Here is a 115343-nt window from a genome sequence, read left to right as displayed (position 1 = left end):
ATAATTAACTTCACGAGTATGACAAAAAGAATCCTGATTAGTAAAACCACACTGTATAACCAAACAGAACTCAAAGAACGCATCAATTCTTGCGAAATAAACAAGAAAAAGAATAAAGGGTTTGAGAAAGAAAATAAGTAATTGCGTGAAAAAGAAACTGTAAAGCTTACTGATTACTTCATGCATTCATAAAAATAGGACCGTACATATTAGACATATCTAATATGTACGGTCCTTTCGTTTACTAGTCGTTCACTTATATAACCTAAAAATAAGTATGTGGTCCTTTTACCATTTGAATTTCTTTTTAAACTTCTTATATTTTCTATACGAATGTCTAACAATGTTTAACATAAAATACGGTATTTTAATAGGAAAAGGAAAGTTATAAATGAAAGGCAAATAAAATATAAAATATGCCTTTTCTAGGTCTCTCCACTTACTATCTTCTTTTGTTTTTAAGAAATCAGATACATCGACTACATATCCTCTTCCGTTTTCCATCATCACATTTTTCCCGTGAACGTCACAAGGAGTTAACCCTTGTTCTCTTGCATACTCTAATGCTTCATTAATATCAAAGATTACCTGCTTAGGAATTTTAATCCCCTTATGAATAGCATCGTATAAAGTAATTTCTTTTAAACGTTTCAATACTATGAAATTTTCTCCTTTATATATAAGCTTCGAATAAGAAGGATGATTTCCGATTCTTCGGTATACTTCTGACTCTTTTTCAATTCCTTCTCCTTCTCGTGCGTAAACTTTCACAACCCAATCTTTGTATTCTTTATGCATGAATACTGCAGCATAATTCCCTATTCCTAAGCACTTCCAAAGTCTAGGAATATCTTTAACTACTACAGGCTCGAATTCATCCTCACTTCTAACACTTACCTCTTTTAATAATTCGTCCTTTATCAATCCCACAAAACTGTTTATATTCATCATTTCCACTCCGGTTTTGCTAAAAGGGGTCCCACCCACATTTTAACGAAAATATACACTAAGTGAATTTTATCATAAAACGAGACATCTTTTTTCTTAAAATAAAAAGATGTCTCGTTTTATTTGAACTGTTGAATACTTACTATTTATTCCACTATTCATAGCCGTAAACCGTACAACATAAAAATATTTCCAACTATTTTACGTATTTTCATTTTTTCAGAGGCAACTGTATATGGGCTTTTCTTAGTTCAAGTTCTTTTCGTTCATTGGCCATGCAAATCCATGTTTGTTCATCCCATAAGCATAACCTAACTTTTCATCTGGATTGGCAAAACAGAATGATTCTCCTGTACCTGGGTGACCAAAAGAAGGATATCTGCTTTCAAATCGGATGCTTAGTACTCTATTTTATAATCTATAGACTTAACAGAAAAGGTTTCCTCAAAACGATAAAGTGAAACTTTAATCAGTGGGGGTTTTCTCCATCCCCCACTGATTATTAGTTGAACCAATCGGACTTTTATGGGCAGTTGATCCCCCACCTAACTTCTTTGCTTTCGCTGAATTTTGAGGTGGGGGTCTTACTGCCCATTAAAGCGGGATAAAAATGAACATCGATGCTCTACGAAACCAACATCTCTAGCAAGATCCCGTAAGATATTTGGAGATAAAAAACTTTGAATCTCTTGAGCAAATAGTTGTAATTCATCAGATACAGAAATAGACATACAAAAACGCCATCCTTTCCTATGATTCTACAAAAAGAATAGCGCATTTTTTCATTTTAGGGGAGAGTTTGTTGAAGTAGCCTAATAGCGATTGGTGGTACCCATTATAGGATAATAGAAGTTTGCATTTTCAATTTTTTCACACTCTATTAACAAGGCAGTTATAGCATCCTGGTTTAGCGTTAAGAATGTGAATATATTCTACTTCTTTATTATCAAAAATTTCATCTATATTTTCTCTTAAATTTACACCTTCTGTAACCCTCGCTTCTACAATCATTGATTCAGCATTGTAGCCGCGTATAGATAGATACCTATGATGTAACATAAGCGGAATTTCATTTACATCTAGCTTAGCGTTAGTTGCTCCCTTTCGTATAAATATAGGACCACTTGCTTTATAAGGCGAATTAACACTATGATATTGGTAATTCAGTAAGATTACCTCTTCTCCTACCTCTGCATCCTTCAAACTTATCCTACAAGGATATCCAGGATTTTTATTTACTATTATTTTGACTGCCCCGATACTTTTTAATACTTCTTCATTCATTAGAAATAGGTTATTAAACTCCTTCTCTTGTAACGCAACGATTTGAAAGTTATTTCTCATATTCTATCCCCCCTTAATTAGTTGTTATAAAGCATTTCACTAATGATGCTACCACTAAAGTTCATAAAACTTGTTCAATAATCCTGCCTGTTTGTTGAGGATTGAATTAAAAAGCTTACAATTCTATAACAGAGAAAAAATGGCTTATTATTCTTCAATACAAAGTTGTTTACTTTTAATCAATCAGTAATGATTTATCGAAAAATACGATGAGTACAAAGCACTCTTGTTAATTCATGCTATCTTTTGTTAAAGAACGTGAATTCAGTCAAGTTCTTGGTTTACGGTATTTCCACTATGGAAAGCACGAAATTGACTCGGTGAAAATCCTGTATTTCTTTTAAATGCATTATAAAAGCTAGATACACTTTGATAGCCTGTTTGATAACCAATCTCTGTACTATTAAAGACCGTTGTCAAGAGCAGTTCCTTTGCTTTCTTAACTCTGATCCTTTCTAGATATATTCGAGGAGTATACCCTGTTCTTTCTTTGAAAATCCGATTTAAATGAAAACGACTAACTCCTACCCTTGATGCAATTTCATTTAAAGACATGTTTTGAACATAATTATTTTTTATCAATCGCATAGTATCTTCCAAAACGCATTCGAACGGGTCGTATATTTTTATATTTAGATCTGATCGGCATCTTTTGCATGGGCGATAGCCTGCCTTTTGAGCTTCGTGCGCATTTGAAAAAAAGGATACATTTTCATAATTAGGAACCTTAGACTTGCAAGAAGGCCGGCAGAAAATTCCAGTTGTCTTGACTGCGTAAAAGAATATCCCGTCATACGCTGAATCACATGATACTGTTGCTTTCCACATGGTATCTCTAGAAAGGTTATTTTGATCCTTCATTAGATTTTAATCCTCCCTTGTAGGCGAAAATCTTATTACTCAAAATCATATAAATCGCATATATAGCCACGACAATTAACGGAACAAATATATACAATTGAAAAAATGGAATCACCAGCAAACATAAAATGAAAGAGATTAACGATGCCCACCATGCCAGTGTGTTCTTCCTAAATAATTTAACGCCTGCTGCCATTGAAAGAATATAAACTAGAATCCCAAGAGAAGTCGGTATAAACAAAATATCATCAAACGTTAGTGACAAAGCTTTTGTCACTAACACACCTGCTACCGAAAAACAGATAACAAACAATACCATCTGTCTTGGAATTTGAGTAGTTGCATGCAGCCTTGAGAAAAATTTTGGGAAAGCACCATCTCTGCTTAATGAATATCCTAATTGCGTTAGGCTGGCTACAAAAGCATTCGCTGTCCCTGTACAAATAATTAAAGCTAAAAAAGCTGTAACGACTTTGGCACCTCCGCCTACTGTATCTCCCATTATAACACCAATAGGAGACAGGTTGCTTTCTTGACTGCCATACGTGGCCGTTCCAATAGTGACAAGGCTTAGCGCTAAAAATAATAATCCAATGACAACTGCACTAATAACTGCTCCTTTGACAATATCTTTTTCTGGCCTTTTAAAGTGCTCAGCCAGATTACAAATCGCCTCCCAACCGAAAAATGCCCAAAAGATAACCGTTATAGCGTTCCCAACAGAAAACCATCCATTTGGAACAAAGGGAGTAAAATTCCCCCATTGTATTCTTGGAAACGCCACAAATACAGCTGACGCTAAAAGAATCAGTAATAAGGAACTTAAAATCACTGCAACTTTACCACTAACATTTACGCCGTAATAATTGGAAACACCTGCAATTACCAAAATAAAGACGGCGATTATAATTGTTTCAAAATGCGAAAATCCAAATGCCTGGCTGACGTAAAAAGCACCAGTTAAAGATACAATCGTTTGACCAACTGCTGCTGTTACAAAGTAAAACCACCCAACGATATTGCCAAGATGATATCCAAAAGAATTTCTAACAAAGGTTGCTGCTCCACCGGAATCAGGATATATCCGTGCCAAACTAGCAAAGGAATAAGCAAGCGGAAAGCTAATTATAATAACGATAAACCAGGATACAATAGATGCAGGGCCCGCTATTGAGGCCGTTACCCCCGATAAAAAAAGGACACCTGATCCTAGAATAGCTGAAATGTATAACGCAATTCCTTGAAATAATCCAATGGCTTTATTGTTCATGATCTCCCCCCTTTTATAGGATTTAGTGTACTAGTAAAGGGAGGGGAATTCTTCTTGTTTTTTGCGGTTTAATTCTTTTAATAAAACAATCAAAAGCATTTTTATTATATTTCTTCTTCAACAATCTGGCCCGATTGTTGAAGAAAGTAGCCTGTTCCAATAAAGAACTTTATTGTTCAGTAAACAACTTGTCATGAAACCATAAAACGAACCGAAATTTTTCTTAAGAGTAGAAAATTCGGCTCGCTTTATGTTGGAATTTGCTTAGCGTATATTTTCGTTAAAATGCGGGCGGGATCCCATGCCCATCAAGCTAACATTTTGAGACATCTCCATTACAAGAAATTCACATTTTTACAGTTATTTATAAGAATTCGACTCATTTTTTCGTTTTGGGATGTTATAAAATCTTTAAGTTGATGGGCATAGGGTGGGCCCCCAAACAGTACGATTTTATTTCAAAGACATAACGATCTTACTACACACTTTTTATTTATCACACACTCTTATCTGCTAGTATTACTATTTTCTATTACTAATGTTGCCGTTTCATTCGGATGGCTAAGAGGAAAATGATGGCCATATGGAACAAAATCAACCTTACCAAGATGCGATGGAGCAGAATAGCCTCTGTCATAATCCCCCCAAATAATGTGAAGATTATACTTTGTTACTTCATTGAAATCACCTTGATCGTTTTTCAGTAGTAAACTGTTAAGCTGAACCGTAGTATTTAAAATTCTAGGAGAAGTAAAACTGTTCCTTATTTTTTCAATATAATGTTCTGGAATGCTCTCCGTACTTTCAAACAAACCATTACTTAATAAATAACGCTCTATCAACTTAGTAGTTGCCAATTTTAATGTCCATTTGTTCATAAATTGAGGAACATTTAGCGATTTAGCATTTTTTTTAGCAACAGGTGGCTGAAGTAAAGTAATTGAATACTTCTTATCTATGTACTCTTGTACCAACGCTTCCAGAAGAATAAACGCACCGAATGAATGGCCAATTAAATGTGCACCATGAGTAGCTTTCTCCAATAACTTTTTCACTACATTCAAATAGATTTCTAGAAGATTTTTCTCTCGTTTAAAAGGAGAACGTCCCAAACCTGGAAGATCCAAGATCCATACAGGTTGACCAGTTTTTTCATGAAGCTCTTGTGCTAAAGGAAATAAATCCTCTCCATCACTCAATAAACCATGTAATAAAATAAACGGTTTACCCTCTCCTTGTAATTGGTAAAGGGTAGTGTTATCGCATAATGTTCGTTTAAATAAATGATTATGCTGGCCATTTTGATATATCATTCGATAATCCAGATCAGCTACTACGGCAGGGAGAAATTTCATTACACTCGTCTTCTTAAACCAATCTCCTCCCATAATTTTTTTCGCTGAAACATTTGAAAATTTTCGTTTTGTAATAAAATTCAGTCCATCAGAAGGAATTTTTGTTATTTTACTTAATCCACTATTCATAATTGTTTTCATAAGCGGCATTGGGACCGAGATTTTTGGTGCCCTCATATTCATACTTTCCGACATAATACTTAATAATTCAGCAATGTTCTGATCGTGCTGTTTGTCTTCAACAAGTGTATATGTTTGAATAGTCGGTTGCTCCAACCTGAAAACCTGCACAATAAACTTCGCAAACTCATCGTTTGAAATAAGTGGTAACCTATATCCCTTACCTCCAGGAATCACTGGCATGAGCCCTCTTCGCATACTCATCACAAGCAAACCTAATCCTGCTATCTGCTCTGTACTCCCTGTTTTGCTACTACCGACTACAGTTGGTGGATTAATTACAGAAAGCGGATAACCTACCGCTGATGCCTGGTGACGGATATAAAGATCTGCTAAAAATTTTGTTCTCTCATATGGATTTTTTATTTTCAAATAACTGTTTCCTTCTTTAAACACATCAATTGCAATCTTGCTATTTTTATCATCAAAGGGACTCATATAACCTACAACATGAATAAATTGTTGCAAGCCCTTCAATTGATGAATACTTTTAGCTAATTCACTAATATGTTTTGCGCCATTTAAAAATACGGAAGCTGCCTCTTTACTTGTCGCTTGAATATCCATGGGGCCTCCTGCGTGAATAATCACATCCGTTTTCAATACCCTCTCCTTATCTTCAGCACTTAGACCTAAATCTATTTTCGTCAAATCACCTTCAATAAAGTGCATAACTGCCTTTTTTAAGATGCCTCTTTCTTGAAAAAGGCGTATTGCTTTACTTTTTGACCTCACTAAAAGAAGAATTTTAACATCCTCTTTGGCTAATTCTTTCACTAATTGCTTTCCAATAAAGCCTGTTCCACCAGTTAAAAATACTGTTCTCATATAAGATCTCCTTTTTAGTACTATTCAGTACTAATTTGATGTAAAAAAAATGCTTCTTTTATCGAAGCAATTTTAAAAAATGATCTGCTGTTTTCGTAATTACAGTTGCATCCTTCAATGTTTCTGAAATAAATAACGCTCCTTCAAGATTTGTAATAAAAAGTGATGCAACCTCATCAATATTAATCGTATTTCTGAATTCTCCATTCTCTACCCCTTGTTTAAGTAATAGAGAAACTTTCTCTTGTAATCCTGTAAAAAAAAGACCTATTTTTTCTTTTATTTGCGTGGCCTGTGTAGGACTTTGAATATAAAGAGTAATAAATGGACAGCTCCCCTTATACTCTCTCGACTGAACTCCTTGTGATAATTGCTTTAAAAACTGTTGGATACGATCTTCAACTAAAAATTGGTTCTGAGAAATTACGTCATCAATTGCAGATTGATACATTTCAATCCAATAATCAACGACCCCTTCTAATAGTACTTCCTTATTAGAAAAGTGATAATACACATTAGACTTTGAAACTTTGCTTACACGTACTAATTCATCCATACTTGTATAAGCAAACCCTTTTTCTAAAAATAATGTTGCAGCTACTTCAATCACACGTTTTTGATTCATTAATTTTACCTTTGTCATAAATAGAACTATATAGTACTAATTTAAATATTGCAAGTATTTATGTTAATTTAGAAAAAAGTTTGATTAAAAAAGTTCTACTAACATTGATTTTACTGCAAAAAATCCTAACCCTAATTATTTTCAAGATGGAAAAATTAAGAAAGGTACATAGTATATACAGATAGATATGGAGACGTTAATGAACTCTCTTCAACCAGGACAAACATGTGAAATAGCTGATGCTTTTGTAGGTATGATTGATAAAGTTCCAGCTCGTGCAATTGCTCATCGATTAACAAAACAACAGGAAAATGGGCGAAAGTCTCATCGATATGAGAAAAAAACGGTCTTTGATATATTAGGTGTCGTTTACAATTGTACCCTGTCTGATAATCAAGCCGCTTAATTCAAAAAAGTGAAACCCGTTAAGGTTTATTTCGTATGCAAATCTTTCAATCACCTACACTTGCCCTTTAGAAAAAAGAAACAATCTCACCTAAAATTGACTTTGCATAAGCTTAGCTTGATAGCGATGGGGTACCGCCAGAATTCCGGAAAAAATTACGCTAAGAGTATACAAGATTTTATAAAGTTTTTCCATTAATCCAAAAACAGACAAGAACCCTAAAACCGCACCAGGATAAGAACGTATAAGAAATGCATAGATCTATAGAACAAAAAAAGACGATTCCCTTGTAAAATTAGGGATTCGTCTTTTTCATCGCTACCGATAACAAGAATTGTGTAAATAAGCTGTCCATATGGACAGCTTATTGGATATTTTCAAATACACGATATTTTATTTGTCGATTTTTTTAATCTTCATTATCGATTTCTATTGTACCTGTTCTAGCACTAACTTTTAAACTATTTAACAGATTATCAGGTGTCTTAATTTCCACTTCATATTCAAATGTAGATTGTGTTAAGTTGTCATCTTCTAATTCGAATTCTTTTTTCACATTAATAATTTCTCCATTTGTATGTGCTAAAGAAATTTCACGAACTTGTTTCTCAGTGTAGTTTTCATTCTTTTTTGCATAATTGTAACCCATACCATAATATCCACCAACAATAGCAATACCACTTACTAACATAGCAATTACACTTATAATTATTTTCTTTTTATGTTTTAACATTTTCATCCACTCCTTCATGATTAATCATCTATTCCAAATCTTGCTTCAAGCGCATTTTCTGCTTGCTCTAATTGATCTTCCAGTATATCGTGTTCTTTTTCTTGCACTTTATATTGTTCAATTGTTATCGTTCCAGCGCGATAATCTGCTTCTAGCTGATTATCAGATAGATCTATCTTGTCATCTAATTGATCAATTTCTTTTTTTGCTGCTAAGTACGTATTTAAGTTTTCTTCTTTTGCTCCAACTGGTTTCATATTATTTGCCTTTTCAACGATAGATGTGACTTCGTTTTTGAAATCTTGTATTTGCTTCGTATCATTTGTAGCAGACCCTGTTTTGTGTGGTTCTTGTTGTAGTTGAGAACTTTCTTTTTGCAATGTATCATTTTCCACTTTCAGTTGTTGTACTTCTGTATTTTTAACAGCTTGAGTAGAACAAGCTGTTAAGAATAAACAAGACATTGCTCCAATCAACATCGTCTGTCTCATTCTGTTTTCCTCCCTTTACATGTGCACCTTATCCTTGCCTTTATATTACACAACAAACATTAAAGGAAGATTAATGTACAAAAAAATAAAGTGAAGACTTTTACAAGTAGCCCAACTCCCCCTATCTCCCTCGCATTCGTCGAATTTTGAGGGAGGAGTCTTACTGCCCGTTAATCCTGGATAAAATGATATAATTAAATCGTTTCTAATCTTTCTTTAATGTTTTGGAATTATAGTGATACATATAAATAAGGAAAAAAGGAGAATGTTAATGCGAGTTCTTATTGTCGAAGATGAACAAGACTTACAAAATATATTAGTAAAACGATTAAATGCAGAACATTATAGTGTCGATGCATGTGGGAATGGAGAAGATGCCTTGGATTATATAAACATGGCTACCTACGATTTGATCGTGCTTGACATTATGATTCCTGGAATAAATGGTTTGCAAGTATTACAAAAATTACGTGCAGACAATAATACAACTCCTGTCTTGCTTCTTACAGCTAAAGATACAATTGACGATCGCGTAACAGGACTCGACTTAGGCGCGGACGATTATTTAGTAAAGCCATTTGCTTTTGACGAACTGTTAGCAAGAATTCGAGTGTTAATGCGAAGAAATACAGGAAACACATCTAATGTGTTTGAAATCGCTGACCTAGTGGTAGATTGCAATATGCATAAAGTAACAAGAGGAGACCAGGTTATCACTCTTTCCAGTAAAGAATTTGCTATTTTAGAATATATGATTCGTAATAAAGAAGTTGTGCTGACACGAGATAAAATAGAGCAACATGTGTGGAATTACGACTATGAAGGTGGCTCGAATATTATTGATGTTTACGTCCGCTATCTTCGTAAAAAAATTGATAGCCAGTTTGAAACGAAGTTAATTCATACAGTGCGAGGAACTGGTTACGTATTGCGAGTAGAATCATGAGAAGACTATCAATAAAAATGAAAGTAACCCTGTGGTATACAGGGCTAATTGTAATTATTATGGCACTCGTGTTAGCTTTTATTTTAACTTCTTCAGATAAAGTTTTGCTTTTTAATATGAAAGATCAATTGAAGAGCACAGTAAAAGAAAGCATAGAAGATATTGAATATAAGCATGGACAATTAAAGATGGACGATGATTTTGAAACGTTAGAAGATGGAGTAAATATCAGCATTTATAATAAACAAGGTGAGCTGCTGGCAGGAAATAGTCCAACAAGCTTTAATAAAAAGATCTCGCTTAAATCCGATGAAATACAAACCATTAAAGACGGTAATAAAGAATGGATTGTATATGATTTTCTCCATAATACAGGCGGCGATGAGCAAGTCTGGATTCGTGGAATAATGACTATGAGCCAATTATCGTCAACGATGAATACGCTTATTGTCATAACACTCATCTCATTCCCATTACTTATTCTCATTGCCGCAGTGGGAGGATATTTTATTACGCAAAGAGCGTTTCGACCTGTGCAACAAATGAGTGATTCAGCCAGTAAAATTAGTGATGGTAAAGATCTTTCGAAGAGAATTCATTTACAAGGTTCACCGAAAGACGAAATGTATCATTTAGCACAAACCTTTGACAAAATGTTTGAGCGATTAGAGACATCGTTCGAAAGCGAGAAACAATTTACATCTGACGCATCTCATGAATTAAGAACACCAACATCTGTTATTATTTCGCAATGCGAATACGCTTTATCACAGAGGAATAATCCGAAAGAAATGGAAGAATCGTTAGAAGTCATTTTAAAGCAATCACGTAAAATGTCCGCGCTACTATCCCAACTCTTATTATTAGCAAGAGCTGATCAAGGAAACCATAATACTTTTCAATTTGAATGTATCAATATGAGTGAATTAACGGAAATCGTTGTAGAAGAGCTTTCATTAATGGATCAAGAAACATCGATTAATATAACAACTCATATAGAGGAAAACCTGTTTATAAAAGCTGATCAAACATTGATGATGCGTTTATTAATGAATTTACTAACGAATGCGATTGCTTATAGCAAAGCGAACGGCACTGTGCATATGCAACTGTTCCGTGATGAAACCAACATAATTGGTAAAGTCTCCGATAATGGCATAGGCATCAGCGAACAACATATTACAAAAATATGGGACCGATTCTATCGAGTTGACACAGCACGAACATCTTCAAGCACTGGAAACACAGGTTTAGGATTGTCGATGGTAAAATGGATTGTAGAACTACACGGAGGAGAAATTACGGTTGAAAGTAAATTAGGAGAAGGCAGTACGTTTACCTTTAAACTACCAATTGAAAAACGAGCATAATGTATGAATATCTGTAGCTCCAGAATAAAGATTCTTCAATCCTTATTTAAAAGTAACCGACGCATTTTAAACAGCATCGATTTTATCATTTTGGACAACCTGTTCTGTTAGTCGATATGCATATGGAAAAAATATCGAAATAAAACCCCAGAAATCCAAAGGTCTCTGGGGCTTCATTATATATTTAGCTCTTTTTGCTTTTTGTTTTGTTTATGTTTATACAGCAATTTTCGGCTTATGAGAGAAATCAGTAATAAGACCAGTATTAGTACGAAAAGTTGCATAAATGATAAATCAAAATATTTAGCACCTGTAACGATTAACAGTGTAGAAATCGTACCTTTCACAATGAAAAAAATAATAATCCATAATCCGCCTTTTTTCCAGTTCATTTTTATACTACCCTTTCCTACTTTTTAATTCTTTAATGGGACACCTTATTAGAAATCTATTATATTAGTAAAAAAATCATGTCTAATTAACTGCGACGATTCTATATTAAATGAAAATGATATTCAATGTCAATTTTATTGACTATTTGAATACCTGTTTCTTATAAGCAATAAACTTTTGTTGTCAAACAAAAAAACACCTCCGTATATTCGTATTTAAATTAAATACGGTATAAGAGGTGTTTTTTCCTTGTCTTATTTCATTGGGTCACTTCACTTCGTATGCAAATTCAAGAAGTGTTTTTTCTTAATACTGCAGCTATTTTCTAGTACACAATAACTGGATCATACGTGTTCAAACTATCATACACAGTTTTTGCAACGTTAGGCAGAAGGTTCACACATCCGCCTGATCCCCCAGTTACATAAGCATTATTTCCCCAGTCTTTTCGCCAGCCGGCATCATGGAATCCTTGACCGCTATTTGTGAATGGAACCCAGTAATCTACTTTCACTGCATAATCAGCTTTCCCTACTGCGCTACCTCTCAGCGTGTATGGAGTTCGTTTATATAAAACGTACCACACACCTGGTGATGTATCTTCACCCGTGCTATGTTTACCCGTTACTACATTTGTTGTCAACACTAGTTTTCCATCTTTATAAATCCAAATTTGTTGATCCGCAATTGAAACTTCGGCATACGTGTCCCCGATGCCATTATTCGCTGTTGTTTTATAGCCGATTCCTTCCTTCTCCCAACCATTCCCGTGAATATTAGAAGCAGAAATCGATTTTTCGCCTTTCTCAAAGGCTTGTTGCACTTGTTTTGTTTCTTTTTCCACATCTAGTGCCCAGCCGTATCCTTGTCCTTTTACTGATATAACCGAACCAGAATGTGTTTTAAAAGCGAAGTCTTTATGTAATGTAGATTTAGCCTTATTAATTTCAGCAATCTTATTCTGAATGTCGCTCGCATCGATTGTCACTTTCATGTCCTTTGACATAGACGCATTTTGAATTAAATCTTTCGCTTTTAGTGAATACACTTCACCTTGTATTTTATAATCAACAGACTGCGTAAGAAGATTTTGTAATGCTTTCTCTTCTTTTTTAATAATTGGATCATCTTCTTTAATAGGCTGTATGTATGCAGACTTTAAATGAATTTCGCTTTTATGCTTCTGCTTGTCGTAATCTTTTAGAAGATTCGTAACGTCATATTGTTTCCCATCAACGCTCTTCGAAATAACAACTTTTCCTTGTTCGAGCTTCGCCATAGCATCTTGAGGCGCTTTTAATTTTTCATTCATAGAAACGAGCTTTTCTTCTACAAGCTTTTTCATCGTTTCATTACGATACTGATCCACTTCTTTCGGTAGCAATGAATAATCTTTTTCCTTTGCGGAAGGGAAAAATGTCCACTGGCTTTTTAATAATTTCTTAACTTGTGGCATATCTTTTTCCGTCAGTTCCGTTTTTGTATCTTGTTCATCTAAAATTTGTTGTTGATCAATATAGACTTTGTTTGCTAGCCCAGACGTCTTTAATTTCTGTATTGCCTGATCAGCGCTCAAACCACCAACATTCGTATCGTTAATTGTAACATTTGAATTGAAGTGAGTTGCCTGATAATAACTTAATCCTCCAATAAGAAGTGCAATTACACCGCCACCCGCAGCGATTAGCTTCCAATTTGTAAAACGTTTTTTTGATCTTACCCGTTTTTTCTCAACTTCTTCAACAGATTCATTTACTGTATTATTGTTCATCAATCTTTCCCCCGTATACATAAACGTCAATTGATTTTAAACCAAAACCATTGATTAGTGTACCTTATTTTTCCTGAAATTTCATTGTTTTTAACTAAGTTTTATTCCATTTAATCAATTAAAGTTAGATTTTTTAATAGAAAGATATATAAACATGGTAGATAAAGTGAAAAAAGACCAAACCAATCGAGTTATTACGTGCCTCCGCATTTCCCGAATTTTGAAGGGTGATATTTAACTTAGTAAAATAATTTTTAGAAGGTTCAAGTTAAAGACAGGCAACATAGAATGCCTCTTATTTATGAAAAATATCCACAAAAAAGGTTCTACATGTAAACTCTTTTTGGTGAATATTTTAATGTCGTATATTTTATTAATTAAATGCGAACTATGCTTCCCGCTTTTCACCAAGTTTCACAAACTCTACTATTGGCCTAATTAAATTCACCTTATGACTTTTATCATCAACAATTTCAAAGTTCTTAAAAACTTTCATATATGTTTATACCACGCTTTATTGATACGCTTAATCTTTACTGGTGTTGAAGTTTTAGACTCTTTCTTTGGTGTAATCCTATTATTAGAACATCCTGCAATAGTAAGACAGCATGTAGTCAATACAACCAATAATATTAATTTTTTCAAATAGCCACTCCTATATAAACGAAATATTATATTAAGAAAATTAAACATAACATCGAATCTTTCTAAAAACAATATATTTCCTCGGTTTATTATTCATTGGCGGATTACTGGACACATTAATCCGCATATAAACGTAAAACCTCATGCCCATCAAGTCAATTTCCATTTTATCCGATTCTCAATATTTATTCCAATATAAATATATAGCTATTATTGTTGAAAACTAATTATCTCTCAAAATGAAAAATACGAACTGAATTCCTATAACCCCATATACGTTTATTCAGTTAACTTCTCCCCTGTAACAATCCGAAACAAAGTGGCTGCATTTTTTTCTTCTAATTGAGCGTACCGATTATCTCCTGAGATGATTTCCACTTTATCCTTATTAGGGCTTACCCAAACTTGATACAACACTGCTTTCGCCTCTATTTTCGGATTTTTAAATTGAAAAACAAATTGATAATCCGGTGGACGAGACATTTCCACTTTTTTATTTTCAAAAGTAGTATCCTTTAATATTTTCTTTACTTGCATCACTTCATTATTATCTGTCACTACCTTAAAATCTTCATATTCATTATCACCAATGTTTTTTTGCACTTCGATTCTTTGCTCTTCATTTCCTACTACATTTGAACAGCCAGTTATTATGAGTATACAGATGCCAATAAAAACTAAAGACAAATTCCTAACTCTCATATGAATACCCTCTTTTCAATACAAAATATCTTCAATTGTAAAATAAAGGTAATTATTTTAAACTTAAAAATATAACTAATAAAGAGGAAGGAGTGTCGTTCCATGCAGTTAAAAACATACACTTGGAAAAGTTATACGTTTCTCATTGTAAGTATATTCGTTACTATTAATCTCTTTCTCTTCTCACCTATTTTAGACAGAGCTGGAGTAGAATATGTTGTGCCTTTCGCCTACTTCATATTAGCTTCCGCTGTTATAGCAATTATATTAGCGGTCATCTCTTTTTGTAGCCGAGCTGAGAAGAAAATTTTAGCCATTATCGGTTTATGTTTTACTCTATTTAACACAGCGCTTATTTTATTTTTCCTTTGGTTTGGTTACTATTTCACTTAAGTAAAATATAAATAAACTCCATAAGCCACAAATAAAATTAGAAAAATAGAAATGCTGAGTATCGTGTATATAATCCATTTTACATTTGAACTCATCTACGCCCTCCTCACCTTCTAACAATTCCATTATATAACAAAAAAGCATTGGATACCCAATGCTTTTCACACTTACGCAAATAAAGATGTATTCGCATATAACGCTGGTGAACCACCTGAATGTACGAATAAAATGCTGTCTTCTTTATTAAATGTACCTTTTTTAATTAAGTCGATTAGTCCCGCTACTGCTTTACCTGTATACACTGGATCAAGTAAAATACCTTCTGTTTTCGCAAGTAATTGCACTGCTTCCACCATTTCTGGCGTTGGTAACGCATAACCTGGTCCTACATATTCATCAAAGCATGTAACAGCTTCGCGCGGGATAAAGTTTGGAATACCAACGTGAGTTGCTGTTTCCTCTACAAGTTTTGCTACTTTCTCTTCTTGTTCTGCTTTTCCTCTACTTACGTTGATTCCAATTACAGGAATGTTACTTTGCGTTCCAGCAAAACCAGTAATTAAACCAGCGTGCATACCAGCGCTGCCACTTACACAAACGACTGAGCTGAAATCAATTCCTTGATCGAATGATTGTGACATAATTTCTTGCGCACAAGCAACGTATCCCATTGCACCAGTAGGATTTGATCCACCAACTGGTATTACATACGGTGTATTACCTTTTTCACTAACTTCTTTCGCGACTTTATGCATCTCTTCCATAAGATCTGCTCCGTTTGGTACAACAATTACATTTTCAGCACCTAGTAAATGATATAAGAAATAGTTTCCATTAAAATCTGGCTTCTCTTCTGGCTCAAGCCCTTCTTCTAATACAAGAATACATTTCATTTTTTCTTTTACGGCAGCTGCCAGTGTTAGGCGGCAATGGTTTGACTGAATACCACCAGCCGTAATTAACGTATCGGCCCCTTTTGCCTGTGCATCCGCAACTAGAAACTCTAACTTTCTCGTCTTATTACCACCAGCTGTTAAACCAAGTAAATCATCTCGTTTAAAATAAATAGTCGGCCCACCAAGTGCCTCAGAAAAATTGTTTAATTTTTCAATTGGTGTATATGACTCTGTATATTTTTTTCTCGGGAATTTAGCTAAATTCATAAATAACGCTCCTTTTGTACTTCTTTCACAATGTATGTAACGATACTATTATTACATGTAAAAATGATGAAGTCATCTTTCTGGGGTAAAAATGTATTGGAATTTGGTTTTGGTGAATGGAATTGTATTAATGATTTTAGCTTCAATACGGTACATGAAATTTACATCAGCGATTTTTCAAATATATCGACTTACCGATAAACACCGATAATACAAAAAGACCCACTCATTCAAAAGTGGGCCCTTACCAATCACTTATTTGCCGAAAATCGAAGAAGCTGCGTTAATCCTGGTTCTAAATTCATTTCGCCTTTATGGCGTACGTATACAATCTTGTTCCCATCAAATTTTGGAGGATTTCCTGGATTATACGTCAGCCACTCATTCGTTCCTTCTACAGAGTACTCCATATACTCCGTTGCACCGACGATTATATTTTTACTATCATCAGCGGTTACATTTGGTGCCATTTGTGCAATTTTCGAATCACTAATTAATAATTTTTTTATCTCTTTATCACGTTTGTAATCATAAGCTGTCACCATTACATCGCTACCATACGCTTTCACTTGCAACCCTTGTTTAAATGAATAACCATCAGGAGCAGTCTTCTCTCCGCCATTTGGTCCAGCTGACATCCATCCAGTTTCAATTCCGCCCGTATTTACAACAGTAAATCCTTTTTTATCTCCGCCTGCAATTTTCTTTTTACCAGCCCAGTCTGGCAAGTTTAAATCCCAATGCGTATGACTCGTGAAGAAAACAACTTGCGGATAGTCTTTTAATATATCATACAACTTATCGACGTTTAAATAATCTTGTAAGTACGGTGATTGTCTTGATCCAGATACTGTATCAGGTAAAACGTGATGAGAGAAAATGAAAATTGGCTTATTTTTATCTTTTTGACTATATTCTTCTAAATTTTGTTTTAACCAACCTAATTGCTCATCACTCATAAATACTTCATCCCACATTTTTGAATCGTGGTATTTCATATATTTTTCAGTTCCTAAAAATAAAAGCGGATAACCGTCTAATTCTTTTTTATGATACACCTTTTCTTGTCCGCTAAATTGTAAGTAACGGTTGAATAGCGTTTCTTCCGTTACACCATTTGGCCATGTACTTTCAGAAAGTTTCCCATCAACTGTCCATTTACCAGCATAAAACTCATGATTGCCAACAGTTGACCATACATTCTCTGGATGCTTATTTTTGTTTAGCACACGCTTTACATCATCATATTGTGACTGCTGTCCAGTTGGCATTATATCCCCATTCATAATAAGCGCTCTAGAAAGTGGTGTCACTTTGTTCATATCTTTTAAAACATGATCAAAGTCTCCTAAATCCCCTTGAATGTCACTAATAACATTAAAAGTTGTAGCTGATTTTCGAACTTGCTCTTTCCCTTCCGCATGTGTTGAAAACGTCGGCAATAATGCCGCCATAACTGCTAACGAAGCAACTGTCTTTTTCATACAAATTCTCCCCTTAATATTAGAATGCACAAACTGACATGCTCTGCTTTCTCTTAGATGCTTGTCCAATTCACATTATAGGGGGCGATTGTAAATGTAAATTGGTTAAAAAATTAAGTGTTTTTTAAGAGATTTTGTCTTTTCATTGCACTCCACAATTCGAGATTCACGCCAATCTAGCTTTCTAGCCTTTAACATTACATACATGTAAATTTTGATGTTAAATCTTTTATTTTCATACGTTGTTTTTTATTACTTCTAATTTTCGGGAAAAATCCACTAATTAATAATGTTATAATCCATACCATTATTAGAATAAAATTTATTGTATTACCGGAATTCAAGCTGAAAACTCTCCACAAATAGGCAGCACAAAAAACGAGGATAGCGGTAATAATAAGTAAAAATGTCCTAACTACTAATCCGATGTAGGATCTCTTCTCTTGCTTAAAAATAAAAGTTCTTCTACCTTTGTACAATCTAATTGCAAATAGCAGCAAATATACACTAAGTATGGCTCCAATAACAATTGATGTAATGGAATTACTTTTTCTCTGCTCAGCTAGAGAGAAGTAACTTTCAGGTAATTTTCCAGTTTCATGTTCAATCCATGCATGGTAAATATCCTGTCGTAAGTCTATACCACCTTCACCATTTGTAAGGATTACCAATCCATCCTTTGTATTAGGAATGAAACCATAAAAAGAATGCCAGCCTCGATTGTCACCAGAATGATAAAGTAATTTCCATTGATTAGATAGTTTTTTTTCAAATATACCTAAACCATTCTCCCCTAATACTGGCTTTTGCATTTCTTCAACACGTTCACTTTTAATGACACCATTCCCTTTATTATTTGCATCCATGCTTGCAAGTATCAATGTCATCATATCCGTAACATTTGTCTTGAGGCCTGCAGCAGCCTGTTCGGTAAATTGGTAACTAGGGAGCTCCTCTCCAAAATATCCATAAGCTTTCGAAAGGTTTTGGTTTTCAGGACGTTGTAAGAATAAACTAGATTTCATTCCTAAAGGTTTCATAATTTGTTCTTCCATATAATGATCAAACGGTATTCCGGTAACCTCTTCAATTACAAGTTGTAAAATTGTATATCCGCCACCAGAGTAAATTGCTTCTGAACCTGGTTTATTGGTAACTTCCACTGGTTCATTAAGCCATCCTTTTCCAGACAAAGACTCCTCGATAGAGTCAAGATGTTTCCCTGGTGCAACCCCCAGGTATCCTTTATGTGCAGACAGCCCTGCTGTATGACTTAACAATCTTCTTATTGTGACTTCATTATTATGAAACTCTGAATTAGATAATTTCCATTTGGTCAGATATTTTTCAGCGGGATCATCTAGTGATAAACGTCCTTCATCTACAAGATGCAAAATTCCCCACGCTGTAATGCTTTTAGATATGGAACCAGCTTGAAATAATGTATCCTCATTCACCGCTTTTTTTGTCTTTTTATCTACATAACCGTAGTTTAGTGTATAAGCAATACGCCCCTCATGTACAATCCCTATTGCAACCCCTGGCACCTCATAATTCTCCTGCCATTTTGGTACCTGTTCATCCAGCTTTTTTTTGAAATCCTCTATACTCCTATCAGTCAACTTACTCGATTCTGCCCTCACCACATTTGTAAACCATGCTTCATTCGTAATAAATATACAAATGATGAAACATAAAATACTTTTGCATATTATCGATGCTTTTTGTCTATTCTTCATTTGCTCTACCCCTTTTTTCAGAATATTCTATCCAAAAATCAGAGTATCCTATTCACATATCTAGTTCTATCGATTTTCATTACTTAACCTTACAAAATTGTAATAAAAATCAAACTTCTACTATTGTCCTTTATCCGAGGACAATGAAATTCATTAACAAGATTGATATGAAATTATATTTATTGTTTCAGTTAAGGCCCCTAAAATACTAGTTTGGTTAATCAAATAGATATATTCCAAACTACAAAAATTTATAATAGAAAAGGTGGATTTTAGTTTTAATTAGAATTTGAACAAAGTATTGCTGCAAATATTTATTCTATAAAAAGAAGAACCCCACACATTTTGATTTAAATGTGTGGGGTTCTTTTGGCTTCCTTAAGTTTTTATAAAAAAGATTGATTATTTTATGTAGCCTACTAAAAAAACATTTTGTTTAATCAACTAACAGAACAAGATTAAACACTTAACTCGTATTAGTAATTTTTACTGTTTCTGTTGATAAATATAAAAATACTGCCTAACACACTTAATGAAAGTGCAAAATATAATAACAAGTCAGGTAGAAATTTCAAAGGAATAATATCAATTAATTGTAAAACAATAATGGCAAGGATGCCCAAATATAGAATATTGTACAAAACATTATTTGTTTTATATAGAATTTCTCTTCCTCGTTCGTCATTTGCTTCATCACTTGATTGAAATTTTATTACATACATCTTACTTATCACTATTAAACCAAATAATAAAATTTTTAACAACAACATATGTATCACTCCTCTAGATAATCAAATACGTCGGTTAACGGCTTTTCAAATGCATTTGCGATTTTAAAGGCAAGAATTAGAGAAGGGTTATATTTATTCTTTTCAAGAGTAGCAATAGTTTGACGACTAACTCCCACTCTTGTTGCCAGTTCTTCTTGGGTCCAACCTTTTTCTGCTCGACAAACTACAATTTTATTATGCAACAATAGTAACACCTCTTTAGATAATTGTAATTTATTTTTTACAAATTGTAAATTATTTCTTACGATATATTTTTAAAATTAAAAATCCTCATAAAAAAGGACATAAAGATTTCTCTCCATGCCTACTAATCTTCTACTTCTTTACTGTATGTACATAATGGGCTGTTTCAAAAACTTAATAAAAAAGAGAACTACTCTTCAAGCACTTCTCTCTTTCATCCAAACGATACATATAAAATAAATTATTAAAAATATACTATATTAACTCCATAACATAGGTATTGCAGCTACACTTAAATAAAGAGTTCCAGGTAACAAGCAATCATAAAAGTCTTTTTGTTTAAAAGCGATGTTTTTTTGCCATCGGTTCTATATATGTATTTAATATCCACATTAATACTTTCCATACCCTTTGTTGGCTAGGTGGGAGATGAGCGTTATATACATAACTGTATTCGATCTGCTGTGTTGCACCACGATTTCGTTTAAACTCTCCAGCCCCAGCACTACAATGACAAATTAAATCTTTTTCGATAGAATCCATTGTAATAAGGAGAGACAGTATACGATATAAACCTTGTTGCTGGTCAGAGTTTGTATTATAGCCAAGAATCGGCGTTGTCATAACTCCATCCCTAATAAAATAAGCAATAACACCATCAATTGTATCCCCTTTTTTTATGGCCTTTATCTCAAATAAACGATGCTGAAGAGCATTCCATAAATAAGCGGGTGTAAACATTGGGTTATGTGCGGAATATTTTTCAATATATAGTTGGTTGTATAGCTGGGAAATTTGTAAAATATCCTCCTTTGTTAATTCTTCATTTGTAATGATTTCATAATTGCTTTTCTCTAATAAACTTTTATCGTTTAATAAGTCTTTTCGTTTTTTTCGATTCATTTTTTTATAGTGTTTCGGATCAAATAAGTATATAGAACGAGACATAATTTTCTTGTAACCTACTGTAGATAGTGCTTCTGTCGTTACAGGATATAATTCGTTATTTAAAGAGCGAAATAAAATTGTATACTCTGGAAATTTCTCAACAAATAGATTTGTAATTTGTTCGATTTGTTGTTCGTTAATAGAGTGATAAAGGTTTGTTGAAAGCATCCAATTATTTACGACAATTACTTTATTCAAATTCGTTCGTCGTAACCAACTTCCCATAAGATAAATTGGATAGGTTAATAGCTTCTCTAACCATGGTTTTTTCAACTCCCATAGCTCTTCTAACGCATAAGATACGTAATGTGTATAAGGAGAACATACATATGAATTTTCGAACTCTGCGTTATTAAGAGTAACTGGCAAGATAAGATCATCAATTTCTAATAGAAAGAGCTGTGTGTTAACATTTTCAATAAATACTGTAACGCCCTTTTGAAACAGTGGCAGAAAACTATCTCGTACATATGCTCCATCTTTTTTGGATTCCCAATCAATGCTATGCAAGGAATGAACATCGTGCAACTGAATCATTTATGTTCACCACGCCTTACAAGACTTTCTATTCTTTTTAATTTTTTATCATATACTTGAATATCGTAATGTGAAAAGAAAAAATGTGGTATCGCACACTTTTTAGTAGCCCACAGTGTATGTAATTCTTGCATTACCTTTGATTGACATAATTCGAGATTTTCAGGTCGTGCTTTAAGTTTAATTTCAATTTTGTCTACGCTATGTTGTATCACTTTAAATTCTTGAATGTCACTAGATGCAAACAAAATTGCTCTTCTAATGAAATCAGGAAAAATAGATATTTCGCTATTATCCAATTCACTTATTCCAATAAATATATCGTCGCATCGACCGTCAATTCGTTCTAATGCTAAGAAAGGTGAGCCACAGCTGCACGGCGTTTTTTTCTCAATTAATATGTCATTGAGACGATAGCGTATAATCGGCTGTGTTTTCCTCATGAAATCAGTAATAATGGGAACGAATATCCCCTTCTCTTGATCTAAGTATTCTTTTTCAATATGAACGAGGTCTTCATTCATGTGTAATGTCCCCTGCTTGCAGGTGGTAGCAAGAAAACCTTCTGTACATTGGTAAACTTGGTGTACTGTCTGCTTGAAAGTTGCACGAATAAAGTCTCTATCAATATCTTCAAGCACTTCTGCTACAGAGATAATTTTCTTAGGACAAATTGTAATCAGTCCTTCTTGCTGCCAGTAAGCAATTTTCCGTAACATAGACGGAGGTGCGATTAAAATAGATGGCTGTATTTCATTTAATCGCGTGATATGCTGCTGAAACGAATCTAGTAAATCAAAAAAATGAAATGAGATTCGCTTATTTTTTGTCGCTTCGTATAAATTGCTATTTGCACGTAAGAAAAAAGCTATCGTATGTTTATGTAAAATGCTAGAAGGAAGCACCTTTCCAATAATCGAGCCAGCCCACAACGTTTGTTCTTCCTCGGAAACGAGAAAAACCCCGCGATTTCCACTAGTGCCTGATGATAAACCGACAGTTATATTACGAATGGTTGGTGAGAAATTCCGGGTCTTCTCTGCTTCAAATGCTATATGAAACGCTTCTTCCTTTGAAATATGGACTGTATTTAATGTATCAAAATGTTCCATCATTACTTCTTTATCAATAATCGGGAGTGCAGACAAATTCCCTTTTTCAATTTCATGTAAAAACGGCTTATATAACTGGCGATAAAAAGGCGACGCCTCTATCGCGAACAAAAGTTGTTTTTGTATTTGTCGTTTATGAAACTGTTCCAACTGTTTGCGATTTGAAAATCTCAAGCCATATTTTGTTTTCAAGTATTGCTTGAGAATCCGTAGTTTATTCATAGTACACCCCTGCTTTAATTTTATCCCATGTATGTTCACAATGAGTTGGTACAATTTCAATCTCAGGTGATGTTTGTGATAAATGGTGTAACTTCTCAATATTCTTTCGGTAAGATTTTGGGTCGCTCGTTAAAAGGTTTGCAACCTTACTAGGAAAGACAAGGTTTTGATACGTTTTACTTAGCCACACTGCGTCTGCACAAAGAAAGACAATTTTATTACTCTGTAAATGGACAAATATACCAAATTGACCAGTTGCATGTCCTGTTAAGTCAACAGCAAATAATGAGCCATCATCAAATACATCATACCCCTCTTCAAACTTTCCATATGTAGAAGGTAAGTTAAGGGATGGAGTTCGATCAATAAATGTCATCCTCTGCTCTAAATCCACCGGCAGTGTATCTTTTAGACACCCTTTTAATAGAGCACCAAATTTACTTCTCTTTTTAATATCCTCATAAGCTTTTGCGAAGGTTAGTATTTTCGCTTTCGGAAAATCAGGTAAACCAGCAGTATGATCGCCATGAAAATGAGAAAGAATAATATATTTAATTTCTTCTGGCTGAATACTATCAAGAAGAAGTTGTTGTTTAATAGATTGCTCTTCCGTAAAATGAACAGGCGTAAGTTTTGCATATACAGAGTAAGGAAATTTTTTTGTCGCCTCTTTAAAATGTCCCGCATATCCAGTATCAAATAAAATATATCCTAATACTGGATGCTGGAGTAACCCTACTGTAGCTGGAAAACATATTTGTTTCCAACTGCCCTTGGAGTATGCAATTTTTTCTGGATGTGTACAATATCCTGTATCATATAGCTTTAAAGATTTGATTTTCATTGTATTTTCCACCAGTCTACAAATTTTGTAATTCCTTCTTCTATACTGATCTTTGGAGCATATCCTAGTTCTTCTTTAGCTTTATCAATATTTAATGTTTGGCTTTTTGAAAGGACACTAACAGTATATTTTGTGAGAATAGGTTCTTTTCCAAATAAAATAGTTTTTGAGATTCCTTCTAGTATAGCAGCTAGTGAAAAAGCGGTTTTGTAGGAAATTTTTTTATATTTTACTTCCTTATCAAGACGCTTCATTACATTTTCTATGACCTCATATAAATTGATACGTTCGTCATTTGTTATATTGTACTTTTGCCCTAATGTATGTTTTGGCGAATGCATACAAAGAAGTAAAGCATCTACAACATTCTCAACATACGTAATATCAACAAGAACATTTTCAGTACCAATTCTCGGTAAAGCACCCTTTTCACATACTTTAATAAGACGCGGAAGAATCGCGTTATCTCCTGGTCCGAATAAAGCGCGCGGGCGTATTGTGATAACTGGTAAACCATGCATGAAAGCTTGATCAATAGCTTGTTCAGCCATGTGCTTCGTTGTTGCGTAATGATTTACAAATGCATCAGGAAGTTTCGCGTTTTCTACTACATTTTGTCGTTCATCATAATAGAAATAAATACTTGGTGTTGATACGTGGATCAGGCGTTTTATCCCGTACTTTTTACTTCCCTCGATAATATGTTTCGTTCCTAACACATTCGCATTATAAAAATCTCCATATTTGCCCCAAGGGGAAGAAAGTGCGCCGCTATGAAAGATATAATCTTTATCTTTACAAACTTGTAGCACACGATCTCTGTCTTCAAGAGGACAGTAAACAAACTCAATTCCATTTTGTTCTAATACCTTACCAATTGTTTTATTTCTCCCTGTTGCCGTTACTTCATAGCCCATATTCTTCAGTCGAAAGGCGAGTTTTTGTCCTAGAAAGCCCGTTCCACCAGTTACTAGCATTTTCATAAATCTTCACCATCCCACGATATGTCATATGTTGTTTGCTCTAAAATAGTCCGTTCATGTTTATAACTTTCACGCCATAATTTATACATGCTAAAAAACTGATAAAAAAATGGTTTCCAATCATTGTGACGATAAACGATATCTGGAAAAGAGCATAGAACTTTTAACCATCGCTTACGTTTTTGTTTACTTTTTAAATAAGGAAATCCATATAAAAGCATCGCTAACCGAATTGCACACTCCGAATTTTCTTTTGGAATGAGTGTATTGTTTACTGTTTCACGAAAGAAAGCGGGCAATATTTCCTCATCGAATAAATGTAATCCACTTGTAGTACGTGGATTACACTCAATCGGCATCGCATCTCCATCCTCTGTAACGATAAAATCAAAAGCAATTTGTCCTGAGAAATTTAGCTCTTTTACAATATGTCTCACAAACTGATCAATTTTAGGATGATTCATATGCTGAAACGCAATGGTAGCACCTAAGCCTGCCGTAAATTCCGTTTTATACGAAGAGTGCGCTAACACTTCCCCAGATTGTGCAATACTGTAGGAACAATGCTGCGTTCCTCGTATAAACTCTTGCATAATATAATTCGACTTATCTATCATGCTTTCTTTTAGAGCATCCTCTTTTGTAATAAATTCCACTTTATCAGAAAAACGGGAGAAAATCGGCTTTCTTACAAAAGGAGTATGAGCTGGTGTTTTGTGCATCATTGAACTTATCCCTGCTTCATTATTTATTCTATATGTTGCAGGTACTTGCCACCCTAAATTCGCTACGAACTGAATAAATTCCCACTTATTATGCAGTAATGAAAGTTTTTGAAAATCATCTACTAATACATGACAAAATGCATTTAACTCTTCTCTATATTTAGATATGTAAAACACTTCTTCACAAGTAGGAATAAGCAAATCCACATTGTGTCGTTGAATAATGGATAGTAGCGCACGGATACTTTCATTTGTTTTCCACTTTGGAGAAGGAATTTCATAAAAGTAATCCGTACACTTTGAAACTTTACTTAATGGATACGGAATACTATCTGCAATAATAACGGTATGTCCGGTGTTATGAAACAGTCTGCATAAATGCAAAGTTGCTGGTGCACGTGCCCCTGTAATTAATACTGTTTTCTTAGTATTCAAGAAGGATGCCCCCGATAGAAAGTCCTGCAGAAGTACCTAGTAATAGTATTTTATTTCCACGTTGCACTTTCTTTTGCTTAATCGCTTCGAAAAGAGCGACTGGAATAGATGCGGAAATCATATTACCGTAGTCTTCAAAAATGGTCATAAAGCGCTCTTCCTCAACCCCTAGTTTTTTACGAATGAGTCTCATAGCTGGTCCACTCGCTTGGTGAGGAACAATTAAATCAATATCGGCCAGGGAATAACCAGTATCCATAAGTAGCTTGTCGATAAACTTCAACAAATACTTAGAAGATAGTTTAAAAATGGCTCTTCCATTCATATCGAATAAGAAGTCTTCTTTTCGTTCCTCACTATACTCGCGAGGATGAATCATCGTTCCACCGCCACGAATTTCTGATAAATGCGCACCAGAGCTATATGTTTCCATATGAGAAGCAATAATAGAAGATGTATGATCGCCTTTTGTTATGACAACAGCTGCCGCACCGTCACCAAATAAAATGCTGCTTTCATTTTGGCCCCAATTTAATCCGACAGAAGAAATTTCAGAAGAAATAATAACAACATTTTCGTATCTCCCGCATTCAATTGCGTACGAAATTGTATCAAGTGCTGTTATGAAACTTAAACATGTTGAGTTAATATCAAAACATGGAATACCAGAATGCTGTAGCCCGAGCTGTTCTTGAATAAGTGATGCTGTAGAAGGAATCGCCTGTTGAATCGTTCCGCTTCCGCAAATAATACAATCGATATCATCCCAAGTTAACTTAGCATCTTCTACAGCTTTTTTTGCAGCTTCCGCCCCCATATAAGAAGACGTCTCCCCATCAACAAAATATCTTGTTTTTACCCCAGCTTTTTTTAATGTCCAGCCTTCTGGCACTTGTAGCATACGATCTATTTCAAAAGATTCTACCTTTCTTTTCGGAAGATATGTACCAATTCCTTTTATACTAATATATCTTTTCATTTTCTATCGCCTCTTAATCTTTTTATAAATTTTAAAATTCCGTCATATATAACTACTGTTGTGGATAAATACAGATTTTCTTGTAAAATTCTGCTATCCCATTATGTACATCTAATCCTACTTCTCTTCAAAAAAGAGCCAGTTCTCTACTTGAGAACTGGCTCTTTTCGCATGAGAATTCTTCAAATACATACTTTAGAAAAACACTTTTATATCAATTTAATTATATTATAACAATTATCCGAAAATAATTAATAGTATTTTTTGTAAATAAAAGTGAATATGTGGTATGAACTTACGTGAGAGGATCGTTTATTGAGCAGCAAATATAAACATATGGAACGTATATACATCTCATTTAAACATCTTCTATTTTCTCTTTTGTTTTCAAAAAAATGATTTCTATAATTGGATTGACAGAGCTTTAGATAGTAATGCCAAAGATATATATACCTACCATCACTAAATTTAATTTCCTTTTCTTTTATAGACACATCACTATGCCCTATAATACTTTCTATTTCTACTATTCATGTCTTCCGCTCCATACAAAACTCTCTTTGGATTTATAACAATCATTACAACTGCTACCACTAAATAAAATATCGCGTTATACATGATTAGATTTATTAAATTTCCGTTTATAATACCAATAAAAAAATTAAAGAATTGATGGATAATGATTGGAATAATTAAATTCTGATTCAAGTTGTAAAATGCAGTCATGACGATTTTTATAGATATGATAGAGATCATAAAAAATAGAATATATTTAATTAGGTCCATGCCAACAAATCCTGTAGTAAACCAAATAGGTAGATGCCACATCCCCCACCAAAATCCAATGATTATTGAAGCTTTTAATGGTGAATACTTCTTTTGAAGTTCAATTTGTGCAAAGCCTCTCCATCCTAGTTCTTCTCCCAATGGCCCCGCAAGAAAGTTTTTAACAAAAAAATAGATTAGCATTCCCCATGAAGAGACAGTAAAAATAGAGTCTACTTCACTATTTTTAGACACGACAAACAAAATCATTAGAAATATAAAAGTTTGAATCGCACTCACAATAAGAAGGACAGAAACTTTAAGTTTGTTCTTGAACTTGTCTTTTACAAATTGTATAAAGCTCTGACCGGGATAGATTTTTTTAAATAACACGGCAAAAGCAAAAGTTGAGGACCAAGACGATATACAAAACATTACATTAAAAACCCATGCTGGGAATCCTAGCATACTTGTAGCTCCTACAAGTAAAAAAAGTGGCAGAAAAATAATATTGGTTAGTACAATAAAACTAGCTACTGGCTTTTTTAATTTCTTTTCTCTATTCATGCACAATCCCCATTTCAAACTAAGTATTTCGTAAACATAATAGTATTTATATTTACAGATACTTTCAGCTTAAACCTGGGGGTTACTCACAGGTCAATACATGTCTGCATTATTTTACAGGTGCATAAATTTCTAAAAATATACGCTCAAGTTCATCTTCATACGTGGTAAGTAATATATTTATATACACTAGCCCCAAAAGCTCATATCCTTGTTCTATCGCCGCTTTTCTTAAACTGGATTCCACATTATGATCAATACTTTCCCCACCAGTTGCCCACCTTCCATCTTCAATAACTGTATAAATACATTTTGGATGCGATAGAATTTTTCCTTCCACTCTTTTATCAGAGCCCTCTACTTTTCTTACAATAATAAATTTATCTTCTATAATACCTTCTTCATTGAAATGTATAACTCTTTGTAAAGAGTTTAAAGTAACTGCCTTTTTTAAGCTATCCGTGTTCTTTTTCAAAGATTCATATTCATCATATGCAGTAAAATGCTCTATTTCTCCGTTTACTTCTAAAGGCTTCATTTCTTTTACTACGTATTTCCCTAAGAATTGCTTTATTTTTTCACAATCTTCTTTTACAATTTGAACCTTTTTTAAAAGAAGATTTTTATATTCTATCTCCTCTAAAACTTCTTGTTCTTTCTCTTCCAACAGTGATTTTATTTCCTCTATACTCTTACTTTTTCTTAATTCCTGAATTTTTTTTATTTCGATATCCATTTCCCTATAGAAATTGACCGTTGTTATATCATATATATCCAAATGATTATATTTTCTATACCCATTCTCAATATCTTGCTTCGGCTTGACCAAATCTTTTTCCTCATAAAACTTTAAAGTATCTCTAGATACATCTAAAAATTTAGCAACTTGTCCAATTGTGTACATTACGCTCTCCTTTATCATTGCTACTTAATTTATTACATTCATACTTCATATTCTTTACATTATCGAATTTCCCTTCCTAGTTAATATTTCCCCCTTGTTCTCCCACAAAAAAGACACAGAGATTTCTCCCCATGCCTACTAATCCTCTACTTCTTCACCGCATGCACATAATACACCGTCTCAAAAGCTTCTAAATAATCATTTCGTCCTTCAAAATATAATTTATTTATGTCTTCTGGCGATAAATGCTCATAAATGAGTAAGCCCGCCTTCTCTAACAGTGCTTCCATTTCGGTATAAGAAAAACATGATTTCATCGGTTCTCCGCCTACTGCAGCCATTTTCACCATATTTTCCACTCGATTGGACAATCCGTTTTCCGTAAATAAATTTTCATCCGGATAATCGAATACGATAGAGCTCCCCTCTGGAACCATTTCGAATAAGTATTCTATTAAACTAGAAAGCTCCTCTTTCGTTAAATAGTACGTAACACCTAATAGACTAAAGAAAGTCTTTTTATTTTCAAATCCTTCATTCCGTAACTGTTCGTAAGAAAATCCTTTCGTAAAATCCATTGAAACAAAATGAAGGTTGCTTGGAATTTCAAACTCTGCTTCTTTCACTTTTTGTATTTTAAACGCTTGCGTAGAAGGATGATCCACTTCAAATATTTTTATTTGTTTTTCTAATTCTCGATGTCTAAAACTAAATGTGTCTAAGCCTGCACCGAGTATGACGTATTGTGTCGCGCCTAATGCAATTTCATGCAGCAATACTCTTTCACAATACGCCGCGCGTGCCAAAGGTGTTGGGGATAATTGAACTTGTGTAATCCATTTTAATATTTCTTGTGGATTGTCTTGAAACTGCTGTGCAATGTCTGTATCGAAAAAATGTATTCCTTGAACCATATTCGTTTCAATATTGTTACGTTCTTTTTGTGAAATGAAATCTTTCGCTACATAATCATCAAAGATTTTAGGACGATCGAATTCACTATGATACGCTCTTCCGAAAGCTGATACTAGCGACGTTACACTTGCTTCACCTTTTTTCACGCACATACACTCCTTCATTTTGACAAAAAAATAGGGTTCCCCTGGCCAGGAGAACCCTATTATACACTTTATTTTTACATTGGTAAATTATAGCATAAATAAGTTTTTTTGTCAAGTTTCTAGCCTACTACCACTCCGACACTTTGTATATTCTCTGGCAGGAAAACCGTAATTATTTACACAAGTTTTCGAATTATTTATCCATTCTTTTTTGAGCAGTATTAGTATCTTGAGATACTGGTATATGTTCGGTAGCTCTAGATAAACCTGTTTTTGGCATATTAACATAGATTGCTTCAGAAGCGCCTTTTTCTATTTGATACGTTTCGTGAAAAACACCGACACTCCCATTATCTTTAATCTTATTATTATATGATTTCCAAGCATTTGAATGATTTTTTCCGTGAGCATAGTTTACTAATTCATCGAATCCCTTCCAGTATTGAATTAAGACCACCTTTCTCCAACTAAAGAAGAATTCTGTATGTAAGAAACCCCATTGTGGGTTTTGATACAATTCTTTAATCATAGGTCCCATAGCATTAAAAACTGGTATCCACTTCCAAAATTTTAATAGGTTATTTATACGCATACCAATAATAAAAACAACAAATTCTTGATCCTTACTATTAGCTATATGCCTGCCGTTAAAAATTTTAGCTCCCACTTTAATCCCCCTTTTTTACTGAACATAAATCATGCGCAGCTTCCAAATAAACCATAACACTTTCCCATTAATTTTCCAATCACTTCAACATAGATTTTATGAAAGGCTGTATTTAATAATAAAGGGTATATGTTTTTACCTTTTTATTATTAATATTTGTTTTAAATCTCCTTTTCATCAAGAACATTTTCATAATATATTTCAGTAACGATAGCATTACTGCCTCCATTCTAAACAGAATATTTTTTTGTAAAACTTTCAGCCCATTGCTACTCAGCCACTTTGCATATCCCCCAGCAGGAAAATTGTCAATTCACATCGAATACCCAAATTATAACAATACATATGGAGGCCAATATGAAACGATTCGTCATTATTACCGTAGGAAAAACACACAGCGGAAAAACTACATTTGCTAAAGAACTAGAAAAAGAGTTCCCCCACTCTTTCGTTATGGATCAAGACAACCAAGCACAATTTATTAACACTCATTATGAAAAATTACAGCCGGCTGAAGGCGCCAATACATTTAAGCACGGTCTTTCGAAATTCATTGTTGATTATGCAAAAGAATATACAAGTTTACATCTTATTATTTGCAACTCAAATAGAAGCCGAAACGGCAGGATGTATTTACTCAATGAATTGTTTCCAAAAGAAGACTATGTACGCATACTCGTTCATTTTGACATTCCAAATGATGTACTTTATGAAAGAGTAGCTCGCAGCACGCGAAGTACCAATATTTTTAGAGGTGGATATTCTAGTTTTAAAGAAGTACTCGATCGACAACAGGCTGAATCGCAACATGAAGATGTGGTCGATCCTATAGAAAACGAGGCTGATTATTTGTTCGTTATTCGTAATAGTAAGGATGTAAACTCTACTATAAAAGAAATTGTTCATCTAGCTAAAGATTTGTCCCCTACTCCAAAATAAGAGAATTACATAATGATAGATTATTATGCAAATACTTCCTCTAGACATCGTACATGGTATATAATGATAAGATAATCTACTTCTATATGCTCATTTTCACACAAAATAGCTCATGCATATGAAAGAAAAGAGGTACAAAAATATGAAAACAAAACAAACTATCGCTGCGTCTACACTAGCTTTAGCAATGATTGCTGGCGCAAACTCTGCTCATGCGGAAGTAACTGATGCTACTCCTCAGCAAAGTACAGGAGATCGATTAGCTGAAATTAAGCAACATAAACAAGAGTTAGATGCGAAATTGCAGCAACACAAAGAAAACGTGGATCAAAAGTTGAATGAACTTAACCAAGTTAAGGAAAATGTTGATACGAAGGTTAATGAACTACATGAGCGTAAACAAGTTGCTGATGAAAAAATTAACGAAATAAAACAACGTAAAGAAGAGCTAAATGCAAAACTTCAGCATGACAAACAAATCGCCGAAGATAAAATCGCTGAAATAAAAGAGCATAAAAAACAAGTAGAAGATAAAGTTGCTGAAGTTAAAGAACATAAGCAAAATATCGATAACAAAGTGAATGAGATTAAAGAACATAAACAAACTGTCGATGAAAAAGTGAATGAAATTAAGCAACATAAAGAGAACATTGATCAAAAGGTTAATGAACTTAAGGAAGTTAAAAAACAGGTGGATGAAAAATTAGCTGAGTTAAAGAAAGCAAAACAAACTGCTGAGGACAAACTTGCTGAGTTAAAAGAAAATAAGCCGCATACTGGGAATACGTTAGAGGAACTTAAGAAAATTAAAGGCAATTTAGATAGTCTTTCCGCTAACTTAGAACTAGCGAAACAAGATGTAAAAAACAAACTAGCTGAATTACAAAAAGCTAGAGAAGATTTACTAAATAAAATTAACGAAATAAAACAAGCGAAACAAACTGTTTCAGACGATTTAACAAAGAAAAAACAAGACTTAGATATTAAAATCAACGACTTTAAACATACTGAGAAAAAAATTGAGGACAAATTAGGTGAGGTACATACTACGAAGCAAAATGTAGATAACAAAATTAATGAAGTCTCTCAATCGAAACAAACTGAAACAAAGACTGGTACTACAAACACAAACAATAACGCTAAAGAACTTCCTAACGCTGGTAGTGAGCAATCAAATAATATGGCTTTAGGTATGTTATCTGTATTAGGCGGAATTTTATTAGTAACTCGAAATAAAATTAAAACGTTATTCTCAAAATAAAGCAATTATACAAAGGCCAACCGCATGTACGGTTGGCCATTTTTCTTTATATTAACTTCCCATCTCGAAGCGTCAATATACGATCACATACATCAAGCATTCTTTCATCATGTGTAATCATAATTGCTGCTTTTTGGCTCTCTTTCACTTCACGTTTCATCATTTCTACAACTTCACGTGCACGTTTTGAGTCTAAGCTTGCTGTTGGTTCATCCGCTAATATTAAATCCGGATTGTTCATAAACGCGCGAGCGATTGCTACCCTTTGTTTTTCTCCGCCAGACAATTGATTTGGATAATGATTTTTCCTTTCTCCTAATCCAAATGCTGCTAATAAATGATCCGCACGCTTTTCTGATTCTTGTTTGTTTTCTTTTTTAAGCTTTGCAATGTAAAGCAATTGTTCTTTTACATTTAAATATGGAACAAGATTTGCGAACTGGAAAATGAAGCCGATTTTTTTCAAACGAATGTCTGTCATTTCTTTTTCTGATAGCTTCGTAATATTTTGCTCACGAATGTAAATATCCCCTTTTGAAGGTGATAATAAAGCACCCGCGATTGATAATAACGTACTTTTCCCTGATCCAGAAGGACCGACAATTCCGATAAACTCTCCAGCTTTCACATCAAGCGACATCGGATGAAGGGCTGTTACTTCTGTATTCCCTTCTCCGTACACTTTACTTACTTTGTCTAATTTTAATAATGAAGTCATTACATCCCGCCTCCAATTGCTTCTAATGCATCAACTTTTAATACTTGGTATAACGAAATAAGTGTTCCTAAAATACTAATGACGATAAAGATTGCTGCATATTGTGCAATCATCGGTGTTGTTAATAAGAATGGCATACCTGCTGGTAAAATTTGTTCTAATCCTTGTACAAAAACAATACTGATTACCATCGCAACGACTGATAAGAATAACGCCTGTACGACTAAGCTATTTGCTAAATAAGAGTTCTTCGTACCAATTGCTTTTAATACGCCTAATTGCTGTGTTTTTTGCAATGTAATGACGTAGAAGAATACGCCGATTAGTAACGCAGCGATAACTAGTAAGAATGCAATGATCATCGTTAATGTCCCTTGCTCTTCTTTAAATCCTGGAATACTTTGCAGTACTTCTTTTTTGTCAATTACGTGTGCACTTTTAATCTCTTTATCTGTGTTAAGTGCAATTGCACTATAATCTTTTTGGTTTGGTTGTGAAATAGATCCCCATACGTCTTCATTTACATAAACGACTGGTGTATGGCTAAACATTTGATCTTTCGTAAATCCAACGATTGTAAATTCTTTCTTTGAAACAGGATCAATAATTGTATCTCCAATATCAATTCCTTTTTCTTTAATTGATTCATCAGCAACCATTTCATTATTTGCTGTGCCTAATTTCTCACCTTTTACAATGTTCGGCTCTAAAAATGAATCGCGCTCACTTGAGAAAATAGCGATATCAACCTTTTTCGAACTATCTTTCTTTTCATACGTTGAAACTTTTACACGAAACGGAACAGCCTCTTTCTCGCCTACTTGATTTACTACGTTATCAACATCGTCTTTCTTAATTTGTGAACGAAGTAATTTATTTTCCGCATCATCTGCTAAAACGAACTTATTTGCCTCCATATTTTGAATCGATGAAGCATTATCATATGATAGTCCATTTGCTAATCCTGAAATAACAAGAACTAAAAATGATAATAACACCATAATAAGTCCGATTAATCCATATCTTAATTTTGATTGTTTTAATTCACGCAGAGCTAAAAACATTTCGCTCGCTCCTTCCTCTTTCTTTCTATGCACTTATCATAAAAAAGAATTATGAACGGAATATGAACAGAAGATTACAGAGGATAAGATTTAATTTTCAGAAAGTATTGAAAATAATTGAAATCCTTGATACAATTCAGTCAAATAATCTTGACCGAGTAATTTCATTTAAGGAGTTGATCATTTTGAAGCCCATGTTCACACTAACTACTTATAGCCAACTAAAAGCAATGAGCGATCCACTACGTGTCGAAATGATGATGCGTCTATGCGAACGTCCTTATACAGGACAATTACTATCTGAGAAATTCGGCATTTCAAGGGCGAAAATTCATTATCATTTAAAAGAATTAGAAAAGAACGGTTTTATAGAAATCGTTTATACAGAAGAGAAAAATGGCATCGTTCAAAAGTTTTATCAATCTGTCGCGAAAGGCTTCACCCCTGCCGCAGAACTATTACCTCATTTAGAAATATTAAGCGAATCAGGTCGCCAAATCTTTTTACAAATGACGGAAAGAACGAAAAGCCATATTCTCGCTGCACCAGAAGAAGCCTTTACATTACGAAAAGAAAGCGAAGATCCAGCTGAGTGGAATTACGTTTCATCTTGCTGGGAGTTTGATGCCACGCCAGAACAATTTCAAATGTGGGTGAAAAAGTTTTATGAATTGATGGGTGAATTAAACGAGATCACAAAAGACGCGGATAAAGATCCAAATAGTAAATCTTACTACATTTCTACTACTGCCCTACAAATCGAAGAACGAGCAATGCAGCGATTTGTGAAAAAAGAAGAAAAATCGTAATACGATTTTTTTTATACAAACGGTCAAATTTATTTTACCGAATAAATTTATTATAAAGGAGTAGATTAAATGGACGTATTAAAAAACCGGAATTTCCTCTTACTGTTTTTAGGGAGAATTTTTACAAACATAGGAGATAGCTTATACTATGTAGCCGCGATGTGGCTCGTATATAAGCTAAGTGGTAATCCTTTCTATTCTGGATTGGCTGGTTTTCTTACGTTATTACCTTCTGCACTTCAATTTCTTACCGGTCCATTCGTCGATAGATGGTCAATCAAAAACACCCTCGTCATCACACAAGTTCTGCAATGCATTCTTATATTAATCATTCCTATTACACACTACTTCGATCTATTAACAGTTCAACTACTACTCATCATCATGCCCATCGTAGCCTTTATCGAACAATTCGCCTATCCCGCACAATCAAAAGCTTTACCACTTCTACTGCATAAAACACAATTATTAAAAGGAAATTCACTCTTTTCATTTGCATATCAAGGCATCGATTTAATTTGTACGACGCTTTCTGGCATATTAGTAGCACTATTTGGCGCAATCACTTTATATGTAATCGACTCTTTTACATTCGCGATTACTGCCCTATTATTCTTTTCGTTGAAAATGCCAAAGCAAACAGAAACCAATACATCGCTATCAACTAAACAATATTTCACTGATTTAAAAGAAGGTTTTTCGATCGTCTTTCGTTCATTAATGGGCGTATTCTTAATCGGTTCAGTAGTCGCTAATTTTTCAATCGGTATGACGATGGCGATACTCCCTTCTTTCGCTGATTCTTTAGGAGGTGTGAAATCATATGGGTTCTTCTTAGCTGCTATATCAGCAGGTAGTCTTATCGGTGCATTATTCAGTTCATGGGTTGGCAAACGTAATGTTGGCCGTGTCTCCATTATTAGCTTTGCGACCGGCGCTATCTTTTGGTTTCTCTCTACGATTGTACCGTTTCAATGGCTATCTATCTTATTATTCGGCCTAGCCTGGATTCCAATTGGTGCGACCAACATATTATTTGCGACAATTAGTCAAATTGTAATTCCAAATCAATATATCGGGCGCATCAATTCAGTCATGCGAAGTATGGGCACAATCGCTATGCCGTTCGGTTCTTTAATTGGTGGATATGCTGCAAATGTATTTAGTAGCCAACTCATTTTCACGCTCGCTAGCATCGAAATTTTATTTATTTCTCTCGTATGGCTGCTTCATCCGAAATTACGAGCATTGCCAAAAGCTGATGAAATTACTGCGGATACTTTTGGGGTTCGGTTTAAAGTAGAACGTGGGAAAGGTGCGGCTTTATAGCTGCAGTGAGAGGGTACGTGAAATTTATATCGGCGATTTTTCGATTATATCGACTTACCGACAAAAAACGACAAAAAGAAGAGGCTGTTCCCAAACAGCCTCTTCCATCTATTTCGGAAGCTCCACCTGAACAGTAGTCCCTTCCCCTTTCGTACTATACACTGAAACATTTCCGTTATGCATTTCAACAATCTTCTGCACAATCGATAAACCTAAACCGCTACCTTCTACATTTCTTGCCCTTGCTGTATCTACTTTGTAAAAACGATCAAATATACGATCCATTTCTTCTTTTTCCATACCGATTCCGTTGTCTGATATAGAGATCATCACACTTGACTCTAATTCTTCTACAACAAATTCAATCGTTCCAGCATCGTTCGAAAACTTAATACTATTCGTAAAGATGTTACTCCATACTTGATGAAGTAAGTTTTCATCACCTTGTATTATAATATCCGGCACATCAAATTCAACGGCGATATCTTTTTCACGCCATTTCCATTCGAGCATAAAAATGACGTCTTTAATTTGCTTCTGCAAATTGAATTCTTTTATTTGCAACACTTTCTCTTCTTTATCTAATGACGCTAGCGTAAGTAACTGTTTACATAAACTAGACATTCGCTTACTTTCGCCCTCAATAATTTGTAAGTAATGGTTTCTTTCTTCCACGCTCATCTTTTCTGTTTGCAACGTCTTCGAAAATCCTTGTATGGAAGAAAGCGGTGACTGGAATTCATGTGAAACGTTCGAAACGAATTCTTGTCTCATTTCATCTAGTTCTTTAATACTTTTCGTCATCTTTTGGAAGCTTGTAGATAACGTTCCTATTTCATCTTTTCGTTTTACGTCTAATTCAATTTCATATTTACCACTCGCAATTTTTTGCGTGGCGTTCGTAAATTTACGAATCGGACGAACGATATAACCTGCTGCAATCGCTATGAAGATGATACTTAATAGTACGATAAATCCAAGTAATACCGCTAAGAAAATTCGCATCTCGCCAAATTGGTTCTGAATGTCAGGACGAATAAATAAAGCGTACTGTTTATCACCGTGTTGTACTGGTACACCGACACTATTTATTAATTCATTATCGAAAAAACCGGTAATAAATAGGCGAGTCGGATATGTAGAAACGCCATTAAACGTTTCGCCATTCAATACTTTATGAACGGTATCATCACTTATCGTCGTCTTACGAAACGCATTACCGATACGCTTTCCATTCTTTTGATCATCGACAATATAAATTTCATACCCTAGCTTCGCAATAGAATGTAAGTATGCTTCTTGATTTTCTTCACTTTGCTTTTCATATAACGATTTTACTTCTTCCGCATACTTTAAAATCTTTTCACTATTGTACGGTTTTAACTTCACTTGATAGTACACATTTGTTAATAAAAAACCGATAATACTGCTAAGTAGCATGATTCCAACCGTCATAAAAACAAATCTAGAGTATAATGATTTCATTTTATTTCAACTCCAACTTATAACCGAGTCCGCGTACTGTCGTAATTTGAAAATCATCCGTTCGTTTTGAGAAACGATCTCGTAGTCGCTTCACATGAACGTCCACCGTTCGTTCATCCCCTTCAAAATCCATTCCCCATACTAGCTCAATTAACTCTTCTCTTGAAAATGTTCTTCCCGGATAACTAGCAATTTGTGATAACAATTCAAATTCCTTCAGCGGAAGTAAAATCGTTTGACCGTTACACTTCACCTCAAACCCTTTTCGGTCAATAGTCGTTCCGTGCAGCGTAATCATATCAGCACTCAACATTTGATAACGACGCAGCAATGCTTTCATACGGAAAATGACTTCAGCTGGCTCAAATGGTTTTACAATATAATCGTCTGTACCAGAAATGAATCCTTTTTCTTTATCAACTAACTGATCTTTCGCAGTTAATAAAATAACCGGTATATCATGATACTTCCGGATTTCTTCACATAACGTATAGCCATCAACAAATGGCATCATAATGTCTACTATCGCAAGATGAATATTTTCTTTCTCTAAAACGTCTTGCGCTACTTTTCCATCTTCCGCTTCGAAAACTTTAAACCCCTCTTTTTGTAAATGGTAATGTAACAACTCTCTAATATGCTTATCATCATCAGCTAATAAAATATGTATCATCTTCATTAAACCCTCTCTTGTTCATCCTTCTACATCCTTACCTTAAGAAACAATTGGATTTTTTGCAAGAAAAAGAAAAAGAATCTATTTTGAAAAAAGATTATTCAAAATAGATTCTTACGTTTTAGTTTTAAGATTATTTTAATGAAAAATAAGTTCTAAGCTTTAGAAATATCAACGAATCCTTCTCCGAACACATCACGAACATCGTGTATAGCGATGAACGCAGCCGGATCTGTAGTTTGAACAATCCGTTTTAGTTTTACTACTTCTTGCTTATTAATAACAACATAAAGAATTTCCTTCGGAGTTTTCGTGTAATAGCCATGACCTGAGTACACCGTAACCCCTCTGCCCATTAACGTAGTTACCTTCCCGGCAATTTCATTCGGGTTATCAGAAATAATCGTAATAGCCTTCTTCGGATTTAAACCTTCAATTACAAATTCCATCACTTTCGTTGCTACATATAGCATAATAATTGTTATCATCAGTTTTTCTGCACCAATGATGAAATAAGATGAAAACGCAACGATTAAATCGAAGAACAGTAGACCGTAGCTAATGCTCCATCCTAAATACTTATGCGTCATCCTTGCTAAGATGGTAGTACCTGCAGTTGTTCCGCCAACGCGAATAATAAGACCAATCCCGCATCCAATAAATATTCCTCCGAAAATGGCATTTACGAGCATTTCATCCGAAGCAATCGTCCACCCTTCTGTCAAATGAAGGAATAACGAGTTCGTAACTACAGCGATAATCGTATAAATTGTTGTGATCTTATTTAAAAATTTATAACCGGCTATTAACAAAATTGCATTTAAAATTAAGTTAACTAAGCCCGGTGACCATTCAAATAAATAGTACGTAATAATCGTGATACCTGTTACCCCACCCTCACCAAACTCGTTCGGGATAACAAACAAATTGACACCTAACGCAAAAAGAAATGCACCGATAATAATAAAAATAATGTCTGTCGTTCTTTTTTTCATACAGTACCTCACTTCTTATGTAAATATTTATTCTGTCATAAACTCTCACCATTATATCGTGGAATATTCAAATCGAACAGTGGTTTATTTTTATTTTAATATAGGATGATAAATCAACTTTATCCTATATCCACATGTCATAAAAAAAGGACAACAACTGTATTTATTATGTGCTGCAAATAAAGTTTTGATTTCACATGCAATTGACACTAAAAAAATGAATATCAATACTCACTCGCACTAACTTCGAATACAAAGCAAATAGGCGAAGCTATAGAATAGACTTCGCATTAAATATTTGATCACAGAGATTTATATGTCATTTTATCCCCGCCTATACCTCGGTATTGATTACTATCACTCATATCCTTTTAATTGGATTATACATATTGTCTCCCCGCACTTATTCATGTAAATCCGAAAAAAAGATTAATTCAAATGCTTTCTTATTGTTTATTTGATTATTTCACTTTTTCTTTTTTCTTCAAATAAAAAACTCCATTAAATTTGCATACTTAGTATGCAAATTCAGGAGTTTTTTCATATACCACTATTCGGGTTCACTTCATTACTCATTCAAAATTAGCACGAGGTTCCTCTAACCTCTTCTTACCTCTCCAATTAAATAAGCTTTCAGTCTTCGCTTGCTGCCCTGGCTTTACAAATAACATTGCCCCCATTGCAATAGCGGCCAAAATGGCAGCTACGATAAACATAGAAGGATAGCCATAGCTTACAACTAAATATCCAGTTAAAGTCGGGGCTAAAATTGTCGCGATATTAGCGATGAAATGCATAATTCCACTATATGTTCCTGCGTAAGCAGGAGCTGTATCGACAATAATTGCCCAAAATAATGAACTCGGTAAAAAAGCAAACGCATTTCCAAGCGACATAAGCGCTAATACAGCTACATAATTGTCCATCGCGGGAATGAAGCTAAAACAAACTGCTGTAAGGAATAAAGCAATTATTGGTAACCCTGTTCGAGCTAAACGAAGATTCCCTGTTTTACGTAAAATACGATCAGATAGCTTCGCCCCTAGCGGCAATGTGATACAGGCTCCAAGCCAAGGAATCATCCCAAGATACCAAAGGGAGGATAATTGAAAATGGAATACATCTTGCAAATATTTCGGTGTCCAAGTTAATATTAAAAAATTGATATATTGGAAACAAAAATATGCTATCGTAACCATAACGAATGTTGGAACTTTAAAAAAGGAATACCAAGGCTCTTTTTGAATTTCTTTCTCTGCTTTTACGGATTGAAGTACACCTTCTGTACTTCTTATTTCAGCTAGTTCTTCTTTTGTCACTCTTGGATGGTCCTCAGGCATATTCGTAAAAGTAAAATACCAAATAATCGCCCATACAATACCAATTGTACCAAGGATAAAAAACATGATTTTCCAACTAGTGAAAGATAGTAAGAAGACCGCTACAGGTGCCGTTAATACTGCCCCTAACGGAACACCAACAAAACCAAGGGATGTTAGAAACGCTCTTTCTTTCGGAGCCGCCCAGTTTGCTGCTGTCTTATTCGAAACCGCGAAAGATGGACCTTCTGTTAAGCCGAATAAAACGCGGAAGATAGCAAATCCTATTAAAGCAGACCCTCCAAAAACAACAATCCCTATTTCTCCAGCAAAAGCGGTCGCAATTTCAAAAATAGACCAAGCAGTTGCTGCTACGATCCATACAAATTTCGGTCCTTTTTTATCTGAAAAAATACCTCCTAATAAAGAACCAATCATGTAACCGTAACCAAAATACCCTAATATAGCTCCCCATTCCTTCGGGTCAAAGCCATATTCTTTTATAATGAAAGACTGCGCATAAGCGATGGCCCCTCGATCAATATAATTCACCATCGTAATAAACGTGAGCATTGTAAAGACATAATAACGAAATTTATTCTTCATCAAAATCCCCACTCCTCCTCATATTCTTTTGTTTTTCTCTCTAATCCTTTAATAAAATGACATGAACATTTCCAGGACCATGAACTCCAAAAGCTAATTCCATCTCAATATCACCTGTCCGGCTCGGTCCAGTGATAAAATTAATACAGGCAGGTAATCCATTCGGAACCTGTTCGTGAATGCTAGTTACTCCTTCTGTTAAACGTCTATAAATGGTATGTTCTGAGAGAATCGCTACATAAACTGCTGGCAAAACGCTAACTAAACGTCCGCGTCCACCGCCATTCCATAAAACAACGGTTCCAGTCTCAGCGAGTCCCATTTCGGCATATGTAATTCCCATATCTACTTGTGCTGCATAGTCCCGTAGTTCTCTTTCCCCTTCTTTACTTTTCCAAATTCGATGAGAAACGAAATTTCCTGTTAAATGCTTTTCTATTTCAAGTTCATGTAATCTATCATCATCCCAATACACCGCAGATTGAACATGAAATTTATGTACAACGTACTGAAGTGCACTCTCTATTTCTGAACGGTATATATGACTTACTTCTGTATGTAAAATATGTAAGTTTGCAATAAACTGCTCTACTAAACTTTCGTGATTTATCTCTTTAGGAAAGTGTCTGAGTGGATTGTTTTTCCACTTAGGAGGAGTGACCCCCGAGCGACGTTCTCGGTTTAATTTACGTGCGATATTGTTTAAAAAAGATTGTTGTACATCCGTATTCATATTATGAATCCCTCATTTCTTTTTTCCACCAATCACGGAATGATTGTTTCGCAGGTTTTGGAAAATCTCTACTTTCTGTCCACCCTTTTAATGGGCCGGGACCATTCGCAATATATCCATCTTTTGCAAATATAGATAAACCTGTGTGTGCCATTTTAATAGTTTTCTCATAAACGAACGGATGGCTCGCCATAAACGTGAAACCTTTAAAGGCCAGTTTCTCAAATTTCGTTATAAACCCTTGTTCCACCACATCTTTACGATGTTCAATGAGAAGGTCATGTAATGGAATTTTCACAGGGCAAACGTCTGTACACGCTCCGCACAAACTTGATGCAAAAGGTAGTTCTTTTAATTCTTCATACCCTTCTAATAAAGGCGCTAGTACTGCCCCAATTGGTCCGCTATACACACTTCCATAAGCATGGCCTCCAATATTACGATACACAGGACAAACATTTACACATGCTCCGCATCTTATACACTTTAATACTTCTTCATAAGCAGTTCCTAAAATATCAGAACGACCATTATCTAGAATAATTAAATGAAATTCTTCAGGTCCATCCATATCCTCAGATAAACGCGCGCCATTAATTCCAGTTACATAAGATGTAATCTTTTGGCCTGTCGCACTTCTTGTTAACATTGAAACGACTACATCAAGATCTTTCCATGTCGGAACAAGGCGCTCCATTCCCATAATAGCAATATGAACTTTTGGCAATGTCGTAGTAAGTCGAGCATTTCCTTCATTACTTATAAGAACAACTGATCCAGATTCCGCTACTGCAAAGTTACAACCAGAAATACCAATATCAGCTTCTAAAAACTCTTTACGCAATTGCTCCCTAGCAAATTGTAGTAGTTGATTCGTATCAACCGGTATCTTTCTTCCAGCTTCCTTAGAAAAAAGCTCTGCTACTTGTTCCTTTGTCTTATGAATAGCTGGAGCAATTAAATGCGATGGAGCTTCTCCAGCTAATTGAATAATATACTCTCCAAGATCAGACTCTACTACTTTTACTCCTATCTCTTCTAGTTTTTTATTAAGATGTATTTCTTCTGAAACCATGGACTTCGACTTAATTACTGATTTCGCTCCTTTTTTTCTTACGATTTCAGAAACATATGATACGGCATCTTCTGCTTTGAAAGCAAAATGAACATGCCCTCCATTTTTTCGAACATTAGTAGCTAATTGTTCCAAATAACTATCTAAATTTTCAATTGTATGCATCCGAATTTCAGATGCTGCCTCACGCCATTCTTCCATATTTCCTAATTCATGTGTAGCTTGTTCTCGTCCCATCCGAAGCCGATCTTGTGTAAACGGAACTGCGGTTCTCATCTGCGGATCGTGCAACGCTTTATCGACTCTTTTCAAAAAACTTTGTTTCCCCGCCACACTCATTTATTCAGCCCCTTCGCCAGTACTTCTGCTACATGTAACACTTGAATATTGTTATTTTTTCTGCGCAACCTTCCTCCAATATTCATAAGGCATCCCATATCTGCTCCAATTAAGAGATTGGCTTCTGTCGCCTCAATATGTTTTATTTTTTCATCAACCATCGTTTCAGAAATCGAGCTCATTTTTACTGCAAAAGTACCACCAAACCCGCAGCAATCTTGGCAATATGGTAATTCTTTTACGTCTAGACCTTCTACTTGCGATAATAACTTTAGGGGCTCGTCTTTTATCCCGAGCGCACGACTCATATGACAAGATTGATGGAAGACAGCTTTCTCAACCAACTTAGATTTCAAATCACTTTTTCCAAGTACATTTATTAAAAAATCCGTCAGCTCATACGTTCTATCCGCTAAATGAACCGCTTTTTCATACCATTCACTATCGTCTTTAAACATTTCTTTATAATAATGATAAACCATGCTGGCACAAGAACCTGAAGGCGTCACAATATATTCACTATGCTCAAATGCTTTTATCATTTGCTTTGCTGCTAGTTTTGCTTCTTCTTGATATCCGCTATTGTAAGCTGGTTGTCCGCAACAAGTCTGTCCTTCTGGGAAATCTAGTTCCACTCCACATTGCTTCATAATTTCTACGACACTTTTACCTACTTCAGGAAAAAACATATCTGATAAACAAGTAATAAACAACGAAACTTTCATAAAAACCCCCCTTAAAACGGTACGATCTATTTTCAAGTTATAATTCTACCGAATTAAATTTTAAATTTTAAATTTTTAGAATTTTCTATTTTTAAAACTTTTTGTTTATGATATCATGTGGGATATTATATGAAAACTATCTATAAGGTTGTTTTTGTATACAAAAACGGTATAGAAGGGACTTTGAAATGGATATAAGAAAACTTCGTTACTTTACTGTAATCGCCGAAGAAAAACAACTTACCCGCGCTGCCCAGCGGCTTCATATGGCACAGCCACCTTTAAGTAGACAACTATCACTACTGGAACAAGAATTATCAGTAAACTTATTTGAAAGAAACGGTCGAAATATGCATTTGACTGAAGAAGGTAAAATTTTATATACGAAAGCCAAAAACATTATTCAACAATTAGAAGAAACCATTACGGAAATTAAAGATACCGGTGAAGGGCTAAGGGGTAATCTATCTATTGGAGCATTCCATTCTTGCATTCCTTTTCTCTCTGAAAAAATCCGCTATTTTCAAGATAACTATCCACATGTGAACTTAAAAATATGGGAAGGTGGCCCTTTATACTTAATAGAGCAATTAGAAAGTCGGAATATTGAACTTGCTATTTTACGCGCGCCCTTTAATAAAGATGTTTTTTCTAGTATTAGTTTATCAAAGGAACCATTCGTATTAGTGATGCCTGCTAAATGGGAACTCTATCACTCACAGCTTCCAATCCCTCTAACCGAATTAAGTCATATTCCCCTCTTACTTTTACATAAAGATATAGAAAACAGTTATCATCAGCTCGTCATTGATGAATGCAAGCACCTTGGTATTCAATTAAACATAGCATGTGAATGTCCAGACTCCGCATTTATTCTTATGCTTATCATGACTGGAGTCGGCGCGTCTATCCTGCCAAAAAGTGCTGTATCTCATATCTCGCAAGAATTTATAAAAATAGTAGATGTAATGGATTTTCCTTATCAGTCCGAATCGTCGATTATATGGCTGAAAGATCGGACGCTCTCTAAAAGAGCACAACGATTTATAGAATGTACATGAATTCATTTTGGAGGTGTAGCGATGCATCTCTTCGCTTATGTGCATACGAGAATGGTGCATTAATCCTTTTAAACAGAAAAAAGCACCCATCAAATAATCATTTGATGGGTGCTGCATGTTACATTTGTTAATTATAGAATTCTAATTAAGACCAAATCCAAACATCATCATTATTTTCAACGTTGCTCTTTACCTCATAAACTTTTTCAATATTGTCCGTTGTGTTCCAGTTAATAGAACTTCCGCCCCAGCCCACATACTTCATATCAATTTTTACTTTCTCACCCGTATTAAATACTTGTCCCTTCGTTAAGAAAACATCAATAATGACTTTCTTACCGTTTAGTGATGGATACTCAACTACGACATATTTTGTAAAACCTTCTCCCCCCTCTTCCATCATTCCAACTTTTGATACTTCCCCAATTACATAATCAGGTGAGCCATCTTCTTTCATGTGCATGCCTAACTTGTTTGTTGTATTTTCAATTGCAGTTGCAACCATATATTCTGTAAAATTACGCATCATAGACCCAGTAGCTTTAACCTCATCTCCTACTTTCACATTTGAGAAAGTATCCATGTATACACTAACAGGCTCCTCATATTGCTTAGATTTTACGACAATTACACCGTTATCTACTTCTACCACTCGCCCTTCTAACGTCGAGAAATTCGATTCAATAGAAGCTGCACTCGCTTTTGTTACTTCTAATCCTGGTAAATTCGTTCCTGATAATGCTGCGATTCCTAAAGCACCTGCTAAAATTAATTTTTTCATACCCATTATGAAACATCTCCATTCATGATGATTTTATTTTTTTGATTGGATACGACCAACCTGTAACTATTATAGTTACAGGTTATACAAAATAGCAACCATCTTTCTTATGCAATGTTGCATACTGTACTTTTTAAATACAAAGCGTTTTTCCCTATATTCAATACTACTGCTAATTTCTTGCATAACAGCAGGTAAACGGATTGATGATGAAGAAACTAATGTCATGCATCATATTCTTTCAATGATACAGTTTGTATAATCGTAGTCTATTACATTATGTAGGAGCGGAGTTAACATGTTAATAAAACCAAAGAGGTTACAAGCAGGAGATGTTGTGGTGACAGTAAGCCCTTCATGGGGCGGTGCAGGTGATTCTGACATAAGATGGCGATATGAGCAAGGAGTTAAAAGATTAGAAGAAGTTTTCGGTCTTACCGTTATTCCAATGCCAAATAGTTTAAAAGGTAGCGAATACCTTTATAACAACCCAGAGGCTCGTGCGGAAGATTTAATGACAGCATTTCAAGATACGCGTGTAAAAGCAATTATCGCGAATATTGGCGGAGACGATAGCATTCGCTTACTTCCTTATATAGATTTTAATGTGATACGTGAAAATCCGAAAATTTTTATGGGATACTCTGACGTTACCGTTTCACACTTGTTTTGTCATAAAGCAGGAATTTCCTCTTTTTACGGTCCAGCCATTTTAACTGATTTTGCTGAAAATGTAGAGATGGATCCATATACAGTTGAAATGGTAAATCGAACTCTCTTTTCAAATGAAACAATTGGCGAAATTCAACCGGCCCATGAATGGACGAGTGAGCGTTTAGAATGGATTGAAATAAATAAGGATACAAGACGTACAATGCAGCGAAATAATGGATATGAGGTACTTCAAGGCTCTACTACCGTACAAGGACGCTTAATTGGTGGTTGTATAGAAGTACTAGAATTTGCAAAAGGAACGGAACTTTGGCCTGAGAAAAAACATTGGGAGAATAGTATCCTTTTCTTTGAAACTTCTGAAGATCATCCAGAACCAAGTTATATAAAGTATTGTTTACGAAATTACGCAGCGCAAGGCATTCTCCAAAAAGCAAAAGGGATCATTTTTGGTAAACCAAAAGACGAAATGTATTATGAAGAATATAAACATGAAATACTGCAAGTTATGAAGGAACACAATTTAGAAGATTTACCGATTCTTTATAATTTAAATTTTGGCCATACCGAGCCAAAGTTTATTTTACCTTACAGCGCGTTGGCAGAAATTGATTGTGAAAATGTATCTTTTTCTATTTTAGAGAGTGGCGTGGAATAAAGGGAAACTTTAATCAGTGGGGATTCCATTCACATCGCTATCAAGCTAACATTTTGAAGTTCTCCCAGAACGAAAATTTATTCTTTTCATAGGTATTCAAGGAAATTTAGTTTATTTTTTCGTTTTAGGGAACAATTAATTTCTTAAGTTGATAGCGATGGGGTATTGGTAACATAAATGTTCATGCTAGTTAATCGTTTACTTTTTTTCTGAGTACGTAATACCCTTTTTACTTTCTGTATACACTTCTTTTTTCTTATGTTCTCGAAGTTGTTTTTCAGTTAATTGATATATAATAACTCGTGTGAATAGTTTTTTATCCATTCCAATATAAGCATCTGTTATTTCATATACCTATCCTGGTTTTAAAGTATTCATAATGTGTTCTAAATCCACTTTAATATAATGAGGTTGTTTTTTTATAGATATTTTTTGTTGTTTAATACATAACAGATTTTAACTTTCCAGAAGACTTCACCCAGTTCTTATGATTTCAGGTGATTTGCTCTCTATAATCATGAACGAACTCTTCCATGGTAATTGGTTTTTTGCCTAGTAACTCTTTTGGCTAGCCCTAATTTAGAGGTAAAAAACACGTTATGTGCTATAAGGTGTTTTTTTCAGCTTTTTAAATTCTTCTATTTTAACTGTAAAATGTGGCTTGGATTTCATTTTACTTCGATTCTTTTATTCTTCGCCTCGGGTGTAAAGTGTATCATAACCCTTTTAAATTAATAAGAATTATTTCCCTACACATTGAGATTACAAGTTGTGTAAGGAAGCTTTTCTTTTTTCCATGCAAGAAATCCTCCCTTTAAATTAATTACTTCTTTTATATCAGCTTTTTGTAAAATACTAGCTGCTATCGCGGAACGTAATCCGGTTCGACATTGTAAAACTATTGGGAAATCTTTCGGTATATAATCTATCTGTTCAAATAGATTACCTAAAGGGATATGTATCGCATCATGAAGATGTCCTTCCTCCCACTCTTTTTTACTACGCACGTCGATTACCTTAACACTCCCACCTTTTATATGTGGATATAATTCGATCGATGTGTCTTCTTTATAACTTTCTAATCTATTCAATCTTTGTATTACCTTTAAAGGTACAAAAGCGATAATATTATCTAGCCCAATAGATTCAAAGTCTCTAATAACCTCCTCCACTCTAACCTTTTCCTCATCTAGTATAATTAAAGTTTCTGTTTTATAATCTAGTAACCATCCACACCAAGTTGTAAAAGAATTGTTATAAGGTATGTTAATTGATTTCTCAATGTGACCAGAAGCAAAACTCTCTACATCCCTTATATCAACTATTTGCTGAACGCTCCTCATAACTTCTTGAAGTTTTTCTACTGTATTAATAGCAGTAACTTCTCTTTTTTTACGAATTGGTGGACCGTACTTATTTAAATTCTTCATTAATGAAAAATACTTTGGAGGCTCTGGCTGTCCCGTCAATAAAGTCGATACAAAATCACCTTGTTCATTACACTGAAATGCCCAATTGAACATCTTTTCATAACCTAATGTAGAAGTTGGAATTGCTCCTAATGCTTTTCCACATGCACTTCCTGCACCATGTGATGGCCATATTTGCAAATAATCAGGGAGTATTTTTATTTTTTGTATAGAATCAAATAATTGTTTCGCTCCAATTTTTGCAGTATCTTTCATACCTACAGCAGTTTCTAATAAATCCGGTCTTCCTATATCCCCTACAAATATAAAATCACCTGTGAATATTCCTATTGGCTTATCATTCGTATGGTTATTTTGACTTGTATCAGTTACTAAAAAAGATATGCTTTCAGGCGTATGCCCTGGTGTGTGAATTACATTAAATTTTATATGACCTACTTTAAACTCTGTGCCTTCTCTAACCAAATTATATCGACCTTCATTAAGATATTGATATTTCCAATCACAATCTCCTTCATCAGATACATATAAATTTGCATGATAAAGATTAGAAAGTTCCCTAGACCCAGAAAGAAAATCTGCATGCATGTGAGTTTCAGCCGCAGCAATTACTTCCATTCCCTCTTTCTTAGCAAAGTCTATATATTGTTCTATATAGCGACCTGGATCAATTACAATTGCTACGCCTTCCTTCTGACAACCAACTAAATACGAAGCATGTGCTAATTTTTCATCATAAAAATATTTTAAAAGCATAGTTATTCCCTCCAAATAGTTAATTCAAAATGCTTTTCAATTTTTATAACTGCTTTCTCTCTTCCCTTATAGGATTCCTTTTAACATAAAGTTCCAATACATATAGGGCAACATATATCTTTTAAGTAAAAACATACTGTACCGTTCTTTCGCTTGATTGAACGGAAATGTTTCTTGAGGCTCATGTTCGTAGTTGAATTCAGCAAGTATAAGACTTTTATATCCTGTAATAATCGGACAAGATGTATACCCATCATATTTAGCCTGCAAATCTCTTCCGTTTAGTACGTCCATAATATTTTGTTTTAAGATCGGTATTTGTTTTCGAATTGCCGCTCCAGTTTTAGAGGTGGGTAAATTAGTACAATCTCCAAGTCCGAAAATATTCTTATACTTTACATGTTGCAAAGTATAAGGACTTATATCTACCCAACCCTGATGATCACTTATCTCGCTCTCTTTAAGAAAATTAGGTGGCCCCATAGGTGGAACAACATGGATCATACTATACGGTACTGTTTCTCTTTTCAGTGTTTGCGTATCTTCAAAAATTGCCTCTTTCTTCTCCGCGATAATTTCTACTAAGTTGTTATTATAATTTGTTTTTATTTGCTTTCTTTCTAGTACTTGTTCTAATGTATTAGCATAACGTGGAACCTGAAATATGTTAGCGTTCGCAGTATAAAACATTACTTCACTTTTGTTTCTTACACCGCTATTAGAAAAATACTCTTCTGCTAAATACATAATCTTTTGTGGAGCACCGCCGCATTTAATAGGAGTATTGGGGTGGGTAAAAATCGCATTTCCTCCTTTAAATTTTTCAATTTCTCTCCAAGTAGAATCAACATATTTATAAGAGTAATTGCTACAAACCCCATTAGTCCCAATAGACTCCTTCAAGCCTTTAATACCGTCCCAATTTATTTGTATACCGGCTGCTACAATAAGAATTTCATATTTAAGCAGCCGTCCATCGTCTAAAAGTAGCTTATTTTCATCCGGAAACAACTTAACAACACTTTTAGGAATCCAAGTTGCCCCTTTTGGAATAAGCAATTCTTGATCACGCATCGTACTTTCCTTTGAAATAATTCCTCCCCCCACTAAACTCCATAGTGGTTGGAAATAATGTTTTTTTGATGGATCAATAATTGCTATACTTTCTTTCAATAGGGGGACATTTCGTAACAAATGTGCAGTAGAAGATATTCCTGCAGTCCCAGCACCAATTACAATAATTTTATAACTATCTCTGGTCTTCATTATCCTCTTCCCATCTAAATTTGATTTTTAAAATAACTAATTCATAACCTTATTTTCATTGTAGTAACATTATTATAAGTTAAAAACACCATAAATTTATCTGACTCAAATGAAAATTCTGTTAATTTTACCATCAATTTTACTTTATGCGTAAATCCCCTATGCTACTTCCATCTTTTATATTTTTCAATACTAGTCTTTATCCAATCTTACTTTTATGCCAGTTTCTCTCTACTCTCAAAGCTATCTTTATCTCCTTTTTCCAAGAAAGTGCTTCTTCTAGGCCGTCTACACCATTCACTTCATAGCTTATTTTCCAAACTCTAATCGTTCCAGAATTAACAGAAAACTTTACCGTAATGTCAACTAATAAAATAAGCTCCATTCATCCAAAAAACACCCCTGATTTCCATTATTCATAGGAAATCAGGGGTGTTTATCGGTATATAAACCTTTAAAATTATTAATAAGTCTTCTATTAAAATATAAATGGTTAAACAGATGAAAAAACTTCGACTGTTATATTATCCCTTATTTCTTAAATACAGGTGCTATTTTATCAATGCGATTTGTCCAAATTCCACCTGTATAATCTTCAGGAAGGCGTTTTATATCTTCAGATGAGTCAAATCCACTTGAAAACCCAAACCCATTTCCTCCTACAATGATAACTCGAGTATCTGCTTTATCCATTCGATTAAGAAAACGATTTGGCCATCCCCAAAGCCAAGGAGCTACTTTGTCTGGTATATGTAATTCTCCATGCTTCAGGCTTGAAGGTATGTAGCCAGTCCATCCTAATGCCATATAAGTAATAAGATCTTTTTTCATGGTCGCTTTTGACATTGTTCTTAAACTAGGGATGCGCTCTTTTATCACAGCAATTGGTTTATCGCCACCATATACAGTTAGTTGATCAAGGCGTTTCGCTGGTAATTTCTTAAGGTGAGTAGCCAATTGGATTCCTTCATTTTCATCATCGCTTTTAATATGAATAAGAAAAGAACGATCTGGAAAATGGGTAAGTACTTCATCAAGTGTTGGCATAAGATTAATCCCTTTGCCACGAAATGGGAATGTTTTACCCCCATCAGCTGTATAACCGTAACCAATATCAAGTGCTTGTAATTCTTTTGTTGTAAAATCTCTTGTAACACCTTTACCATTAGTACGGCAATCAAGAGTCCAATCATGAAAAATAACAAAATTATTATCTTTAGTTGGTTGAACATCAAACTCTACTAGATCAGCTCCAGCTTTAAATGCAGCTTCCATAGATGGAATTGTATTTTCTAAATAAGAGTGTTCAGGTTTATTTATACGTTCTGCTGTACATGTATCACTCTCAATCTCTTCCATGCTAAATGTTTGCGAAAGTCCTCGGTGAGCAAGAAGAAGAGGAGTTCCATCGTCCCTCTTAGCAAAAAAAGAACTGTTATTTACATAAACAAATACGAATAGGATAAGAATTACCCAAGTCGTTTTACGTTTCAGTAACTTTTTTAGTTTATTCATTGTATGCTCCTCTTAAATATTGGTTGAAATACTTTAAACAATTTTCGACATTTAAATACTGGTAAATATTACAGCCTATCTTATTTTTTCGCAATGGATATAATTGTTAATTAAAGGCTGGTACTTTGATATTAAACGGGAGCAATAGAAATCAATTCAATAACCACTCAACCTTCAGTAAGAATAGTTTTGAAAGATTTCTATGAAAATTTAATATAAATGGGTATATGTAATTTCCTCTTATTTAAGAATCAATTTGCTATATGTATATTAATCACTTTATTGAAGGATTAAAGGCCGTCTAAATAAAACTGGATAATAAATTAACATCATACCTATAAATGAGCAAACTAAATAAAAAATAGCCTCGTATTTTATTACTAGAGAAATATTATTATCAATCTTTTTTTCATCTCTTATATATATCATTTTGAATAATACTCTATATAATAAATACCCAATAATTGCTCCCAGGGTGTTCATAGATAAATCATCAATATCTGTAATTCTATTATCTAGCAATTGACCTAACTCAATAGCCAATGAAAAACCGAATCCAGCATAGGCAGTACTTTTTATTGTTCTAAACTGCGGCCAAATAGTCGGCAATAAAAAACCTAATGGTATAAACAGTAAAATGTTTAAGACATAAGTAGTCATACCTTCAGAAGCAAATGGAATCAAGTTAATTTGATTTGCACGAATTAATGTTTCGTATCTACCTATGTCCCATATAGTTCCTATCTGTGTCACCCTATACACTAGTGAAAGATAGAATAGAAAAACGTGCACCCATAGAAAATGCTGAATAGATATATTTTTTTTCATTTTAAAATAAAATCCAATTTGAAACACTATACAAAAAATAATAGTGAAAAAATAAGTATATAAATAATTAATCAAAACTCCTGAATGCATTTAAAATCTCCTAACTTTACATTTTAATCTATAACTTTGTCATTTTAGAATATAATTCAAGAACAGGTAGTCACAATTACCCCATCTATATTATTTCCATATATTCCATAAAATTCATTATCTAGTATTTCAACTTAAATTGTCTTATTTTGAAAAAAGGGATAATATGAAATCATATATTTTTCCCCATCAATACTTGCTGAAATGCTCTCTCCTTCTTTTAAATAATCCAGGTATTCTTCCAAGGCTAAATTCATTTTTTGCATAATCGTACTGTGAGGCAAACCGACATAGCGAATATGCCAAGGTTCATATTGAATTCCTGTAACATCCGTTTTATCCGAGGGATAAAGTAAGATAAAGCCGTATTTCCAAGCATTTTTTCTATCCACTTCCCTTCAGATGATCGGTCCATTTTCGTTAAGCCTAATCCTACATCAAGTGATAAACCTGAATTATGTTCACTATAACCGGCTGGTAAGGCATAATCAGCCCCCACCTCATGGTAAAGTCCACTTTGTTCATCAAAGTCACGATAACCACTATTAATAAAAAATTGATTAATACCTTCCTTTACAGCATTATTAATCATCTCTGAAAAATTTTTTGCTATTTCTTTTGATAGATAAATATTCTTATTAAGCAACCCGTATCCATTTATCGACTCATTATGTCTAGATAAATTTACGATATCCGATTTCACACTCTCTTGGCGAATAGGATATTTACTGTTAATTAAAAGCAGATTCCCTTGATAGATCTGTTCTTTTACAATCTCTTTCTTTTGGATAATTGAGGTAGCCCCTGTATTATCTATGTTATCTTTGTGATTTTGATCATATTTTTGAACCTCTACTTTATTCTGAAAAAATAGTGCTTTATTTATGAAGGCAAAACCTAAGCAAAATAACAATAACAACACCACTTCTTCATTTTCAGCTTCCTCCTTAAGTAAGTGACTTGATGATAATGATACGCTGATTCGGTGCTGAAGATTTCGGATATGTAACTCTTAACGATTACTTTCTGCAAAGCGATGCTATATCTATATGTGGATACTCTGTTCAGTGGTGTGCAGGTACATCCAAAACAGCAGATTGCTCATTTGACACAATTCGTTAAAAGGAAAAGAAATATTTGTGTCACTCTTTTTCTAAACATTTGAGCTATTTTAATCCACGCATAAGTTATCATATCTTTCTTTGACGAAATAAAAAAAGCTCGTTCTTATGGTTTAAGTCTACCGCATAAGAACGAGCCATTTTTTAATATTAAATTGTTAATTTCCTAAGAAAAAGTAGAGATAACCTTAAGAATTCCTTAAGAAACAATGATTATTTTCTATGAACCCTCTTTATCAACCAAGTCTTGAAAGGCTGGAAGCTCTACCGTGAATGTCGTAGAGTTATCATTACTTTCCGCGTAAATCTGTCCACCATGCTGAACAATGATTTCTTTTGCAATCGCCAATCCAAGTCCCGCGCCGCCCGTATCAGAAGAACGGGCATCATCCAATCTGTAAAACTTTTCAAATATGGTAGCGAGTTTATCTTTCGGGATATATCCAGCGTTCTCGAAAACGATAGATACCACATCCTCGGATAGGTCCGCCTTAATGTCAATAACGCTGTCGTCCTTGCTGTATGCTGTAGCGTTTTTCAAAATATTGTTAAAGACCCTCGCTAGCTTATCAGGGTCACCAAATACGGTCAAATCTTCAGAAGCATGGAGTACCACCTGTTTTCCCTTCGCGGCAAGCTGGGGATAAAATTCATCAGTCATTTGCACCAACATATAATATAGATCTATATGTTTTTTGGTGAGCGTAATCGTTTGAAGGTTATATCGCGTAATTTCAAAAAACTCGTCAATTAGCTGTTCCAGGCGATACGCTTTTTCTAACGTGATACGCACATATTTTGCCTTTTGCTCTCTTGGCATGTCTGGTGCCTCGTCAAGCAGGATTAGATAACCGATAACTGATGTAAGAGGCGTTTTAATATCGTGTGCCAAATACATAACAACTTCATTTTTTCTTTGTTCGGCCAGCTTTGCATCATGCTCTCGCTTTTCAAGGGTTCGCTTTAACGTGTTGAGCTTCTGTTCCATGAACTCCATTTCCGCAGAAAGCTCAATTTGTTTATCTTCGTTCTGAATAAGTATATCAATACCGGTATTTATCTCTTCAAAGTATTTTACAAATTTTAAAAGCATAACTCGGCATAGAATAAGAATACTAATGGCAACCGCCACATAAATAAAAATTTCTATATTGTTCCGTATAGTATACTGATATATTATCATTGCGTCCCAACGCTCTAAGTGATAACTGTTTTCCAAAAAACGTACGATCCACTCCCCTAGTATCCCTTGGATAAATAGACGCAAAAACAGCACAAATATAACTGCTGCCATGACAATCGTAAAGATATATTGGTAGAGTTTCCGTTTTAATTTTGAATAATCGATTTTTTTATTCTTCTTTTTATTCTTCAATTTTATAGCCGATCCCCCATACCGTTTTTATATACTTCGGATTATCAACCGTATCGTTCATCTTTTCTCGCAGATGGCGGATATGCACGGTGATAGTGTTATTACTCTTGCTGAAATATTCGTCACCCCATATCTCATGAAACAGCTGCTCAGAGCTAACCACATTCCCCTTGTTCTCACAGAGGATACGCAGGATTGAAAACTCGGTGGGAGTGAGAGATAACGGCTTCTCGTTCAGAGAACACTCATGCGTGCTTATATTAATGACAAGACCAGAGTGTATGATAACATTCTCGTTCTGTGCCGTTACTCCATTGTATTTTTTATATCGGCGTAACTGCGCCTTGACTCGCGCAATTAACTCTAGTGGGCGAAAGGGTTTTGTAATATAATCGTCCGCACCAATTGTTAGCCCTGTAATTTTATCTATTTCTGTATCTTTCGCCGTCAACATGATAATTGGATAAGTGTGCTTGTCCCTTATTTTTTGACAGATAGTGAGACCACTTACGTCGGGTAGCATGATATCCAATATTGCAAGGTCAAGCACATTCTTATCTATACATTCCAATGCTTCTTTGGCGGTATAGTATTTGAAAACCGTATAATTCTCATTTTTCAAGTAAAGCTCAACCAAATCGGCAATTTCGCGTTCATCTTCTACAATAAGTACTTTATCACTCATGGTTACCAATCCTCCTTTATGGATGTGCTTTTTTCAATTGGAATCTTTTCCGAATAACGAGCCTATCATACCTATTACTCCAAGTAAAGTCCATTGTTGTATACAGACAGAGTCGGTTACACCAAATAGATTTTTAAATTTACCCATCTATTAAGATTTAATTTTATGCCAAGAATAAAAGATTTATCTGACTCAAAATTATTTACAATAGATAAAGCAATATACTCTCCCTTTAGAAAAAGGAAACAATTCCGCCTTAAATTGACTTTGTATAATCTTAACTTAATAGCAATGTCGCACTAGCCAAAATACAAAAATCTCCTTCAAAAAAAGAAAGGCGGTAACTAATGTATTACTGTGACCTGGCTTGGACTGAATCCCCCTTGTTGTAGTTTTTTATTTTATTATTAATAATTACGGTACATGAAATTATTAATAATAAAATAAAAAAAGCTCCCCTGAAAGGAGCTCCTTACATTACAAAACACTTATGAAATCCTTCTAATTACAGCTATACTTAAGATTTGGAGTATGGTTATAACTTATCTACCCCTGTTTGTTCCAATAAATCATTGGTTGAAGACTAGTCTTTTTCTGTGTGTTATTTCAAGCTCTTTAGATGTTTTCTATTTGTGAAATTTACTTCAAAACAAATTAACTAGATAACAAAACGTAAAATAACAATGCTGCTGCCTCTTGTCGTTTCATACTTTGTTTTGATAGATAATCTGCTGATCCATCTTCATTATATATGACCTCAGGCCCTACTAAACGATGACCTACAATGTTTTTCACGGATTCTATTGCCCAATCATCAGTTTCTCCCTTTAATGTTGCATCTGCAGATGGCGCTCCTAACATTTTTAAATACTGCCATGTAATCCATGCTGCTTCTTGTCTAGTAATTGCACGGTCTGGATTGAATTGCTCCCCTTCTTTTTCATATAAAATACCAATTTCATATAACTTTTGAATATGTGGTGCATACGGATGATTTTTCACATCAGAAAACACTGGTTCTTTTTTTGAAGGTGGCGTAAAGTAAGCAATTTGAGATAACCAATATACAAATTCTGCCCGTGTAAGAGAAGATTCTGGATTGAAATTCCCCTCCTTATTTGCTTGTAATACCTCGTATTGATGTAAAGGATTTATAAACTTAGCATACGGATGATTTTCATCTACGTCTTTAAATCTCTCGGGCTCACTTAACTTCACCGCTGAGCTGCCAGAATTCCAATGTATCATTTCTTTCACAGTACCATCTTTGTGAAGTTTAAATGCCATATAATTCCCTTTTTCATCCTCAAATAGTAAAGGGTCTATTTGTTTTAGCTGTTGTTTACCATATACTTTATCACTTACAAATAACTTTCCTTCACTTATGTTTACATGTGACATTAGGTTTTTTAATCTCAAATCTCGGTAAACTCCTTCAAATTTCTTTAATTCTTCTTCATTAGGGTTTAAATATTCAGGCTTTGTTTTATCTGGGAAATAGTGATTCATAAAATCATCAAATACTTCAATAGGAAGTGCTGAACTATCTTTATTTGTAACAACAAAAACTCCAATTTTATGCTCTGGAATTAACCACATTAAAGATGAAAAGCCTGGTATATTTCCACCTTTACCGAACACATATTGCCCATTATGGCTTTGCGGTGAAAAGAATTCAAACCCATATGTCATATTAGGGTATTTGGGATGTAAAGCAAATTTTGTTTTTTGCATATCTTCTACAGTTTCTTTTTGTAATATTTGGTTATTTTTAAATTTACCATCATTCAATTGAGCAATCATGAAATTAGCTACATCACTTCCTGTAGAAAACATACTGCCTTGTGGCATGTCTGTTGGTCTTGTCTGATAAAATGGGATGGCATTGCCTTTAGCATCATATCCTGTTGCAAGCTTTTCCTTAATAAAATTAGTCATAACAAAACTGCTATTATGCATTTCTAGAGGGTAAAAAATATTTTTGGCCATATATTTGTAAAAAGGTGTGTTTGTCATATTTTGAACAATATACCCTTGAAGCATAGAAGCGAAATTATCATATGTATATGTATCTCCTGGCATTCTCACTACTGTGGGCATATTTTCTTCTACATAGTCTTTAAGCATTGTATAATCATTATCTTGATAATGGATATCCTCTGGTCTTGGATCTACGTAATCAAACCCTGTTGTATGGGTAAGTAAATGCTCCATTGTAACTGGTTCACTCATGTTATTTTGATACTTTAATCCTCCCATATAATTTACTATATCTTTATTTAAATCAATTTTTCCTTGTTCAACTAACTGCATGACAGCACTAGCAGTAAAAACTTTTGATATTGATGCTAATCGAAAAACTGTTTTTTTAGGATCAATAGGAGTATTCTTTTCTTTATCGGAAAATCCGAATCCCTTTTGAAATAAAATTTGATTATCCTTTACAACTACAAGAGCTACACCAGCTGCATTTTCTTTTTTCATTTTCTCTGGAATCACTTTATTGGTGAATGCTTCTACATCTTTAGGATTTAATGTTATAGGTGCAACAGTTTCGGCTTTTGAATAATTGCTCCCCAGAAAAAATAACAAAAAGCAAACACTTACAGCTATTAACCTTTGAAAATAAATTTTCATTCTTTTATTCCTATTACCCAAATTAATTCCCCCTTAATACTAGATTTATTGATTAATCAGCTACAGGTTAACCAACCATATTCTACCATTACACAGTTATTTTTTCTAATTTTTCTTCTATTCCGTCATTTGTTAACTGTTCGTCTGAGGAATTAGTCTATATATAATTAGTTCTTAGTTATAGAAAATGATTTAGCATACAAAAATGCTAGACAGTTTTTAATATAGACTTTCGTCGGCAGGTTTTTCCTAACATCCTATATACTGAAAACACCCATCCTTTATCATTAATAAAATTGGATGAGTGTTTTGTAACGCTTTAATTATTCTATTCTTACTGGGTATTAAGATATCTAAAATGATACCTTAGTTTTTCAATGGTCATTTAAAGTCTATTGACTGTATATATATCTTTCTCTATATTCTTTAACAACATTTCCAACCTATCCCTAGTAACTTGATTAAAATGTGAATTTAATTCCTTTATTATGAATTCAAGTAACTCATAGCTTATGTATTCACCCAATTCCAGTGAATATTGTTCAGCCAAAAAAGACTTTAATTTTTTAGAGATATCAATCTTATCCTTTTTACTAATCTTTATCTCCATTCGATAACAAACTCCTCTTAGATTAATCTTAAAAGCTAATTAAAATAACATTCAATTACCTGAGAACTGGTCACTGTTGCATATCATTTTTATTTTTGAAGTATCTCTGTTTTATATATTACATAGCAAAATATATAAAACAAAGCCCAAATACAGAATTTTTAACTTTATCAACTTTTTTAGAGTTTCCACATAAAATTACCTTTTTCATATTATAAAAAATTTTTCCTATAAATTTTTTATACTTTCTACTTTTTTGGCACTTTCATTACTGTAAGTTGAAATTTTCCTCATTTTTAAAATAATACAGCCTAGACTCAATGCAAAAAGAGAAAATATTACAAAAGTAACAGTGATAGAATTTAATGATAGACTCCAGCTAATTAGGAAAGATACTAGTGCCCCCCCTAAACTGGCCGATGCAATAAATAGACTAGTCACTTGATCAATATTATTTTCCATAATACGGGAAGCTAAGATTAATGTTATTGGAAAAACCCCTGCTATGACTAAACCAATAATAAAGATGATAAACAAATACATACCTGTACCTCGAACAAAGGGAAATAGAGATAAAAGAATCACTAATGTAAAGCAACTCGATGTAATGTATGTCCAATAATTAAATTTATGGGCTAGCTTACCTACAAGTATTCTTCCTATAACTATTGCTAGCCAAAAACAAGATATACTTACTGAACTGATTAATTCATTATTGGTGAGAATCATTATTGTAGATAAAAAATTTGCAAGATTAGTTTCTATGCCTGCATATAAGAATGCAAAAAGTGAAATAAAGAATATAACTGTAATCTTTTCACTTTTAAATTTCAGAGTGAATGAGGAAAGGGATGCTCCTCCCTTTTCATTTTTTTGGGGAGAAAAATCCAAAAATTTTGGACGTCCAAACATGTACCAAACAAATAGTGTAAAAATAAAGAATAGTAATATTCCATAAAGAATAAAATACCATTCATAAAATTTTATAATAAAATTAACTAGTAACGGAAACCCTAGTGCCCCAACCCCAAACCATACTTCGAGAATGCTAAATTTAGCAGCACTATTCCTTTCTGCTGAAATAATAAAGGAACCCACCGTAGTTTCTAACAAACCTGCTCCATAGCCTAATACAAAGCAAATAACGGCTAAATATGACCATTCTTTAATATATATAAAACCTCCTAGGACGATGGACATAACTAAAACACCTAATGTTATTGTTTTAAAATAATGATACTTTCTTACTAGTATGGGTGAACTTAGAACACCAAATAAAAAACCTGTAAATTGAAAAAATATTAAAACACCTAATTGATCAGGGGTTCTTCCGTAATACTGTATTAATGAAGGAATTAAACTACCGATACAAACATGTATGATCCCTACAATAAAATAAAACAAGCAACCATAATAAAATATTAACCGCATCTTTTCTCAACTCCAATCCAAAATAAAAACAGGGATTTAAGTAAAATTTCTAAACCCCTGTTTTTACCATAAAACTAAATAGTTGCTACAGTTCGTTCTTTATTACTACTGCTTTTATCAAAAAACATATCCAATATAACTTGTGAACGAAATCCATCTTCAAATGTTGCTACAGACTTATTAGGACCACCTTCCGCAGCCTTAGCCCATTCTATAATTTCACTTCTAAAAGAATCAGACCATTCAAAAATCTCATTTTCTGGATCGACTAGCAACGGTAAAGGTAACGAGATTTCATGTTTTTCCAACCCATCAAAGAGTATATATTTATTTGGCTCTTTAGAAGAATACTTATATTCTTTCTTCGTACCTATTACCTCTATACTAAAACCACAATCATCAAGAAATGAACTTTTAGATGTTGTAATATTAACAAAAACCTTATTTTTCAATTGGCCATAAACCTCAGCATAGTCATCAACAAAAACTGGTTTACTCTCTTTTTCCTTAACATTTGTTTTAATTTTAGTTCGAACAGTATCCTCTCTAAAATCACTCTCAAATAAAAACCATAGTAAATCTATTAGATGAATTCCCAAATCTCCCAAGGCTCCACTAGTTCTATTACTTTGAAAATCATCTCGCCAAGTAAACGAAGTTCTCCTAAAAGCGCTATTCTTTTTAAAATGCAATCTTACCACTACTATTTCCCCTAATTCTTCATTTTGAATTAATTGTTTTAAAGCCTTAACATAAGATAGGTAGCGATAGTTAAACCCCATTGAAGCGACTAAATTAGTATTTTTTGCTATTGTCATCATGTATTTTGCTTCTTCACAAGAAATCGCCATTGGCTTTTCACATAACACATGTTTGTTTTTTAATAACGCTTGAACAGCTTGAGATCTATGACAAAAATTCGGTGAAGATATTATTACCCCATCAACTACTTCAAGTAACTCTTCATAGCTATTAAAAGCCTTCCCACCAAAATTCCCTACCAACTTTTGGGCATTCTCATTATTAACATCATACACTCCAACTAATTTACAACTATTAACAGTTGATAATGCTCTAGAATGAGCTCTTGCAATACTTCCTGCACCTATAATCCCAATATTCATTATATGAACATCCCCTTTTAATTAATAATGTGCTTTAGAGTATTTAAAATTCCAATCGAGTATTCACCTTGAGCTAGCATTGAGTGTGTTTTTTTGGCCTCTTCTGTTGCATTTTCTACTAAATAGCCATGCCTTACAGCTTGTAGCATCCTTAAATCATTCCCACTATCTCCAAAAGCAATTGCATTTGTATTATCTAGTTCGTACTTGTCTAAAATAAATTTCACTATCTCATCTTTACCTGTTCCAAGTGGAATAAAATCTACATCATAGCAATTTTCTGGATCACCAGCTAATGGATTACATTTGTTAATATTAACTCCAACTTGGAATATTTCTCCGATTTCTTCTATCTTTTCTAAATTCTTTGCATCAATAAATTCATTTTGCTCTTCATAATAAAAATTAAATTTGTACTTAGAACTTCCTAATTGTGTCTGAGGTCTTAAAAAAATTTCATATTTCATTTCTAGCAATTTAATAATTCTTTCAATCTTTGAAGAATCAAAACCACCCTCTATAATTCTCTCTTCCCAAATTTGATCATCTATAGTAGTCCCATTACTATCAAAGTACGTTATTTCTGTACCTAATCCACTCGCCACAAAATGAGGGAAATACTGAATACTACCCTTTTTCATTTTTTCAACAATTGATTCTAAACTACTTCCCGTTACCCAACCAATTACTAAATCCCCTTTACTTCCGTGTTCATACAAATACTTTTCTAACAATTTCATATTGCTTCTTTTAGAATCATCCATGTTATGAGGATAATAAGTTTCATCAAAATCACAGAACACTACATACTTAGGCTTTTTAACTTGTGGTAATCTTTCAAAATTTAAAGTCTGTAAAACTTCATTACTTATTGACATTGAATAATCCCTCCAAAACGAAATTTTGCTCTTCTAACATCATGTTTGGGTGTAAAGGTAAATGTAATATTTCTTTATGAACTTGCTCTGTATTTAACATATTGTTTTGCAAATTATTTTCCTTTATCCACTTAGTATTTTGTTTATGAGATAATATCGGATAATAAATATCTGTTTCAATGTTATACAATTGGTACAATTTATTTTTCAACTCGTCTCTTCTTCCATTTTCAACTCTAATCGGAAAAAGGTGCCAGACATTATCTTCTGTCATTGTAGGTAGCTTAATTAGTTCTCTATCCTCTAATTCTTTTAAATCACGTATATATCGTTGAGCTAAATACGCCCTTTTTAAATTGTTATATGATAAGTACTTAATTCTTTCCAAACCAATAGCTGCTTGCAAATTATCAATTTTAGAATTGAATCCAAAGTCTAATACCTTTTTATTTTTTTTATCAATTTCAAATCCATGATAACTATATTGATTGCAACGAATGGCAAGAGTTTCATTATCAGTAATTATTGCTCCTGCCTTACCACATACACCAAAATTCTTATATGGATTAAAACTAAGGACAATAATATCTCCATATTCTCCAAGATTTGAAGAACCAATAGCTTGACATGCATCTTCAATAACTCTTAATTGATATATATCAGCAATTTCACGAATTTTTTTCATTTCACATTGTTTACCATACAAATGTACAGGTAAAATGCATTTAGTTTTTGGGGTTATAGCTTCTTCTATTTTAGATGGATCAATACAATAACTCTTCTGATCTATATCTACAAATATAGGTTTTGCTCCGATTGCTAACACGGCATTTTCAGTAGCCGCAAAACTATTAGCTGGCATAATTACTTCATCTCCAGGCTGAATACCAATAGATAACAATGACACCATAAGGGCATCTGTACCACTGCTTGTTGCAATTACAAACTTTTTATTTAAATAACTTCCGATTACTTCTTCTAGCTTTTTTGAAAATGGTCCACTTGTAAATTGACCTGTTGGTAAAACATCTTTTAAAACTCCAATAATTTTTTCAACCTCATCTTGAGAAATCAACCGATTAACTGGCATAAATTCTATTTTCTGTATATTTTTTCTGCTATAATTGAAAATATCTTTTTCTATATCAATATCTATTTTCAATTTGTTTTCCCTAAATAATTTCTCTTTCATCTTGTGATTCGGCAATATATTACTAATTTCAAATTCTTTTTCTTTTGTTTCCCCCTGTAGGCACTTTAATAAAGCTAAATTGTCTTTACTATGTCCAGAAATTGTAGTAAGAGTTTTCACGTTAAATCACCTCTAAGAAATTATTTTGAAAATCATGAGTAGACTATATTTTATGTTATCGATTACATGTCAACATATTTTTTACGGAGGGTTTCTCTATGGTAACAATTAATGAAATAGCTAAATTATGTAATGTATCAAATGCTACGGTTTCAAGAGTTCTAAATAATCATCCTTATGTAAATTCAGAAAAACGTGAGAAAATAATAAAAGTAATGCAAGAATTCAACTATACTCCTAGTGCTATTGCTAGGAATCTTAGGATAAATAAGACACAAACCATTGCTCTATCAATTCCAAATATAGATCATCCTTTTTTCGGGAAATTAGCTAGAGAAATTTCTAAAGAATTATTAAAACACAATTACAAATTGCTAATTTATCAGACTTTTTATGAGAAAAAAATAGAGCTTGAATTACTTTCATTACTAAAGAATAAAGCTGTAGATGGTGTAATTCTCGCATCCCTAGAAAATAGTTGGGAAAATATAGAGCATTATTTAGCATATGGGCCCATAATACTTTGTAATGAGTATGAGGAAAATGCACCTATTCCGATAATTTGTTACGATGAATTTGAAGCTGGATACAAGGCTGTTAAACATTTAATAAGCAAAGGTCATAAAAAAATTGGCTTTTGTTTTGATTCTCTTAATAGTCAAGCACAATTAAAACGCCAACAAGGTTATCTGCATGCCCTAAAAGAAAAACAATTACCATTCAATAAAAAATGGCTATTTGGGGATGCAATTACTATTAATGATGGGTTTAGAATTTTTGAGAAGCTAGATAAATTAAAAGATAAACCTACTGCATTATTTACTGGAAATGATCAAGTTGCTGCTGGAGTCATTAAAGAAGCTACTATTAAAGGGTATTCTATTCCAACTGACTTAGCTGTTTGTGGTTATGATAATCAATTAATTTGTACAGTTACAACCCCAACAATTAGTACTATTGATATTCCAATTGTTAAACTGAGTAAACGTACCGTTAACGAGATACTACTATATATAAATACAGATGAATCTATTAAACGTAAAATTATTGAATATCCTACTAACTTAATTATTCGTGAATCTACATAATTAAAATACAAGTTTCTGCTTAAACTTATCTAATATATATAAATAAAAAGAGGTCGTAAATAATTCTATCTTCTTTTTTACACCTTATCAGATATTAAACACAATCATGAAAGTAGAAAGTTGTAGCTTCAACTTCAAGGAAAAAAGAGTGAAATAAGACTTAATAGATTGTGTGAATCTTTCTCATCCATTATTTATCCTTCCCGTATGATACGTGTATCATATAAGTATCATCTATATTTTATATGGAGTTCATCTAGAATTAGAGTAAAGATTGATTAACTTCGAACAACGGTATCACAACAACATCATTGTAATATAAATAAAGAAGGGCTCCTATTGGCTCTTCTTTTTACAAATTATTCAAAATGAAAGCTTTGTCCAAAACTATAATCTCTCTGGTTAAACAATATATACTTCAGTTCCGCTAAACGTCTTTTATTCTCTTTTCATATCCTACTATTTTTGCATTGGAACTAACAATAGTGAATTAGAATAATGACTTAATACTTGCTAGAACAGTAAGTATTCCTATAACAATTACAAATACATTGCTCATTTTCCCTCTGTATTTTGCTAGTACTGGTACTTTACGAATCGCATACATCGGTAATAGACATAAGATAGCAGCGACTAACGGACCGCTAAGGGCATCAATAATTCCAAGAATACTTGGATTTGTATAAGCAACATACCAACAAGTTAATACAACAAAAGTAAGAATTATTGTCTTAACTGTTTTTTCTCCTATATCTTTCCCACGTTTTTTACCGGACTTAATAATCATGTCACGCATTACCTCATACGCTCCTATATAATGGCCAAGGAAAGACTTTGTAATAGCCACAAACGCAATAATAGGAGCTGCAATAGTGATTACTGGTGAATTAAGCTCATTAGCAAGATATGATAGGATTGACAAGTTCTGTTCTTTTGCCACCTTAAGATCATCTGGAGTCAAACTTAAAGTACTGCTCCAAACAAAGAACATAACTACAACGAATGTCATGATATAACAAACTTTTTGTATTTGAACACACTTGGCATCAGTAGCGTCTATTCCATACGTAGCTCTCTGTTTCATAACAAATGACGAAATCATAGGAGAATGATTAAACGAGAATACGATGATTGGTAGTATCATCCAAACCATTCCAAAATATCCTGTTCCAGTTGAAGCAGTAGAAGCACTTGAAAAACTTAGCATTGAAGTATTCCATTGTGGAATTAAAGATATTGCAATAAACAGTAGAGAAGCTATGAACGGATACACTAGCATACTCATGACCTTTACAGTAATATCTTGACCAAAATTTAGTATAGCGATAAGACCGAGTACTAATACAAGTGATAAGATGGCCCTTGGAGGCTCCGGCATATGCAATTGATGCACAATAAAACTACTTGCAGTATTTGTAAGTGCAACCGAATACATCAGCACAATCGTATAAATCGAGACGAAATATACGATGTTAAAAATGATACTTGCTTTATTTCCGAAATACTCTCTTATTGTACCTGTAATCCCCTCATCGGCAGAATTCGAAGCATATATCATTTTTGCAAGCGCCCTATGTGAGTAATACATAACTGGATATGCAAGTATGGTTATCAACAGCAATGATAATAAACCACCTGAACCTGCATTAATAGGTAAGAAGAGTACTCCTGCTCCAATTGCTGTTCCAAATAGACTCAATGCCCAGGTAGTATCCTGTTTATGCCACTTTTTAGGATCTAGATATTTCTCATTTTTTACTGCATTATTATCAACTTGAAATTCTATGTTTTTTGCAGTATTCCCATTCATATTATAATTCCTCCTAGTGTCCTATTCTTACTTCTCTATTTAAGGCATCGGAATATAGACCGATCTTGAAAAATGAATTGCTTATAAAGTGTGCTACATCGTATATCTTTCTTCTAAGTTCATCAAAAGCAAAAAATTAGCGAAGCATTCAACCTGAGGGTGTTATTACCACTTACAAAATGCTCTAATTATATGGTAGTATATTTTATTAATAATCCCCCCAATATACAGACATCCTTAAGCAAACAATAGACAACATTGATAACGCTTTCTTTTTATATTGAATAAATTTCCTTTCTGATCACACATCCTTTATAGAGTAATCATATCAGTATGTCCAATTTAAGAATATTACTTGTAAGACCTTTAGAATTTTCGCACTACTACTAGGTTTGATATTTTATTTAGAGGTAATAACCTATCTCTCGATGCCCTCATTATAACTTGTATATTTATGAGTTTAATGTTTTTTAATTTTTAGAAAGATTGAATAAACAGAATCTTGAATGGGTAATAAATTATACTTAGCATGTAGCAATTATGTCCTTTGTTTGAAGCTGTATTAGTTACTACAAAAGCAAAAATAGCACAGAGTTCCTTTCATTAACATATTGATTATATTAGAAAATCATTATAAAGATACTTATATTGTCCTTTGTTGGAACATCTTATTTTGGACGTGAAAGCTGTTACAATAAATGATTCATGTAGATAGAAAGGAAGACATGAATCAAACATAAAACAATTAATGTATATTAATTGTTAATTTTGCATCAATATTTATTATCAGAAAAGAGGAACTTCTTTTCGCGAATCTTAACATAAAGTAATACTTTAGCAGTATTCACTACTTGAAATTAAATATATTCTTTTATAAAGGTACAGCATTATGTCGGTTTTAGCGCAAATGAAAGATAAGTTCCATATAACAATAGGGACCCTAGTGGAATCCTTTTTATACTGTTTTTATATGAAAATCCTCTTCATAACGCAAATAAAAAAGGACTATTTCAGCCCTTTTTTATTTATAAATCCTCTATATCATATTCGGTATATCCCTCATAATAGTAACTAATATCAATGCCTCTCATGAATACTTCACGGCTATTAATTTTATCTATTAATGCATTTTGGAGTAAATGCTTAATTTCAATATCTTTAATCGGGCTGCATTTACCTAAAAAAAACACTATTCTTATTTTTCTCAATAATAATATCTTTTTCATGAAGAAACTCAGGTAAGATTTCTGCACCTTTAGATTCCTTTGTGACTGGTAAAAAATCACCATATCGTTCAGCTTTCGGATTATCTTCTAAGTTAATTAACTGTAGGTGAACAATAGAAACATCATTTTCTCTCATAGTATTTAAGAAAGACACCATTTTAGGCGTAAACGCCTCTACAGCTGCAATTCTATCCTCATTTTTATTAACCAAATCGTACTGTAAGTCATTTGTGAGCACTGCGTATTTCATAATAATCCTACCTCCAATTAACTAAGAATTTAATTTTTCTAAAATACAATGTTCATTATTCTACCAATAGTAAGGATATGTAAAACATTATTTTTTATCTAAATTTTCTAAATAATTTTCCGAAAATTAATACCTAATAGGAGTATTTCCCATTAGGCATTAATTTTACGCTTTTTATTTAGAATAATCTCTCATATGTAATTAAAGTTTTTCACTCTCTGTAAAAAATGATTTATGTTTTACTGGAGAAGAAAGTACTATTAAGGTTGTTGGCTTCCCATACTCTAAGCACAAATTAATATAGTCTTCGAGTGTATGTACAGATTCCGTCACTACCTTTGTTAGATAACTATACATACCGGCAATACGGTGACATTCGACAACATCTGAATGTTCCATTGCGAATTTTTTATATTTGTTGCAATCCTTTGGTTCCATCAAAACAAACGCAGTAATATGTTTTTTTAATTCTTTCGGATTAACAATCGTGCGATAACTTGTAATAACCTCCTGTTCTTCTAGTCTTCTAACTCGTTCTGTAACAGAAGGGGAACTCAAACCTACCAGTTTTCCTATTTCAACCATACTTAAACGTGCATTTTCTTGAAGATGAGAAAGAATCTTTAAATCTGTTTCATCCATTGCTGGACCTCCCCTTGATTAATTAAGAAAACATTTAATAATTCTTAAATTTTTTAAGAAAATTATAATTAATACATAAATTATAGCATGTTATCCTTTTTTAAAACTTTATATAATTAATATCAATTAATGAAAGAGAGGCTGAGAATCTTGACACAACAATCATTGAAACGTTCAATTACTTGGGTGCAGGGGACCGCATTAACCATCGGAGCTGTGTTAGGCTGTGGAATCCTTATTTTACCTTCAATTACTGCAAATAGCGCTGGACCAGCTTCAATTTTATCTTGGGTTATCATGTCTATATTAGCTTTTCCTATTGTAGCAACTCTAGCGCGTCTTGCTAAAATGATTCCTAGTGCTGGAGGAATTACAGCTTATGTTCAGATGGCATTTAATGCAAATACGAGTGCAATCCTAGGGTGGATTATGTTAGGATCTATTCCTATTGGAGTGCCTATTATTGCTTTAACAGGTGCCCATTATATTGGATATATTTTTCCAATAAGCAATCTTAGTGTTATAGGAATTGCAGCATTAATTTTAATTACCTCTTTGCTCCTACATATAAAAGGGATAGAACTATCGTCAAAAGTTAGTGTGTTTGTAATTTGTATTATTTCACTTTTAATAGTTGTCGCTGTTATCGTTTCTATACCATATGTAAAATTAAGTTCTTTTACACCATTTGTACCAAACGGGTGGTCTTCCGTTGGCGCTTCTTCTGTAATTATCTTTTTCTCCTTTGTAGGGTGGGAAATGATAACCCCATTAGCTGAAGAATTTAAAAGACCCGCTAAAGATATTTCCATTAGTTTATTTTTAGGAGCAATTTGTATCTCCATTATGTACATTGCTATATCTTTTGTAACAATAGGAACCCACTCATATGGTGATAAGAATCAGATAGCTTCCCTTAGTATTCTAATATCAAAAGGAATAGGACCGATAGGTACCTATATAACAACTATCTTAGCAATTTTCATTTCGTTTAGTGCTGTACATGCTAACATTGCGGGTTTTTCAAGGATGATTTACGCTCAAGCTAGAGAAGGACATTTCCCTTCCTTCTTTGCTAAGTTACATTCTCAATTTCAAACTCCAACTAGGGTATTACTAGTTTTAGGAGGAATTTTTAGTTGTATTTTAATTTTTTATGGTATGGCACGACCAAATTTAGAAATGCTTCTTAAAGGTCCTAGTGTAATATTTATTACATCATATATTTTTACAATGCTAGCTGCTCTTAAATTATTAAAAGTGCGTGATATTGGTTGGTGGATGGCCTTCCTATCTCTAATTATATGTATTATTGTATACTCATTTAGTGGTTGGGCTATTTTCTATCCGGTTATCTTATCAATTATTGGTTGGATTTATATAGTTATGAATAAGAAGTATAGTACTATAACCAATCATCAAATAAATACATCAAATGAAAATTAGTTTCTACTCCTATAAACTAATACCACAGATTATATACTGTTATTAGCACTATCCAGGTTGGAATAAGTACAGTTTCAACTGACTTATAATTAGATCAATGTAATTTCATAAAATATGAATGATTAATAGAAGTTATTTTTCATCTTTCAATTAACAACCCTTTTTTATAACGTATCTCTGCAAAGAAACGTTATAAAAAAGGGTGATTGATTATGTGCAGGCCCTCTTTCACCTTACTTCACATATACACAAGTTTCATTTGCAATTACAAAGTAGGTTTTATCCTTACTGTTGTGTATTTTATATTGTAGCGAACCTGCACCAAAACAGTATAAATATAGGTTCTCGTGCAGTTTTTTTAAAACTATAATAAACTCCGGAAAACCAACTAAGGAGCATAATAGATGAGATATGTTAAAGAAAAGTAGTTTGAGAAAGATAATACGTCTGAAATTCTAAAGGAACGTGGTATTCCAATTTATCCAACAACCATTATGAACTAAGTTCGTGAATACGAAAATTTTATCCGTTATTTTTGAAAAACAACAAAGCGAAAATACCTTTAGAAATGGATGAACCTTATATAAATGTCAACGAATCATTGTATAAAGGGTCCGATTTATTAACTTTGATTAGTCTTTCTTCATTAGCCACTGGTCCAATGCTACTGACACAATCGTCTGTTAATATGGCGTACCCATATATTGTGTCAACACCACACCTAGTTATAAGTTCGTTATAATGACAACGAATTGCATTTTTCAATTCAAAATAAAAACTTTCTTGAAGATGCATTTTCATCGTATTTCCTCCATTTTTTGTAGCGACCTGTCGTTACATATTTCAATCTTAACATGAAAATCAACATGAAACGTTAACTGAGCCAAAATAAGAAAAACCGAAACTAAAAATCATTTCGGTTTTTCAAAACTGTAGAAGTCTATATTTATTTTAACGAATGTACAAACAACCCACTACGCAGTTTCGGTTCAAACCACGTTGATTTCGGCGGCATTACTTCTCCAGCGTCTGCGATTGCTAATAAAGATTCCATTGATGTCGGATATAGTGAGAACGCTGCTTTGTATTCACCGCTATTTACAAGGCGCTCTAGTTCTTCTAATCCGCGGATCCCTCCAACAAAATCAACGCGTGAATCAGATCGCGGATCGTGTATTTCAAGTACTTGGCTTAATAAATGATCTTGCAGAATAGATACATCTAAACCTTTCACAAGATCATTCGCATCAAACGTTTCCTCTTTCACTGTAAGCTTATACCACTTCTCGTTTACATACATTCCAAATGTTTTTGGCTCGTTTGGTTTATACGGAGAAACAGCTGCTTCTTCTACATAAAAATATTGCGCTATTTGTTTTAAAAACTGTTCTTCTGATAAACCGTTTAAATCTTTTACAACTCGGTTATAGTCCCAAATGGATAACTCATCGTGTGGGAATAAAACAGATAAGAAGAAATTAAATTCCTCTTCTCCTGTGTAATTCGGATATTGTTCTCTTCGCATGAGTCCTACTTTTGCCGCTGATGCGGAGCGGTGATGCCCATCTGCAATATACAAGTTAGGAATATCTTCAAATAAGTTTACTAAACTTGCAATTACTTCTTCATCAGTTATTTTCCAAGCGACATGCTTAACGCCGTCTTCTGCTGTAAATGTATAAATTGGCGCATGTTCTTCTTTCCAGCTGGCAATGAAACGCTTTATCTCTTCTTTTGTACGATACGTTAAAAAGATAGGTCCAGTATTCGCGTCACACACATCTACGTGGCGAATACGATCTAATTCTTTTTCATGACGCGTTCTTTCGTGTTTTTTAATTGTATCATCTTCATACTCATCGATAGATGTACAAACGACAAGGCCTGACTGTGTTCTTCCTTGCATCGTCAGTTCATAAATGTAAAGTGCTGGCTCTTCGTCTTGAATGAACACTTCTTCTCGTATAAACCGATTTAAATTTTCACCCGCTTTTTCATATACACGATCATCGTACGGTGAAAGTGCCGGGTCTAAATCAATTTCTGCTTTATCAACGTGTAAGAAAGAATACGGATTTCCTTTTACAACCTCTCTTGCTTCTTCACTATTTAATACGTCATACGGTAAAGCTGCAACTTCCGCTGCTTTTTCTTCTACTGGACGAATGGCCCGAAACGGTCGGATTTTTGCCAAGTTTTCCTCTCTCCTTTACACAATCATTCGAACGGCTACAACACCTGTAATTTTGCTTATATTTTCCACAATATTCTCTTTTATTATATCATCAATTCCGTTATCAATATCAATCATTGTGTACGCCCAAGAATGTTTACTACGATTTATCATATCAGCAATATTAATATGATGCTCTGCTAAACATCCTGTAATTTGTCCTACCATGTTTGGAACGTTTTGATGCATGATTGTAATACGTTTCTTTCCGATATACGGCAGTTCTACGTTTGGATAGTTTACTGAATTACGAATATTTCCTGTCTCTAAATATTCACGTAATTGACGTGCCGCCATGACCGCACAATTTTCTTCCGATTCAGACGTAGATGCACCAAGGTGCGGCGTCGCTGTTACATTTTTCATCTTTATCACATTTTCATTCGGGAAGTCCGTTACGTAATGTGCAATAATCTCTTCTTCTAACGCTTTTTGAAGAACCTTTTCATCTACAAGTTCTCCTCTAGAGAAATTGAATAAACGCATACCTTTTTTCATCTTCTCTACAGCGTGTTCACCAATAATCCCCTTCGTTTGATTCGTAAGAGGAATATGAAGTGTAATATAATCACATGTTGCGAAGATTTCATCTAAACTAAATGCTCTTTGCACATGTGTAGAAAGGCGCCATGCAGTTTCAACTGAAATGTAAGGATCGTATCCGACAACGTCCATCCCTAAAGCTAACGCATCGTTCGCAACTAAAGCACCAATTGCACCAAGGCCGATAACCCCTAGACGCTTCCCTGCAATTTCTGCGCCAACGAATTGTTTCTTTCCTGATTCAACAAGCTGCGGTACTTCTTCACCTTCTAAATTTTTCGTCCAGCTTACTCCGTTAATAATGTTACGTGAAGACATAATAAGGCTGGCGATAATAAGTTCCTTTACTGCATTGGCATTCGCTCCTGGTGTATTAAATACTACAATCCCTTTTTCTGTACATCGCTCGACGGGAATATTATTTACACCAGCACCAGCTCTCGCAATCGCCTTTAAATCTTTTGAAAAATCTTCTTGATGTAAAGAATAGCTGCGAAGTAAAATACCATCTGGGTGGTCGATTCTATCCCCTACTTCATAACGCTCTCCGCCAAGAACTTGCAAACCTTTTTCCGCAATTTGATTTAACGTTTGAACACGAAACATATCCCCATCTCCCTATCTATTCTCAAGCTCAAATTCCTTCATATAATTTACTAATTGCTGTACGCCGTGTACTGGCATCGCATTGTAAATACTAGCGCGCATACCACCGACTGAGCGATGTCCTTTTAGCGTAACAAGACCGTGTTCTTTCGCTTTTTGTAAAAACTCATTGTTCAGCTCTTCTGACGGTGTTGTAAACGGAATGTTCATAAGTGATCGATACGTAGGATCAACTGGTGAAGTAAACAATTTTGATTCATCTAAGAAATTATAAAGTAGTGAAGATTTCATTCTATTCTGTTCTTCAATCGCAGATACCCCGCCTTGCTCTTTCAGCCACTCTAGTACAAGTTTCGTTACGTAAATACTAAAGGACGGCGGTGTATTATATAAGGAGTTATTTTTACTGTAAGTTTCATAGTTTAACATCGTAGGACAAGAGCGCTCCGCTCCCCCAATTAAATCTCTTTTTATAATAGCAATCGTTAAGCCCGCTGGCCCTAAATTCTTTTGCGCTCCCGCATATATAAGACCAAACTTCGAAACATCATATTGTTCTGATAAAATATTTGAGGACATATCCGCAACGAGCGGTACTTTATCTAAATGTGGAACTTCTACATATTTCGTCCCCTCAATTGTATTATTCGTTGTAATATGTACATAATCTAGTTTTTCATCGCTCAGTAAACCATCCAATTTAGGAATTGTAGTAAACTTCGCTTGTTCAGAAGAAGCAATCACTTGTACTTCCCCTACTTTTTCAGCTTCTTGCAGCGCCTTTTTAGACCATGAGCCAGTCAATACGTACCCTGCTTTTTTATACGTATTCATTAAATTTAACGGTATCATAGAAAATTGTAATGACGCACCACCTTGTAAAAACAATACATCATATTCATTAGGAATGTTCATTAATTCACGAAGTAGGTTACTCGCTTCATCTATAATACTTTGAAAATAAGAAGACCGATGACTCATTTCCATAATAGACATGCCTGCCCCGTTATAATTTACAAGCTCCTTTTGCACTTTCTCTAAAACTGGCAAAGGGAGTATTGATGGTCCAGCTGAAAAATTATACACTCTCTCCATCACCCTGAAAACCTCCCTATTTCTCATTTTTATTAATTTTTAAACTTTCTGAATTATAACCCGAAATATAATACATAGTCAATTTGTTTTCCACTATTACGGCGTAAGACGCAATGGAATCGCTTGCATGTGCAAACTACTTTTTATAAACATACAAAAAAGTGTTAAGTACATAATCGTACTTAACACTCTAGTAATAAAGTATAATTGCTAATTGTCCGTGAAGAACCGATCAAAAATTTGATAAATAGCAGAAAGACCAATGAGCCAATAAATAGTGTCCACAAGCGCCGGCATAGAACCAAACCATTTCTCAACTACATTGTAATCTAACGCTACAAACAACCAATTCAAACCGCCAAGAATCACCAAAATTACTGTAAGGTAAGACAAAAATTTCATTATGATTGCCCCCTAGGTGATAAGATGGTGAAAGGCCTTTCACTAGAAATATATGTGGTAAAATTCAAAACTTACCTATTTTATAAAATTTATTTTCTGTACCAGCCGTTAATAACTGCCTCTGCTTCTTTACTATGTATTTGATACGCATGCGTACTATTATGAGAGCCAATAAACCAAATTGAAAAACCTTTAAAATATGGTTTCGGTTCTAATACATCACGGTAAGCGCGCCATCCGTTTAATTGTACGTCCTTTGAAAACACATTAGAAACATCTGGATTCCACGGATTTTGCAGTCCAAGTTCACGTGCCGGAACGTTAAATCCACCAAAGTAAACCGGTTTTCCTGTTGCTTTATGTAATTGTTCCAACTGCTGCACAACATTTTGTCCACGATTATACACTGTCGTAGCAAATAAACTTTGCTTCACTTCTTCGTATGATGGATTTCTTTTTCCTGAAACTTCAAACCAACTATCGATACTAACAATATCCACCTTTTTTAAATACGGACGATTAATTTTCTCTACAAACTTCGCTTCATAAGAAGGATCCCAACTTGCTGTTAACCACCAATTCATTTGATACAAAACATTTCCTTTATACTGCTGACGAACGAAATCAATCGTATCGCTCCAATATCCTTCTGCATATTCCATATTCACGAAATTAGAAGCAATCTTGATTCCGTACACATTGTATTTACTTGTAATCGAATTAAAGATATCTTGCAAAATAACCGTTTTCCAATTCCAGAAGAAATCATTAATATTACTTGGATTCCATTCCGTTTCCCCAACATTTCCTTGCTGAATATACGGGAACGGTTCCACTATAACTTGAATATTACGCTTTAATAATTCTTGAATTAAAATAATAGCCTGTTGCTTTTGCGCTTGATTAATTACCATGTTCGTAGAAGTCACGTTCGGAATATCTACTTGAATCGGTACATTTACTGTATTTAAATTTAAGCGCTCTACATCAGCTAACACTTTCGCCACATTTCCAACTTCCCATACCGTTACATTTCCTGATTTGATTTTCCCAGATTGAACAGTATTTACATCTGCCTGTACATTTCCTTGAAAATAAAAAGAAAACAGCATGATAAACACTCCTAAAAAACTTACTAAACTCTTATTTTTCTTCACGACTTTCCTCCTATAATTTTTGGCTTTCTTGATTATTTTATACAATGTTTCATATATATTCCACAAAAAATCCAATAAATTTTTATTGATAAAAATGCTATTCATCCTTTATTCACACCTTATTCATACTAAGCCCCTAAAAATAGTAAGATAAATAAAAAAGGAACGGAAATCCGTTCCTTTTTTATCTTTTTACGATTATCAATCCATTTCTCTTTTAGGCTCTACCAACATGATGTGGGATTCCTTTTCAGTGAAAGGTTTATGCTCAACGCCTCTCGGGACAATAAACATCTCGCCCTTAGAAATTTTCACCTGTCCATCACGAAAATCGATGAACATCTCCCCTTCAAGCACAATAAATAGCTTATCCGTATTAGGATGCTCATGCCATATAAAATCTCCATTAGCTTTAAAAAGCTGAATTTGATCATCATTCATTTCACTAATCACTCGTGGATACCAATAATCGTTAATTTTAGATAACTCGTCATTTAGTTTAATAGGTTGGTAATGGATAATAATCCCTCCTCATTTTCGACTTCCACTATATTACAGTAATCTAAGTAAAAAAGTCGTCATTACACTTAAAAAGAAAATGCTCCGGCCAGAACTTTTCATTCAGATAGTACAAAGGAGTGATTTCAATGAAAATTCTTTCAATCCAATGTTTCCTTTAACTCTCCATAAGTATAGAACATTGATTTTCAAATAAGAATGGACCCCTGTTGACATTAGTATGGATTATTGATGAACTTCTCACGATATTTAGTAGGCGAAATGCCAACTCGCTTCTTGAAAACTCTACTAAAATAAAAAGGGTCTGTGATTCCAACAGCCTGCGCAATTTGTTGTACAGGCACACCACTTGTACATAACATTTTTTGAGCCATCTTTATACGATAGTTCAATAAATATTCTGCTGGCCCCATACCTGCATGCTTTCTAAACACGTAAGAAAGACGATTTCGATTAACATTATTTTGTTCTGCAAGTGTATTTATTGTAATATCCTTATAATAGTATTTATGGACATAACTAGATATTCGTTCGAATAAAGTATGCGACTCATAGTTGTTTTCTCTATTAACAACACTTAATAAAGCTTCATTCAATGCTTCGCGAAACAGCATTTCGGTCTGAAACATCGAAATGCCTCCACGCTGATTATACACATCCCAAAGACGCATAAGTAATTCGACAAGACGAGGAGATTGTCCTGTTAATAATTCAAAATGCTGATGAATAAAGCCAGAGTCTTCTCGTTCTGAATTGCTTATCCGATATAAAACAAGAATATATTCCCAGTTTATTTCACCAAGCATTTTATGGGCTAATGTCATTTTTGCACCCCCATGTATAACTTTTCCTGGGGAAAGGATATATGGCGTACCATTAAATTGAAATTGCGTCTTCCCTGTAAGTGGAAATACAAATCCTGGGAAAGAATCTGTAGACTCCGCACAAGGCACACCTGGATTTTTAGCATAACGATATACTCCTTCTACTCGGAAAGGAGTATTGGCAAGATACTCCGCTAACTCATTCACGTCCAACTTCACAATGCACGCCTCATTTCAATGATAGTTTTCTTGTAATTCGCGAGATTAATTGGTGTACATTCTGGGCAACGCTAAAATAAAAATAGTACATACGACTTAACAAGATCTGATTATTAACCTATAAATATATTGTTTTTCATTTATTGACAAAAGTATCCTCCCTATATTATTGATAATGATTTTCATTGTAGTTTGATAAAAAAACATTTGTCAAGTTGGATGGCCTAGAAAAATGACGAAACAAGGGGTACAGAGGGACAGTTCTGTTGCAAATAATACCTGGTCTTTGTTAACTAATCCCCCTCAAAACTGGAATGATTATGTTAATAGTTGTAACAGCTTTATTAGTTACAGCACTTGCAGCATGTGGAAATAATCGTAATCCTGAAGAAGTTGCTACAGTAACTGTTGATGCTGCATATAAAGGTAATCCTAAAAAAGTAATCGTAATTGAACTAGAGAAAACGGATGATGGTTGAAAAATTAGTAAATCATAAAAAAACGGTCTAGAATTCTAGGCCGTTTTTTAGTTCCCTCAATCTTCTTCTTCAAAATTACGTAGATATCTAATTCTTGCACAATGTTAAACATCATTGGCTTTGCTTCATTTATTCCAAAACATTCTATGTAGACAACGATTTCGAATATGGAAACAGCCTACTATCAAATTAAATGATAGTAGGCTGGCTGTTAAAATTATTTAAGAACTCGGTTATGTTCTAAATGATAAGCTTTCATTATCAAAAAGATTATTACTAGTCCCCTCCACAAACAAAAACACCCTATCACTTCGGCTCTAAATTTAACACCTTCCCCTCTATCCCCTCCGTATTCAATGTAGTCGTATGATACGTTCCGTTTACCCAATCATCTATTTGATCATGATACCAATCGCTTCTAAAATGTCCTGATTGTCCTGGCCCTACAATATGATAACCATTTGACATATCTTTCGTATCAATAACGAATCGCCAAGAAGCTCCGTGATTGACAATACCGTTATCTCCGTAACTCGCTGCTTGAACGGTAACTTGGCTGCCGCCAATTGGAACTGGTTTTTCGCGATTAAATGCAAGTAGTGCTAACATACTAGATGATTTTGAGATTGGATGTGTAAAAGCAAGTTGATGGTAATCGCCCCACTTCCACTCTGCAACATTCGGTCCATATTCCTTCTGTAATTTCTTCATTACATTTTCGTACGAAGTATGCACAACTTTCGTGAAGCCGCCGTACTTCGTAAACCAAGCGCTCTGTTCTCCTGCTACTTCTTTTCGAATTAATTCATCAACAACTTGCGACTTCCCTTCAAATAACTCCATCAAATCTTTCGGAATTTCTTTTGAAAATAACGTATTTGAAATCTCTTTCATTAACAAATGGAAGATTAATGGGGCCGCTTCATCTTTACTATCGTAAAAATTCCACTTTGTTAATTGTTTTACGCCTTCTTTCTCTACTTCATTTAAAGATGCTTTATTTAACTCTTTTAACAATATAGGGGCAAATTCTTTCCCGTATAAATTTTTTTGATCCATCTGTAACTCTTCTAAATCTTTCACTGTATACTTTTCCTTCTCTTGTAAAAACTCTTGAATACGCATTTGCCTATACGGCTGTGCCCACGTATTACTAATATGATACGGATAATTATCATCCACAATTTTATTATTCGCAGTTGAAATAAAGCCTTGTTTTGGATTTATTACTTTTGGGAGTTGATCATATGGGATATACCCTTCCCACTCATATTCGTCTGTCCACCCTGGTACTGGTAAACTCCCATCTCCTTTTTTACGCACTGGTATATTTCCGTTCGCTTTATAAGCAATTGTGCCATCATTTGATGCAAATATAAAGTTTTGAGTTGGTGTATGAAAATCTTGAAGTGCCGTTTCAAACTCATTCCAATCTTTCGCTTTATTCATATTTAATACGGCCTTTAATTCAGCAGAAGGCTCCAAAGCAGTCCATTTCAAAGCAAATACTGTTTTCGTTTTCTCTTTCCCCTTATCCGCAAACTCTGAAATAACTGGACCATGCCTCGTAACCGTCACATTATACGGAATTGTTTTCCCACCTTTTACTTTAATAGATTCATCCACAACTGTAGCTTTTTCCCACTTATCTTTATACAAAAATTCATTATCATTATTAGGATTTCGCTTCTCAATATATAAATCTTGCACATCAGGGCCAGTATTCGTAACGCCCCATGCTATTTTGTCATTGTGTCCTAATATAACACCCGGTACGCCAGCGAAAATAACGCCACTCACATGTAAATCTTTCATTTCAAGTTTTGATTGATACCAAATAGAAGGTGTCGCAAGAGATAAATGAGGATCATCCGCTAAAATTGGCTTACCAGACGCACTCTTCTCACCGCTTATAACCCAGTTATTACTACCATTAAACTCTGGTGGAATGATCGTTTTTGCAAAACTTTGTGCGACATTCACATTTGTATTCTCGAGTTCAGCTAGCAATCTAGGCGCATCTTTCGGATATGTAGGAAATAGCTCATTTGCTTGCTCTTTCGGTAGATTTTTCAGTGCCCAATATCGAAATGCCTGTCCGTGCCAATGTCCGCCTAAATCAAATGCCATATACTTTCCAATCGTTAACGTATCAACAATGGACCATTCAGCAGGCTCATAACCTAATATAGTAAACTCGACCGGTAATTTCTTTTCCTCTTTTGCCTCACGTATAAAAGCATTTATCCCATCAGCAAATGACTGCAGAGCATCTTTCGCCTCCCCGTCATATTGACTAACAGACGCTTCGGCTGCTCGCCTTAAACCGAGCGTTCGAAACAACTTATCTCGATCAACAGCTGCTTCCCCTACAACTTCACTCAACATTCCAGAAGCTTGCCTTCTACTTAAATCCATTTGAAACAAACGATCTTGTGCTTGTATATATCCTTGCGAAAAATATAAATCATGCGCATTTTCCGCTTTAATATGTGGTACTCCTTTACTATCCCGCTTTACCTGAACAGCACGTTGCAGGTCCTCTAGCTTTATCGTCCCATCTATCTTCGGCACTGAACTAAGCGTATATATGTTCAAAAAAATTACTGTACAAATAACTAATAAAAGAACGATACTACTACACCAAATAAAAATTCTCTTACCTCTAGTTCGTTTCTTCTTTATGACGACTTCCATATAACCCCCTCCTTTCTCAAACTATTCGCTTTTATTTAAGGAAGAACCTTTTAGAAAAGTAGAAAAACCCAGACTATGGATCATATAAACTACATACATCTCCCTTATGTGCACCTTCCTTTCTTCCACTGAAATCCCCCCGTCCTTTCTTAAACCAATTCCTCAAAATCCCCTTCACATAAGCAAGCGTCCGCTTATTCTGTTCAAACGCAATTTTAAGTGCCTCTAGTACTGTCTCTCCTGAAACCTTTTGTATCAACTCTTTCAATTCCTTCACGATATATGGAGATAGATTACTTATATGTTGTTCGTAAAACTTATAAACTTCACTATGCGAAGTATCCCCTTCTATCTCTTCCTTCTCCTCAGCAACTACTTCTAAACTACTATTATCCTCTTCTTTCGGCATACCAAAATGCTGCAATAATAATGGAATCTTCCATTCTTCTTCAAGACATTTACGTAAAAATATATGTATGAACTCTTTATTTTTCACAGTCTTTAATTCACGTAACACACACTTTTCTACATTCGTATTTAAAATAGGGTTATAGTGTAGCCAATTCAGTATGTATAACTCTTTCGTTTCTACATCGTATAAAATCTTCCCGTATTCAACAAATCTATTTAACAGCTTCTCAACAGTTTCCATACTGTACCCTGTTTCCAGTTCTGCTAAACGTTTCGGTAATACGTAAATTCCACATTGCTTCGTTTTCGTACCAGTTAACAAATATATGTAAAAATAACGCTCCTCTGGCGTTAAATCTAATATGAATTCATCTTGCCAAAAGTTCACCTGCACATTACGGTACACAGCCATATATTTCCCTCCTCCTTTTATTCATAAAAAGGCAGAATTCAATCCTTCAATATACATATAGGAATGAGGGCTTTGTTTTTGCATTTGAATTCCAAATTTTTTTAACTACTACAACGCCGGTTTTATTTTTCCCGCTTTTTTGTTCTTGTAGTTGTTTTTGTTTTGTTTTTTCTTAGTGATTTATTACTTGATAGGTGCTTATAAGGGGCTTGGAAGGGGCTTCATAGAGGCTAAAATAAAAAGGAGCTGTTCCAAATTATCATGTTGGATAGCTCCTTTACCGTTCTTTCTATTTTTGACTTGCATTTAACATCTTCACTAAAAAGGCAGCTGCTTCACCACGAGTTGTTGTACCTTTAGGAGTAAACTCATTATTTCCAACACCAGTAACTACCTGTAAGCTGTATAATCGTTGAACAGGCTGTTTATATGTGATTAAATAATTGAAACATACTTATACAAAAATTATTTTACTAACGATACTATTAGCGATACCGAATTATCTATAACGGAACGTTCTGGACGTGATTTCATTAATACTGTTAATCCAATTAAGGAAGTGACTAATGTTTGTGCTACTGCTTTAGCGTTCAAATCACTTTGCAGTTCTCCTGATCGAATTCCTTTCGTAATTAATTCTTGAAAAATAACTGCAAGATACATTTGATGTTCTCTAGTCAATACTTCAAATTTTTCATTATGAGGAGCAAGTTCGACCATTGTGTTAATACAAAAACAACCTTTACTGAAATCTTTTTTATATTCCTCTTCCACCATATTTTCAAAAAATGTCCGAATTGCTTCTTTTACAGATTGTTCGTTTTGAAGTTTTGTTCGTATATTAGCTGCATGTAAATTTGTGTATCTCCTTAATGCCGCTTCAAATAAACCCTCTTTATCACCAAAGGCTGAATATAAACTTGGCTTTTGTATTTCCATTTTAGCAGTTAAATCGCTTAATGAAGTAGCTGCGTATCCCTTCTCCCAAAAAAGTTTCATAGCAGCATCTAAAGCTTTTTCTTCATCAAATTCACGTAGTCGTGCCATTTAAAACCATCTCCTTTCTACATCTAGTTATTAAGACTATACATCATCATTTATGTACCAATCAGTATATTATATATCGTATTAGATTATAAACGACATGTCAAAAACTCATAACTAAATCAAAATAAACTTGACATATATATTTATTCGAGATTATATTTTACTTACAAATAACATACCGTTCGGTACATTATTTGTAAGTAATGCAAAAAGGAGCTGATTTTATGAATAGTAAAGAAAAAATGATGACCATTCGAAAACATACTCACACTCAGATACATTCACCTGTTCATGCAACGGTGTCTCGTTATATGCCCCTATTATTCGCAATAGCTTGCGGGATGGCTGTAGCAAATATATACTTCGCTCATCCACTACTTGATTCTTTATCAAATGAATTTAAGATTAGTCATTCAACTATCGGTATTGTGATTACTATTACTCAAGTTTGTTATGCAATCGGATTACTTTTATTAGTTCCACTTGGTGACTTATTAAACCAAAAGAAAATAATAATTGTCCAAATGCTTTTATCTGTTTTCGCTTTAATTATAATCGGATGCGCTTCCTCAAGCACCGTACTTTTTATAGGTATGGCCTTAGTAGGAATTCTTGCAACTGTTACGCAAACACTCGTCGCATATGCATCAATTTTAGCTAATCCATCAGAACGTGGACGCATAGTAGGTTTCGTTACAAGTGGCGTTGTAATAGGTATTCTACTTGCTCGTACATTTGCAGGCATATTAACGGATTTAGCTGGATGGCGGTCCGTTTATCTCACCTCTGCTATCCTTTTACTCTTCATAACTTTTTTGTTACACCGAAATTTACCTACTCTTGAACATAAAAAAGTGACAACTATGTCTTACCGAAAATTAATATACTCTGTTCTCTTATTATTTATGGAAGAACGACTTTTACGCATTCGCGGAATATTAGCATTGCTTATTTTCACTTCATTCAGTATTTTATGGACTTCTTTAGTATTGCCGCTAAGTGTTACACCACATAATCTTTCGCATACAGCTATTGGTGCGTTCGGCCTTGCTGGAGTAGCGGGTGCATTAGCTGCTACTAAGGCTGGACAATTAGCTGATAAAGGATTCGGACAAAAAACAACTGGCATAGCTTTATCATTATTAGTACTTTCATGGCTCCTAATTAAACTTATAAATCACTCTCTATTATTACTAATTTTCGGCATTATCCTTTTAGATTTAGCTGTGCAAGCTGTACATGTCACTAATCAAAGTATGCTGTTCACAGTGCGTCCCGAAGCAAGAAGTCGACTCATTGCCAGTTACATGATTTTTTATTCTATCGGTAGTGCAACAGGTGCAATTCTTTCAACAAATACATATGTAAAATATGGTTGGGATGGAATATGCATATTAGGTGTATCTATTAGTGCTTGTGCTCTTTTATTTTGGATAATAACCTTACGGCAATCCTCACAGCTGAACGAAGAATAATTCATTTATGTTTAATAGGTGTTTTTCTACAAGAATAGAGTTTTCTTTTTAACACAAATCAACGGCATTTTCATATGAAAAATGCCGTTGATTCACAATTTCATGATGAGGAATCCTATACTATTGAAATACATCTATTACAAATTCCCTTTAACGCTCTCGACAATCTCATTTATTGTATTTCGATCAAACTTATCACTAATTTCGTATGGTTCACGGTCTCCTACTAATTGTACGCCTACAATATCATTGCGATCCTTACCATATTGCACTTCAATAATCGATCCACGCTCTATTTGCTTCCAAACGAGACCTGCTTCATCTTTATTGTCTAAAATGATACAGTCCTCAATGCTTTCGTCAATCCCAATTAACTTATTTTCATCCATATATCCAACCTCGTATTGTTGACGTTCTTTCGCTTTTCCACTTACTAATATACCTTTGCTACCATATGAGTAATCCGTATAGTCCTTTTTCTCCGATTGTGCCGCTTTCGACTCTTGTGCTTTAGTTTTTTCAGTGTTCCCACAACCCATGATAAGACTAATTGGCATCACTGTAGTTAGTATTACTCTAGTAAATTTCTTTATCATTTAGAATCAACCTCACATATTTAACTTTAAATTCCATTTATCCCCTTACCAAATAATAACATGATAATACCGAGAGAGAGCCAAAGGTAAACTATTATTTTCATCCCCAAAATTTATGTAATAAGCTATACCTCTGTATTTCCTTCCCTTTTACTTTCATATAGTATCCTTACAATTATAGATAACTAGACTTTCAAAATCACTAACTGCATTATCTACAAATTATAGAAAGTAGACATCCTACTCACATAAGATTTAAAATTAGGAAGTATGGAAAACATGATAAAAAATATAAACTAGATGCTCACAATTATCATGGTCTTTATATTATGGAAGGAAGTGCACAACTTTGGATTTTAAAACCGTTATGCAGGAGCTTGAAGCCCTAGGCAAGGAAAGAACGAAAAAAATATACATATCTAACGGCGCGCACGAGCCAGTTTTCGGCGTAGCTACTGGTGCTATGAAACCAATTGCTAAGAAAATAAAAGTAAATCAAAAATTAGCTGAAGAACTTTATGCGACAGGCAACTACGATGCTATGTACTTTGCAGGCATTATCGCGGATCCGAAAGCTATGAGTGAATCGGATTTTAATCGTTGGATGGATGATGCATATTTTTATATGTTGTCTGATTATGTAGTAGCAGTCACTTTATCGGAGTCAAATATTGCACAAGACGTTGCTGATACATGGATTGCAAGTGGGGACGAGCTTAAAATGTCTGCAGGCTGGAGTTGCTACTGCTGGCTTTTAGGAAATCGAAAAGACAACGAATTTGTCGAAAGCAAAATTGCCGCTATGCTTGAAATGGTAAAAAATACAATCCACAATTCGCCAGAACGAACTAAATCCGCTATGAATAATTTCCTAAACACGGTGGCAATTTCATATGTACCACTACACGAAAAGGCGGCCGCGACTGCAAAAGAAGTTGGTATAGTTGAAATAAAGCGTGAAAATAAAAAGAGCAGTTTGCTAAATGCTGCAGAGAGTATTCAGAAAGAACTTGATAGAGGAAGACTTGGTTTCAAGCGTAAATATGTAAGATGTTAAATGATTAAAAAAGGTGTCAATCTAAGCAAGATTGACACCTTTTTTGATGAGAAAAATGTATGAATTCCCACTACACACCTTATCCGTTAAACATTTCTTCATTCAATTTATAAACCCTATCTCTTTTCTCATCACTTTTGACAAAAATAAGCTTTCCTTCTTTAACAAAGCCTTCTAATAGTAAGCATACTTCTCCATATGCTTTAGGCTTATTCGTTGTGAATCTTTCATCTGATATTTTTCCAGCTCGTATTAATTGTTCGCATAACTCAAGAGCACTTATTTCTTCAGAATCCACTAATTCCAATATATCTTTTTGCAATGGCGATAAAGGTACTGGTATTTCAGCTACCTCCACCTTTTCTTTTTCTTTTTCGTTTTCTTCTTCAAATAAATCTTCAAATGAAATTTGATTCATTACTCCTTTTCCTTTCTAACGATTAATTTGTATAACATGAACTGAATCCTATAGCGTAGTTATTGTTATGTATTACTTACCTTTTCACATAAATCTCAAACTCATGTACATCGTTTCATATAGTATGTTTTGATTATACCAAATATACGTTCTGTCTTCTATCGTAGATTGAAAAAAGACGCGTTTTACTGTTCACAAATAGCGAAAAGGAGTTTATATGCTTTTGTTGAATTGATTTATAAATTAAGATGATTAAATTTCATGCAGATTAGAAAAATAGACATTTATTCTATAGAAATTTATGGTAAATATTCATTAATTACATGTTATAATCACGATGTAAACATTAAATTATATTAAATGTTTAGGTTATTCAATTCGTTTCATATAACAAGGGGGTTTACAAATGGGCAGAAAAACAAGTAAAGTTAAAAAGGTTTTAGGCTTCGTACTAACCGCAGCACTAGCAACTACAACGATGGTAAGCACGGTAAATGCAGAAACACTAACGAAAACAAACGGGAATGAAAATAGCTATAAGACAGGTAGTAATAATGACACTGTATTTACAGATGTACCAAAGGACCACTGGTCAAAAGTTGCTATCGATTACTTAGCGTCAGCAGGGATTTATAAGGGATATGGAAATGGGAAATTTGGTTTTGGGGACAATGTTACTAGAGGACAGGTAGCTTCTTTAGTCAATCGATATTTAGGTTTAAAAGCAGATGATAAACAAGGGAATATGTTTAGTGATATTACAAATCATATGTTTGAAAAAGATATTAAAGCCATTGCGCAAGCTGGAATTATGAAAGGTGATGGCACAGGTACATTTCGTCCAGATGATGTATTAACTCGCTATGAGATGGCAGTAGTATTACAAAAAGCATTTCATTTACAATTAAAAGGACAAGGGAACTTTAAAGATGTACCAAAAGGTCATTGGGCCTATGAATCTGTAAATGCAGTGCGTAGTAACCGCATAGCACAAGGTGACGAGTCAGGTAATTTTATTGGAAATACGATTGTAAAGCGTGAGCAGTATGCACAATTTTTATATAATGCAATAGCAAAAAACAGAGATTATAATTTCAACATCAATTCAAAAGAAGAATTGAAACAAATGTTAACAACAGCTTTACAGAACGGAACGTTTGGTCCATTTAAATTAGATGTATTAGGTAAAGATCTATCTGACGTAAAAAAAGAATTTGGAGTGCCTGATGTTTGGAAGAAAGCACCATGTACAGAATGTGATGCACCTAATATAGCGGTATACGGCGATTATAATATTGACATGTACCCTTCGGACGCTAGATATATATGGGTGAAAATGGATATCTCTATCAACGAATTAAAAGAGTGGTTTGGTGAACCAGATGGAATCGGAGAGGATATGACTAGTGAAGGCTTTATATATAAGCGAGGAAGCTATTCTCTTTATTTCAGCTTCTCTGATGGTTATATTCAACGCGCTGAAATCTCTAAAAATAAATTCAATTAATAAGTTACAAGCAATATAAAATATATAAAGCATAAAAAATCCTTCAAGAACATGCTTTTTCTTGAGGGATTTTATTTTTCTCTATCTATTTAATATAATCCAAAACTATATAACTCCTACTGATTAAACTTTATTTTTCTTCATGCTCCGCATCCCATTCACTTAAATACGTTGCATATTCTAGTTCATCTGGATCATCATTTAGCATAGAAAGAAACTCTAATTTATTTCCATCACAATCTAGAAAATATACGCTTGCAGCTGGCATCCACCTTTGGACAATTGGTTCTCGATTTCCTTTCCCTTGACTCCCTACTACCTCTATTCCACGCTCCTCTAACCACAATTTAGAGGTCTTTAAAAACTCTAAATCTACACGAAAAGCGAAGTGTTTCATCTCAAAATCTTCATTACTATGTACTTCCCATAGCCCGAGCATTTGCTCTTTATTTTCTCCTATCCAAAAGAACGCAACTCGTCTTTTCGATAGTTTTTTCGCTACTGTTAAGCCTAACTTATTTTGATAGAAATCTATCGCATTTTCTAAATTTCTTACATGTAAATGAGTTTCATATATGCTTTGTATCATATTATATTTTCCCTCCTCTACATTCTAATTTTTAAAAATACATTTTATTTTTATCATACAAATTAATATATTTTTAAGCATCCTACTTTTGTATCATTGTTCTTTCCTTCAAATGTATAGGTATCCAGCTTTAACTAATATCCCAACGCCGGAATTTAATACAATGAAACTAGTGAGCTTTTATGAAAAATTGGCTCTCACCTACTTTTCTCCCATTAGAAGCTTTACTGCCCACAAATAGCAGGATAAAAATTCTATTTACATTCATAATTTTTTATAATGTAATAAGATTAACATCTTAATAATAGAGGAGGAACCTTTCTGGATAAAACCAAAGTTATGGCTTATTTTAGTGCAACGGGTGATATATTCCCTGTTGAAGCAATTACTGACGCCCTAAGTATCGAGCCTACAAGAACTTATAAAAAAGGTGATGTTGTTGCAAAACGTGATAATCCGAATCTTGTATCCACCAAACCCCTATATAGAGAAGAAACTGCTTGGACTTTAAGCACTGGATACCAACAATCATACAATATAAATAATCAGTTGCATGTTATTCTAAAATCCCTTGACGGAAAAACAGAACAACTAAAACATCTCAAGAAGAAATATAGTTTAGAGTTTCTTTTTATGATAGTGATTCAAGTGAAGAATAACGAATCACCCGCGATGTATTTACAAAAAAACATTATTGATTTTGCTAGTTCCATTCAAGCAGAAATTCATTTTGATCTATATATTTATTAAAAATAAAAACGCTATTGATATTGAAATCAACAGCGTTTTTTATGTGACTATATGTCTTATCTTACTTATGCCTCAAAGCAAATTCTTTTTATATAACTGATTACTTCAATTTCCCCTCAAAAACAATTTTCCTACCGCACGGTTCAACTTCTGTTTTGCCGTTTTTCTTCACTTCATGAAAGATTGGCTCTTCCATGCGACGTGATGGTGCGTAGCCTTCTTGTTCCATACGTGCTAAGCAGTCTGTAATTGTTTCGTTTTCGAGTACTTCAAATTTCTTTTTATTAGGTTGTTTTGTCATGCCCTAACCTACTTTCTATTTTTCTTGATGCGAATTGATTTTTCATGTAGACGATATATAACATTGCGAGAATTCCCATTATAATCATAACCGCAATAAAAAAGCTTGTATACTGTATTTTTTCTATAAATACGCCTCCTAATACAGGTCCCATAATACTTCCTAAACTAAAGGCGATTCCAGATAATATATTACCTGCTGGCAATAAGTGTCTCGGTAATAAATCTGTCATAAATCCTAGACCTAATGAGAAGCAAGACCCAATGACCATACCCGCTAACAGCATACAGGCAAAGACGATCCAATAATATTGATCAAATACTGCTGCAAGTAGGAAAATACCTGTACTTACGCTGAACGTCCACGTTAAAATACGGTCTCTTCCGTATTTATCACTTAATATACCGAGTGGAATTTGTGTAATAATGCCCCCAACTGCAAACGCTGGTAATAAGAATGATACATCTGAAACAGACCATCCTTTACGAAGCGCGTATACTGGTAAGTTACTATTTAACATAGCTTCCAGTACGCCATATGCAAGTGGTCCTAGTAACGCAATCCATCCTAATCCAACAACTTGTTTATAACGAGAAAATGATGATTCACTCTTCACTTCTCTTTCATCTTGCGCCGGGAATGCATTTTTCGTTGGAAGTAATAATAGCCAACCTATTAAGCAAAGTATAGTAGATATCATAAATGGTGTTGCAAGACCGTACTGAACAGTGCTCGCTAAATACGGACCAACGGCAAAACCAATTCCGAAGAATACACCGTATATCGATACTTGTCTACCAATTTTACTCGGGTCTGATGTTGTCGTAATCCATGTTTGTGTTCCGACATGAAGCATATGATCTCCGACTCCAACTAGAAATCTAAGAATAAACCATACCCAAAATGAAAAAGTTTGTGTAAAAAAGAATAATGATATAACAACGAGAAACCCACCAATAACGATAATTGGCTTCATCCCAAACTTTTGCATCGGTTTTTCAAGAAACGGTGAAATAACTAATATCCCAATATATAATGCCGTCGCATGAATACCATTAATACTTGAACTAACCCCTTCTTGTTCAAAAATCATTGCAATGGCCGGTAAGAGCATCCCTTGTGATAAACCTGAGATTGCTACAATTCCAACCATAATCCAAAACGTAAAACGCATCGACATCCTTTTCCCTCTCCTTCTCACGCTTTCCACTTTTCATTATAAACTGTTTCTGCAAATGCGTGTACGAATATTACGAATAAAAAAGAAGCTAAAAGAATGAACCTTTTAGCCTTTTATCCTTCCCAAACTTGTGCTTTCACATTGTAATGAAAGTGTTTGAAATATGGATTTTCATAAAATGATTGTCCATATAAATAGTGGTGTACATGAGCTATTGGTGGCTACTGCATTTGTAAAGGAACTACTGTTGGTGAAACTTGCATATACATCGGATCTATAAGTGATGATTATATGGTGAATGCGTAATTAAGAGCGGATGATGCATTGATAATCTCCCCTTTTACCTACAATGTTATAGTATATGCAATACTTTTACTTTCGTGGATTATTTCTGCTCTAACCAATCCTCTACATACTTAATAAATACATCTAAGCAATCTATAAACGGCGAGTGTCCGCAATCTTCCAATACTTTCAACTCTGCATTCGGCAAATGTTTTGCTAATTCCTCACCGACTACTTGCGGTACGACGTAATCTCTGTCACCTTGTATGACGAGTGTCGGAGCTTTAATATGTTGAATTTGCTTATTTCCCTCTACAACCCCGTTATGTTCATCCGAAATATTAAATGTAATAAGTGCATAATTTACATCTACGAAATTACGCTGCGTTAACATATCATCTAAATACTTTTCATAACGATCCGGTTCAGGTTGATTATGTGTATATATTAATAAATTCCATACTGTACGGTAATATAATTTATTCATATTTTTTATCGCATCTAGCACTGGCGCAATTTGTACGGGATCTTGCGCGATTTCTTCTTTCGTCTTTACTAAACTCGATACGATCGGCTGCCCGTTAATATCTTTTTTAAAAATTGGATATCCCTTCATGCCCACTGATTCTACTAAAATTAACTTTTCGACAAACGTTGGATGATTCGCTGTAAATTGCATCGCAACACCACCACCCATTGACCAGCCCATTAATGAAAATTTCTCTAATTTTAATTGATCGATAAATAGTTTTACATCTCCTGCAAAATCTTGTAATGAATCTATCGATTGATTATATGTTGATAGGCCAAATCCTCTTAAATCAAGAGCATAAATATGGTATTGATCTTGCAACTTTTCAATAACTAAATCCCAGTGTTGTGACGATGTCATGTTCCCGTGAATGAGTACAAGAATTTCTGTATTTTGCCTTCCAACTTCCTGATACGCAATCGTTTCTCCGTTCGATAGTGAAACAAACTCCATTGTTGCAGGCTTAATCATCACAAGTTCCCCCATTCTTTTTAATAGAAAGAAAATTCTTTACTTACTTAAAGAATAACATGCAGAATGTATGTTCTCAACATAAAAACTGTACGAAATTTTTACATAAATCAACATGTCTATTACTAGACAATTATAATAAAAAAGGATATAGTTAGCTAGGTAACTAATTTGAAAGGATCTAACTATATGGACGAAAAACAACATTTTTTTCACATTGTCAGCCAGACTTCTCGAAAATTCACAAAGAAATTTAATGAACGCGTATCTCCAACTGGGCTATTTAGTGCACAATGGGCCGTTATTTTCCGCATTAATCAAACCGGTTCTTGCACGCAAACAGAATTATGTCAGTATTTAAATGTTGAATCACCAACGATGACTCGTACGCTAACACGTATGGAAACGATGGGCTGGATTATTCGTACTGAAGGAAAAGATCGCCGTGAGAAGCTCATTTCTTTATCAGAAACAGCGATAAAAATGATTCCGGTATGGCAAGAAGAAGTTGATACTTTCGAAGAAAAGACACTAGAAGGTATTAACGCAGATGAGTTACATCAAGCATTTCAAGTGTTACAACAAATTATTAAAAACTTAGATTAAATTGGAGGGATGACGATGCAAAGTGAAAAACTTTGGACGAAGGATTTCCTCGGAACTTGTTTTAGTAGTCTATTTCTCTTCTTAACATTTTATATGCTCATGACTACTTTGCCTGTCTATGTCATAGACGGCCTAAAAGGAAAACCTGAGGAAATTGGTTTAGTTGCAACTGTTTTTCTTATTTCATCTGTTTTATGTAGACCATTTACAGGAAAATGGCTCGATGAATTAGGGAGAAAGAAAATTTTATTTATTTCACTATCATTATTTTTAGCTGCTACTGTTATGTATTTCGGTGCACAAAGCTTATTTTTATTACTTGCCCTTCGCTTCTTACATGGCATTGGGTTCGGTATGGCAACAACTGCAACTGGTACGATTGTCACAGATGTTGCGCCAGATCATAGACGAGGCGAAGCACTTGCCTATTTCGGCGTATTCATGAGTTTACCGATGGTAATTGGTCCTTTTTTAGGTTTAACAATTATTTCTCATTTTTCATTTACTGTACTATTTATCGTATGTTCCGTATTTTCATTGCTTGCATTTTTATTAGGACTACTTGTAAATATTCCGCATGAAGTACCAGTAAGCAAACAAAAACGAGAAAAAATGAAATGGAAGGACTTAATTGAACCATCTTCAATTCCGATCGCTCTGACAGGATTTGTTTTAGCCTTTTCTTATAGTGGTATTTTATCCTTTATTCCTATTTATGCGAAAGAGATCGGTTTAGGAGAAGTGGCTAGTTACTTCTTTATTTTATACGCACTCGTTGTTGTAATTTCTCGTCCATTTACAGGAAAGATTTTTGATCGCTTCGGTGAAAATGTACTTGTTTACCCAGCTATCATTATTTTCACAATTGGGATGTTCATTTTAAGTCAAGCGCAAACTCCGTTTTGGTTCCTTGGCGCAGGTATGTTAATCGGTTTAGGTTACGGTACATTAATTCCAAGTTTCCAAACGATTGCAATCTCGGCCGCTGCAAACCATCGACGTGGTTCTGCGACAGCTACGTACTTCTCATTCTTTGATAGTGGTCTCGGTTTTGGTTCTTTCATTTTAGGTATCGTCGCAGCGAAATCAAGTTATCATAATATGTATTTTATCGCAGCTATTATCGTTGCTTTCACTTTACTTCTCTATTATGGATTACACGGACGAAAACAAAAATTCAAGAAACAACATACAGACGGACAAGTTTCCGCTTAACATGAATAAGGAAAGTAAACTTCCCCGTTTACTTTCCTTATTTTGTATTTCTTTCAATAGAAGCGTATACTTATAATAGAAATAAAAAAGGAGGGACCGATATGAAACTAAAAAAATCTCCCCTACTCTTACTCATAATCACATTCATATTTGTAATTACAGGGCTCGGTTTTACATACTTCAAACATAATAAAACAATCCCATCGAAAAATAACGTGACGAAGAAAAATTGGTTAGATGATCCGTACTTACGTTGGTCGTATACACATATGAAAGAATTCACTTTAATTAATGAGGTGAAAAATAACCCGGATCAAGTATCCCACTTCTCTACCGCATTGCAAAACTTAGACGATTTTGCTGTGGAGCGTAGATTTGGAAATACAACTCCTCTAAAAAAACTTTTAGACGATAACAAAACGGATGCTTTTGTCGTCGTACATAATGGGCAACTTGTTTATGAACGATATTTCAACGGGTATAACGAGAGTGAACCTCATGGTATGGCGTCATTAGCGAAGGTTTTTACCGGGGCAATTATACAATCTCTCGCTGAGGAAAAACGTATTGATTTAGAAAAAACAGCTAACACATATATAAAAGAATTAAAAAATACACCGTTCGGTAATGCCACACTTCAGCAATTAATGGACATGCAAGTTTCTGCACAGTACCCTACTCACGGATATGAACATCCAGCGTTAGAAAATCAAGATGCACAACTATATTTAGCGAGCAATATTTTACCTCGAGGTAAAAACTACGACGGTCCGATGAAAATTTATGATATGTTACGAGAAGCAGAAGAAACTGCACCGCCTGGTTCCGATTTTTCTTATGATAACGGATCAGCGGAAACACTCGCTTGGGTTATTCGAACGATCACGAGTAAATCATTAGCAGAAAATGTTAGCGAACGCATATGGTCTCAAATTGGTATGGAAGAAAACGCGTATTACGTTACAGATGAAACAAAAATAGAACAAGCAAGCGCTGGCTTAAATGCAACTGCTAGAGATATGGCTAGATTCGGGCAATTACTATTAAACAACGGGGAATATAACGGAAAACAAATTCTCCCTTCTTCTATTACTGAAGATATAAAAAATGTGCAAGAAGGTGAACTTGCAATTGGCCCTGGCGCTTCCATTTCTTATCATAATCAATGGTGGATTCCGCACAATGAACAAGGTGCTTTTGAAGTGTTAGGTAGTTACGGACAAACACTTTACATCGATCCGAAAGCAAATATGGTCATTGTCCACTTCTCTTCTAACGCTACACCAAGTAATGAAATACATTCAGTTTACTCCAATATGTATATTGATATTGCCCATCATTTAGAGAAGCTTCCACAGTAGTGGAAGCTTTTTCTTGCCAAGGTGTTTTATTTGAATCCATCCCCCCATCATGGTTATTCATCCTTAAACTTTTTATTCGTAATCCAATAATACGTTACGAAGAGTGTCAATAAAATCCAAACTATAGCTAGTAATCCATTAATTATTGCATTTGAATTTACTGCCCCCGTGACTAACGTTTCCATTGCATGTTTACTCATACTGGCTGGATTAACCTGATCTACTATTGGAATCAAACCGACGATTATTCTACAACCTAAAAGAAAAGCAATTGAAATTAGTGCAATAATACCTTGACTGTGAAAAATAGCACTTATCATAGTTGTGAAAGATACGATAAAAAGAACCCAAATTAAATAAAATAGTAATCCAGTAATCATGTACGAAAACGGAACAACAGTAAAAAGATAGTTTGTATATAGATAAGAGGTAAAGTATCCAATCATTACACTAAGCGCTACTATTACATAATTTGATACTATTTTCCCAGCTATATACGAAGTAACCGTAACAGGTCTTGTTAAAATAAAGGCTAACATACCATTGGCTTTATCTGTTTGAATGGCACCCATCATAGAGATTACTAGAATCATAAGTCCGAGCTGATCAAACTGAGACCCCAAAGTACTCGCTAGTACTTCGCCTCCTTTTTGTGCTGTCATACTTGGATCGATGGTAATTCCCTGCCCTCCACCTAATGCTCCTAAAATGGATGGCAAATAATATGTTACTATTGGCTGTGTTGCCCCTAAAAATATAAAAACAATTGGTAGCCAAATCACCTTAAAATCACGTACCATTTGAACACATTCTTTTTTTATCAATACCATTGAGTTATTCATTTTTGCACCACCAATTTCAAGAAAATCTCTTCTAAAGTATCGTTGCTCATTTCAAATTTAACGATGTCCACTTTATGTTCGAGTGCATTTTGCAGTAACATATTTTTATTTATTTCAATACTCTCAACCTTCACTTTGACTTTAAGTCCTATCACCTCTACGTCCTTCACATAGGGCAAATTTTTTACAACGTCAATCCACTCTCGATCTTTAGCTGTAATTTCAATGATTAATTTATTTTCACTATTGCGGTGTAAAAGCTCAGTAATTGTTGTATCTTCTATCTTTGTTCCATCTTTAATCATGACAAATCGCTCACAGATCTCTTCTGCATCACTCAATATATGGGTTGATAATAAAATAGTCGTATCTTTTTTTATTTCTTCAATTAGATTTAATACTTCCCTTCTGCCTATTGGATCTAATGCAGATACCGGTTCATCCATGACAATAAGCGCTGGTTTATGCAATAATGCTTGTGCAATACCAAGTCTTTGTTTCATTCCCCCAGAAAAGGTACTCACCTTTGAACCTTCTTCTCCACTTAATCCAACTTTCTCCAAAATTTCTGGTATCGACTTTGACAACACTTCTTTTTTCATCCCTGAAAGTTGCCCCATAAACATAAGGGTTTCTCGCGCCGTCATCCAATGAAAAAAATTAGGGTATTGCGGTAAGTAGCCAATTTCCCTTTTCATTTTTGATATTTTTATCCCATTCAATAAGACTTCGCCAACATCTGGATTCATAATATCCGAAATTACTTTTATTAATGTGGATTTCCCTGCTCCATTTGGTCCGATTAACCCTACACATTCCCCTGATTGCAGTTCCATCGAGAAAGTATTGACAGCAATTTTTCCTTTAAATGATTTTGTTACATTTTTAATCTCTAATTTCATAATTTCTCACCGTCCTTTCTCCCTATAACAAAGTACAGAATAGGTCCCAATACGTTAACAAAAAGAATAATTAGCGTCCATACAAGGACATTTTTTCTTGTATTTCTATGTCGGTATAAATCAATTAACGCAATAGAAACTAAAAGTGCTCCCACTGCAATAACCGGCAATATGATTGGGAGAAACGCCATAATATCCATGTCTTTAAGATCATTCCATCCATAATGTAGTTGCATTTTTATCATTCCTTCCTAAACTCATTATCATTATTGATAATAATAATGATAAATCAAGAGCAGATGTATTGCAAACATTATTCTCATTATTTATAATGAGAATAAATAATGAATAAGGTGATATAGTGAGTAATAAAGTTGAAATCTTAATGCATCCAGTAAGAATGAAGATTTGCCAAGTATTAATGAGAAATAAGGAAGATGGACTAACACCATTAGAAATGGTAAAAATCATTAAAAATGTGCCACAAGCAACACTATATAGACAGCTACAAACTATGGTTGATTCTGGTATCGTCCATGTAATTAAAGAAAAAAAGGTGAAATCTGTTTCTGAAAAATATTACGCAATCAATGAAGAAGATGCAAAAATTGAAGGAAGTGAGTGGAAAGGATTGTCTGATGATGAAAAGTTAAACTACATTTCTTATTATCAGTTATCACTTATGACACAATATCAAAGTTACCTTAAGAAATTAGAGGAACAAAACAATCAAGAAGATAGTGCTACTTTTTCTGTTGTGGACTTAAAGCTCGATGAAGAACAATTTATGAGCTTTCAAAACGAACTTAACGAATTAATGAATAAATACTACCATACTCAAAATAAAGGCGACGAAAAAGAGACCCCTGTTCGGACCGTCGCTATTACAATTATTCCAGAAACGTGAACTAACTCAATATACATAATACAAGCCGATGCTTCCTTACCATAGGAATCATCGGCTGTCTTCATTTCAGAAATTGTTTTGACTTCTAATCTATGGCTAGCGAAAAACTGAGTTAGAAATTCGAATGCGCTTAAAGATCCTGTCTTTCTTATATTAAATGAACTCTTTTCTTTCTTTTCTCATATTCGTCTCATACCATCCACACTCCCTCCAAACACTTTTTAAAAAGAAGCATGGGTAAACTAATAAATATAAATTAGGAATCCACCAAGAAATATCGAAATCTAAACGGATTGTCCAAAATGCTAGCGCTTGTAATCCTGAACAAAAAGTTAAAATTAATGATAAGAACGCAAAGCGGCTCCAAATATGTTTTTGTTTAGAATGTAAATACAAACTTAGAAATCCCGTTAACGAAATTAACAAATCTAGAGGCAGAAAAGACCAATTCCATGCTACTAAAATAGGGTCTTCATAATCTTTAAACAAATGTTCTTGCGGAATCATATGAAAAATTGTTATGAACCAATATATAACAAACCCAAAATCAGTAATAAGAAAAAAATACTTTAAACGATTCAATGTATACGTTCCTCCACCATTTCTTTTTTCTTCGCTTCATGTGCCGTACTATTAAAATTTAAAATTACGACTCCAATTAAAATAACAAGAATTGCTAGTAACTTAATTAAATTGATACTTTCTCCAAAATAAAAGAACCCGATTATTGTAATCGTTACAATTCCCATACCTGACCAAATCGCATAGGCAACGGACATTTCCATCCCCTTTAATGCGAATGACAGAAATGCAAAACTTACTACATAAAATATAACAATAAGAATACTTGGTACAAGTTTCGTTAATCCATCAGATAGTTTCATCGCAGTTGTACCCGCTACTTCAAATAAGATTGCTAAGCATAAATAAATCCACTGCACTATTTCTCCCACCTTCTACTCCGGATTAGAAATTCCATACAGCAATATGTCCATAATAGATTCAAGTATACTCCCTAATGTATAATCACTCTTTTCAATAAACATAGGATCATATATGCGATTCAGTGCTCCCAAATATAATTCAATAAAAAATGGAATTTGAATCTTTCTAATGCTTCCTTCCCTCATTCCCTCTTCTAATAAACCGATTACAGTAAACCAACCTTCACGTAAAAACTGATCTAATTTTAACCATTGATTATAATGATGTTTTTTTAGTTCTACTAATAAACGTGCATCCATGAATGTAAATTGTTGTGGAATGCAAATTAAGATGAGTCTTATTTTTTCAACTGTTTGTAATGTATTATCTTCAGCGATATTTTTTTCCTTTTCCTGAATACTTTCTATTACATGACGAATAACTTCATCTACTATTTCATCTTTTGAAGAGAAGTGCTCATAAATTGTCCTCTTACTCACAGCTAATTGTTTTGCTAAGTCACTAATTGTAAATGTAAACCCCGTCGTTTGAATTTGACGACTTGTTTCTGTTACTATTCTTTGTTTCATAATCCGCCCCCTAAACCATTGGTACCACTTCGGTTTTCCTAGTACCGTTTCATTTTACAATATTTAACACAACCTACACAACAAATATTTAAAAATTTCTAACTTTTAACTCAAAACAGGTAAAACATAAGAGCGATGAGGATCATAAACAATCAAATGATTGTATAGAAAATATCAGTCACTGAGCATTAATATTTTTTAATGAGTAACAAAAAAATGGCTATAAATTCAATATTAGTCCTTTTTCCAAGTATCCTTTTTTCATATGATTCCTATAACAATTACAAAGCTGAATCATCATCGTTAAAGCTGCTTGCTTCTGCTAAAAAACTATAGAAAAAGACACCCTTATACGAGTGTCTTTTCTGCTCTCTTTAAAGAATTTATATCAACCTCATAAGTATTCCCATATGGTCTAAGTGATGGAATCTCTTCCTTTGGCCTATAAAATAATAGTTTCAAATCATCATCTTTATACTGAACTACGAAGAAGTCATCGAATTGGTCGAATGTGTTTTGGTTGATCGTGATAAACCCTTTTTCTTGAGCAGTTGTTTTAACACTTATTCTTCGTCCATCTTTAATGACATCATATCCATGCTGATTCGTCACTTTGGATAGCTCACCATTCGTGTAAAGGACACAAAAAAATTCACCTGACCTATAAGATGTCTTAATTCAGTTGCCTTACAACCAAGAATATTCATTTCAAATCTTAACATTTCAAAGTATGCCTCATATAACTTTTTAATTTGTAAGATTCCTATTTTATCCTTCTCCTTATAGAAAAGAAGTTTCCCATTTTCCCACTCACCTACAACAGATTCACACTCTTCCCCTTTAGGTTTGTGAAAAACTAATCCTGTATAAGGATAATTTTCACCTACATACCTATAAGTTTTTTTGTTTATATATATAAACAAATTTTCATTAAACACTCTCCCTTTGTTATAACGGTTATAACAATAATCAGCAGGATTAATACTCCCTGGTTTCGTATTAAATTTTATTATTAATCTGTCCTTTATCTCTGCAGATGTTAAAGTATCACCTATTTTTTCTTTAAGAGCCTCTATAAATTGCTCATAAATAGTCAATGTAACCCTCTCCTCGTGTTTCTCAATATTTTTAGACCTAGTAGAACTTTCACTCTATAATTTGGCCTGATTGTGGAATAATATATTTAAAGTTCTTCATAATTTTTTATAACTTACTATATAAATTTTACATTTAATTAATTAAATTTCATAGACTATTAGAGTAAAATATAAATTGGAGAATTTTATTAAATGCTCAAAATAAAGATAATACTCCATTAAGAGCTCGTTTATTTAGGAAACGTGTCTTTTTTTATTGGCTTTTTAAATAAGGTAAACGTGCAGAAACATTATAAAAAGCAGGACAATAATATTAAATTAACTTCCATTCGAAGGAGTTTAAGCCTTGCATGAATGACTATAATGACTATTTGGTTGAGCAATCGATACGTTGTGCCGAAACGTCAATATATAAAAAAAAAGGATCTCTCTTTATCAAGAGAGATCCTTTTTTTACTTCTTCTTCTTTTCTGTCGGTTGGCTTTGTTTAGCGAAATTAGATGAATCATCGAAATTCGGTTGTTTTTTACCAGCATTATTACTTCTACCTTTTCCCATATGTAATGCACCTCCTCTCGTCCTTACTATTCCCAATAAAAAAATCCTCTTGCATCCAAGAGGATTTTTTGTTGTGCTATTATTAATAATGCCCAACTGTTATCGCAGTACTTCCAACACGGTCCTATCCTAACTTTTAACCATGGTGTTGATCGTGGCCATCAAGCCTATGATTATCTATCCGTCTTGGCGTTTTCCTTTAAACGTACCCTAGTCTTCGATTGCTTGATAGGCCGTAGTCCAGAAGTCTTGGATAAGATGCGATGGGGCCGGAGTGGACATCCCAACCTGGGTGAACAGAATTCCAATAAACTGTTTATCTGGATCAGCGTAAGCTGAAGTACCGGTTCCACCATCCCAGCCGAATTGACCAATAGACGCGTAGTCTCCAAGATAGGTACGCACCGCCATCCCAAAGCCCCATCCACCTTGGATCCCTTGTCCGAATGACAAATGGACGTTATTTTTGGCCAAATCGTCTCGGTATACTTGTTGTTCCGGAGTAAGACGGTTGGTGGTCATCAGCTGGACTGCGGGTCTAGACAGGATCCGTTTAGTACCGTGCATCCCTTTATTCAAAAGCATCTGCAAATACGCGTGATAATCGTCGACGGTTCCAAGCAGTCCACCACCGCCTGCTTGGAATGCTGGAGGTTTACTATAACGTCCACCCGCCCCCTCATCCCACACGATGAATTCACCTGTCTGCGGATTGGGGTTGAAGGCTGGTGGAAGCCGATCAATCTTGAGCTGAGGTACGTAGAATCCAGTGTCCTTCATTCCTAGCGGATCGAATATGCGTTCGTGCAAGAACGACTCGAACGTCTGACCCGTGACCCTGGAAACAAGAACGCCGATTACTTCTATACTGATATGATACTGCCACCGCTCTCCGGGCTGATAGCTTAGCGGAAGTCCACCTAGGCGACGCATAAACTCATCTGGATCGGGCATATCCTGCCCTGGCGTGTCGAATATCCCACTCTCGAAGAACGCGTTCATGATTGGAGAACCCATCAACGTGAGATCCACTCCGAGTCCGAATGTGGAGGTCAACAAGTCTCGTACAGTGATAGGACGCCGTGCTGGGACGGTCTCTTCTAGCGGGCCATCGGGCTGTTTCAACACTTGCCGGTCGGCGAGTTCCGGTAGCCATTTGTCTACTGGGTCGTCTAAATGCAGTTTGCACTCATCGAGCAGAACCATTACTGGTGAAACTGCGATTGGCTTGCTAGTGGACGCCAATCGAAAAATCGTGTCCCGACGCATTGGTGCACCACCATCATGCCTCATTGTTCCAAGCGCTTCGACATGCGTCTCGCCGTTTCGGCTGACTAAGGCGACGAGCCCAGGAATCTTTCCAGAATCGACATGCCGCGCCAATATATTACGCATTTTGCGCAATCTTGTTTCAGAAAAGCCCTTATTGTTTTGTCCCATTTTATTCTCCTTTAGTTTAGATTGAGATTTCTAATACATATTGACAATCAATTATTAGTTCTTCAAACAGAAAAATTCCCCTTTTTAATAATTTCGACAAAATGCATTTATATACATGGAGGCACCATGCATCACTATCAACCTAAGATAGGCTACATTTATGGGGATTTAATAATGGGGAATGCAATCATTAATAACATTGATACAGCCATAAAAAAATATGATTACAAGATTGGCGAATTGATTATGATACATCTAAAAACACCGATATTCTTTCAAACAAGTAAAAAAGCGCCCTATAACCAGGGCGCTTTACTCCAACCTAATGACTAATATTAGCAGTTGGGTATAACGTTGTTCCTCCAATTGAAACCTTTATTTCATTTGTTAATGGAACATTTTGTTCATTAATAATCGTTCTCCACCATTCCCATGCAAGACCTGTACATTCTCTTGCTACGATTTTTATATTTTTTGAATTTGGTGGAAGAGGGATAACTGTAGAGTAATGAGCCGTTTTATCTTTGCCACTACCTTCCCATGTTTTATGTGTTAGTACTTCTTTCCCATTTTGATCAAATGTGAATTCATCCCAAGATACATCAAATTGAGCAACGTAAGCACCGTAATGATCAAGTGTCATTTTAGCACTTGAATATTCTGTAGTTGTCGTCTCGATATAATCTGTATTGTTATGAACAGCAGCAGTTGCATTATCTTTTAAGAAAGTGCTTGTATATGAAATTGGGTATGCTGGATTTTTAAAACTTAATTCAGCATTATCTTTAATGATATTTCGGATTTCATTGAAATCTTTTGTAACAACCTTGTTATGCTCTTTCGCATCTCCGCCTAATACTACAGCAGTAAAGGTACTTTCTTCAAAAATATCTTTGTACTGTCCACTCGTTTCGACACTGTTATTCTTAAGTAAAGCTTTAAAAGCCGCTTGTACATCTTTACTCTTAGATGTGGTTTCTAATTTTACATAAACCGTTCTACCATAAGCTACATTTGAAACCATAACAGGTGGAGCTGAATTACTTACTCCTTTACGAGTTAACTCATCAAAAGTAACACTATTATCAAACAGATCGGATGGATTGTTAGGTAGCTCGGCACTTACGGTATAGAATATTTGCTTATATGCCGCTACCATCACTTTTTTCTCTCCATTTGAAACCGCATTAAAATCAATGTTTAGACTGTTATCAAGATATTTAGCATTAACATTAAGAGTACTTGCGATTTGTGATTTACTATAAACCATAGATTCTGTATACTGCATTCTTGCAGGTAACGTATGTGTTGTGGAATACTTTTCATTCCAAGTAGATACTAAATCGTCTACTGCTCCAGCCACATTACCATATGTCGGATTTTGGACAGTGATTGTATTTTCTTTTCTCATGCCAGGTAAGTCTATACTAATATTCAAAGGCTTTCTCTTAGCCACTAATAAACTAGGTTGATTATCTGCAAATGCTTTATTGGCAAGTTGTACAGCTCCTGGATACGTGCGATTCACTACAGAATCAATAATCGAAATATCCACTGGTGACGTTGTAAGTGATTTTTTCTCGCGTTCCACTACTACAAATTTACCATTTGAATTGATACTTTCTTTCGGAACAAAACTCTCTACTTTATCACCATTTACAGCTAAAACCTCTTGATTATTATATTTAAGGTTTGCTATACCAGTATCAATGCTACTAGCATTTTTATTTATATCATTTGCATTAACGATTTGTGTTTCTGCAAAAGAAATAGACGAATAATGAATCGTGCATAGACTAACTAATAAACATGCAAGGAACTTTCTTTTTTTGGTATTTTTCTTATTATTCAGAAAAATCACCCCGTTCTTTTTTTAATAAGATATAATAATAGATTGATACACGATAGCTAATTAATAAACTTACATAAATGCTTTTAAAAGCTCTTGGACTAAAGGAATTACTCCACCTAAAAATTTTAAAACTGCCATTGCGATTTCCATATAACTTCCTCCTCTTTGCTGTATTAAGATGTGTTGTATATTTATGCTTTCATTATAATAAGCTTTTACATTTGCATCAATTCATTTTTATATGCAATATTTCATATTGAGGAAAAGCAACTTTTTCTGTCAGGGTGATGGTGGTACTATTCTTATTGACAATATTTCAATCTCTATAAAAATATCAGAATTTTCAAATTCTAAAAGGTTATGAACGAAACAACCTCGAATAATTGTAATAAATATACATAAGGAGGTTGATCTATTTTGTTTCGTTCTTTTACAAATGGTTGCGTCGCCTTAGTGCAACGTTTCTTGCCAGAGCCGTTTATTTTATCATGTTTATTAACTGTTTTTGTAATCTTCTTCGGCATGTTTGCAACGCATCAAACGCCGGTGGAAATGATCACTCATTGGGGTGATGGAATTTGGGGACTGCTCGCCTTTTCTATGCAAATGGCACTTGTACTCGTGACAGGATCTGCTTTAGCAAACGCGCCTCTTATTAAAAAAGGATTAACGAAAGCGGCAAAACTACCAAAAACGAATGGACAAGGTATTATTGCCATTTCAATCGTAAGTTTACTAGGGGCATACATAAACTGGGGATTTGGTATTGTTGTATCTGTTTTATATGCAAAAGAAGTGGCAAGGCAGCTGGAAGGATTAGATTATAGACTAGCCATTGCCTCTTCTTACTCTGGATTTCTTATTTGGCATGCGGGGCTTTCTGCTTCTATTCCTCTTACGCTAGCAACAGGCGGCGAAACGTTAATTAAAACGACAGCTGGCAGTATTAAAGAAGCGATCCCAATAACAGAAACGTTATTCTCACCATACGCACTTGTACCAGTTATTATTTTTCTCGTTACAATGCCTCTCATTAATAAAGCGATGCATCCAGATGAAAAACATACGATAACGGTAGATCCTAGCGTATTCCATGAAGAAGCTGCCGCTCAAGAAGTAGGGAACAATACGTTCGCTGAAAAAATGGAAAATAGCATCATTATTACACTTTGTGTTGGATTGTTAGGTCTCATTTATATTTTCAATTACTTTTATACGAAAGGCTTTAACCTTACTCTCGATATCGTGATTTTTATGTTATTAATTGCAGGTCTTATCTTCCACCGTACGCCGATTCAATACATTCGCGCTTTTTCAGATTCTACGAAAAGTGCTTCTGGTATTTTACTTCAATTTCCGTTTTACGCAGGAATTATGGGGATGATGATTGGGGCAAATAGTGAAGGACTTTCACTTGGAGGAGCTATTTCTAATTTCTTTATTAGCATTTCAAACGAAACGACTTTTCCGCTCTTTACTTTTTTAAGTGCTGGCATCGTTAATATTTTCGTTCCATCTGGTGGCGGTCAATGGGCTGTGCAAGCACCCATTATGATTCCAGCTGGCGCTGAACTTGGTGTACCTGCTGCAAAAACAGCAATGGCAATTGCGTGGGGCGATGCTTGGACGAATTTAATTCAACCTTTCTGGGCATTACCGGCATTAGCAATAGCTGGTTTAGGTGCTCGTGATATTATGGGATTTTGCGTTGTTAACTTACTATATGCAGGTTTTATCATTAGTCTATGTTTCTTATTTATCTAAACGAAAAGCTAGTTTTATACTAGCTTTTTTACATAATAAATTATTTATTTCCCATGCAATTTATAATGTTCTTCCACTCTATATCCGTAAGATTTAATGCCTTAAATGCAAAAAAATCTACACATACTTTTTCAATTAAATGTGGATTGTTCTTAAGGAAATTCCACTGTAACACTTTAGGAAGAAAATATGTATCATATTCTTTACTTCCCCTTACCACCTCATCAACTTCTCTTTCACAAATCCCTCTTATTAAATAATCATTTCTTAATTGAATCTGCATTTGTTGAAACGTTTCACTACATTTTTTCAATTGAAGTAAACATGTAATATACGTCCGAAAAAGTTCGTTATCATACTGACAACACTTTATAATACGATCGATTTCATTCATAATGTACGAGCCTTTTCTTCTATTTGTAATAACCACTTTTCCCGCTTCTCTCGTTTACTCGTTTTTACAGATTGAAAAACTGACCGCTTTATATCGCGAATGCCGCAAAAACGTAAAACACCTCTCTTCATCATAATCCAATCGGCTGATCGATATAATAATGCGACGTACCATAACGGTGAATCTAACGTATTAATTACCCATGCCTTCTTACCTTTCAATAAACCTTTCGGCAGGGCTCCTTCATATTTATAAGCAAATCCAGCAACGAAAATGCGATCAATAAACCCTTTTAAAATAGCTGGCATGCCCCACCACCATATTGGATAAATGAAAAGAAGAGTATCTGCTTCTTCCACTAATGTTCTGTAACGAGCTGTTTCTTCTTCATTTACTAAATCACGTCTTTTCTTCTCTTCATTAAATACAAGAACCGGATCAAATTTTTCTTTATATAAATCAAGTACCGTAACCGAATGGTTTGTTTCTTGCAATCCTTTTTGCACATGCTTTAAAATCGCCGCATTAAAACTGGAAGGACTAGGATGAGCGTATACAATTAGTACATTCACTACAAAACAACTCCCTCTATAAGTTAAAGTTTCCCCTTCTTTAACATTCTCTCTACAATTTGCACGTTTTTTGAGCTTTGTAATAAACGGTTTAATACGGTCAATAACTCTTCCTTTTCTAAATCTTTCAATTTCTCTTTCACCGTACTCTCACCAGCACTTTGAATATCATAAACAACTGCCGCCATATGTTTACAATAATTTTCATATGGACATTCGCAGCTACTTTCTGTAAAATCTTCAAGATCAATAATCACTTCATAGTTTCCTGCATTTCCAGTAACGAAAGCAAATATTTTCTTGTCTTGTATTTCAACATCATCTACATGTCCTTCTTCATAATATTCATATCCTTTATCCATAATGTACTTAGGAATCCATTTCGTTATATCATGTAATAAGTAAGCGTACATAACAACACCTCTTCCTTTAATTCCCTTTTGACTTCTAGAGCCACTGCATGTTATTCTAATAACTGTCAAATAGCAAGTCTATATGACAAAACGACTGACACCTATTCGGCGAAGGTGTCTCTTTTCATTTGCAGCCGATATGAAGTGCCTCTTTCAGGCACATTCAATCTTTGACACTACACACTCAACACCATTCCCTGTATCAGGCTGCTTAAGCAGTCTTTTACTCTACATACTTCAAAAAAAAGAGAGCTCAGCTCCCTTTTCTCGCCTTATAAAATACCCCTTTTTCAGTATAGAGATATTCATCAGCTAATGTAATTTTCCCATCCAGTTTCAGTTCATCTAATAGTCTTGATAAATAAAATTGATGTAACATCTTTTTCGTGAATTTTCCTTCATGATGCGAAACGATATGTTCTTGAATATCTAACAATGATATTGGCTTATCTTGCTCTATCATATATTCATAAACTGTACTACGCAGTTTTACGTATTTTTCGAGTGTCACAGTACTTCGCAACCCCTTTCTTCTTAATATAAATTTTCGTAATCGGTTTTTTTGCAACAAAAAAACCTCTCCGATAAGAAGAAGTTACGTATATATCTTCGTCTTATCTCCCAGAACAAATATGTTCTGCTGGAATTAGCACCTGCATCGCGGTTGCTGGGTTTCATCGGGCCAGTCCCTCCACCTCTCTGGATAAGAAAATATTCACTTAATTCTTACTATACGTAATTTCATTTCAATTGTCAAACAAATATAACAAATAATATTTTCTTCTTTACTGTTCATACTATACATATATGAGTATGCAAGGAGGAATATGAAATGCACGAAAATGCTCGCGGATATGTACAAGATTCTTTTCAATCATTACAAGAAGCAAAACATTGTTTAGAAGCAGCACTACAGACTGTTGAAAAAGATTTTAATCGCGCACGTATTGAACAATCCCTTTATGCGATCGAACAAGCTATTCAACGCTGCGATTACACCGTTCACATTTTAGAACAAGATTGAAAAAACTTCCCATCATAAGGTGGGAAGTTTTTTCAAATGGCATACTTCATAATTATTACCGTTATGATTAAAAAATATACAGAATTAGCAATTTCTAAAATCCCTACTTTTATAATAGAAATCTTTTTGCCGTACAACATAATTGCTCGAATGACACTCGGTATGAAGATAAGAGAGCACCACGGATTGATAGCAAATACGATGATTGTTAATAGAATATGGTAACCCCATGATATAAGACGATACTTCGGGTTATTTTTCTCACGAATCATCGTTTTCACATAAAACGTACTTCCTAAAAAATATAAAAATGATATAAGCGCAATAAATAGTGCTGTTTTATCTATAAGTTTCATTGAAAAATAATAACTAACTAAACCACCAATACAGAAAACAATAATCGCACTAATGTCATTTAGTAATGCTCTTTCATTCTTTTGACGAGCGTAATACATATTTACTATAAAGAATAGAATCATGACTGCTACGAATAAAAGAATGCGCCATTCATATAATAGAGAGATCATCCCAAATACGAAAGCGATGATAAAATATACAATTGCTGCATGTAAAAACTCTTTTTTTCGTCTTTGCTTTATGTACGTAAGAAATGGATACGTAGCTAAATAGATAAAGAACCACGCTAAAAACAATGGAATATGATACATAGTAGGTTTCCCAAGTATGACACTTAATAGAAACGGTATAACGAGCATGGCCCATGCACCGTGTTGCTTCGGAATAACTAACTTCATTAACTATACACCTCCTCTTTGAAAATAGTTCTCACCTATTATTATACAAATAATTTTATATAGTAACGGATATATATTGGACTATTTTTTGACAATAAAAAATGCTCCTTACAATATGTAAGAAGCATGAAAGAGGCAAACGAATATGTAAGTCGCGACCCTACCTTATATGAGTATGCTTTTCTATGCCATGTTATGCTTATCTAATATGCCATATTTCTTTTTAAATCTTGTAAGAATCGTAATCCAAGACGTACTAAATAGTAGTAAGAAAATAACATTCGAAATCGCATGGCTCAAATCGAAATAAAAACTTGCGATATAATACGAAACGACAGCTTCCCACGTTGCCTCACGTATAAACCCGAGAAGCCCCCACAAGTTCATAATCCAGCCAAATAAAAATCCAACAAACAATCCGTATAGAAGTCTTCCCCATAACTTTTTCATTAAAAATGTATTACGTAATAATCCAGCTATAAAACCAATCATCCCCCAAGAAAACATTTGCCACGGCGTCCACGGACCTTGTCCTAAAAAAATGTTAGACACGATAGCAGCGGTTGCCCCGATCATAAAACCAGTTTCACTCCCAAACACGATTGCAGAAACGATAATGACAAAAGAAGTCGGCTGTACACTTGGTAAAAGAGAAAATGGTACGCGGCTAACTGCTGCAATTGCTGCTAACACAGCAACGAGAACAATTTCACGTGAAACAAACGCTTGTCTTTCAAAGCGGATATAGAACGGTAACATAATAACAACTAATAAAAACAAACTACTTAACATGTAATAGCCGTCCATGATAAGTGTCGTAAAGAGTAATGTGCCTATTATTACTGCAAAAATACATATTATGAATGCAACATATCGTTTGGACACGCTTCGTACACATCCTCCCACGTTAATGCATATGGCAATTCTTTTCGAATGAATCGATTGATAGATGTTGTATAAAAGAAGTTACCACTAAAAAATTCTTTCGGTGCATCATTCATAATGACTGCTCCGTCAAATAACATCATACATTGATCAACGTATTTTGCTGCAAATTCAATATCATGCGTTGCCATTACAATTGTTGTACCTTCTTTTTGCAACTTCCTAAATAGTTCTCCTACTCTTTCTTTCTTCCATGGATCTAGCCCCTTTGTCGGTTCATCCAGCAATAATAACGTTGGCTTTGATAATAATGTCGTACATAACGCAAGTAATTGTTGCTCTCCTCCGCTACAATCGTGCGGATGGCGTTCTTTAAGCGAGTACAACCAAAACTGTTTTAGCGTATCTTCTGCTATTTCTTTTCCTTGTTCTCCGTATAATTCACGTGCACGTTCATACACCTCATCCCACACTGTATCAAATGTAAAATGATAATATGGATGCTGCGATACATACCCAATACTTTTAAATCGTTCTTTCGAATCAATTTTATGTATCACTTTCCCATTCCACTTTACTTTCCCTCTTCTCGCTTTTTGCAATCCAGCTAAAAGCGTTAACAGTGTAGATTTACCTGTACCATTTTTTCCAACGAGTGCTACCCATTTTCCTTTTTCAATCGATACGGTTAAATCTCGTAAAATAAGTGGACTACTTTTTTCATATTGGAATGAAATATGCTCTCCACTTAAAATGACTTCTTGCTTTTCACTTTGTACCATTGGCTCACTCACATATGATATCTCTGAAAAGTTATTCAGTTTCATTTGTGCTTCTCGCACTGTAAACGGAATATCTTCCGCGTTCCATTCTAAAAACAATCTTGGAATTTGCGGAATAAACGGACGGAACTTTTCAACTTCCCACATGTTCGCTATAACCGTTTTAGGACTACCATCATACACGATTCGGCCATTGTTCATACAAATAACGCGCGTCGCAAGTGGTATCACTTCATCTAAGCGATGTTCACTTAAAACGATCGTAATTCCAAGTTCTTCGTTAATACGTTTTAACAATCCTAAAAACTCTTTCGCCGCAATGGGATCTAACTGCGCCGTTGGTTCATCTAATAATAATAATTTCGGCTGCATAACTAATACCGCAGCTAAATTGACAAGTTGTTTTTGTCCACCAGATAACGTATGAACAGATTGATGCAATAAATCTTGAAATCCTAAGAAGCTAATAAGCTCTGCGATTCGTTTTTGAATAATATGTGATGGTAACCCGATATTTTCTAAAGAAAATGCTAATTCTTGAATAACTGTATCCATTACGAGCTGATTTTCTGGATTTTGAAATACCATGCCAATTTCTTGTGCAGATAATAAATCAGGTACTTCCTCTAATACAACGTCATCATAAAAAATTTCTCCTGAGCGTGTACCGATTGGAAGTAATTCCTTTTTAAAATGTTTTAATAAAGTCGTCTTCCCGGATCCTGATCCGCCAGCAATTGTAATAAACTCTCCTTTTTGAATAGAAAGAGAAATATGCTGTAACGCTTTTTCGTTTTCATCAGCATATACAAATGATAAATTGTTTATTTCTGCATGCGCCACCATAGCCATTCCCTTCCTTCCATTATAATTGGTAGACTAATAAACATCGTAAATACGCCAAACATCATTCCATCGTATTGCTGAAATAGAATAGATTCGACTTTCGGATAAATGATTAACTTTCCTCCGCCATACGTACTACATATAATAGCAACTATAAATAAAATACTTAAATAACTGAGCGTGTACCAATCGCGTTTTTCCATTCTATACCGAATATATGTCGTACGCTTCGTTACACCAAATCCACGAGCTTGCATAGAATCTGCTGTTTGCAGTGCATCTTCTAATGAACAAATTAATAATACTTGCAGCAATTGCATACCATTTTTCACTCTTTCAACAATTGAGCCTGCATCTACTTGTACACCTTTTGTCTTTTGGACAAGTGTTATTTTCTGTAATCGCCTCATAAACAAAGGAACAAACCTCACCGTAATCATCGTTAACAATGCTACTTTCGGTGAAATTCTAGAAAACAAATATAAAAATTTATGACTTGAAATAATATCATTATACGAAGCAAACGTAAACATAATCGCCACTAGTAATAACCCCATTACTAGCCCAAACATAATTGCCTCAAGTTTAATACGACTATCACCTAACCAAAATAACGTAGTTCGCCCTCTATGTGTTAATAACGAATTAAATAAAATGACCATAAAAAAGAATACAATTGTGCTTGGTAACATCTTTCTTATCTTTTCGCTATTCCCTTGCATCACATTTAAAATAACGATTAATAGAATTACTCCAATTAAAAAAAGAGGATGAAGACACATCATACATAGTATCATCACCCCGATATAATAGAAAAAATTCACAAAAGGATGTAAAGAAGAAAAACTTATTTTCATAGTCCTTTACCGAATGCCTTTCTTATTTTAATACATACACCCACTCAATTGTATCTCCTGGTTTAACTGTTACTACACCTGCACTATGGTTTGGAAACGCACCGTTCACACGATATTTCCATCCACTAGTATCTGTAATATCTTTTTCATATAAATCATTAATACCTTTTACGTAAATATCACCTTTAGAGCCCATTGCATCCACATCTAAACCTGTACGTTGTAATACTTTATAAACCGTATCGCCTTCTTGTACATCCATTTTTTTCGCACCTAATAAGTAACCCTTATTACCTTTTACTGAGATAGTAACTTGTTTTGCTTGTGGTTTTGGTGGTGGAACTGGGTCTGGTTTTCGTTGTTCAGAATTTGGAACAGTCGGAGTCGGTATCGTTTTCTCCTCTTTATTCGGATCAGCCTTTTGCTCCTGCTTCGTTGTTTCTTTCGGTTGATTCACAACCTTCGCTTCTTCTTTTACTTCAGGTGCTTTCGGTTGTTGCTCTTGTTGTTTCTCTTCTTGTGCTTTTTGCTGTTCTGGTTGCTTAGCAGCAGGCTGTTCCTGAGGTTTTTCTTCTTTCTTTACTTCCAGTTGTGCCTGTGGCTTTTCTTCTTTCGGCTTCTCTTCTACTTTTTGTTCTTGTTTCTCTTTCTGTTCTTCCTGCTTATTTTGCTCTTGTTCAGCTTGTTTTTCCTCCGGCTTTTCTTCCGGTTTCGCTTCATCTTTTTTCTCTTCTTGTTTTGCTACCTCTTCTTGCTTTGGTTCTACTTTCTTCTCAGGCTTTACAGCTGCCTCTTCACATCCGGCAAGTAGCCCAAG

The 115343-nt window shown here is 34.3% G+C and carries 107 protein-coding genes, 11 pseudogenes and 1 riboswitch (2 of these 119 running past the window's edge); of the genes and pseudogenes, 25 read left to right on the top strand and 93 right to left on the bottom strand.

Annotation, left to right across the window (positions count from 1 at the left end; genetic code table 11):
- A protein-coding gene (locus tag ACUXEY_RS02570; RefSeq protein ID WP_461300008.1) for a hypothetical protein crosses the window boundary here: on the top strand, positions 1-4 show its final stretch. The gene continues 374 nt to the left of window position 1, outside the view; only the last 4 of its 378 coding nucleotides appear in the window; its start codon lies beyond the left edge, outside the window; the stop codon is at positions 2-4.
- 284 nt (positions 5-288) lie between these two features.
- Here ACUXEY_RS02570 and ACUXEY_RS02565 read toward each other — a convergent pair whose 3' ends face one another.
- The 6 genes from ACUXEY_RS02565 to ACUXEY_RS02540 all read right to left on the bottom strand — a co-directional run bounded on the left by ACUXEY_RS02565 (position 289) and on the right by ACUXEY_RS02540 (position 7411).
- Complete coding sequence (locus ACUXEY_RS02565; RefSeq protein WP_429602636.1) at positions 289-948, bottom strand: protein kinase family protein; 660 nt, start codon at positions 946-948, stop codon at positions 289-291.
- 870 nt (positions 949-1818) lie between these two features.
- A complete protein-coding gene (locus ACUXEY_RS02560; protein WP_327961160.1) occupies positions 1819-2292 on the bottom strand; it encodes a DUF1203 domain-containing protein in 474 nt (157 codons plus the stop codon).
- Between the two features lie 264 nt (positions 2293-2556).
- Positions 2557-3153 (bottom strand): bifunctional transcriptional activator/DNA repair enzyme AdaA, encoded by a 597-nt coding sequence (locus ACUXEY_RS02555; RefSeq protein WP_048525367.1) that lies wholly within the window; start codon positions 3151-3153, stop codon positions 2557-2559.
- Positions 3137-4423, bottom strand: a complete 1287-nt coding sequence (locus ACUXEY_RS02550) for an APC family permease (RefSeq protein ID WP_461300007.1) — start codon at positions 4421-4423, stop codon at positions 3137-3139. Before ACUXEY_RS02550 ends, ACUXEY_RS02555 begins: the two co-directional genes overlap by 17 nt.
- A 506-nt stretch (positions 4424-4929) precedes the next feature.
- Complete coding sequence (locus ACUXEY_RS02545) at positions 4930-6786, bottom strand: alpha/beta fold hydrolase (protein ID WP_429602507.1); 1857 nt, start codon at positions 6784-6786, stop codon at positions 4930-4932.
- A 58-nt stretch (positions 6787-6844) separates the two neighbouring features.
- Positions 6845-7411 (bottom strand): TetR/AcrR family transcriptional regulator, encoded by a 567-nt coding sequence (locus ACUXEY_RS02540; RefSeq protein WP_166703091.1) that lies wholly within the window; start codon positions 7409-7411, stop codon positions 6845-6847.
- A gap of 115 nt (positions 7412-7526) precedes the next feature.
- On the opposite strand from ACUXEY_RS02540, the pseudogene ACUXEY_RS02535 reads away from it, so the two are divergent.
- Positions 7527-7817 (top strand): annotated as a pseudogene (locus tag ACUXEY_RS02535) (hypothetical protein); the annotation flags it as partial.
- A gap of 409 nt (positions 7818-8226) precedes the next feature.
- Here ACUXEY_RS02535 and ACUXEY_RS02530 read toward each other — a convergent pair.
- Positions 8227-8550, bottom strand: a complete 324-nt coding sequence (locus tag ACUXEY_RS02530) for a PepSY domain-containing protein (RefSeq protein WP_429602508.1) — start codon at positions 8548-8550, stop codon at positions 8227-8229.
- A gap of 20 nt (positions 8551-8570) precedes the next feature.
- Positions 8571-9041, bottom strand: a complete 471-nt coding sequence (locus ACUXEY_RS02525; protein WP_461300006.1) for a hypothetical protein — start codon at positions 9039-9041, stop codon at positions 8571-8573.
- 271 nt (positions 9042-9312) lie between these two features.
- Here ACUXEY_RS02525 and ACUXEY_RS02520 point away from each other — a divergent pair, with 271 nt between their 5' ends.
- Positions 9313-9987, top strand: coding sequence for a response regulator transcription factor (locus ACUXEY_RS02520; protein ID WP_166703088.1), 675 nt, complete (start codon positions 9313-9315; stop codon positions 9985-9987).
- Positions 9984-11357, top strand: coding sequence for a sensor histidine kinase (locus ACUXEY_RS02515; RefSeq protein ID WP_461300005.1), 1374 nt, complete (start codon positions 9984-9986; stop codon positions 11355-11357). Before ACUXEY_RS02520 ends, ACUXEY_RS02515 begins: the two co-directional genes overlap by 4 nt.
- 176 nt (positions 11358-11533) lie before the next feature.
- Here the strand turns inward: ACUXEY_RS02515 and ACUXEY_RS02510 are convergent, their stop codons facing one another.
- From ACUXEY_RS02510 to ACUXEY_RS02500, 3 genes are all read right to left on the bottom strand, one after another.
- A complete protein-coding gene (locus ACUXEY_RS02510; protein ID WP_001104092.1) occupies positions 11534-11749 on the bottom strand; it encodes a hypothetical protein in 216 nt (71 codons plus the stop codon).
- Between the two features lie 326 nt (positions 11750-12075).
- Complete coding sequence (locus ACUXEY_RS02505) at positions 12076-13521, bottom strand: L,D-transpeptidase family protein (RefSeq protein WP_087956701.1); 1446 nt, start codon at positions 13519-13521, stop codon at positions 12076-12078.
- A gap of 924 nt (positions 13522-14445) precedes the next feature.
- On the bottom strand, positions 14446-14868 hold the full coding sequence (locus ACUXEY_RS02500) for a hypothetical protein (RefSeq protein WP_461300004.1): 423 nt from the start codon (positions 14866-14868) through the stop codon (positions 14446-14448).
- Positions 14869-14970: 102 nt separating this feature from the next.
- Between ACUXEY_RS02500 and ACUXEY_RS02495 the strand changes: the two genes are divergently transcribed.
- Entirely contained in the window at positions 14971-15261 is a 291-nt protein-coding gene (locus tag ACUXEY_RS02495) for a hypothetical protein (RefSeq protein WP_461300003.1), read from the top strand.
- 167 nt (positions 15262-15428) lie between these two features.
- Here the strand turns inward: ACUXEY_RS02495 and cuyA are convergent, their stop codons facing one another.
- The 15 genes from cuyA to ACUXEY_RS02420 form a co-directional block, all read right to left on the bottom strand.
- The gene (cuyA, locus tag ACUXEY_RS02490) at positions 15429-16424 is read right to left on the bottom strand and encodes a D-cysteate sulfo-lyase (protein WP_461300002.1); all 996 of its coding nucleotides are present in this window, start codon (positions 16422-16424) and stop codon (positions 15429-15431) included.
- A gap of 251 nt (positions 16425-16675) precedes the next feature.
- Complete coding sequence (locus ACUXEY_RS02485) at positions 16676-17908, bottom strand: DUF4073 domain-containing protein (protein WP_461300001.1); 1233 nt, start codon at positions 17906-17908, stop codon at positions 16676-16678.
- A 197-nt stretch (positions 17909-18105) separates the two neighbouring features.
- Positions 18106-19647: a serine hydrolase domain-containing protein gene (locus ACUXEY_RS02480; protein ID WP_461300000.1), complete on the bottom strand. Its 1542-nt coding sequence runs from the start codon at positions 19645-19647 to the stop codon at positions 18106-18108.
- A gap of 476 nt (positions 19648-20123) precedes the next feature.
- Complete coding sequence (locus ACUXEY_RS02475; RefSeq protein WP_000925448.1) at positions 20124-20417, bottom strand: hypothetical protein; 294 nt, start codon at positions 20415-20417, stop codon at positions 20124-20126.
- A gap of 5 nt (positions 20418-20422) precedes the next feature.
- Positions 20423-20623, bottom strand: coding sequence for a helix-turn-helix transcriptional regulator (locus ACUXEY_RS02470; RefSeq protein WP_000903048.1), 201 nt, complete (start codon positions 20621-20623; stop codon positions 20423-20425).
- A gap of 337 nt (positions 20624-20960) precedes the next feature.
- On the bottom strand, positions 20961-22106 hold the full coding sequence (locus ACUXEY_RS02465; protein ID WP_461299999.1) for a hypothetical protein: 1146 nt from the start codon (positions 22104-22106) through the stop codon (positions 20961-20963).
- The gene (locus ACUXEY_RS02460) at positions 22103-23440 is read right to left on the bottom strand and encodes a F390 synthetase-related protein (RefSeq protein WP_461299998.1); all 1338 of its coding nucleotides are present in this window, start codon (positions 23438-23440) and stop codon (positions 22103-22105) included. Before ACUXEY_RS02460 ends, ACUXEY_RS02465 begins: the two co-directional genes overlap by 4 nt.
- On the bottom strand, positions 23433-24284 hold the full coding sequence (locus ACUXEY_RS02455; protein ID WP_461299997.1) for an MBL fold metallo-hydrolase: 852 nt from the start codon (positions 24282-24284) through the stop codon (positions 23433-23435). Before ACUXEY_RS02455 ends, ACUXEY_RS02460 begins: the two co-directional genes overlap by 8 nt.
- Positions 24281-25267 (bottom strand): NAD-dependent epimerase/dehydratase family protein, encoded by a 987-nt coding sequence (locus ACUXEY_RS02450; RefSeq protein WP_131250147.1) that lies wholly within the window; start codon positions 25265-25267, stop codon positions 24281-24283. The genes ACUXEY_RS02455 and ACUXEY_RS02450 overlap by 4 nt, the downstream gene beginning before the upstream one ends.
- Positions 25264-26427, bottom strand: coding sequence for an ATP-grasp domain-containing protein (locus ACUXEY_RS02445; protein WP_461299996.1), 1164 nt, complete (start codon positions 26425-26427; stop codon positions 25264-25266). Before ACUXEY_RS02445 ends, ACUXEY_RS02450 begins: the two co-directional genes overlap by 4 nt.
- On the bottom strand, positions 26417-27406 hold the full coding sequence (locus tag ACUXEY_RS02440) for a beta-ketoacyl-ACP synthase III (RefSeq protein ID WP_000833208.1): 990 nt from the start codon (positions 27404-27406) through the stop codon (positions 26417-26419). Before ACUXEY_RS02440 ends, ACUXEY_RS02445 begins: the two co-directional genes overlap by 11 nt.
- 498 nt (positions 27407-27904) lie before the next feature.
- Positions 27905-28738 carry a lysostaphin resistance A-like protein gene (locus tag ACUXEY_RS02435; RefSeq protein WP_461299995.1) on the bottom strand — a complete coding sequence of 278 codons (834 nt, stop codon included), beginning with the start codon at positions 28736-28738 and terminating at the stop codon, positions 27905-27907.
- 109 nt (positions 28739-28847) lie between these two features.
- Positions 28848-29642 (bottom strand): MerR family transcriptional regulator, encoded by a 795-nt coding sequence (locus tag ACUXEY_RS02430; RefSeq protein ID WP_429602522.1) that lies wholly within the window; start codon positions 29640-29642, stop codon positions 28848-28850.
- Between the two features lie 146 nt (positions 29643-29788).
- A complete protein-coding gene (locus ACUXEY_RS02425) occupies positions 29789-30709 on the bottom strand; it encodes a class I SAM-dependent methyltransferase (protein WP_461299994.1) in 921 nt (306 codons plus the stop codon).
- 187 nt (positions 30710-30896) lie between these two features.
- Positions 30897-31370, bottom strand: a complete 474-nt coding sequence (locus ACUXEY_RS02420) for a DUF4188 domain-containing protein (RefSeq protein ID WP_000501002.1) — start codon at positions 31368-31370, stop codon at positions 30897-30899.
- Between the two features lie 357 nt (positions 31371-31727).
- Here ACUXEY_RS02420 and ACUXEY_RS02415 point away from each other — a divergent pair, with 357 nt between their 5' ends.
- Both ACUXEY_RS02415 and ACUXEY_RS02410 read left to right on the top strand, forming a co-directional pair.
- The gene (locus tag ACUXEY_RS02415) at positions 31728-32309 is read left to right on the top strand and encodes an AAA family ATPase (protein ID WP_461299993.1); all 582 of its coding nucleotides are present in this window, start codon (positions 31728-31730) and stop codon (positions 32307-32309) included.
- A 142-nt stretch (positions 32310-32451) separates the two neighbouring features.
- Positions 32452-33570 carry an LPXTG cell wall anchor domain-containing protein gene (locus ACUXEY_RS02410; protein ID WP_461299992.1) on the top strand — a complete coding sequence of 373 codons (1119 nt, stop codon included), beginning with the start codon at positions 32452-32454 and terminating at the stop codon, positions 33568-33570.
- Between the two features lie 46 nt (positions 33571-33616).
- On the opposite strand, the gene ACUXEY_RS02405 is transcribed toward ACUXEY_RS02410, so the two are convergent.
- Positions 33617-34288: an ABC transporter ATP-binding protein gene (locus tag ACUXEY_RS02405; RefSeq protein WP_000202604.1), complete on the bottom strand. Its 672-nt coding sequence runs from the start codon at positions 34286-34288 to the stop codon at positions 33617-33619.
- The gene (locus tag ACUXEY_RS02400) at positions 34288-35352 is read right to left on the bottom strand and encodes an ABC transporter permease (RefSeq protein WP_074594144.1); all 1065 of its coding nucleotides are present in this window, start codon (positions 35350-35352) and stop codon (positions 34288-34290) included. The genes ACUXEY_RS02405 and ACUXEY_RS02400 overlap by 1 nt, the downstream gene beginning before the upstream one ends.
- Before the next feature lie 185 nt (positions 35353-35537).
- Here ACUXEY_RS02400 and ACUXEY_RS02395 point away from each other — a divergent pair, with 185 nt between their 5' ends.
- Together ACUXEY_RS02395 and ACUXEY_RS02390 are read left to right on the top strand one after the other, a co-directional pair.
- Positions 35538-36161: an ArsR/SmtB family transcription factor gene (locus ACUXEY_RS02395; protein ID WP_166703071.1), complete on the top strand. Its 624-nt coding sequence runs from the start codon at positions 35538-35540 to the stop codon at positions 36159-36161.
- Positions 36162-36230: 69 nt separating this feature from the next.
- Positions 36231-37490 (top strand): MFS transporter, encoded by a 1260-nt coding sequence (locus ACUXEY_RS02390; RefSeq protein ID WP_461299991.1) that lies wholly within the window; start codon positions 36231-36233, stop codon positions 37488-37490.
- Between the two features lie 108 nt (positions 37491-37598).
- Here ACUXEY_RS02390 and ACUXEY_RS02385 read toward each other — a convergent pair whose 3' ends face one another.
- From ACUXEY_RS02385 to ACUXEY_RS02355, 7 genes are all read right to left on the bottom strand, one after another.
- The gene (locus ACUXEY_RS02385; protein WP_429602527.1) at positions 37599-38975 is read right to left on the bottom strand and encodes a sensor histidine kinase; all 1377 of its coding nucleotides are present in this window, start codon (positions 38973-38975) and stop codon (positions 37599-37601) included.
- Position 38976: 1 nt separating this feature from the next.
- Positions 38977-39654 carry a response regulator transcription factor gene (locus ACUXEY_RS02380; RefSeq protein ID WP_429602528.1) on the bottom strand — a complete coding sequence of 226 codons (678 nt, stop codon included), beginning with the start codon at positions 39652-39654 and terminating at the stop codon, positions 38977-38979.
- A gap of 152 nt (positions 39655-39806) precedes the next feature.
- Entirely contained in the window at positions 39807-40646 is an 840-nt protein-coding gene (locus ACUXEY_RS02375; protein WP_000747488.1) for a YitT family protein, read from the bottom strand.
- A gap of 572 nt (positions 40647-41218) precedes the next feature.
- A complete protein-coding gene (locus ACUXEY_RS02370) occupies positions 41219-42571 on the bottom strand; it encodes an MFS transporter (RefSeq protein WP_461300042.1) in 1353 nt (450 codons plus the stop codon).
- A 40-nt stretch (positions 42572-42611) separates the two neighbouring features.
- On the bottom strand, positions 42612-43304 hold the full coding sequence (locus tag ACUXEY_RS02365) for a LutC/YkgG family protein (protein ID WP_461299990.1): 693 nt from the start codon (positions 43302-43304) through the stop codon (positions 42612-42614).
- A gap of 1 nt (position 43305) precedes the next feature.
- A complete protein-coding gene (locus ACUXEY_RS02360) occupies positions 43306-44718 on the bottom strand; it encodes a LutB/LldF family L-lactate oxidation iron-sulfur protein (protein ID WP_461299989.1) in 1413 nt (470 codons plus the stop codon).
- Positions 44715-45443 carry a (Fe-S)-binding protein gene (locus ACUXEY_RS02355; RefSeq protein WP_429602531.1) on the bottom strand — a complete coding sequence of 243 codons (729 nt, stop codon included), beginning with the start codon at positions 45441-45443 and terminating at the stop codon, positions 44715-44717. Before ACUXEY_RS02355 ends, ACUXEY_RS02360 begins: the two co-directional genes overlap by 4 nt.
- 188 nt (positions 45444-45631) lie before the next feature.
- On the opposite strand from ACUXEY_RS02355, the gene ACUXEY_RS02350 reads away from it, so the two are divergent.
- Positions 45632-46504 carry a LysR family transcriptional regulator gene (locus ACUXEY_RS02350; protein WP_461299988.1) on the top strand — a complete coding sequence of 291 codons (873 nt, stop codon included), beginning with the start codon at positions 45632-45634 and terminating at the stop codon, positions 46502-46504.
- A gap of 145 nt (positions 46505-46649) precedes the next feature.
- On the opposite strand, the gene ACUXEY_RS02345 is transcribed toward ACUXEY_RS02350, so the two are convergent.
- Positions 46650-47291, bottom strand: coding sequence for an ATP F0F1 synthase subunit alpha (locus ACUXEY_RS02345; protein WP_087984211.1), 642 nt, complete (start codon positions 47289-47291; stop codon positions 46650-46652).
- A 292-nt stretch (positions 47292-47583) separates the two neighbouring features.
- Here ACUXEY_RS02345 and ACUXEY_RS02340 point away from each other — a divergent pair, with 292 nt between their 5' ends.
- Positions 47584-48615: a S66 family peptidase gene (locus ACUXEY_RS02340; RefSeq protein ID WP_461299987.1), complete on the top strand. Its 1032-nt coding sequence runs from the start codon at positions 47584-47586 to the stop codon at positions 48613-48615.
- Between the two features lie 158 nt (positions 48616-48773).
- On the opposite strand, the pseudogene ACUXEY_RS02335 reads toward ACUXEY_RS02340, so the two are convergent.
- The 9 genes and pseudogenes from ACUXEY_RS02335 to vanR-A all read right to left on the bottom strand — a co-directional run.
- Positions 48774-49041 (bottom strand): annotated as a pseudogene (locus tag ACUXEY_RS02335) (IS4 family transposase); the annotation flags it as partial.
- 323 nt (positions 49042-49364) lie between these two features.
- Positions 49365-50801, bottom strand: a complete 1437-nt coding sequence (locus ACUXEY_RS02330) for an MBL fold metallo-hydrolase (RefSeq protein ID WP_461299986.1) — start codon at positions 50799-50801, stop codon at positions 49365-49367.
- Between the two features lie 66 nt (positions 50802-50867).
- Positions 50868-52067 carry an NAD(P)/FAD-dependent oxidoreductase gene (locus ACUXEY_RS02325; protein WP_461299985.1) on the bottom strand — a complete coding sequence of 400 codons (1200 nt, stop codon included), beginning with the start codon at positions 52065-52067 and terminating at the stop codon, positions 50868-50870.
- A 199-nt stretch (positions 52068-52266) separates the two neighbouring features.
- The gene (locus tag ACUXEY_RS02320; protein ID WP_461299984.1) at positions 52267-52452 is read right to left on the bottom strand and encodes a helix-turn-helix domain-containing protein; all 186 of its coding nucleotides are present in this window, start codon (positions 52450-52452) and stop codon (positions 52267-52269) included.
- Between the two features lie 146 nt (positions 52453-52598).
- Positions 52599-53582, bottom strand: coding sequence for a glycerophosphodiester phosphodiesterase family protein (locus tag ACUXEY_RS02315; RefSeq protein WP_461299983.1), 984 nt, complete (start codon positions 53580-53582; stop codon positions 52599-52601).
- A gap of 279 nt (positions 53583-53861) precedes the next feature.
- On the bottom strand, positions 53862-54500 hold the full coding sequence (locus tag ACUXEY_RS02310; RefSeq protein WP_461299982.1) for a VanZ family protein: 639 nt from the start codon (positions 54498-54500) through the stop codon (positions 53862-53864).
- 56 nt (positions 54501-54556) lie between these two features.
- A pseudogene (gene vanY, locus ACUXEY_RS02305) lies at positions 54557-55425 on the bottom strand (VanY-A/VanY-F/VanY-M family D-Ala-D-Ala carboxypeptidase).
- Positions 55426-55841: 416 nt separating this feature from the next.
- Positions 55842-56996, bottom strand: a complete 1155-nt coding sequence (vanS, locus tag ACUXEY_RS02300) for a vancomycin resistance histidine kinase VanS (RefSeq protein ID WP_461299981.1) — start codon at positions 56994-56996, stop codon at positions 55842-55844.
- On the bottom strand, positions 56986-57681 hold the full coding sequence (vanR-A, locus tag ACUXEY_RS02295; RefSeq protein WP_461299980.1) for a vancomycin resistance response regulator transcription factor VanR-A: 696 nt from the start codon (positions 57679-57681) through the stop codon (positions 56986-56988). The genes vanS and vanR-A overlap by 11 nt, the downstream gene beginning before the upstream one ends.
- A 99-nt stretch (positions 57682-57780) precedes the next feature.
- On the opposite strand from vanR-A, the pseudogene ACUXEY_RS02290 reads away from it, so the two are divergent.
- Positions 57781-57912: pseudogene (locus ACUXEY_RS02290) on the top strand (Tn3 family transposase); the annotation flags it as partial.
- 423 nt (positions 57913-58335) lie between these two features.
- On the opposite strand, the gene ACUXEY_RS02285 reads toward ACUXEY_RS02290, so the two are convergent.
- From ACUXEY_RS02285 to ACUXEY_RS02260, 6 genes are all read right to left on the bottom strand, one after another.
- On the bottom strand, positions 58336-60318 hold the full coding sequence (locus ACUXEY_RS02285) for a serine hydrolase (protein WP_429602638.1): 1983 nt from the start codon (positions 60316-60318) through the stop codon (positions 58336-58338).
- A 385-nt stretch (positions 60319-60703) separates the two neighbouring features.
- On the bottom strand, positions 60704-60928 hold the full coding sequence (locus tag ACUXEY_RS02280) for a DUF2164 family protein (RefSeq protein WP_376903516.1): 225 nt from the start codon (positions 60926-60928) through the stop codon (positions 60704-60706).
- Positions 60929-61156: 228 nt separating this feature from the next.
- The gene (locus tag ACUXEY_RS02275) at positions 61157-62359 is read right to left on the bottom strand and encodes an MFS transporter (protein ID WP_461299979.1); all 1203 of its coding nucleotides are present in this window, start codon (positions 62357-62359) and stop codon (positions 61157-61159) included.
- Between the two features lie 74 nt (positions 62360-62433).
- The gene (locus tag ACUXEY_RS02270) at positions 62434-63483 is read right to left on the bottom strand and encodes a Gfo/Idh/MocA family protein (RefSeq protein ID WP_429602541.1); all 1050 of its coding nucleotides are present in this window, start codon (positions 63481-63483) and stop codon (positions 62434-62436) included.
- Between the two features lie 17 nt (positions 63484-63500).
- Entirely contained in the window at positions 63501-64361 is an 861-nt protein-coding gene (locus ACUXEY_RS02265; RefSeq protein ID WP_461299978.1) for an HAD-IIB family hydrolase, read from the bottom strand.
- The gene (locus ACUXEY_RS02260; RefSeq protein ID WP_461299977.1) at positions 64348-65673 is read right to left on the bottom strand and encodes a DegT/DnrJ/EryC1/StrS aminotransferase family protein; all 1326 of its coding nucleotides are present in this window, start codon (positions 65671-65673) and stop codon (positions 64348-64350) included. Before ACUXEY_RS02260 ends, ACUXEY_RS02265 begins: the two co-directional genes overlap by 14 nt.
- A 98-nt stretch (positions 65674-65771) precedes the next feature.
- Here ACUXEY_RS02260 and ACUXEY_RS02255 point away from each other — a divergent pair, with 98 nt between their 5' ends.
- Complete coding sequence (locus ACUXEY_RS02255; RefSeq protein WP_429602544.1) at positions 65772-66761, top strand: LacI family DNA-binding transcriptional regulator; 990 nt, start codon at positions 65772-65774, stop codon at positions 66759-66761.
- A 490-nt stretch (positions 66762-67251) separates the two neighbouring features.
- On the opposite strand, the gene ACUXEY_RS02250 is transcribed toward ACUXEY_RS02255, so the two are convergent.
- The 4 genes and pseudogenes from ACUXEY_RS02250 to ACUXEY_RS02235 all read right to left on the bottom strand — a co-directional run bounded on the left by ACUXEY_RS02250 (position 67252) and on the right by ACUXEY_RS02235 (position 70689).
- Positions 67252-68571 (bottom strand): aromatic amino acid transport family protein, encoded by a 1320-nt coding sequence (locus ACUXEY_RS02250; protein ID WP_461299976.1) that lies wholly within the window; start codon positions 68569-68571, stop codon positions 67252-67254.
- A 1025-nt stretch (positions 68572-69596) separates the two neighbouring features.
- Positions 69597-69740, bottom strand: a pseudogene (locus ACUXEY_RS02245) (protein adenylyltransferase Fic); the annotation flags it as partial.
- Between the two features lie 10 nt (positions 69741-69750).
- Positions 69751-70047: pseudogene (locus ACUXEY_RS02240) on the bottom strand (cysteine hydrolase); the annotation flags it as partial.
- A 201-nt stretch (positions 70048-70248) separates the two neighbouring features.
- The gene (locus ACUXEY_RS02235; protein ID WP_166703046.1) at positions 70249-70689 is read right to left on the bottom strand and encodes an Lrp/AsnC family transcriptional regulator; all 441 of its coding nucleotides are present in this window, start codon (positions 70687-70689) and stop codon (positions 70249-70251) included.
- Positions 70690-70839: 150 nt separating this feature from the next.
- Between ACUXEY_RS02235 and ACUXEY_RS02230 the strand changes: the two genes are divergently transcribed.
- Positions 70840-72135: an APC family permease gene (locus ACUXEY_RS02230; RefSeq protein ID WP_048525262.1), complete on the top strand. Its 1296-nt coding sequence runs from the start codon at positions 70840-70842 to the stop codon at positions 72133-72135.
- Between the two features lie 233 nt (positions 72136-72368).
- Here ACUXEY_RS02230 and ACUXEY_RS02225 read toward each other — a convergent pair.
- The 9 genes and pseudogenes from ACUXEY_RS02225 to ACUXEY_RS02185 all read right to left on the bottom strand — a co-directional run.
- A pseudogene (locus tag ACUXEY_RS02225) lies at positions 72369-72452 on the bottom strand (N-acetylmuramoyl-L-alanine amidase); the annotation flags it as partial.
- A 283-nt stretch (positions 72453-72735) separates the two neighbouring features.
- Positions 72736-72936 (bottom strand): annotated as a pseudogene (locus ACUXEY_RS02220) (DUF4303 domain-containing protein); the annotation flags it as partial.
- A gap of 145 nt (positions 72937-73081) precedes the next feature.
- A complete protein-coding gene (locus tag ACUXEY_RS02215; protein WP_461299975.1) occupies positions 73082-74329 on the bottom strand; it encodes a DUF1015 domain-containing protein in 1248 nt (415 codons plus the stop codon).
- 15 nt (positions 74330-74344) lie between these two features.
- Entirely contained in the window at positions 74345-75517 is a 1173-nt protein-coding gene (locus tag ACUXEY_RS02210) for a 3-phosphoglycerate dehydrogenase family protein (protein ID WP_429602548.1), read from the bottom strand.
- 12 nt (positions 75518-75529) lie between these two features.
- On the bottom strand, positions 75530-76612 hold the full coding sequence (serC, locus tag ACUXEY_RS02205) for a 3-phosphoserine/phosphohydroxythreonine transaminase (protein ID WP_461299974.1): 1083 nt from the start codon (positions 76610-76612) through the stop codon (positions 75530-75532).
- 210 nt (positions 76613-76822) lie between these two features.
- Positions 76823-77014 (bottom strand): DUF378 domain-containing protein, encoded by a 192-nt coding sequence (locus ACUXEY_RS02200; protein ID WP_000670803.1) that lies wholly within the window; start codon positions 77012-77014, stop codon positions 76823-76825.
- An 89-nt stretch (positions 77015-77103) separates the two neighbouring features.
- A complete protein-coding gene (locus tag ACUXEY_RS02195) occupies positions 77104-78171 on the bottom strand; it encodes a glycoside hydrolase family 113 (protein ID WP_461299973.1) in 1068 nt (355 codons plus the stop codon).
- 201 nt (positions 78172-78372) lie between these two features.
- Positions 78373-78612, bottom strand: a complete 240-nt coding sequence (locus tag ACUXEY_RS02190) for a cupin domain-containing protein (protein WP_000997182.1) — start codon at positions 78610-78612, stop codon at positions 78373-78375.
- 293 nt (positions 78613-78905) lie between these two features.
- Positions 78906-79733 (bottom strand): helix-turn-helix transcriptional regulator, encoded by an 828-nt coding sequence (locus tag ACUXEY_RS02185; RefSeq protein WP_461299972.1) that lies wholly within the window; start codon positions 79731-79733, stop codon positions 78906-78908.
- 320 nt (positions 79734-80053) lie between these two features.
- Here ACUXEY_RS02185 and ACUXEY_RS02180 point away from each other — a divergent pair, with 320 nt between their 5' ends.
- A complete protein-coding gene (locus ACUXEY_RS02180; RefSeq protein ID WP_327959377.1) occupies positions 80054-80212 on the top strand; it encodes a hypothetical protein in 159 nt (52 codons plus the stop codon).
- 306 nt (positions 80213-80518) lie between these two features.
- Here the strand turns inward: ACUXEY_RS02180 and ACUXEY_RS02175 are convergent, their stop codons facing one another.
- From ACUXEY_RS02175 to ACUXEY_RS02160, 4 genes and pseudogenes are all read right to left on the bottom strand, one after another.
- Entirely contained in the window at positions 80519-82909 is a 2391-nt protein-coding gene (locus ACUXEY_RS02175) for a penicillin acylase family protein (protein WP_429602552.1), read from the bottom strand.
- 73 nt (positions 82910-82982) lie between these two features.
- Positions 82983-83732, bottom strand: coding sequence for a DnaD domain-containing protein (locus tag ACUXEY_RS02170; protein WP_166705407.1), 750 nt, complete (start codon positions 83730-83732; stop codon positions 82983-82985).
- A 289-nt stretch (positions 83733-84021) separates the two neighbouring features.
- Positions 84022-84174, bottom strand: a pseudogene (locus tag ACUXEY_RS02165) (S-layer homology domain-containing protein); the annotation flags it as partial.
- A gap of 23 nt (positions 84175-84197) precedes the next feature.
- Positions 84198-84779, bottom strand: a complete 582-nt coding sequence (locus ACUXEY_RS02160) for a TetR/AcrR family transcriptional regulator (RefSeq protein WP_461299971.1) — start codon at positions 84777-84779, stop codon at positions 84198-84200.
- A 224-nt stretch (positions 84780-85003) separates the two neighbouring features.
- On the opposite strand from ACUXEY_RS02160, the gene ACUXEY_RS02155 reads away from it, so the two are divergent.
- Positions 85004-86254, top strand: coding sequence for an MFS transporter (locus tag ACUXEY_RS02155; RefSeq protein ID WP_461299970.1), 1251 nt, complete (start codon positions 85004-85006; stop codon positions 86252-86254).
- A 137-nt stretch (positions 86255-86391) separates the two neighbouring features.
- Here the strand turns inward: ACUXEY_RS02155 and ACUXEY_RS02150 are convergent, their stop codons facing one another.
- On the bottom strand, positions 86392-86850 hold the full coding sequence (locus tag ACUXEY_RS02150) for a hypothetical protein (protein ID WP_166705409.1): 459 nt from the start codon (positions 86848-86850) through the stop codon (positions 86392-86394).
- A gap of 349 nt (positions 86851-87199) precedes the next feature.
- Between ACUXEY_RS02150 and ACUXEY_RS02145 the strand changes: the two genes are divergently transcribed.
- Complete coding sequence (locus tag ACUXEY_RS02145) at positions 87200-87907, top strand: DNA alkylation repair protein (protein ID WP_461299969.1); 708 nt, start codon at positions 87200-87202, stop codon at positions 87905-87907.
- A 79-nt stretch (positions 87908-87986) separates the two neighbouring features.
- Here ACUXEY_RS02145 and ACUXEY_RS02140 read toward each other — a convergent pair whose 3' ends face one another.
- The gene (locus ACUXEY_RS02140) at positions 87987-88325 is read right to left on the bottom strand and encodes a DUF3895 domain-containing protein (RefSeq protein ID WP_461299968.1); all 339 of its coding nucleotides are present in this window, start codon (positions 88323-88325) and stop codon (positions 87987-87989) included.
- 406 nt (positions 88326-88731) lie between these two features.
- Between ACUXEY_RS02140 and ACUXEY_RS02135 the strand changes: the two genes are divergently transcribed.
- The gene (locus ACUXEY_RS02135; protein WP_429602557.1) at positions 88732-89832 is read left to right on the top strand and encodes an S-layer homology domain-containing protein; all 1101 of its coding nucleotides are present in this window, start codon (positions 88732-88734) and stop codon (positions 89830-89832) included.
- 130 nt (positions 89833-89962) lie between these two features.
- Here the strand turns inward: ACUXEY_RS02135 and ACUXEY_RS02130 are convergent, their stop codons facing one another.
- Positions 89963-90421 carry a VOC family protein gene (locus tag ACUXEY_RS02130; RefSeq protein WP_461299967.1) on the bottom strand — a complete coding sequence of 153 codons (459 nt, stop codon included), beginning with the start codon at positions 90419-90421 and terminating at the stop codon, positions 89963-89965.
- 339 nt (positions 90422-90760) lie between these two features.
- On the opposite strand from ACUXEY_RS02130, the gene ACUXEY_RS02125 reads away from it, so the two are divergent.
- Entirely contained in the window at positions 90761-91171 is a 411-nt protein-coding gene (locus tag ACUXEY_RS02125) for a DUF4279 domain-containing protein (RefSeq protein WP_429602559.1), read from the top strand.
- A gap of 100 nt (positions 91172-91271) precedes the next feature.
- Here ACUXEY_RS02125 and ACUXEY_RS02120 read toward each other — a convergent pair whose 3' ends face one another.
- The 4 genes and pseudogenes from ACUXEY_RS02120 to phaZ form a co-directional block, all read right to left on the bottom strand.
- The gene (locus ACUXEY_RS02120; RefSeq protein ID WP_000166305.1) at positions 91272-91472 is read right to left on the bottom strand and encodes an NETI motif-containing protein; all 201 of its coding nucleotides are present in this window, start codon (positions 91470-91472) and stop codon (positions 91272-91274) included.
- The gene (locus tag ACUXEY_RS02115) at positions 91456-92652 is read right to left on the bottom strand and encodes an MFS transporter (protein WP_144611986.1); all 1197 of its coding nucleotides are present in this window, start codon (positions 92650-92652) and stop codon (positions 91456-91458) included. Before ACUXEY_RS02115 ends, ACUXEY_RS02120 begins: the two co-directional genes overlap by 17 nt.
- Positions 92653-92765: 113 nt before the next feature.
- Positions 92766-92977: pseudogene (locus ACUXEY_RS02110) on the bottom strand (hypothetical protein).
- A 60-nt stretch (positions 92978-93037) separates the two neighbouring features.
- Positions 93038-93955 carry an intracellular short-chain-length polyhydroxyalkanoate depolymerase gene (phaZ, locus tag ACUXEY_RS02105; protein ID WP_429602560.1) on the bottom strand — a complete coding sequence of 306 codons (918 nt, stop codon included), beginning with the start codon at positions 93953-93955 and terminating at the stop codon, positions 93038-93040.
- Positions 93956-94129: 174 nt separating this feature from the next.
- Between phaZ and ACUXEY_RS02100 the strand changes: the two genes are divergently transcribed.
- The 3 genes from ACUXEY_RS02100 (at position 94130) to ACUXEY_RS02090 (ending at position 97122) form a co-directional block, all read left to right on the top strand.
- Complete coding sequence (locus tag ACUXEY_RS02100; protein ID WP_429602561.1) at positions 94130-94546, top strand: MarR family winged helix-turn-helix transcriptional regulator; 417 nt, start codon at positions 94130-94132, stop codon at positions 94544-94546.
- 15 nt (positions 94547-94561) lie between these two features.
- A complete protein-coding gene (locus tag ACUXEY_RS02095; protein WP_087958983.1) occupies positions 94562-95761 on the top strand; it encodes an MFS transporter in 1200 nt (399 codons plus the stop codon).
- Positions 95762-95862: 101 nt separating this feature from the next.
- Entirely contained in the window at positions 95863-97122 is a 1260-nt protein-coding gene (locus ACUXEY_RS02090) for a serine hydrolase domain-containing protein (protein WP_461299966.1), read from the top strand.
- A gap of 53 nt (positions 97123-97175) precedes the next feature.
- Here the strand turns inward: ACUXEY_RS02090 and ACUXEY_RS02085 are convergent, their stop codons facing one another.
- From ACUXEY_RS02085 to ACUXEY_RS02075, 3 genes are read right to left on the bottom strand one after another with little or no spacing between them, the layout of a single operon-like run.
- Positions 97176-97964, bottom strand: a complete 789-nt coding sequence (locus ACUXEY_RS02085; RefSeq protein WP_461299965.1) for an ABC transporter permease — start codon at positions 97962-97964, stop codon at positions 97176-97178.
- Positions 97961-98866, bottom strand: a complete 906-nt coding sequence (locus tag ACUXEY_RS02080; RefSeq protein WP_098345573.1) for an ABC transporter ATP-binding protein — start codon at positions 98864-98866, stop codon at positions 97961-97963. The genes ACUXEY_RS02085 and ACUXEY_RS02080 overlap by 4 nt, the downstream gene beginning before the upstream one ends.
- The gene (locus ACUXEY_RS02075; protein ID WP_098345572.1) at positions 98863-99102 is read right to left on the bottom strand and encodes a PLD nuclease N-terminal domain-containing protein; all 240 of its coding nucleotides are present in this window, start codon (positions 99100-99102) and stop codon (positions 98863-98865) included. Before ACUXEY_RS02075 ends, ACUXEY_RS02080 begins: the two co-directional genes overlap by 4 nt.
- A 125-nt stretch (positions 99103-99227) precedes the next feature.
- On the opposite strand from ACUXEY_RS02075, the gene ACUXEY_RS02070 reads away from it, so the two are divergent.
- Positions 99228-99773 carry a transcriptional regulator gene (locus ACUXEY_RS02070; protein WP_098521495.1) on the top strand — a complete coding sequence of 182 codons (546 nt, stop codon included), beginning with the start codon at positions 99228-99230 and terminating at the stop codon, positions 99771-99773.
- A gap of 153 nt (positions 99774-99926) precedes the next feature.
- On the opposite strand, the gene ACUXEY_RS02065 is transcribed toward ACUXEY_RS02070, so the two are convergent.
- The 6 genes and pseudogenes from ACUXEY_RS02065 to alo form a co-directional block, all read right to left on the bottom strand.
- On the bottom strand, positions 99927-100355 hold the full coding sequence (locus ACUXEY_RS02065; RefSeq protein ID WP_461299964.1) for a YvaD family protein: 429 nt from the start codon (positions 100353-100355) through the stop codon (positions 99927-99929).
- A complete protein-coding gene (locus ACUXEY_RS02060) occupies positions 100352-100714 on the bottom strand; it encodes a DMT family transporter (RefSeq protein WP_461299963.1) in 363 nt (120 codons plus the stop codon). The genes ACUXEY_RS02065 and ACUXEY_RS02060 overlap by 4 nt, the downstream gene beginning before the upstream one ends.
- A 15-nt stretch (positions 100715-100729) precedes the next feature.
- Positions 100730-101287, bottom strand: coding sequence for a TetR/AcrR family transcriptional regulator (locus ACUXEY_RS02055; protein ID WP_461299962.1), 558 nt, complete (start codon positions 101285-101287; stop codon positions 100730-100732).
- A gap of 348 nt (positions 101288-101635) precedes the next feature.
- Positions 101636-102384 (bottom strand): annotated as a pseudogene (locus tag ACUXEY_RS02050) (DUF7225 domain-containing protein).
- A gap of 768 nt (positions 102385-103152) precedes the next feature.
- The gene (locus ACUXEY_RS02045; RefSeq protein WP_461299961.1) at positions 103153-104382 is read right to left on the bottom strand and encodes a serine hydrolase domain-containing protein; all 1230 of its coding nucleotides are present in this window, start codon (positions 104380-104382) and stop codon (positions 103153-103155) included.
- Positions 104383-104704: 322 nt separating this feature from the next.
- Complete coding sequence (gene alo / locus ACUXEY_RS02040) at positions 104705-106243, bottom strand: anthrolysin O/cereolysin O family cholesterol-dependent cytolysin Alo (protein ID WP_461299960.1); 1539 nt, start codon at positions 106241-106243, stop codon at positions 104705-104707.
- Positions 106244-106651: 408 nt separating this feature from the next.
- Here alo and ACUXEY_RS02035 point away from each other — a divergent pair, with 408 nt between their 5' ends.
- A complete protein-coding gene (locus ACUXEY_RS02035) occupies positions 106652-107998 on the top strand; it encodes a short-chain fatty acid transporter (RefSeq protein ID WP_098521491.1) in 1347 nt (448 codons plus the stop codon).
- A 40-nt stretch (positions 107999-108038) separates the two neighbouring features.
- Here the strand turns inward: ACUXEY_RS02035 and ACUXEY_RS02030 are convergent, their stop codons facing one another.
- From ACUXEY_RS02030 to ACUXEY_RS02015, 4 genes are all read right to left on the bottom strand, one after another.
- Positions 108039-108392: a group-specific protein gene (locus tag ACUXEY_RS02030; protein ID WP_166703336.1), complete on the bottom strand. Its 354-nt coding sequence runs from the start codon at positions 108390-108392 to the stop codon at positions 108039-108041.
- Positions 108389-108964, bottom strand: a complete 576-nt coding sequence (locus ACUXEY_RS02025; protein WP_166703335.1) for an NAD(P)H-dependent oxidoreductase — start codon at positions 108962-108964, stop codon at positions 108389-108391. The genes ACUXEY_RS02030 and ACUXEY_RS02025 overlap by 4 nt, the downstream gene beginning before the upstream one ends.
- A 23-nt stretch (positions 108965-108987) precedes the next feature.
- The gene (locus ACUXEY_RS02020) at positions 108988-109377 is read right to left on the bottom strand and encodes an SWIM zinc finger family protein (RefSeq protein WP_461299959.1); all 390 of its coding nucleotides are present in this window, start codon (positions 109375-109377) and stop codon (positions 108988-108990) included.
- Positions 109378-109630: 253 nt separating this feature from the next.
- The gene (locus tag ACUXEY_RS02015) at positions 109631-109948 is read right to left on the bottom strand and encodes a hypothetical protein (protein ID WP_142952361.1); all 318 of its coding nucleotides are present in this window, start codon (positions 109946-109948) and stop codon (positions 109631-109633) included.
- Between the two features lie 40 nt (positions 109949-109988).
- Positions 109989-110087: riboswitch (SAM riboswitch) on the bottom strand.
- A 122-nt stretch (positions 110088-110209) separates the two neighbouring features.
- Here ACUXEY_RS02015 and ACUXEY_RS02010 point away from each other — a divergent pair.
- Positions 110210-110401 carry a hypothetical protein gene (locus tag ACUXEY_RS02010; protein ID WP_000544998.1) on the top strand — a complete coding sequence of 64 codons (192 nt, stop codon included), beginning with the start codon at positions 110210-110212 and terminating at the stop codon, positions 110399-110401.
- Between the two features lie 32 nt (positions 110402-110433).
- Here ACUXEY_RS02010 and ACUXEY_RS02005 read toward each other — a convergent pair whose 3' ends face one another.
- The 5 genes from ACUXEY_RS02005 to ACUXEY_RS01985 all read right to left on the bottom strand — a co-directional run.
- Positions 110434-111156, bottom strand: coding sequence for a YwiC-like family protein (locus tag ACUXEY_RS02005; protein ID WP_461299958.1), 723 nt, complete (start codon positions 111154-111156; stop codon positions 110434-110436).
- A gap of 183 nt (positions 111157-111339) precedes the next feature.
- Complete coding sequence (locus ACUXEY_RS02000) at positions 111340-112041, bottom strand: ECF transporter S component (RefSeq protein ID WP_166703332.1); 702 nt, start codon at positions 112039-112041, stop codon at positions 111340-111342.
- The gene (locus ACUXEY_RS01995; RefSeq protein WP_461299957.1) at positions 112014-113675 is read right to left on the bottom strand and encodes an ABC transporter ATP-binding protein; all 1662 of its coding nucleotides are present in this window, start codon (positions 113673-113675) and stop codon (positions 112014-112016) included. The genes ACUXEY_RS02000 and ACUXEY_RS01995 overlap by 28 nt, the downstream gene beginning before the upstream one ends.
- Positions 113648-114526 carry an energy-coupling factor transporter transmembrane component T gene (locus tag ACUXEY_RS01990; protein ID WP_429602576.1) on the bottom strand — a complete coding sequence of 293 codons (879 nt, stop codon included), beginning with the start codon at positions 114524-114526 and terminating at the stop codon, positions 113648-113650. The genes ACUXEY_RS01995 and ACUXEY_RS01990 overlap by 28 nt, the downstream gene beginning before the upstream one ends.
- 22 nt (positions 114527-114548) lie before the next feature.
- Positions 114549-115343, bottom strand: the 3' portion of a protein-coding gene (locus ACUXEY_RS01985; protein ID WP_461299956.1) for a DUF4430 domain-containing protein. The gene runs 39 nt beyond the window's last position; 795 of the gene's 834 nt are visible here — the last part of the coding sequence; its start codon lies off the right edge, out of view — the gene reads right to left on this strand; its stop codon occupies positions 114549-114551.

This window comes from Bacillus sp. F9_6S_D1_P_5 (genome assembly GCF_054823925.1).
The sequence above is the reverse complement of the archived record's forward strand: the minus strand, read 5'-3'. Positions and strand labels throughout refer to the sequence as shown.

Coding starts and splice junctions, on each gene's coding strand:
- ACUXEY_RS02150 (WP_166705409.1), bottom strand. CDS start 86,850: ATGATAAAGAAATTTACTAGAGTAATACTAACTACAGTGATGCCAATT.
- ACUXEY_RS02130 (WP_461299967.1), bottom strand. CDS start 90,421: ATGATACAAAGCATATATGAAACTCATTTACATGTAAGAAATTTAGAA.
- ACUXEY_RS02310 (WP_461299982.1), bottom strand. CDS start 54,500: ATGCATTCAGGAGTTTTGATTAATTATTTATATACTTATTTTTTCACT.
- ACUXEY_RS02280 (WP_376903516.1), bottom strand. CDS start 60,928: ATGGAGATAAAGATTAGTAAAAAGGATAAGATTGATATCTCTAAAAAA.
- ACUXEY_RS02450 (WP_131250147.1), bottom strand. CDS start 25,267: ATGAAAATGCTAGTAACTGGTGGAACGGGCTTTCTAGGACAAAAACTC.
- ACUXEY_RS02385 (WP_429602527.1), bottom strand. CDS start 38,975: ATGAAATCATTATACTCTAGATTTGTTTTTATGACGGTTGGAATCATG.
- ACUXEY_RS02510 (WP_001104092.1), bottom strand. CDS start 11,749: ATGAACTGGAAAAAAGGCGGATTATGGATTATTATTTTTTTCATTGTG.
- ACUXEY_RS02540 (WP_166703091.1), bottom strand. CDS start 7,411: ATGAATCAAAAACGTGTGATTGAAGTAGCTGCAACATTATTTTTAGAA.
- ACUXEY_RS02320 (WP_461299984.1), bottom strand. CDS start 52,452: ATGGAGCTTATTTTATTAGTTGACATTACGGTAAAGTTTTCTGTTAAT.
- ACUXEY_RS02255 (WP_429602544.1), top strand. CDS start 65,772: ATGGTAACAATTAATGAAATAGCTAAATTATGTAATGTATCAAATGCT.
- ACUXEY_RS02090 (WP_461299966.1), top strand. CDS start 95,863: ATGAAACTAAAAAAATCTCCCCTACTCTTACTCATAATCACATTCATA.
- cuyA (WP_461300002.1), bottom strand. CDS start 16,424: ATGAATTTAGCTAAATTCCCGAGAAAAAAATATACAGAGTCATATACA.
- ACUXEY_RS02325 (WP_461299985.1), bottom strand. CDS start 52,067: ATGAAGACCAGAGATAGTTATAAAATTATTGTAATTGGTGCTGGGACT.
- ACUXEY_RS02005 (WP_461299958.1), bottom strand. CDS start 111,156: ATGAAGTTAGTTATTCCGAAGCAACACGGTGCATGGGCCATGCTCGTT.
- phaZ (WP_429602560.1), bottom strand. CDS start 93,955: ATGGGGGAACTTGTGATGATTAAGCCTGCAACAATGGAGTTTGTTTCA.
- ACUXEY_RS02410 (WP_461299992.1), top strand. CDS start 32,452: ATGAAAACAAAACAAACTATCGCTGCGTCTACACTAGCTTTAGCAATG.
- ACUXEY_RS02285 (WP_429602638.1), bottom strand. CDS start 60,318: ATGAAAATTTATTTTCAAAGGTTAATAGCTGTAAGTGTTTGCTTTTTG.
- ACUXEY_RS02045 (WP_461299961.1), bottom strand. CDS start 104,382: ATGGGACAAAACAATAAGGGCTTTTCTGAAACAAGATTGCGCAAAATG.
- ACUXEY_RS02505 (WP_087956701.1), bottom strand. CDS start 13,521: ATGAACAATAATACAGTAAATGAATCTGTTGAAGAAGTTGAGAAAAAA.
- ACUXEY_RS02135 (WP_429602557.1), top strand. CDS start 88,732: ATGGGCAGAAAAACAAGTAAAGTTAAAAAGGTTTTAGGCTTCGTACTA.
- ACUXEY_RS02160 (WP_461299971.1), bottom strand. CDS start 84,779: ATGGCACGACTACGTGAATTTGATGAAGAAAAAGCTTTAGATGCTGCT.
- ACUXEY_RS02530 (WP_429602508.1), bottom strand. CDS start 8,550: ATGTTAAAACATAAAAAGAAAATAATTATAAGTGTAATTGCTATGTTA.
- ACUXEY_RS02360 (WP_461299989.1), bottom strand. CDS start 44,718: ATGAGTGTGGCGGGGAAACAAAGTTTTTTGAAAAGAGTCGATAAAGCG.
- ACUXEY_RS02315 (WP_461299983.1), bottom strand. CDS start 53,582: ATGAATAAACTAAAAAAGTTACTGAAACGTAAAACGACTTGGGTAATT.
- ACUXEY_RS02095 (WP_087958983.1), top strand. CDS start 94,562: ATGCAAAGTGAAAAACTTTGGACGAAGGATTTCCTCGGAACTTGTTTT.
- ACUXEY_RS02155 (WP_461299970.1), top strand. CDS start 85,004: ATGAATAGTAAAGAAAAAATGATGACCATTCGAAAACATACTCACACT.
- ACUXEY_RS02440 (WP_000833208.1), bottom strand. CDS start 27,406: ATGAAAAGATATATTAGTATAAAAGGAATTGGTACATATCTTCCGAAA.
- ACUXEY_RS02430 (WP_429602522.1), bottom strand. CDS start 29,642: ATGTACACAATTGGACAAGTTGCTAAATTTTTAGATGTATCTAGAGAT.
- ACUXEY_RS02495 (WP_461300003.1), top strand. CDS start 14,971: ATGCAGTTAAAAACATACACTTGGAAAAGTTATACGTTTCTCATTGTA.
- ACUXEY_RS02405 (WP_000202604.1), bottom strand. CDS start 34,288: ATGACTTCATTATTAAAATTAGACAAAGTAAGTAAAGTGTACGGAGAA.
- ACUXEY_RS01995 (WP_461299957.1), bottom strand. CDS start 113,675: ATGGCTATGGTGGCGCATGCAGAAATAAACAATTTATCATTTGTATAT.
- ACUXEY_RS02115 (WP_144611986.1), bottom strand. CDS start 92,652: ATGTCGATGCGTTTTACGTTTTGGATTATGGTTGGAATTGTAGCAATC.
- ACUXEY_RS02400 (WP_074594144.1), bottom strand. CDS start 35,352: ATGTTTTTAGCTCTGCGTGAATTAAAACAATCAAAATTAAGATATGGA.
- ACUXEY_RS02180 (WP_327959377.1), top strand. CDS start 80,054: ATGTTAATAGTTGTAACAGCTTTATTAGTTACAGCACTTGCAGCATGT.
- ACUXEY_RS02485 (WP_461300001.1), bottom strand. CDS start 17,908: ATGAAAAAGACAGTTGCTTCGTTAGCAGTTATGGCGGCATTATTGCCG.
- ACUXEY_RS02275 (WP_461299979.1), bottom strand. CDS start 62,359: ATGCGGTTAATATTTTATTATGGTTGCTTGTTTTATTTTATTGTAGGG.
- ACUXEY_RS02550 (WP_461300007.1), bottom strand. CDS start 4,423: ATGAACAATAAAGCCATTGGATTATTTCAAGGAATTGCGTTATACATT.
- ACUXEY_RS02350 (WP_461299988.1), top strand. CDS start 45,632: ATGGATATAAGAAAACTTCGTTACTTTACTGTAATCGCCGAAGAAAAA.
- ACUXEY_RS02235 (WP_166703046.1), bottom strand. CDS start 70,689: ATGGATGAAACAGATTTAAAGATTCTTTCTCATCTTCAAGAAAATGCA.
- ACUXEY_RS01990 (WP_429602576.1), bottom strand. CDS start 114,526: ATGAAAATAAGTTTTTCTTCTTTACATCCTTTTGTGAATTTTTTCTAT.
- ACUXEY_RS02075 (WP_098345572.1), bottom strand. CDS start 99,102: ATGCAACTACATTATGGATGGAATGATCTTAAAGACATGGATATTATG.
- ACUXEY_RS02435 (WP_461299995.1), bottom strand. CDS start 28,738: ATGAATAGAGAAAAGAAATTAAAAAAGCCAGTAGCTAGTTTTATTGTA.
- ACUXEY_RS02175 (WP_429602552.1), bottom strand. CDS start 82,909: ATGGAAGTCGTCATAAAGAAGAAACGAACTAGAGGTAAGAGAATTTTT.
- ACUXEY_RS02030 (WP_166703336.1), bottom strand. CDS start 108,392: ATGAATGAAATCGATCGTATTATAAAGTGTTGTCAGTATGATAACGAA.
- ACUXEY_RS02375 (WP_000747488.1), bottom strand. CDS start 40,646: ATGAAAAAAAGAACGACAGACATTATTTTTATTATTATCGGTGCATTT.
- ACUXEY_RS02355 (WP_429602531.1), bottom strand. CDS start 45,443: ATGAAAGTTTCGTTGTTTATTACTTGTTTATCAGATATGTTTTTTCCT.
- ACUXEY_RS02080 (WP_098345573.1), bottom strand. CDS start 98,866: ATGAAATTAGAGATTAAAAATGTAACAAAATCATTTAAAGGAAAAATT.
- ACUXEY_RS02330 (WP_461299986.1), bottom strand. CDS start 50,801: ATGCTTTTAAAATATTTTTATGATGAAAAATTAGCACATGCTTCGTAT.
- ACUXEY_RS02380 (WP_429602528.1), bottom strand. CDS start 39,654: ATGAAGATGATACATATTTTATTAGCTGATGATGATAAGCATATTAGA.
- ACUXEY_RS02270 (WP_429602541.1), bottom strand. CDS start 63,483: ATGAATATTGGGATTATAGGTGCAGGAAGTATTGCAAGAGCTCATTCT.
- ACUXEY_RS02250 (WP_461299976.1), bottom strand. CDS start 68,571: ATGAATGGGAATACTGCAAAAAACATAGAATTTCAAGTTGATAATAAT.
- ACUXEY_RS02120 (WP_000166305.1), bottom strand. CDS start 91,472: ATGACAAAACAACCTAATAAAAAGAAATTTGAAGTACTCGAAAACGAA.
- ACUXEY_RS02125 (WP_429602559.1), top strand. CDS start 90,761: ATGGCTTATTTTAGTGCAACGGGTGATATATTCCCTGTTGAAGCAATT.
- serC (WP_461299974.1), bottom strand. CDS start 76,612: ATGGAGAGAGTGTATAATTTTTCAGCTGGACCATCAATACTCCCTTTG.
- ACUXEY_RS02010 (WP_000544998.1), top strand. CDS start 110,210: ATGCACGAAAATGCTCGCGGATATGTACAAGATTCTTTTCAATCATTA.
- ACUXEY_RS02515 (WP_461300005.1), top strand. CDS start 9,984: ATGAGAAGACTATCAATAAAAATGAAAGTAACCCTGTGGTATACAGGG.
- ACUXEY_RS02555 (WP_048525367.1), bottom strand. CDS start 3,153: ATGAAGGATCAAAATAACCTTTCTAGAGATACCATGTGGAAAGCAACA.
- ACUXEY_RS02100 (WP_429602561.1), top strand. CDS start 94,130: ATGGACGAAAAACAACATTTTTTTCACATTGTCAGCCAGACTTCTCGA.
- ACUXEY_RS02085 (WP_461299965.1), bottom strand. CDS start 97,964: ATGAATAACTCAATGGTATTGATAAAAAAAGAATGTGTTCAAATGGTA.
- ACUXEY_RS02265 (WP_461299978.1), bottom strand. CDS start 64,361: ATGTCAATAAGTAATGAAGTTTTACAGACTTTAAATTTTGAAAGATTA.
- ACUXEY_RS02170 (WP_166705407.1), bottom strand. CDS start 83,732: ATGGCTGTGTACCGTAATGTGCAGGTGAACTTTTGGCAAGATGAATTC.
- ACUXEY_RS02460 (WP_461299998.1), bottom strand. CDS start 23,440: ATGAATAAACTACGGATTCTCAAGCAATACTTGAAAACAAAATATGGC.
- ACUXEY_RS02140 (WP_461299968.1), bottom strand. CDS start 88,325: ATGAATCAAATTTCATTTGAAGATTTATTTGAAGAAGAAAACGAAAAA.
- ACUXEY_RS02465 (WP_461299999.1), bottom strand. CDS start 22,106: ATGATTCAGTTGCACGATGTTCATTCCTTGCATAGCATTGATTGGGAA.
- ACUXEY_RS02390 (WP_461299991.1), top strand. CDS start 36,231: ATGGACGTATTAAAAAACCGGAATTTCCTCTTACTGTTTTTAGGGAGA.
- vanR-A (WP_461299980.1), bottom strand. CDS start 57,681: ATGAGTGATAAAGTACTTATTGTAGAAGATGAACGCGAAATTGCCGAT.
- ACUXEY_RS02560 (WP_327961160.1), bottom strand. CDS start 2,292: ATGAGAAATAACTTTCAAATCGTTGCGTTACAAGAGAAGGAGTTTAAT.
- ACUXEY_RS02210 (WP_429602548.1), bottom strand. CDS start 75,517: ATGTTTCGTGTTCAAACGTTAAATCAAATTGCGGAAAAAGGTTTGCAA.
- ACUXEY_RS02475 (WP_000925448.1), bottom strand. CDS start 20,417: ATGTTGTTGTTAAAAATTTTATTATTTGGTTTAATAGTGATAAGTAAG.
- ACUXEY_RS02425 (WP_461299994.1), bottom strand. CDS start 30,709: ATGTGCGTGAAAAAAGGTGAAGCAAGTGTAACGTCGCTAGTATCAGCT.
- ACUXEY_RS02545 (WP_429602507.1), bottom strand. CDS start 6,786: ATGAGAACAGTATTTTTAACTGGTGGAACAGGCTTTATTGGAAAGCAA.
- ACUXEY_RS02190 (WP_000997182.1), bottom strand. CDS start 78,612: ATGAATGATGATCAAATTCAGCTTTTTAAAGCTAATGGAGATTTTATA.
- ACUXEY_RS02055 (WP_461299962.1), bottom strand. CDS start 101,287: ATGAAACAAAGAATAGTAACAGAAACAAGTCGTCAAATTCAAACGACG.
- ACUXEY_RS02415 (WP_461299993.1), top strand. CDS start 31,728: ATGAAACGATTCGTCATTATTACCGTAGGAAAAACACACAGCGGAAAA.
- ACUXEY_RS02340 (WP_461299987.1), top strand. CDS start 47,584: ATGTTAATAAAACCAAAGAGGTTACAAGCAGGAGATGTTGTGGTGACA.
- ACUXEY_RS02500 (WP_461300004.1), bottom strand. CDS start 14,868: ATGAGAGTTAGGAATTTGTCTTTAGTTTTTATTGGCATCTGTATACTC.
- ACUXEY_RS02200 (WP_000670803.1), bottom strand. CDS start 77,014: ATGAAATTTTTGTCTTACCTTACAGTAATTTTGGTGATTCTTGGCGGT.
- ACUXEY_RS02525 (WP_461300006.1), bottom strand. CDS start 9,041: ATGAGACAGACGATGTTGATTGGAGCAATGTCTTGTTTATTCTTAACA.
- ACUXEY_RS02520 (WP_166703088.1), top strand. CDS start 9,313: ATGCGAGTTCTTATTGTCGAAGATGAACAAGACTTACAAAATATATTA.
- ACUXEY_RS02020 (WP_461299959.1), bottom strand. CDS start 109,377: ATGTACGCTTACTTATTACATGATATAACGAAATGGATTCCTAAGTAC.
- ACUXEY_RS02345 (WP_087984211.1), bottom strand. CDS start 47,291: ATGGGTATGAAAAAATTAATTTTAGCAGGTGCTTTAGGAATCGCAGCA.
- ACUXEY_RS02480 (WP_461300000.1), bottom strand. CDS start 19,647: ATGAAGAATAGACAAAAAGCATCGATAATATGCAAAAGTATTTTATGT.
- ACUXEY_RS02455 (WP_461299997.1), bottom strand. CDS start 24,284: ATGAAAATCAAATCTTTAAAGCTATATGATACAGGATATTGTACACAT.
- ACUXEY_RS02370 (WP_461300042.1), bottom strand. CDS start 42,571: ATGAAGAATAAATTTCGTTATTATGTCTTTACAATGCTCACGTTTATT.
- ACUXEY_RS02365 (WP_461299990.1), bottom strand. CDS start 43,304: ATGAATACGGATGTACAACAATCTTTTTTAAACAATATCGCACGTAAA.
- ACUXEY_RS02565 (WP_429602636.1), bottom strand. CDS start 948: ATGAATATAAACAGTTTTGTGGGATTGATAAAGGACGAATTATTAAAA.